The 115,343-nt window shown below is 60.8% G+C and carries 97 protein-coding genes and 4 pseudogenes (2 of these 101 only partly in view); 61 read left to right on the top strand and 40 right to left on the bottom strand.

Going from position 1 to position 115,343, the window contains the following annotated elements:
- Positions 1 to 208 carry the 5' portion of a siderophore-iron reductase FhuF gene (fhuF, locus tag ABTV29_RS19460; RefSeq protein ID WP_433766315.1) on the bottom strand. 485 nt of this gene lie to the left of the window's left edge, so 208 of the gene's 693 nt are visible here — the first part of the coding sequence; its start codon is at positions 206 to 208; the stop codon falls past the left edge of the window.
- 199 nt (positions 209 to 407) lie between these two features.
- Between fhuF and ABTV29_RS19465 the strand changes: the two genes are divergently transcribed.
- Positions 408 to 2,111, top strand: coding sequence for an ABC transporter ATP-binding protein/permease (locus tag ABTV29_RS19465; protein WP_433766316.1), 1,704 nt, complete (start codon positions 408 to 410; stop codon positions 2,109 to 2,111).
- Positions 2,112 to 2,232: 121 nt separating this feature from the next.
- Here ABTV29_RS19465 and ABTV29_RS19470 read toward each other — a convergent pair whose 3' ends face one another.
- On the bottom strand, positions 2,233 to 3,186 hold the full coding sequence (locus ABTV29_RS19470; RefSeq protein WP_433766317.1) for a LysR substrate-binding domain-containing protein: 954 nt from the start codon (positions 3,184 to 3,186) through the stop codon (positions 2,233 to 2,235).
- Between the two features lie 141 nt (positions 3,187 to 3,327).
- On the opposite strand from ABTV29_RS19470, the gene ABTV29_RS19475 reads away from it, so the two are divergent.
- Together ABTV29_RS19475 and ABTV29_RS19480 are read left to right on the top strand one after the other, a co-directional pair.
- Entirely contained in the window at positions 3,328 to 4,506 is a 1,179-nt protein-coding gene (locus tag ABTV29_RS19475) for a M20 aminoacylase family protein (RefSeq protein ID WP_433766318.1), read from the top strand.
- Between the two features lie 48 nt (positions 4,507 to 4,554).
- Complete coding sequence (locus tag ABTV29_RS19480; RefSeq protein WP_433766319.1) at positions 4,555 to 5,859, top strand: MFS transporter; 1,305 nt, start codon at positions 4,555 to 4,557, stop codon at positions 5,857 to 5,859.
- Positions 5,860 to 6,654: 795 nt separating this feature from the next.
- Here ABTV29_RS19480 and ABTV29_RS19485 read toward each other — a convergent pair.
- The 6 genes from ABTV29_RS19485 to ABTV29_RS19510 form a co-directional block, all read right to left on the bottom strand.
- Complete coding sequence (locus ABTV29_RS19485; protein ID WP_433766320.1) at positions 6,655 to 7,977, bottom strand: purine-cytosine permease family protein; 1,323 nt, start codon at positions 7,975 to 7,977, stop codon at positions 6,655 to 6,657.
- A gap of 111 nt (positions 7,978 to 8,088) precedes the next feature.
- Complete coding sequence (locus ABTV29_RS19490) at positions 8,089 to 9,063, bottom strand: biotin-dependent carboxyltransferase family protein (RefSeq protein ID WP_433766321.1); 975 nt, start codon at positions 9,061 to 9,063, stop codon at positions 8,089 to 8,091.
- Positions 9,060 to 9,932, bottom strand: coding sequence for a 5-oxoprolinase subunit B family protein (locus tag ABTV29_RS19495; protein WP_433766322.1), 873 nt, complete (start codon positions 9,930 to 9,932; stop codon positions 9,060 to 9,062). Before ABTV29_RS19495 ends, ABTV29_RS19490 begins: the two co-directional genes overlap by 4 nt.
- Positions 9,929 to 11,302 carry an acetyl-CoA carboxylase biotin carboxylase subunit gene (locus tag ABTV29_RS19500; protein WP_433766323.1) on the bottom strand — a complete coding sequence of 458 codons (1,374 nt, stop codon included), beginning with the start codon at positions 11,300 to 11,302 and terminating at the stop codon, positions 9,929 to 9,931. Before ABTV29_RS19500 ends, ABTV29_RS19495 begins: the two co-directional genes overlap by 4 nt.
- A gap of 10 nt (positions 11,303 to 11,312) precedes the next feature.
- Positions 11,313 to 11,558, bottom strand: a complete 246-nt coding sequence (locus ABTV29_RS19505; RefSeq protein WP_433766324.1) for an acetyl-CoA carboxylase — start codon at positions 11,556 to 11,558, stop codon at positions 11,313 to 11,315.
- A gap of 105 nt (positions 11,559 to 11,663) precedes the next feature.
- On the bottom strand, positions 11,664 to 12,422 hold the full coding sequence (locus ABTV29_RS19510; RefSeq protein WP_433766325.1) for a 5-oxoprolinase subunit PxpA: 759 nt from the start codon (positions 12,420 to 12,422) through the stop codon (positions 11,664 to 11,666).
- Positions 12,423 to 12,564: 142 nt separating this feature from the next.
- Between ABTV29_RS19510 and ABTV29_RS19515 the strand changes: the two genes are divergently transcribed.
- The 8 genes from ABTV29_RS19515 to ABTV29_RS19550 all read left to right on the top strand — a co-directional run bounded on the left by ABTV29_RS19515 (position 12,565) and on the right by ABTV29_RS19550 (position 19,777).
- Positions 12,565 to 13,482 carry a LysR family transcriptional regulator gene (locus tag ABTV29_RS19515; protein ID WP_433766326.1) on the top strand — a complete coding sequence of 306 codons (918 nt, stop codon included), beginning with the start codon at positions 12,565 to 12,567 and terminating at the stop codon, positions 13,480 to 13,482.
- Between the two features lie 189 nt (positions 13,483 to 13,671).
- Positions 13,672 to 14,181 (top strand): PaaI family thioesterase, encoded by a 510-nt coding sequence (locus ABTV29_RS19520; RefSeq protein WP_433766327.1) that lies wholly within the window; start codon positions 13,672 to 13,674, stop codon positions 14,179 to 14,181.
- A gap of 176 nt (positions 14,182 to 14,357) precedes the next feature.
- Positions 14,358 to 15,158, top strand: a complete 801-nt coding sequence (locus ABTV29_RS19525; RefSeq protein WP_433766328.1) for a LuxR C-terminal-related transcriptional regulator — start codon at positions 14,358 to 14,360, stop codon at positions 15,156 to 15,158.
- A gap of 171 nt (positions 15,159 to 15,329) precedes the next feature.
- Positions 15,330 to 16,409 (top strand): hypothetical protein, encoded by a 1,080-nt coding sequence (locus ABTV29_RS19530; RefSeq protein ID WP_433766329.1) that lies wholly within the window; start codon positions 15,330 to 15,332, stop codon positions 16,407 to 16,409.
- Positions 16,410 to 16,441: 32 nt separating this feature from the next.
- On the top strand, positions 16,442 to 16,753 hold the full coding sequence (locus ABTV29_RS19535) for a hypothetical protein (protein ID WP_433766330.1): 312 nt from the start codon (positions 16,442 to 16,444) through the stop codon (positions 16,751 to 16,753).
- A gap of 105 nt (positions 16,754 to 16,858) precedes the next feature.
- Positions 16,859 to 17,230 (top strand): hypothetical protein, encoded by a 372-nt coding sequence (locus ABTV29_RS19540; RefSeq protein ID WP_433766331.1) that lies wholly within the window; start codon positions 16,859 to 16,861, stop codon positions 17,228 to 17,230.
- A 363-nt stretch (positions 17,231 to 17,593) separates the two neighbouring features.
- The gene (locus ABTV29_RS19545) at positions 17,594 to 19,072 is read left to right on the top strand and encodes a sensor histidine kinase (protein ID WP_433766332.1); all 1,479 of its coding nucleotides are present in this window, start codon (positions 17,594 to 17,596) and stop codon (positions 19,070 to 19,072) included.
- An 84-nt stretch (positions 19,073 to 19,156) separates the two neighbouring features.
- On the top strand, positions 19,157 to 19,777 hold the full coding sequence (locus ABTV29_RS19550) for a LysE family translocator (protein ID WP_433766333.1): 621 nt from the start codon (positions 19,157 to 19,159) through the stop codon (positions 19,775 to 19,777).
- A gap of 263 nt (positions 19,778 to 20,040) precedes the next feature.
- On the opposite strand, the gene ABTV29_RS19555 is transcribed toward ABTV29_RS19550, so the two are convergent.
- From ABTV29_RS19555 to ABTV29_RS19565, 3 genes are all read right to left on the bottom strand, one after another.
- Positions 20,041 to 20,529, bottom strand: a complete 489-nt coding sequence (locus tag ABTV29_RS19555) for a DinB family protein (RefSeq protein ID WP_433766334.1) — start codon at positions 20,527 to 20,529, stop codon at positions 20,041 to 20,043.
- A gap of 54 nt (positions 20,530 to 20,583) precedes the next feature.
- Complete coding sequence (locus ABTV29_RS19560; protein ID WP_433766335.1) at positions 20,584 to 21,681, bottom strand: alkene reductase; 1,098 nt, start codon at positions 21,679 to 21,681, stop codon at positions 20,584 to 20,586.
- A 127-nt stretch (positions 21,682 to 21,808) separates the two neighbouring features.
- Positions 21,809 to 22,132: a DUF4437 domain-containing protein gene (locus tag ABTV29_RS19565; protein ID WP_433766336.1), complete on the bottom strand. Its 324-nt coding sequence runs from the start codon at positions 22,130 to 22,132 to the stop codon at positions 21,809 to 21,811.
- A gap of 463 nt (positions 22,133 to 22,595) precedes the next feature.
- Between ABTV29_RS19565 and ABTV29_RS19570 the strand changes: the two genes are divergently transcribed.
- Positions 22,596 to 24,077 carry a sensor histidine kinase gene (locus ABTV29_RS19570; RefSeq protein WP_433766337.1) on the top strand — a complete coding sequence of 494 codons (1,482 nt, stop codon included), beginning with the start codon at positions 22,596 to 22,598 and terminating at the stop codon, positions 24,075 to 24,077.
- Here the strand turns inward: ABTV29_RS19570 and ABTV29_RS19575 are convergent, their stop codons facing one another.
- The 3 genes from ABTV29_RS19575 to ABTV29_RS19585 form a co-directional block, all read right to left on the bottom strand.
- Complete coding sequence (locus tag ABTV29_RS19575) at positions 24,078 to 24,773, bottom strand: response regulator (protein WP_433766338.1); 696 nt, start codon at positions 24,771 to 24,773, stop codon at positions 24,078 to 24,080.
- Between the two features lie 125 nt (positions 24,774 to 24,898).
- Positions 24,899 to 25,321: an MAPEG family protein gene (locus ABTV29_RS19580; protein ID WP_433766339.1), complete on the bottom strand. Its 423-nt coding sequence runs from the start codon at positions 25,319 to 25,321 to the stop codon at positions 24,899 to 24,901.
- 89 nt (positions 25,322 to 25,410) lie between these two features.
- Positions 25,411 to 26,376 carry a diiron oxygenase gene (locus ABTV29_RS19585; RefSeq protein WP_433766340.1) on the bottom strand — a complete coding sequence of 322 codons (966 nt, stop codon included), beginning with the start codon at positions 26,374 to 26,376 and terminating at the stop codon, positions 25,411 to 25,413.
- A gap of 199 nt (positions 26,377 to 26,575) precedes the next feature.
- Between ABTV29_RS19585 and ABTV29_RS19590 the strand changes: the two genes are divergently transcribed.
- The 4 genes from ABTV29_RS19590 to ABTV29_RS19605 all read left to right on the top strand — a co-directional run bounded on the left by ABTV29_RS19590 (position 26,576) and on the right by ABTV29_RS19605 (position 33,419).
- Positions 26,576 to 27,535 (top strand): AraC family transcriptional regulator, encoded by a 960-nt coding sequence (locus ABTV29_RS19590; protein ID WP_433766341.1) that lies wholly within the window; start codon positions 26,576 to 26,578, stop codon positions 27,533 to 27,535.
- Between the two features lie 301 nt (positions 27,536 to 27,836).
- Positions 27,837 to 31,214, top strand: coding sequence for an Ig-like domain-containing protein (locus tag ABTV29_RS19595; protein ID WP_433771945.1), 3,378 nt, complete (start codon positions 27,837 to 27,839; stop codon positions 31,212 to 31,214).
- A 78-nt stretch (positions 31,215 to 31,292) separates the two neighbouring features.
- Positions 31,293 to 32,321, top strand: a complete 1,029-nt coding sequence (locus tag ABTV29_RS19600) for an SCO family protein (protein WP_433771947.1) — start codon at positions 31,293 to 31,295, stop codon at positions 32,319 to 32,321.
- Positions 32,322 to 32,711: 390 nt separating this feature from the next.
- Positions 32,712 to 33,419 (top strand): SDR family NAD(P)-dependent oxidoreductase, encoded by a 708-nt coding sequence (locus tag ABTV29_RS19605; protein WP_433766342.1) that lies wholly within the window; start codon positions 32,712 to 32,714, stop codon positions 33,417 to 33,419.
- On the opposite strand, the gene ABTV29_RS19610 is transcribed toward ABTV29_RS19605, so the two are convergent.
- Positions 33,370 to 33,855, bottom strand: a complete 486-nt coding sequence (locus ABTV29_RS19610; protein ID WP_433766343.1) for a hypothetical protein — start codon at positions 33,853 to 33,855, stop codon at positions 33,370 to 33,372. The genes ABTV29_RS19605 and ABTV29_RS19610 overlap by 50 nt on opposite strands.
- Positions 33,856 to 33,930: 75 nt before the next feature.
- Between ABTV29_RS19610 and ABTV29_RS19615 the strand changes: the two genes are divergently transcribed.
- Together ABTV29_RS19615 and ABTV29_RS19620 are read left to right on the top strand one after the other, a co-directional pair.
- Positions 33,931 to 34,305, top strand: a complete 375-nt coding sequence (locus ABTV29_RS19615) for a MerR family transcriptional regulator (RefSeq protein WP_433766344.1) — start codon at positions 33,931 to 33,933, stop codon at positions 34,303 to 34,305.
- 399 nt (positions 34,306 to 34,704) lie between these two features.
- Positions 34,705 to 35,325: a cytochrome b gene (locus tag ABTV29_RS19620; protein WP_433766345.1), complete on the top strand. Its 621-nt coding sequence runs from the start codon at positions 34,705 to 34,707 to the stop codon at positions 35,323 to 35,325.
- Positions 35,326 to 35,503: 178 nt separating this feature from the next.
- On the opposite strand, the gene ABTV29_RS19625 is transcribed toward ABTV29_RS19620, so the two are convergent.
- Together ABTV29_RS19625 and ABTV29_RS19630 are read right to left on the bottom strand one after the other, a co-directional pair.
- Positions 35,504 to 35,944, bottom strand: a complete 441-nt coding sequence (locus tag ABTV29_RS19625; RefSeq protein WP_433766346.1) for a hypothetical protein — start codon at positions 35,942 to 35,944, stop codon at positions 35,504 to 35,506.
- Between the two features lie 80 nt (positions 35,945 to 36,024).
- A complete protein-coding gene (locus ABTV29_RS19630; RefSeq protein ID WP_433766347.1) occupies positions 36,025 to 36,516 on the bottom strand; it encodes a hypothetical protein in 492 nt (163 codons plus the stop codon).
- Positions 36,517 to 36,991: 475 nt separating this feature from the next.
- Here ABTV29_RS19630 and ABTV29_RS19635 point away from each other — a divergent pair, with 475 nt between their 5' ends.
- The 4 genes from ABTV29_RS19635 to ABTV29_RS19650 all read left to right on the top strand — a co-directional run bounded on the left by ABTV29_RS19635 (position 36,992) and on the right by ABTV29_RS19650 (position 41,573).
- A complete protein-coding gene (locus ABTV29_RS19635; protein WP_433766348.1) occupies positions 36,992 to 38,593 on the top strand; it encodes a DUF2235 domain-containing protein in 1,602 nt (533 codons plus the stop codon).
- Positions 38,594 to 38,808: 215 nt separating this feature from the next.
- Positions 38,809 to 39,273 carry a hypothetical protein gene (locus ABTV29_RS19640; protein ID WP_433766349.1) on the top strand — a complete coding sequence of 155 codons (465 nt, stop codon included), beginning with the start codon at positions 38,809 to 38,811 and terminating at the stop codon, positions 39,271 to 39,273.
- Positions 39,274 to 39,735: 462 nt separating this feature from the next.
- Positions 39,736 to 41,046 (top strand): hypothetical protein, encoded by a 1,311-nt coding sequence (locus ABTV29_RS19645; protein WP_433766350.1) that lies wholly within the window; start codon positions 39,736 to 39,738, stop codon positions 41,044 to 41,046.
- Positions 41,047 to 41,066: 20 nt separating this feature from the next.
- Positions 41,067 to 41,573, top strand: a complete 507-nt coding sequence (locus ABTV29_RS19650) for a GNAT family N-acetyltransferase (protein ID WP_433766351.1) — start codon at positions 41,067 to 41,069, stop codon at positions 41,571 to 41,573.
- A gap of 89 nt (positions 41,574 to 41,662) precedes the next feature.
- Here the strand turns inward: ABTV29_RS19650 and ABTV29_RS19655 are convergent.
- Positions 41,663 to 41,788 (bottom strand): annotated as a pseudogene (locus ABTV29_RS19655) (DUF6124 family protein); the annotation flags it as partial.
- 501 nt (positions 41,789 to 42,289) lie between these two features.
- On the opposite strand from ABTV29_RS19655, the gene ABTV29_RS19660 reads away from it, so the two are divergent.
- Positions 42,290 to 43,780, top strand: a complete 1,491-nt coding sequence (locus tag ABTV29_RS19660) for an aldehyde dehydrogenase family protein (protein WP_433766352.1) — start codon at positions 42,290 to 42,292, stop codon at positions 43,778 to 43,780.
- Positions 43,781 to 43,871: 91 nt separating this feature from the next.
- On the top strand, positions 43,872 to 44,144 hold the full coding sequence (locus tag ABTV29_RS19665) for a DUF4242 domain-containing protein (RefSeq protein WP_433766353.1): 273 nt from the start codon (positions 43,872 to 43,874) through the stop codon (positions 44,142 to 44,144).
- A gap of 54 nt (positions 44,145 to 44,198) precedes the next feature.
- Here the strand turns inward: ABTV29_RS19665 and ABTV29_RS19670 are convergent, their stop codons facing one another.
- A complete protein-coding gene (locus tag ABTV29_RS19670) occupies positions 44,199 to 46,100 on the bottom strand; it encodes a sigma-54-dependent Fis family transcriptional regulator (protein ID WP_433766354.1) in 1,902 nt (633 codons plus the stop codon).
- Between the two features lie 258 nt (positions 46,101 to 46,358).
- On the opposite strand from ABTV29_RS19670, the gene ABTV29_RS19675 reads away from it, so the two are divergent.
- From ABTV29_RS19675 to pqqE, 7 genes are all read left to right on the top strand, one after another.
- Positions 46,359 to 47,291 carry a transporter gene (locus ABTV29_RS19675; protein WP_433766355.1) on the top strand — a complete coding sequence of 311 codons (933 nt, stop codon included), beginning with the start codon at positions 46,359 to 46,361 and terminating at the stop codon, positions 47,289 to 47,291.
- A 73-nt stretch (positions 47,292 to 47,364) separates the two neighbouring features.
- Complete coding sequence (locus tag ABTV29_RS19680) at positions 47,365 to 49,452, top strand: PQQ-dependent dehydrogenase, methanol/ethanol family (protein ID WP_433771948.1); 2,088 nt, start codon at positions 47,365 to 47,367, stop codon at positions 49,450 to 49,452.
- Between the two features lie 119 nt (positions 49,453 to 49,571).
- Positions 49,572 to 49,643, top strand: a complete 72-nt coding sequence (gene pqqA, locus ABTV29_RS19685) for a pyrroloquinoline quinone precursor peptide PqqA (protein WP_097084786.1) — start codon at positions 49,572 to 49,574, stop codon at positions 49,641 to 49,643.
- Positions 49,644 to 49,769: 126 nt separating this feature from the next.
- Positions 49,770 to 50,681: a pyrroloquinoline quinone biosynthesis protein PqqB gene (gene pqqB / locus ABTV29_RS19690; protein ID WP_433766356.1), complete on the top strand. Its 912-nt coding sequence runs from the start codon at positions 49,770 to 49,772 to the stop codon at positions 50,679 to 50,681.
- 149 nt (positions 50,682 to 50,830) lie between these two features.
- Positions 50,831 to 51,583, top strand: coding sequence for a pyrroloquinoline-quinone synthase PqqC (pqqC, locus tag ABTV29_RS19695; RefSeq protein WP_433766357.1), 753 nt, complete (start codon positions 50,831 to 50,833; stop codon positions 51,581 to 51,583).
- A complete protein-coding gene (gene pqqD / locus ABTV29_RS19700) occupies positions 51,580 to 51,855 on the top strand; it encodes a pyrroloquinoline quinone biosynthesis peptide chaperone PqqD (RefSeq protein WP_433766358.1) in 276 nt (91 codons plus the stop codon). Before pqqC ends, pqqD begins: the two co-directional genes overlap by 4 nt.
- A complete protein-coding gene (gene pqqE, locus ABTV29_RS19705) occupies positions 51,827 to 53,005 on the top strand; it encodes a pyrroloquinoline quinone biosynthesis protein PqqE (protein ID WP_433766359.1) in 1,179 nt (392 codons plus the stop codon). The genes pqqD and pqqE overlap by 29 nt, the downstream gene beginning before the upstream one ends.
- 256 nt (positions 53,006 to 53,261) lie before the next feature.
- Here pqqE and ABTV29_RS19710 read toward each other — a convergent pair whose 3' ends face one another.
- Positions 53,262 to 54,239 carry a LysR family transcriptional regulator gene (locus tag ABTV29_RS19710; protein ID WP_433771950.1) on the bottom strand — a complete coding sequence of 326 codons (978 nt, stop codon included), beginning with the start codon at positions 54,237 to 54,239 and terminating at the stop codon, positions 53,262 to 53,264.
- Between the two features lie 376 nt (positions 54,240 to 54,615).
- Between ABTV29_RS19710 and ABTV29_RS19715 the strand changes: the two genes are divergently transcribed.
- The 5 genes from ABTV29_RS19715 to ABTV29_RS19735 all read left to right on the top strand — a co-directional run bounded on the left by ABTV29_RS19715 (position 54,616) and on the right by ABTV29_RS19735 (position 61,609).
- The gene (locus ABTV29_RS19715) at positions 54,616 to 54,945 is read left to right on the top strand and encodes a DUF485 domain-containing protein (RefSeq protein ID WP_433766360.1); all 330 of its coding nucleotides are present in this window, start codon (positions 54,616 to 54,618) and stop codon (positions 54,943 to 54,945) included.
- A complete protein-coding gene (locus ABTV29_RS19720) occupies positions 54,942 to 56,591 on the top strand; it encodes a cation acetate symporter (protein WP_433766361.1) in 1,650 nt (549 codons plus the stop codon). The genes ABTV29_RS19715 and ABTV29_RS19720 overlap by 4 nt, the downstream gene beginning before the upstream one ends.
- Positions 56,592 to 56,776: 185 nt before the next feature.
- Positions 56,777 to 58,027 carry an OprD family porin gene (locus ABTV29_RS19725; RefSeq protein ID WP_433766362.1) on the top strand — a complete coding sequence of 417 codons (1,251 nt, stop codon included), beginning with the start codon at positions 56,777 to 56,779 and terminating at the stop codon, positions 58,025 to 58,027.
- Between the two features lie 267 nt (positions 58,028 to 58,294).
- A complete protein-coding gene (locus tag ABTV29_RS19730) occupies positions 58,295 to 59,998 on the top strand; it encodes an AMP-binding protein (protein ID WP_433766363.1) in 1,704 nt (567 codons plus the stop codon).
- Positions 59,999 to 60,100: 102 nt separating this feature from the next.
- The gene (locus tag ABTV29_RS19735; RefSeq protein WP_433766364.1) at positions 60,101 to 61,609 is read left to right on the top strand and encodes a CoA-acylating methylmalonate-semialdehyde dehydrogenase; all 1,509 of its coding nucleotides are present in this window, start codon (positions 60,101 to 60,103) and stop codon (positions 61,607 to 61,609) included.
- Here the strand turns inward: ABTV29_RS19735 and ABTV29_RS19740 are convergent.
- Positions 61,596 to 61,721 carry a hypothetical protein gene (locus ABTV29_RS19740; protein WP_433766365.1) on the bottom strand — a complete coding sequence of 42 codons (126 nt, stop codon included), beginning with the start codon at positions 61,719 to 61,721 and terminating at the stop codon, positions 61,596 to 61,598. The two genes, ABTV29_RS19735 and ABTV29_RS19740, sit on opposite strands and share 14 nt — an antisense overlap.
- Here ABTV29_RS19740 and mmsB point away from each other — a divergent pair.
- The 5 genes from mmsB (at position 61,720) to ABTV29_RS19765 (ending at position 67,208) form a co-directional block, all read left to right on the top strand.
- The gene (gene mmsB, locus ABTV29_RS19745; RefSeq protein WP_433766366.1) at positions 61,720 to 62,610 is read left to right on the top strand and encodes a 3-hydroxyisobutyrate dehydrogenase; all 891 of its coding nucleotides are present in this window, start codon (positions 61,720 to 61,722) and stop codon (positions 62,608 to 62,610) included. The genes ABTV29_RS19740 and mmsB overlap by 2 nt on opposite strands.
- A 2-nt stretch (positions 62,611 to 62,612) precedes the next feature.
- On the top strand, positions 62,613 to 63,701 hold the full coding sequence (locus ABTV29_RS19750; RefSeq protein WP_433766367.1) for an enoyl-CoA hydratase/isomerase family protein: 1,089 nt from the start codon (positions 62,613 to 62,615) through the stop codon (positions 63,699 to 63,701).
- A gap of 18 nt (positions 63,702 to 63,719) precedes the next feature.
- A complete protein-coding gene (locus ABTV29_RS19755) occupies positions 63,720 to 64,871 on the top strand; it encodes an acyl-CoA dehydrogenase family protein (protein WP_433766368.1) in 1,152 nt (383 codons plus the stop codon).
- A gap of 76 nt (positions 64,872 to 64,947) precedes the next feature.
- The gene (locus tag ABTV29_RS19760) at positions 64,948 to 66,576 is read left to right on the top strand and encodes a methyl-accepting chemotaxis protein (protein ID WP_433766369.1); all 1,629 of its coding nucleotides are present in this window, start codon (positions 64,948 to 64,950) and stop codon (positions 66,574 to 66,576) included.
- A 32-nt stretch (positions 66,577 to 66,608) separates the two neighbouring features.
- A complete protein-coding gene (locus ABTV29_RS19765; protein ID WP_433766370.1) occupies positions 66,609 to 67,208 on the top strand; it encodes a TetR/AcrR family transcriptional regulator in 600 nt (199 codons plus the stop codon).
- Positions 67,209 to 67,300: 92 nt separating this feature from the next.
- On the opposite strand, the gene ABTV29_RS19770 is transcribed toward ABTV29_RS19765, so the two are convergent.
- Positions 67,301 to 68,221 (bottom strand): LysR family transcriptional regulator, encoded by a 921-nt coding sequence (locus tag ABTV29_RS19770; RefSeq protein ID WP_433766371.1) that lies wholly within the window; start codon positions 68,219 to 68,221, stop codon positions 67,301 to 67,303.
- Positions 68,222 to 68,331: 110 nt separating this feature from the next.
- Between ABTV29_RS19770 and ABTV29_RS19775 the strand changes: the two genes are divergently transcribed.
- Together ABTV29_RS19775 and ABTV29_RS19780 are read left to right on the top strand one after the other, a co-directional pair.
- Positions 68,332 to 69,441 carry an alkene reductase gene (locus ABTV29_RS19775; RefSeq protein ID WP_433766372.1) on the top strand — a complete coding sequence of 370 codons (1,110 nt, stop codon included), beginning with the start codon at positions 68,332 to 68,334 and terminating at the stop codon, positions 69,439 to 69,441.
- Complete coding sequence (locus ABTV29_RS19780) at positions 69,438 to 70,448, top strand: zinc-dependent alcohol dehydrogenase family protein (RefSeq protein ID WP_433766373.1); 1,011 nt, start codon at positions 69,438 to 69,440, stop codon at positions 70,446 to 70,448. Before ABTV29_RS19775 ends, ABTV29_RS19780 begins: the two co-directional genes overlap by 4 nt.
- Before the next feature lie 304 nt (positions 70,449 to 70,752).
- Here ABTV29_RS19780 and ABTV29_RS19785 read toward each other — a convergent pair whose 3' ends face one another.
- Positions 70,753 to 71,715 carry a threonine dehydratase gene (locus ABTV29_RS19785; protein WP_433766374.1) on the bottom strand — a complete coding sequence of 321 codons (963 nt, stop codon included), beginning with the start codon at positions 71,713 to 71,715 and terminating at the stop codon, positions 70,753 to 70,755.
- Between the two features lie 104 nt (positions 71,716 to 71,819).
- Between ABTV29_RS19785 and ABTV29_RS19790 the strand changes: the two genes are divergently transcribed.
- The 7 genes from ABTV29_RS19790 to phnE all read left to right on the top strand — a co-directional run bounded on the left by ABTV29_RS19790 (position 71,820) and on the right by phnE (position 80,165).
- Entirely contained in the window at positions 71,820 to 72,620 is an 801-nt protein-coding gene (locus tag ABTV29_RS19790; protein WP_433766375.1) for a helix-turn-helix transcriptional regulator, read from the top strand.
- A 134-nt stretch (positions 72,621 to 72,754) separates the two neighbouring features.
- Complete coding sequence (locus tag ABTV29_RS19795) at positions 72,755 to 74,092, top strand: MFS transporter (RefSeq protein WP_433766376.1); 1,338 nt, start codon at positions 72,755 to 72,757, stop codon at positions 74,090 to 74,092.
- A gap of 348 nt (positions 74,093 to 74,440) precedes the next feature.
- On the top strand, positions 74,441 to 76,567 hold the full coding sequence (locus ABTV29_RS19800) for a TonB-dependent receptor family protein (RefSeq protein WP_433766377.1): 2,127 nt from the start codon (positions 74,441 to 74,443) through the stop codon (positions 76,565 to 76,567).
- A 367-nt stretch (positions 76,568 to 76,934) separates the two neighbouring features.
- Entirely contained in the window at positions 76,935 to 77,786 is an 852-nt protein-coding gene (locus ABTV29_RS19805) for a putative selenate ABC transporter substrate-binding protein (RefSeq protein WP_433766378.1), read from the top strand.
- The gene (locus tag ABTV29_RS19810; RefSeq protein WP_433766379.1) at positions 77,783 to 78,580 is read left to right on the top strand and encodes a phosphonate ABC transporter ATP-binding protein; all 798 of its coding nucleotides are present in this window, start codon (positions 77,783 to 77,785) and stop codon (positions 78,578 to 78,580) included. Before ABTV29_RS19805 ends, ABTV29_RS19810 begins: the two co-directional genes overlap by 4 nt.
- Complete coding sequence (locus ABTV29_RS19815) at positions 78,574 to 79,401, top strand: PhnE/PtxC family ABC transporter permease (protein ID WP_433766380.1); 828 nt, start codon at positions 78,574 to 78,576, stop codon at positions 79,399 to 79,401. The genes ABTV29_RS19810 and ABTV29_RS19815 overlap by 7 nt, the downstream gene beginning before the upstream one ends.
- Positions 79,398 to 80,165: a phosphonate ABC transporter, permease protein PhnE gene (gene phnE / locus ABTV29_RS19820; protein ID WP_433766381.1), complete on the top strand. Its 768-nt coding sequence runs from the start codon at positions 79,398 to 79,400 to the stop codon at positions 80,163 to 80,165. Before ABTV29_RS19815 ends, phnE begins: the two co-directional genes overlap by 4 nt.
- A gap of 2 nt (positions 80,166 to 80,167) precedes the next feature.
- Here phnE and ABTV29_RS19825 read toward each other — a convergent pair whose 3' ends face one another.
- Positions 80,168 to 80,860, bottom strand: a complete 693-nt coding sequence (locus ABTV29_RS19825; protein ID WP_433766382.1) for an RES family NAD+ phosphorylase — start codon at positions 80,858 to 80,860, stop codon at positions 80,168 to 80,170.
- Positions 80,854 to 81,258: an antitoxin Xre-like helix-turn-helix domain-containing protein gene (locus ABTV29_RS19830; RefSeq protein WP_433766383.1), complete on the bottom strand. Its 405-nt coding sequence runs from the start codon at positions 81,256 to 81,258 to the stop codon at positions 80,854 to 80,856. Before ABTV29_RS19830 ends, ABTV29_RS19825 begins: the two co-directional genes overlap by 7 nt.
- Before the next feature lie 163 nt (positions 81,259 to 81,421).
- Between ABTV29_RS19830 and ABTV29_RS19835 the strand changes: the two genes are divergently transcribed.
- A complete protein-coding gene (locus tag ABTV29_RS19835; RefSeq protein ID WP_433766384.1) occupies positions 81,422 to 82,678 on the top strand; it encodes an epoxide hydrolase family protein in 1,257 nt (418 codons plus the stop codon).
- 118 nt (positions 82,679 to 82,796) lie between these two features.
- Here ABTV29_RS19835 and ABTV29_RS19840 read toward each other — a convergent pair whose 3' ends face one another.
- Positions 82,797 to 83,924 (bottom strand): diguanylate cyclase, encoded by a 1,128-nt coding sequence (locus ABTV29_RS19840; RefSeq protein WP_433766385.1) that lies wholly within the window; start codon positions 83,922 to 83,924, stop codon positions 82,797 to 82,799.
- Between the two features lie 385 nt (positions 83,925 to 84,309).
- Between ABTV29_RS19840 and katG the strand changes: the two genes are divergently transcribed.
- Complete coding sequence (gene katG, locus ABTV29_RS19845) at positions 84,310 to 86,577, top strand: catalase/peroxidase HPI (protein WP_433766386.1); 2,268 nt, start codon at positions 84,310 to 84,312, stop codon at positions 86,575 to 86,577.
- An 831-nt stretch (positions 86,578 to 87,408) separates the two neighbouring features.
- Here the strand turns inward: katG and ABTV29_RS19850 are convergent.
- The 13 genes and pseudogenes from ABTV29_RS19850 to ABTV29_RS19910 form a co-directional block, all read right to left on the bottom strand.
- Positions 87,409 to 88,956 (bottom strand): diguanylate cyclase domain-containing protein, encoded by a 1,548-nt coding sequence (locus tag ABTV29_RS19850; RefSeq protein ID WP_433766387.1) that lies wholly within the window; start codon positions 88,954 to 88,956, stop codon positions 87,409 to 87,411.
- Between the two features lie 71 nt (positions 88,957 to 89,027).
- Positions 89,028 to 89,333: a hypothetical protein gene (locus ABTV29_RS19855; protein ID WP_433766388.1), complete on the bottom strand. Its 306-nt coding sequence runs from the start codon at positions 89,331 to 89,333 to the stop codon at positions 89,028 to 89,030.
- A gap of 53 nt (positions 89,334 to 89,386) precedes the next feature.
- Positions 89,387 to 90,250, bottom strand: coding sequence for a methyl-accepting chemotaxis protein (locus ABTV29_RS19860; RefSeq protein ID WP_433771952.1), 864 nt, complete (start codon positions 90,248 to 90,250; stop codon positions 89,387 to 89,389).
- A 69-nt stretch (positions 90,251 to 90,319) separates the two neighbouring features.
- Positions 90,320 to 91,009 (bottom strand): annotated as a pseudogene (locus tag ABTV29_RS19865) (MCP four helix bundle domain-containing protein); the annotation flags it as partial.
- A gap of 283 nt (positions 91,010 to 91,292) precedes the next feature.
- Complete coding sequence (locus ABTV29_RS19870) at positions 91,293 to 91,946, bottom strand: response regulator (RefSeq protein ID WP_433766389.1); 654 nt, start codon at positions 91,944 to 91,946, stop codon at positions 91,293 to 91,295.
- A 30-nt stretch (positions 91,947 to 91,976) separates the two neighbouring features.
- On the bottom strand, positions 91,977 to 95,159 hold the full coding sequence (locus ABTV29_RS19875; protein WP_433766390.1) for an ATP-binding protein: 3,183 nt from the start codon (positions 95,157 to 95,159) through the stop codon (positions 91,977 to 91,979).
- A gap of 132 nt (positions 95,160 to 95,291) precedes the next feature.
- Positions 95,292 to 96,479 carry an EAL domain-containing response regulator gene (locus ABTV29_RS19880; RefSeq protein ID WP_433766391.1) on the bottom strand — a complete coding sequence of 396 codons (1,188 nt, stop codon included), beginning with the start codon at positions 96,477 to 96,479 and terminating at the stop codon, positions 95,292 to 95,294.
- On the bottom strand, positions 96,469 to 99,276 hold the full coding sequence (locus ABTV29_RS19885) for an ATP-binding protein (protein WP_433766392.1): 2,808 nt from the start codon (positions 99,274 to 99,276) through the stop codon (positions 96,469 to 96,471). The genes ABTV29_RS19880 and ABTV29_RS19885 overlap by 11 nt, the downstream gene beginning before the upstream one ends.
- 99 nt (positions 99,277 to 99,375) lie before the next feature.
- Positions 99,376 to 99,690 (bottom strand): hypothetical protein, encoded by a 315-nt coding sequence (locus tag ABTV29_RS19890; protein ID WP_433766393.1) that lies wholly within the window; start codon positions 99,688 to 99,690, stop codon positions 99,376 to 99,378.
- A 73-nt stretch (positions 99,691 to 99,763) separates the two neighbouring features.
- Entirely contained in the window at positions 99,764 to 100,132 is a 369-nt protein-coding gene (locus ABTV29_RS19895; protein ID WP_433766394.1) for a hypothetical protein, read from the bottom strand.
- A 155-nt stretch (positions 100,133 to 100,287) separates the two neighbouring features.
- On the bottom strand, positions 100,288 to 101,913 hold the full coding sequence (locus ABTV29_RS19900) for a methyl-accepting chemotaxis protein (protein ID WP_433766395.1): 1,626 nt from the start codon (positions 101,911 to 101,913) through the stop codon (positions 100,288 to 100,290).
- 192 nt (positions 101,914 to 102,105) lie between these two features.
- Positions 102,106 to 103,290 carry an EAL domain-containing protein gene (locus tag ABTV29_RS19905; protein WP_433766396.1) on the bottom strand — a complete coding sequence of 395 codons (1,185 nt, stop codon included), beginning with the start codon at positions 103,288 to 103,290 and terminating at the stop codon, positions 102,106 to 102,108.
- 231 nt (positions 103,291 to 103,521) lie between these two features.
- Positions 103,522 to 104,010, bottom strand: coding sequence for a GlcG/HbpS family heme-binding protein (locus ABTV29_RS19910; protein WP_433766397.1), 489 nt, complete (start codon positions 104,008 to 104,010; stop codon positions 103,522 to 103,524).
- Positions 104,011 to 104,236: 226 nt separating this feature from the next.
- On the opposite strand from ABTV29_RS19910, the gene ABTV29_RS19915 reads away from it, so the two are divergent.
- From ABTV29_RS19915 to ABTV29_RS19925, 3 genes are all read left to right on the top strand, one after another.
- The gene (locus ABTV29_RS19915) at positions 104,237 to 105,742 is read left to right on the top strand and encodes a PLP-dependent aminotransferase family protein (protein WP_433766398.1); all 1,506 of its coding nucleotides are present in this window, start codon (positions 104,237 to 104,239) and stop codon (positions 105,740 to 105,742) included.
- A 111-nt stretch (positions 105,743 to 105,853) separates the two neighbouring features.
- Positions 105,854 to 106,924: a sugar phosphate isomerase/epimerase family protein gene (locus ABTV29_RS19920; protein WP_433766399.1), complete on the top strand. Its 1,071-nt coding sequence runs from the start codon at positions 105,854 to 105,856 to the stop codon at positions 106,922 to 106,924.
- Positions 106,925 to 106,955: 31 nt separating this feature from the next.
- Positions 106,956 to 108,221 carry an MFS transporter gene (locus ABTV29_RS19925; RefSeq protein ID WP_433766400.1) on the top strand — a complete coding sequence of 422 codons (1,266 nt, stop codon included), beginning with the start codon at positions 106,956 to 106,958 and terminating at the stop codon, positions 108,219 to 108,221.
- Between the two features lie 118 nt (positions 108,222 to 108,339).
- Here ABTV29_RS19925 and ABTV29_RS19930 read toward each other — a convergent pair whose 3' ends face one another.
- On the bottom strand, positions 108,340 to 109,083 hold the full coding sequence (locus tag ABTV29_RS19930) for an SDR family oxidoreductase (protein WP_433766401.1): 744 nt from the start codon (positions 109,081 to 109,083) through the stop codon (positions 108,340 to 108,342).
- Positions 109,084 to 109,215: 132 nt separating this feature from the next.
- On the opposite strand from ABTV29_RS19930, the gene ABTV29_RS19935 reads away from it, so the two are divergent.
- The 6 genes and pseudogenes from ABTV29_RS19935 to gabP form a co-directional block, all read left to right on the top strand.
- Positions 109,216 to 110,139 carry a LysR substrate-binding domain-containing protein gene (locus ABTV29_RS19935; protein WP_433771954.1) on the top strand — a complete coding sequence of 308 codons (924 nt, stop codon included), beginning with the start codon at positions 109,216 to 109,218 and terminating at the stop codon, positions 110,137 to 110,139.
- A 174-nt stretch (positions 110,140 to 110,313) separates the two neighbouring features.
- Positions 110,314 to 110,592 (top strand): annotated as a pseudogene (locus ABTV29_RS19940) (PAS domain-containing protein); the annotation flags it as partial.
- Between the two features lie 303 nt (positions 110,593 to 110,895).
- Positions 110,896 to 111,879, top strand: a pseudogene (locus tag ABTV29_RS19945) (methyl-accepting chemotaxis protein); the annotation flags it as partial.
- 411 nt (positions 111,880 to 112,290) lie between these two features.
- A complete protein-coding gene (locus tag ABTV29_RS19950) occupies positions 112,291 to 113,613 on the top strand; it encodes a DUF1329 domain-containing protein (protein WP_433766402.1) in 1,323 nt (440 codons plus the stop codon).
- 309 nt (positions 113,614 to 113,922) lie between these two features.
- Positions 113,923 to 114,705, top strand: coding sequence for a creatininase (locus tag ABTV29_RS19955; RefSeq protein ID WP_433766403.1), 783 nt, complete (start codon positions 113,923 to 113,925; stop codon positions 114,703 to 114,705).
- A gap of 80 nt (positions 114,706 to 114,785) precedes the next feature.
- Positions 114,786 to 115,343, top strand: partial view of a GABA permease gene (gene gabP, locus ABTV29_RS19960; RefSeq protein ID WP_433766404.1) — the 5' end (the start) only. The gene runs 837 nt beyond the window's last position; only the first 558 of its 1,395 coding nucleotides appear in the window; it begins with the start codon at positions 114,786 to 114,788; its stop codon lies off the right edge, out of view.

Consider the following 115,343-nt stretch of genomic DNA (forward strand, 5'->3'; position numbering starts at 1 on the left):
CATCGTCGTGCAGCAGCACCGCCTCCCCGCTCCAGAAATCGATCGCACTCTGACGGGTGAGGACACAGGCGAATGCGGCCGGCAGGACGATGCTCATGTAGTTCATCGACCACTGCGAAACCACCGCCGCGCGGTTCACCCCCGGATAAAGCAGGGCAAAGCGGCTCAGCAAGGGGTGCAGCACGGCGGGGTCGGAGATCTGGCTCAAGGCGATTGAAGGCTGGTCACCCGGCTCATTGCAGATGACCCGCTGTATCGGTGGCCAGGCCTGGGTGAGCCATTCTGGAAATTCGATGACGGGACTCCCGTGACTATCCCTATTGAATGCAAACGATTAGCATTGGCCGATCGTATCCTTACTCACTTGCAAACTCAACGTCGCTAGCGACCGGGCCCATTACGACCTCATGCAAACTCTCCGCAATTTCTGGCGTCTCGCAGGGCCATTCTGGGCCTCGGAAGAAAAGTACCCGGCGTTGTTGTTGCTGGTGGCCACCGTGGTGATGACCCTGTGCCTGGTGGGGGTCAACATCCTAACCAACTTCTGGAACCTGCACTTCTACAACGCCCTGCAGGCTCTGGATTACCAGGGCTTTATCGTCGGTAGCGTGCAATTCATCCTGCTGCAGATCGGCACCGCCACCTTTACCGTAGCCGCGTTTCACTTCCAGCAGAAACTGACGCTGCGCTGGCGGCGCTGGGCCACCCATAACCTGCTCGAACAATGGCTTGGCAACCAGCGCTACCAGAAGCTCAAACTGACCGAGAACGAAGTCGACAACCCCGACCAGCGGATTGCCGAAGACATCGACCTGTTCATCGTCAAATCCCTGAAACTGACCCTGGGCCTGCTGACCTCGGTGGTCTCGCTGTTCTCCTTCCTGCACATCATCTGGCAGGCCTCCAGCCTGGTCAGCGTACCGTTCGCCGGTGACTCGGTGATCATTCCCGGGTTGCTGGTGTGGATCGCCATTGTCTACGCGCTGGCAGGCACCGGGCTGGCGTTCTGGCTGGGCCGTGCGTTGCCACGCCTGAACTTCCTGCAACAGCGCCGTGAAGCCGACTTTCGTTTCTCGCTGATGCGCCTGCGGGAGAACGCCGACTCGGTAGCCCAGTACAAGGGCGAAGCCGTGGAAAACCTGCGTTTCAACCAACGCCTGGAGGCGGCGCTGGAGAACTTCTGGGAGCTGGTGAAAAAGCAGAAGCTGATCATGGGTTACTCGACCTTCTACCTGCGCAGCGCCACGGTCATCCCGATGTTCATCATGGCGCCGCAGTTCTTCGCCGGCGCCTTCCCCCTCGGCCGCCTGACACAGATCAGCGCCGCCTTCGGCGAGGTGCACTCGGCCATCGCCTATCTGGTGGAGGTATTCCCGGAGCTGTCGGCGTGGAAATCGGTGATCGACCGCTTGATCGGCTTTCAGGAGCGCCTGGACAAGGTCGAGGTCAAGTCCAATGTCGTCGAAGGGCATCAGGTCGAAGGCTTCGAGATCCGGGATCTGGACATCTGGCTGCCCAACGGCCGGCGCCTGTTCGATGGCTTCAACCTTTCGCTCAAGCCCGGTGACAGCCTGCTGATCAGCGCACCGTCGGGCTATGGCAAGTCGACGTTCATTCGCACCGTCACCGGGCTCTGGCCCCACGCCAGCGGCTCTGCCAGCTATGACCGCGAGCGCGCTCTGACCCTCTCGCAAAAACCTTATCTGCCACTGGGCAGCCTGCGCGAGGCCTTGTGGTACCCCAACCCGCCGGATCGCGAAGCAGACGCCGCCTTGCGCCTGACCCTGCAGCAAATCGGCCTGCAACACCTGAGCGAACAGCTGGATCAGGAACATGACTGGTCGCAGACCCTGAGCGTCGGCGAACAGCAACGCTGCGCCTTCGTCCGCGCCCTGCTCGCCCGCCCTGCGGTGCTGTTCCTCGACGAGAGCAGTTCGGCACTGGACGCGGCCAACGAAGCGCACTGTTATCAACTACTCAAGCAAACCCTGCCGGACACCATCCTGATCAGCGTCGGCCACAACGCTTCGCTGGAGCGCTTCCACTGGCAGGTGCTGGAACTGCAAAGCGAGGCGCGGTGGTTGCATCGCAGGGTTGAGCAGCCGGTTTGAACCTTCACAGAAAATCAAACTGTAGGAGCGAGCCTGCTCGCGATGAGGGAGTGTCAGCCGACATCATCATTGACTGACCCGCCGCCATCGCGAGCAGGCTCGCTCCTACATTGGGCTCATCTCAAATCAACAGATCCAGCGTATCGAACAGCTCGACATCCTCCGGCCGCGCCGAGCGGGCCCGGCGGCGGATGACCTGGAACAGGCAATCGACGAAGCACTGGGCCGCCACCCCCAATTGGGCATTGCGCGGTGTCACGATGCCGATGGTGTCGGTGGCGAAGGTTTCGGCCAGGGCCAGCGGCGCTACCCGTTCGCGGTAGATCGGCACGGTGAGCATCGGCTGCGGAAAGTAGCTGAGCATGTCGGTTTGCTCGATCAGCGATAACGTCAGCTGCGGTGAATGCGCGCGATGGATGTGCTGCATGTCGATCTGCGCGCCGTGCTGCCAGAACAACTCGGTCATCAAGCCTTCGTGGCTGGCGTCCGGGTAATTGACCACCCAGTCCTGATCCAGCAAATCGTGGATGGAACGGCTGTCGCTGCGTGGATGACCGTGGCGGGCCACCACCGCCATCTTGTAGGAACAGATCGGCTCGCAGACGAATTCCGGGCGCGGCAGCAACGAAGACACCAGCCCCACCGCAAACTCCATGGTGCCGTCGCGCAATCGCGGCAGGGTCACCGCCATCAAGCCCTCGAAGACTTCCAGGCGCACACGGGGCATGCGTTGGCGGAACAGCGTGACGACCTCGGGCAACAGGGTCATGCCCATCCACGGAGAGATGCCCAGGCGCAAATGCCCCTCGGCCTGATCGCTCAAGTGGGCCAACTCCAACTGCGCGCGCTCGAGCTGGCTGAGCATCTGCCGCGCATGCTGCAACAGCGATTGACCATATTGGGTCAGCACCACCCCGCTGGCGTTACGCACCAGCAGCGGCAATTGCAGCTGTTCCTCCAGCTCACGCAGGGCCTTGGCCACCGCCGTCTGCGAGACCTCCAGTTGCCGCGCCGCCGCCCGGATACTGCCGCAGTCGGCAATCATCACCAGCGCCCGCAATTGATGCAGCTTCATCCTTTCCTCCCTCACCCTGGGTGTAAACCCTGGGTTTTCAGCCCCGCTTTTTTGCGACTGCCGCGGCCTTCGCCAACTCATTAGGATCGCAGGGTATCAGTCGGACATCCGAAAACGACCAATAAGAACGAGGAATTTTTGATGCTCAACCTGCCCGCGCTGCCCGGCATTCGTGCGCTCGAAGACGAGATGATCGTCCTGCGTCGACACATCCACGCCCACCCGGAACTGAGCTTCGAAGAGTTCGCCACCGCCGATCTGGTGGCGGGCAAACTCACCGAGTGGGGCTTTGATGTGCACCGTGGCCTGGGCGGCACCGGGGTGGTCGGGCTGCTGCGCAATGGCCAGGGCAACAAGATGATCGGCCTGCGCGCCGACATGGACGCGCTGCCGATCATCGAGCAGACAGGCCTGCCCTATACCAGTCGCCACGAAGGCGTGATGCATGCCTGCGGCCACGACGGTCACACGGCGATGTTGCTGGCGGCGGCCCGGTACCTGGCCGAGAGCCGCGAGTTCGACGGCGCCCTGGTGGTGATTTTCCAGCCCGCCGAGGAAGGCGACGGCGGTGCCCAGCGCATGCTCGATGACGGGCTGTTCGAGCGGTTCCCCTGTGATGCGATTTTCGCCATGCACAACATGCCGGGGCTGCCGGTGGGCAAGCTCGGTTTCCTGCCGGGGCCGTTCATGGCCTCGACCGACACCGTGACCATTCGCATCGATGGCGTCGGCGGTCACGGCGCCATGCCGCACAAGGCGGTGGATCCGGTGCTGGCGGGATCGGCCATCGTCATGGCGCTGCAGAGCATCGTCGCGCGCAATGTCGATCCCCTCGACACCGCCGTGGTGACCGTCGGCACATTCCACGCCGGGATCGCCGCCAATGTGATTCCCGATCACGCCGAATTGCAGTTGAGCGTGCGCGCCCTCAAGGCCCAGGTGCGCGATGAGTTGATTGCGCGCATCACCGCTGTGGCGCAAACCCAGGCGGCGAGCTTTGGCGCCCGTGCCACCGTGGAAGTCGACGAAGCGCAACGTTTTCCGGCGCTGTTCAACCATCCGCAAAGCACCGAATTCGCACGGCAGGTGGCGCTGGACTGGGTCGGTGAAGACGGCTTGATTCGCGACATGAAGCCGCTGACCGGCAGCGAGGATTTCGCCGTGATGCTCCAGCGCTGCCCCGGTTGCTACCTGCTGATCGGCAATGGCGACGGCGAAGGCGGCTGCATGGTGCATAACCCCGGCTACGACTTCAACGACGACTGCCTGGCGACGGGTGCCAGTTATTGGGTTCGGCTGGTGGAAACCTTCCTGGCCTGACTGCCCCTCGACCACCTGGTATCGCCCTCGCCTCCTGGAGTTCGTCCCATGTCTACTCCCGTTTCTACTGCTATGCCGGCTGCCCCTGCGGTACGTCGACCGATCGGCGCACGCGCCATCGCGGCCATCACCATTGGCTCGGGCCTTGAGTTCTACGATTTCTCGGTCTACAGCTTTTTCGCCACGCTGATCGGCCGTCAGTTCTTCCCTGTCGAGAGCACGCTGGGGCAGTTGCTGCTGTCGCTGGCGACCTTCGGCGTCGGCTTCGGCATGCGCCCCATCGGCGGCCTGGTGCTGGGCGCCTACGCCGACCGGGTCGGGCGCAAGCCGGCGATGATGCTGACGCTGTGGCTGATGGCCCTGGGTTCGCTGCTGTTCGCCATCGCCCCCACCTATGCGCAAATCGGCATCGCCGCGCCGGTGATCATTGTGCTGGCGCGGCTGATACAGGGCTTCGCCATCGGCGGTGAAGTCGGCGCCTCCACCGCGATGCTGATGGAGCATGCGGACAACAACAGTCGCGGCTTCTACGGCAGCTGGCAGCTGTTCAGCCAGGGCCTGAGCTTCCTGCTCGGCGCGCTGGTGGCCCTGGCACTGAGCTCGACCCTGTCTGCCGAGGCCCTGGAAAGCTGGGGCTGGCGCCTGCCGTTCGTGCTGGGCATCCTGGTGATTCCGGTCGGCGTCTACATTCGCCGCCATCTCAAGGAAACCGCCGGTGAAGCCGCGCCAGGCCATCAGGCGACATCCAGCGTGCGATCGATCTTCACCCGCTATCGTCGAACGGTGCTGACCGGTGTGCTGTTGGTGATCGGCAGCACGGCATCCAGCTACATCGTGCTGGACTACATGACCAACTACAGCGTCACGGTGCTGCACCTGCCGATGAAGATGGGCACCACGGCCGCTTGCCTCGGCGCACTGGTGCAGATCAGCCTGTCGATCTGGGCCGGTCGGCTGAGTGACCGCATCGGCCGTCGCCGCACGGTTGCCCTGGGTGCGATTCCGATGCTGTTGCTGATCTATCCGGCGTTCATGCTGATGAACCAGTACCCCACGCTGGGTACGCTGCTGGCCGTCTCGTTGGTCACCACCCTGTTGCTGGTGTTGATCACTGTGCCGACCCTGGTGCTGATCACCGAACTGTTTCCCCGCGCGATCCGTGCCACCGGGTTGTCGATTGTTTATTGCCTGGGGGTGTCGGTGTTTGGTGGTTTTGCGCAGTTCTTTGCGACCGGGTTGATTGGGCTGACGGGCAATAATAATGCGCCGGCGTTGTATGTGATGGTGTGTTTGGGCCTGACGTTGGTGGGGTTGGCTATGGCGAGGGAGACGGCTGGCAGGGTGCTTGATTGATGTGGGTCTGTTTTTGGGAGGTGTACATATCCGTTATTTAGGTGATGGCCACTTATGGTTCCGCCCTTACGGCGGGTTACTTGGAAAAGCGCCAAGTAACCAAGCGCTTTTATCCCCTGACGTACGGCCCTTCGCTTAGGCTCAGGGTTCCCTCGCTCCGGTATTCATCCGGGGGGATCGCCTCCGGTTTGCTTCGCTGCACCTCCTCTCGATGTGTGCGGCTTCGCCGCACGGCGCTACGCGCCTTCCCCCCGGATGAACACCTCCACTCGGCCTTCCGACGGGGCAGATCAAAATCAAAAGCGAGGCGGCCGACCGGCCGGCCTGATTGCGCTGGGCCCGTGTAGGAGCGAGCTTGCTCGCGATGGACGACAGAACGCCGCGGGGTGTCAGGCTGCCAGCGTTATCGTTGACGACCATCGCGAGCAGGCTCGCTCCTACAGGGGGAACGCGTACGCTTCAAATGACAGGCCGGCCGGTCGGCCGCCTCGTTTTGGCTTTTTGCGGTGCACGCCCCCTCGAGAGGCTTCGTTCCGGTTCTGCCCAGTGGGCACCGCGGCAGGGATGCCGCGGTAGCCGCCCCCGGCCATGGATGGCCGATGGCGGCGGGCCCACGGAGCAGGACCGGAGCGAGGGCATGCCGAGCCACAGCGAGGCACCGAACGAAAGGGGCAAAGCGCTTTGGTTACTTTGGCCCGGGCCGGCGCTCCGGCTTTTCGAAAGTGACCCGCCGTAAGGGCGGAACCATAACTAGCCATCACCTAAGAAACGGATATGCCCCCAATCCAGAGAATCTTATTCAGCCAACCCCACCTGCAACCGCCCCCGATAAGCCAACCCCGCCTGCAACCCAAACGCCACAAGCACCGTCGCAGGCGCGGAGAAGCTGCTCACGCCACTGCCGGCAAACATCAGCCCCAGCCCCAGCGCCGTGGCGCCGAACCAGGCGGTCAGGCCCACCGGGTTGAACGCCGACACCCGGTCCAGTGCCGCGGCGTCGTAACGTCCGTAGACGATCTGCGCCAACGCCACGCCCACCCAGGCCACCACGAAAATGCCCTGATAGGCCAGCGCCTTGAGCAGGTAAGCAAACACATCCGCCAGCATCAGGCCGTAGACGATCACGCCGACCGCCAGCGCCCACACCAGGTACGAAGCGCGCAGGCCGAAGCGGGCGAAGAACGCTTGCATGTTCAGGGTCGCCAGGTAGTAGTTGGCGGTGTTGATCCGGGTTTGCGTGGCCCACACGAACAGCAGCCCCCACAAGCCCATCATCTGCAGGATCGCCATGACCACCGACACTTCGTTAAGCGCGCCTTCGTGGGGGATGCTGCTGACCAGGTAGATGCCTGCCGCACCGTTGAGCAAAAACGTCACCGCGTAGAACGGCATGCCGAAGTTCCAGCGGCCGTGGTATTCGGCGTCCTCGGGTTTGCCGAAACGGGCGTAGTCGAAGGTGAACAGCATCAGGATCCACACGCCCATGTAAGCGACAAAGCAGTCCCACCAGCCGAAGGCGCTGGGAGTGGCCGGGCCGAAGTCCAGCCATTGCGGCTGGTAGCCATAACGGCTGATCGACAGTCCCACCGCCACCAACAGGCCACCGAGGTATACCGGCAGCAGCACGCCGTTGAGCTTGTCCAGCCAGTGCTGCACGCTGCCCAGGATCATCGGCACGCTGTACAGCACCACCAGCAACGCGGCCAGCGGATACACCAGTTCCGGGTACAGGTGATTGAGCGCCACGGCGATCACCGAACCTTCGAACACCGCGTAGTAAATCGCCGTGGAGAAGAAGATCAAGGTCGCCAGGCACGCGCCGGTGCTGCCGAACAACAGCCGCGAAAACAACGCCACCGACAGGCCGCTGCGCACCGCGAAGCGACTGAGCACGCTGTTGACCAGCCCGTAGCTGATCACCGACAGCACCATGCCGATCAGCGCGTTGCGCGCGCCAAAGGACAACGCCAAAGAGGCGCCGACCACGATGTAGAACATCGCGCTGCACACCGCCCACCAGGCCATGGTCAGCGACAGTCGCCCCATGCGTGCGTTGGTTGGAACAGGATGATTGGCCGGGTCTTGCCCGGTTTGACTCGATTGCGATAAAGCAGCCATATGCGTGAACTCCAGAACCAGTCAAAGGTTGAAGCGCGGGCAGCCGCCACCGCACCGAAGTGCGGCGTTGGCTCACCGTTTGGCTTTACCCGCGCAGTGCGGCGGGCAGCATCAGGAAGGGAACAGCTTGCTCAGGCAGCTGAGTTTTTTCTTATAGGAACGTCGCGCTTCCAGCGCTTCTTCGAGGGTCACCGCCACGAAACGGGCTTTCTGGTTCGGTTGCATCTGGCCGATCAGGTCGAGGTCGGCGCTGATCACCGTGCCGATCATCGCGTAGCCGCCACCGGACACCGCATCGCGGTGCAACACGATGGGCTCCAGGCCTGCCGGCACCTGGATCGAGCCGATCGGATAACAGCTGTCGACGATGTTCGACGGATCGGAACCGGCACCGAACGGCTGCTCCCGGGGCTGGAACGTCAGCGCGCTGCCGCCCTTGAAGCGATAGCCGATGCGATCCGCTTCCGAACCGACCGTCCAGGCTTCGGCGAAAAAGCTGTCCGCCGCCGCTGGAGTCAGGCGGTCGTAGTAGAGCCCCGGCACCACGCGCAGGGTGATCTCGCCGCCCAGCGACTGCCGCAACGCCATGGGCAGGCTGGCCCCGGCGCGGCCCTTGCCGCTGGCAACGCCGACGGGCAATTCATCTCCGGCGATCAGGCGACGGCCCTGGAACCCGCCCAGCGCACCCAGCGCATAGGTGGAACGACTGCCCAGCACCAGCGGCACATCGATGCCGCCGGCCACGGCCAGATAAGCCCGTGCGCCAGCCTTGGGGAAGTCAAAACGCAGCACTTGCCCGGCCTTCACCTCGAATGCGGTGTCCAGGTGCATGTCCACGCCATCGACCTTGGGCGTCATGTGCGCACCGCACACCGCCACCAGCGCGTCCTGTTGAAATTCCAGCTCCGGCCCCAGCAGCGTGCACTCCAGCGCGCCGGAGTTGGCCGGGTTGCCCACCAGTTGGTTGGCCGCGCTCAGGGCATATTGGTCCAGCGCCCCGGAAGGCGGGATGCCCAGGTGGTAGTAGCCTTCGCGGCCAAGGTCTTGCACCGAGGTGGCCAGACCGGGTTTGAGTACCTTGATCATGCCAGCACCTCCTGCAGCGACTTGGGATAGCCGACCGGGTCGGCGAGAAACGCATCCAGCGAGAACTCCACCGGGCGGATCCGCAGGTCGAAGCGCCCGGCCTCGACCTCGGCCACCGCCTGGTCATAGGCCTCGCGGTCCATCGGCTTGAATTGCACGATGTCGCCGGGGCGGAAGAACACCATGTGTTCCTTCAGGTACGCCAGGTTCTGCTGTGGGTCGTAGATCGGTGCCGGGGTGACGCCGAACATCTGGTAGCCACCGGCGCCACGCACCGAGTAGATGCAACCGAAGCAGCCGCCATGGCCGAGGGTCAGTTTTGGCGTGTCGGTGCGCGGGCGCAGGTATTTGGGCACCTGCAACTGGCGCTCGCGTTCGACCATCTGGAACATGAATGGCAGGCCGGCGACGAAGCCGACCATCGAGACGAACCAGGGCGCACCACTGTGGGCGGCGATGAACGCCTCGACATCGGCCAGGCCGTTGATTCGCGCGGCGTATTCAAGGTCGGTGGCGCTCGGGTCCTGATGCCGGTCGCGGAAACGCATCAGGGTTTCGTGGGTCCAGGGATCGTTGTACAGCACCGGGATCTCGATGATCCGGGTGTGCAAGGTGCGCTCGGCGACGGCCTCGGCCTCGGCGCCTTTCACCGCTTCGAGCAGGTCGGCCGGGGCAATGCGGTCCGGGTCGAAACGGATCTGGAACGAGGCGTTGGCCAGGCACACATCGAGCACGCCATCGAGCGCCAGGCGCTCCACCGCACGGGTGACCGCCATGCCCTTGAAGAAGGCTTCAAGGGACATGCTGTCGCTGACTTCGGCAAACAGATGCTCGTCGGCGCCAAAGCTGTAGCGAATCGGACTGCTCATGCTTCACCTCCGCTGCGGCGCGCGGCCAGCCAGGTTTCCAAAGTGCCGGTGTGGAAGTCGGCGTTGTGCAGCCAGGATTGCTCCAGCAGTTCACCGTGCAGCGACAGGGTGCTGGCCATGCCGGTGAGTGTGGTCTGCGCCACAGCGATACGGGCGCGGGCCAGGGCTTGTGCGCGATCACCGCCATGGACAATCAGCTTGGCCAGCAGCGAATCATAGTAAGGCGGCACCCGGTAGCCTTCAAAGAGATGGCTGTCGACCCGCACGCCCTCCCCTTGTGGCCAAGCCAGCGATTCCACCAGACCCGGGCTTGGGAAGAAATCCCGCGCCGGGTCTTCGGCGTTCAGGCGCATTTGCAGGGCGGCGCCATTGAGCTGGATATCGCTTTGCTGGAAACCCAGCGGCTCGCCACCGGCGATACGCAACATGGCCTGCACCAGATCGATACCGGTGATCAGCTCGCTGACCGGGTGCTCCACCTGGATCCGCGTGTTCATCTCGATGAAGAAAAACTCGCCGGTGGCGTCTTCGTACAGGTACTCCAGGGTGCCGGCGCCCTTGTAGCCAAGGGCTTCGGTCAGGCGTACGGCGCTGGCGCACAGCGTCTCGCGCTGTTGTGCATTGAGGGCCGGCGACGGCGCTTCTTCGAAGATTTTCTGCCGGCGACGCTGCAGCGAGCATTCGCGCTCGAACAGGTGCACGGCATGCTGACCATCGCCCAGCACCTGCACTTCGATGTGCCGGGCCTTGCCGATGAAACGCTCCAGATACACCGCGCCATTGCCGAAGGCCGCCTGGGCTTCACGCTGGGAACGGGGGAACTCTTCACTCAGCTGCTGGGCGTTTTCCGCCAGGCGAATACCGCGTCCACCGCCGCCGGCCGAGGCCTTGATCAGCAGTGGGAAGCCGACGGATTCGGCAGCCTTGAGCGCCGACTCGACGTCAAACAGCTCATCGGGAGAACCGGGTACCACCGGCACGCCGGCCGCTTGCGCGGTGCGCCGGGCTTCGGCCTTGTCGCCCATGCGCCGGATGGTGTCTGCGCTGGGTCCTACGAAAATCGCGCCGGCGGCGACCACCGCTTCGGCAAAGTCGGCGTTCTCCGAGAGAAAGCCGTAGCCGGGGTGAACGGCGTTGGCGCCGGTGGCTTTCAAGGCGCCGAGCAAGGCCTCGACGTTCAGATAGCTTTTATCGGCGCGGGCCGGGCCGAGGATATGCACCTCGTCGGCCATGCGCGCGGCCATGGAATCGACGTCTGCCTCGCTGCACGCCGCAACGGTGGGGATCCCCAGTTCCTTGGCCGCACGAATGATCCGCACGGCAATCTCGCCACGGTTGGCGATCAGCAGTTTACGAATGCCTTGAGTCATGGTCGTGCCCTCACGCGTCGTCGAGTGTGGCGATGACCTGACCCGGCTCCACCGGATCACCGTCTTCGACCAGAAACGCGCCCAGGCGCCCCGCCGTGCCGGCAGTCAGTTCGGAAAACTGCTTCATGACCTCGATCAGGCCGATCACGGTGTCGGCACTGACCTCGGCGCCCGGCTCGACGTAGTTCGGCGAGTCCGGGGTGGCCTTGCGGTAAAAGGTGCCCGGCAACGGGGTAATAACGGTTTGTTCGGCCATGTCTGTTCCTCTTGGAATAGTTGTAGAAAGGCAGGCAAAAATGAATCGGTGTTTAAACCCTGGCTTCTCTGTGCCTGGTGTTTCGCAGTGATGTTTTGTCCTGGTTCAGCGCGGTGCGCGCACCTTGATCCCGGCGTCATCCAGCGCCTTGCGGGTGGCTTCCACCAGCGCCAGGGCGCCCGGTGTGTCGCTGTGCAGGCAGATGGAATCGAATTCGATCGCCAGGTCTTCGCCCTCGACGGTACGCACCACGCCTTCCTGACAGGCACGCAGCACCCGCGCCGCGACCAGCGCCGGGTCGTAGGCACGCACGTTGCGGGTAAAGACGATGGAGCCGCTGAGGTCGTATTCGCGGTCGGCATAGAACTCGCGGATCACCGGTTGGCCGAGCTCTTTGGCGACGCGCCAGATCACCGAGTTGGGCATGCAATACAGCAGCAACTCAGGCTCCAGACGCTGGAGGTTTTCCACCAGCAGGCGGGCCGCTTCTTCGTCCCGGGCCAGGTGCATGTACAGCGCGCCGTGGGGTTTGATGTGTTGCAGGGCCACGCCTTGGACCCGGGCCAGTTCGCGCAGCGCGCCGAGCTGGTAAAGCATGTCGTCCACCAGTTCCTGGGCCGGTGCATTGATGTGGCGGCGGCCGAAGCCGACCAGATCGCGGAAGCCCGGGTGGGCGCCGATGGCCACGCCCAGGCGCTTGGCCTGTTCGACGGTGCGGCGCATGGTGCCGGGGTCGCCGGCATGGAAACCGGTGGCGATGTTGGCGGTGCTGATGAAGCCCATCAGTTCATTGTCGACGCCATCGCCGATGGTCCACGGGCCAAAGCCTTCGCCCATGTCCGAATTGAAATCTACTGCCTGCATGACGCTTGCTCCTGACGCTTGTGACTTCATGCAGGCCACGTTAAATTCCAGCCGACCCCTTGGGAAGATCTATTATCAGATAGGCCATCTTCTGAAAAACAGATACCTCCAGAATCACAAAAAACCATAGCCCGGAGCTTTCATGTCACTGACCCTGCGCCAGGTCCGCTACTTCGTCGCCACCGCCGAGATCGGGCAAATCTCCCAGGCGGCGATCCATTTGAATATTTCCCAGTCGGCGGTAACCACCGCGATCAAGGAACTGGAAGGCATGCTCGGCGCCCTGCTGTTCCAGCGCTCGGCCCAGGGCATGAGCCTGACCGACGCCGGGCGGCACTTCCTCAATCGTGCCTACGTGATTTTGCGCAGCGTCGACGACGCCCTGAACAGCCCGCTGCCCGACGTGCGCGCCAGCGGCCTGCTGCGGGTGGCGGCCAGCTACACGGTGATCGGTTACTTCCTGCCGCACCATCTGCAACGCCTGGAACACTGGCACCCGGACGTGGCCATCGAAGTGCACGAACGGGAACGCCAGGCGATCGAACAAGGGCTGCTGGAAGGCCAATTCGACATGGCGGTGGTGCTCACGGCGAACCTCACCCACCCGGACATCGTCTCCGAAACCCTGTTCAACTCCGAACGCCGCCTGTGGCTGCCCAGCCACCATCCGCTGTGCGAACGCTCGTCCGTGAGCCTCGCCGATGTGGCCAGGGAGCCGTTCATCCTGCTGACCGTCGACGAGGCCGAACAAAGCGCCATGCGCTACTGGGAACACGCCCATCAGCAGCCCAATGTGCGGGTCCGCACCAGTTCGGTGGAAGCGGTGCGCAGCATGGTGGCCAACGGCAGCGGCGTGGCGATTCTCTCGGACCTGGTGCATCGCCCCTGGTCGCTGGAAGGCAAACGCATCGAGACCGTGACCATCACCGACAAGGTCACCCCCATGAGCGTCGGCCTGGCCTGGCACCGCGAGCGCGAATTCAGCCCGGCGATGCATGCCTTTCGCAATTACTTCCACGATGCGTTTCTGGCGCCGCAACAGCATTCGGCTCGGCGCTGAAGATTTCCAAGGTTCACGGATGTAATCTGTGGCGAGGGAGCTTGCTCCCGCTGGGCCGCGAAGCGGCCCCAAAAAAAGGGACTGCTAAGCAGTCCAGCGGGAGCAAGCTCCCTCGCCACAGAATCAGTGTCCCGCCCAACTGATTGGTATTGACCCGTTTGGCTTCCCACTTTTAAGGATGATCCTGGCATGTCCACCCTCGACGCTTCCCCGCAAGACACTTCCCTGCAAGACACCGCCGCGCCGGATGGCGTCTGCTACGGCTGCGGCGGCAGCAATCCCCACGGGTTGCACATCAAGAGCTACTGGCACGAGGACGGCGTACATGTCGTGGCAGAGCACGTGCCGGACGACAAGTATTGCGGCTGGCCGGACCTGGTCTACGGCGGCCTGATCGCGATGTTGGTCGACTGTCATTCCAACTGGACGGCAATGGCCTACCACTACCGCGCCGAACAGCGCGAAGTCGCCAGCCAGCCACGCATCAACTGTGTCACCGGCAACCTGGGCATCAAGTTCATCAAGCCGACACCCATGGGCGTGCCGCTGACCCTCAAGGCGAAAGTGGAAGGTGACGTCGGGCGCAAGACCCGGGTGATCTGCGAAGTCTTCGCCGGCGACGTGCTCACGGCGGTGGGCGACTCGGTGTTTGTCCGGGTCGACACCGGACAACTGGCTGACGCGGCGCATGGGCGATAGGCCGGCTGCGTCCTTCACCATCCCGTCTCCCCCTGCAACGCAATCCATGAACCGGGTCTGGTTCACTGGATTGCGGGCAAACTGAAAACCACCGTCGATCCGAGAGTTTTCCAATCGAAAACTGAGCCACGTTAGCCACCTATCCTGCTGAGAAACTTCTACAGGGATGTACGGAGGTGATTAGCGCGCAGACTCTGCGAGAACTCAGATACCTGGTGCTGCGCGACGGTGCCTCGGTTCGCGCAGCCTCCCGACAACTATGTATCTCCCGGAATACGGCCAAACGCTGGCTATCCGTGCCGGAATGGATTGAACCTCGTTACCCGCTGCGTATCGCGACGACCGGATTGCTCGACGCTTACAAGGACCATCTGGTGCTCTGGCTCAAGGCAGGCATCCAGGGTGGCGAGCATGATCGGCGCAGCATCGGCAGTTGTTTCGAGTGCCTGCGGGCCATGGGTTTTCCCGGAAGCAAGAGCCTGGTTTACAACTACTGCCGTTCCTGGAAGCTGCAACATCACAACGCCTCACAACTGGTCGAGAACGTGGCCCTTGCATGGAGCGGCAAAGGGCTGACCACCCGAGAACGCGAGGTACTCGCCTGGGTCGGCAGAGGCCGGTCCTGCCGGGAGATTGCGACCTTGATGGGCATCGCCCCTCTTACCGTACGCAAACATCGATGCAACATCCTCGGCAAAGTTGGCCTGCATAGCACGGCACAGTTGGTGGCATTCGCCATCAGCGGACTGCTGCGACCTAGTGGTCGACAGAACCTGCCTGCACTTTCCCGTCTAAGCGCAAGAGAGCGGCAAGTTGTTGCTTTACTTGCCAAAGGATTGACCAGTAAAGAAATCGCAAGATGCCTGGACATCAGCCCTGCAACAGTACGCAAACATCGTGAGAACGCCATGAAGTCCATACGCGCTCATGGCATGGCATCACTTATTTGGCATTCATATGGACTCGATGCCACTTGAGAACTTGCACCGGATCAATACGCCATTGGAGTTATTTAAGTCCCGAGACCCGTCACACAGGATGTTGGTGACGCAGGACTAAGAGCCGTGTCATGCGTTTAGTGGCTCCGTCAATGTGAGCAGCCACGAAGTAAAAGGATCTTTAACGCAGAACAATCAAGGTGAATAAAAATGATCAACTGGAATGGGCAATTCACTCAAATCATCAGAAAGTCCAACCCAACCTTATGGGGTAACTGGACCCTGAGCAGCGAAGTCTCTCCTGGCGCGGTCGGAATACTCGATCCGTTGACAGGCACGTTCAAACTGATTGCCAACAGCCTGCCTGGCATAGGTACGGAGAGCTTTATAAAAACTGCGGTGAGTTCAGATTGGGACACGATGTCCAGTGAAGTCTCGCGAACCGAAAGCGAAGTCGACATGGGGGGCGAAGTCACTGACCCGGAAACCGGCGTTACGGCCAAGGCCGGTATGGAAATCACCTGGAAGTTTGGTCGCGAAGGCTCGATGGTCTCCAAGTGCGCGCTGGACTCGGAGTCGGTACTGAACAATCCGGATGCGGTAGTGGCCAACCAACTCGATTGGCTGGTGCAGCGTGCCTCTCAATCCGGTATGGCCTCCGACAACGGGATTGCACAAGGCTTCGGCATCATTACCAGTGTGTTGTATGCCCGCAGCGGCTTGAACGTCGGCTCCATGGCGCAGGACAACTCATTCTCGTTGAAAGGCAACGCTTCGGCAGTACAGAAGATGGTGGGCGATATCAAGGGCAAGGGTTCATTTACATCGGCAAGTTCCAGCAAGAGCGTCGACAAACACTTGTGGCCGAGTGAGTCGGGGGTATTGGCAACCGGTCCGGCACCGCTGGCGTACACCTTCGCGTCATTCGACGGACGCCTGTTGTTGCCACGCTGGGTGACGCACATCAGTGCCTTTCAGTTGGTCATCAGTAACGCCAACGGCGGTACCTACATCGTTGACGCAAACCTGGCCTATGACACGCCACGCGGGCGCAAGAGCGCAGAAGGTACCGCTTCGGGCGGGCTGACCGTGACCTTCAGCGACATCCCTCTGGACGCCAGCAACGTCGTCCTGCAGTGCGGATTCCGCGGCGTCATGTCCACGGAAAAACACCTTCTCCAATGGAAAAGCCCACGCGGGCAATGGATCGGTGGCGTGCGTCATGTCGACTTGTACGGCGTATGGCCTGGCAGCACACGCGCTATCGATGTCGAGGCTGGAACGGCCTGAGTCAACCATTACCCCACTTCGAGGTTATTGCCATGTCCATTAACTTGAACAGCATCCCGACCACCAATCCGCCTGGCGAAATAAACCTGCGGATTACTTTTCTTTTAAACAAGAAACCCCAGGCCACATTGAATGTCGGCGAGGCATCGAGTTTAACCATCAGGTTCGATTCGATCGGCGTGGGCACTTCTGAACCCATGGCTATTTATCGACAGGAAACACCGGGCGATATTTCAATCGATCCCGGAAACCTGGCTTTTGTGGACAGAAGTGTCAACGCCAAAATTGCCTTGCGCTATGGAAGCCCTGGCGGCACTCAACAGAACATTGTCTTTGTCAGATAGGCCTTGTTCACAAAGAGGGAAAGTTGGCCAACTAAACAAGCCCACCAACTTTCCCGACAACCCGTCACTTCAAACAACGGAAGAACAACACTCAAGGAGTTCATCATGCCAATTGAATTTCATGGCGATGATTTAAACCTCAAAGAAGTCTACTGGGATCATCTTTTGACGCAGCACGGTCTCGACGGCTGCGATGCCGCAATGCAAAACGGATGGCAACGCAAATCAAAATGGTACGGCCAAGAAGAAGATGTAAAAGCGCGGGTCAATTCCGCCTTTGATTCATTTCGCCAGTGGGCAAAGAGCATTGGCACCGTCAGCCTCGACCAGGATGCACGCAAACGAAGTACCTTTGACGTAGATATGGGCGTTCAATGCGGGACCGGTAGAAACGGGGCAGTCACCCAACAGGTTCGCCTGGTGATGGAGATCGCCCATTCAGGCAACACCGTCGTGGTGACTGCATTCCCCTGGTAATTCTCAACAGTCAGGAGTTTTCAAATAGCACTATCTACAGAGCCGAGATTGCGCAGCCGACTGATCGTTGTCAGTCGGCTGTCGCATTTCCACGGTTCACAACTATCAGCTTGGCTCGACTAACCCGCAGTCATCCCCACTCACTGGGGAATTTGCCCCGAAATTGGCTTTACCCCCCGATTCAAGACCGCTGCCTGGCGGCCCGAATGCCCTCAACGGCTGACGGCTCTGGCTTGTGGCCCCGTCGCCGGTTTGGCATGAACCATGCTGGAGTTACTTCAGGCTCAACTTAAGTTACTTCAGGCTCGACGTAGAAGTTCAGCTCGCTGCACAGGGAAATGAAACACCTACAGGACATTGCCCATGGCTGCCATATCAGCATTGTTCAATCGCCTGCCTCAGGAAGCCGTCGACGCCATCGCGCCCACACGGCAATTCAGCCTGCTGCGCTGGTTTTCGCTGATCAGTTTCTTCCTCGTCAGCATCATCGCCTTTGGCCTGGGCACAGTCTCGACCCAATACCTGATGATCGAAAGCCTGGAGCGCGATGCCCTGCTGTCGGCGCAGTTCATCCAGACCATCGCAACCGGCGAGATACGCCATCACGGCCTGACTGGAATGCGCATGGGCGATGTGCTGGCGACCACCTCCTACGGAATGCTCTCGCAGGAAATGTCGCAGAACCGGGATCGTGCGCGCTCCGAGTTCCTCGACCACCTTTCACACCTCCCGGACTCGCTGCTGATCAGCCTCTACTCGCCGCAGCGGACGGTGATCTGGTCGACCAACCCGGATTTGATCGGCAAGCAATTTCTGAACGACGAGGCGCTTGAAGCCGCCTTCAATGCCAAGGACCGGGTTTCCACCAAATACAGCGCGGCCGACGAAGCCCGCCCCGAGCAGCAGTTTTTGCATCCGCCGAAAATGTTCTTCATCGAGAGCTATATCCCTCTGATGGATGACCTGGGCAACACGCTGGTGATGGTGGAAATCTACAAGGAGCCATTCGACCTGATCGAACGGCTCGACCGCGGCCACTGGATCATCTGGCTGTCCACGGCACTGGGTGGGGTGCTGCTGTACTTCGGGCTTTACTGGATCGTGCGGCGTGCATCGGCGCAACTGCAGTCGCAGGAGGCGCAACTGGTGGCCAACAAGACCTATGCCGGGCTGATCGAGATGTCCACGGCGGTGGCCCACAGCCTGCGCAACCCGCTGGCCTGCATCCGTTCCAGTGCAGAACTGGCCGATGAAGTGGAAGGCCAGCCCGCGCGCAAGAACATTGCCGACATCGTCAGCCAGGTGGATCGGATGTCGAAGTGGGTGCATGAATTGCTGCTGTGCCTGCGGCCGATTCGCGGCGAGGCTGAATTGGTGGAGCCGATGGTGGTGGCGCAGGCCACGCTGGGCAGCTTCAGCACGCAGCTGGGCCAATCGGGCATCCAGGTGATTTTCAGCAACGAGCCGACGCCCCGGGTGGTGAGCAATCCGCTGCTGCTCTCGCAAATCCTCAACAGCCTGATCGCCCATGCCATCGAAGCCATGCCTGCGGGAGGGATATTGACCATCGAGCCGGAAATGGACGAAACCCAGCAATGGCTGCACCTGAACGTCTATGACACCGGGGATGGCCTGGGCCGGCAGCAGGAATTGATGGCCTTCAAATCCTTCTACACGACCAAGGACGGCAGGCTCGGCATTGGTCTGATCATGGTCAAGCAGATCATGGAAAGCTTTGGCGGCGAGGCCAGCCTGAGCAGCCATGAACGCAAGGGCACGACCATGCGCCTGACCTTCAAAGTGGTGGAAAGAAAGGTCAATGCACTGCGCAAATCGGCCTAGTCGGCACGCCCTCGTATCAGTGCTGACAGCGTGTTGCCGGGCATGTGGTAACGTGCGGCCATCCTCACGTGGAAGTCACCGCCCATGTCTACCCTCGACAGCCTTCTCGCCTTCACCTTCGCCGCCACTGTACTGACCCTGACACCCGGTCTCGATACCGCTTTGGTCCTGCGAACCGCGACGGTCGAAGGCAGGCAACAGGCATTTCGCGCGGCACTGGGCATCAATGCCGGCTGCCTGCTGTGGGGCGCCGCTGTCGCCTTTGGCCTGGGCGCCTTGATCGCGGTCTCGGAACTGGCGTTCAACCTGTTGAAATACTGCGGCGCCGGCTACCTGGCCTGGCTGGGGCTGAACATGCTGCTGCGTCCACGACGCTCACTCTCCCCCCTCGAACCCGATGCAAAGCCCAATGCCAACTGGTTTTTCAAGGGCATGATGGGCAACGTGCTCAATCCCAAGGTCGGCATTTTCTACGTCTCTTTCCTGCCGCAGTTCATCCCCCAGGGGCACAACCTGATTGCCTGGACATTTGGCTTGGTGAGCATTCACGTGGTGCTCGGCCTGCTCTGGTCCGCCACCCTGATCGGCGCGACCCAGCCACTGGCCAGCGTTCTGCGGCGCGAACGGGTGATCAAATGGATGGATCGCACAACGGGCATGATCTTTGTGCTGTTCGCTGCCCGGCTGGCCTTCAGCAAGCGTTGAGGTTTCGACGCGCCCCCCTGTAGGAGCGAGCTTGCTCGCGATGAGGCCGGCAGCCTCAACCTCTTCATTGCCTGACCCACCGCCATCGCGAGCAGGCTCGCTCCTACAGTTTGATCTTCAGTGACCACAGGTCCCATGGCCACCACCGCCCCCTGTAGGAGCGAGCTTGCTCGCGATGAGGCCGGCACATTCAACATCAATGGTGCCTGGCACGCCGCCATCGCGAGCAGGCTCGCTCCCACAGGTCATGCGTCAAACCCAAATCACTGGCGTCGCGCCGGCTCGGCTTCGTGCAGGTAACGGGTGAAGGTTTCCGCCGGAGGTGTGGTGCCTTGCCGCAGCAGAATCAGGCCTACGGCACCCCGGTGGTAGGCGCCATGGGTAATGACGTGGAGCAGTATTTCCTCGCGCGTCATACGACCCGGCTTGCCATCGGTGAAGGTGAAGACGATCCGTTCCTGAAGCTGCGCGGCGGTCAGCGAACTGGCGTAGTCGATGTACCAGGCATCCAGTTCGCTGATCTGCACCGTGAGATCAGCCAGCATCGGGGTTTCAGGGGTATTGGCCGCCGCGTAGCGGTGCGTCGTGCCCGTCAGGTGCGCCCTGAAGATCTGATCGACGACATGGGTGTGGTTCATCGTGCGAATGGCGGTCAAGCCATCGGGATGACTGGCATCCAGGCCCGACCTGGCCAGATCGGCGAGAATTTCCCGATTGGACTTGGCCTTGAATTTAAACAGTGCTGCAAACATGAAAAAACCCGTATGTGCAAAGAAGGTAGATAGAGCCGTGCCACGCCTCGGTGATTACACGGCCGCCAACGTCGGATAGTCGGTGTAGCCGTTGTCCTGCCCGGACTGCAGCGTGTTCATATCCAGCTCGTTCAGCCCGGCGCCCCGGCGGAATCGCTCGACCAGATCCGGGTTGGCCGCGAACAGCCTTGCGAATGCAACCATATCCAGCTTGCCGCTGCTCAGCGCCTCATTGGCCTGGTCGAAGTCATAACCGTTGTTGCCGATGACCGGCCCCTTGAACAGCGAACGCAATTGGCGAAAGTCCAGGCCCGGAACGTCCCGACTCGCCAGCAACTCACCCTCGGCAAAATGCAGGTAGGCCAGGCCGAATGTGTCCAGCTGCCGGACCGCATGGCTATAGAGCGCCTCGGGATTGCTGTCGCTGATATCGCCATAGGTCGATTGCGGGGAAAAACGCACGCCGATCTTGTCTGCGCCCCATACCGGTGCCTGGACAATCTCCAGCAACAGGCGACAACGATTTTCCACGGAGCCGCCATAGCGGTCGGTTCGCTGGTTGGTGCCATCGCGCAGGAACTGATCGAGCAGGAATCCGTTGCCGGCGTGGACTTCGATGCCGTCGAATCCCGCAGCCTTTGCCTTCAAGGCGGCCTGGTAGTACTGCTCGATGATCTGCGGGATTTCCCCGGTTTCCAGGGCGCGCGGCACAGGTACCGGCTGGGGACCGGTGTCGGTATAAACCTCGATGTCGGGGCGTATGGCCGATGGCGCCACCGGCAGTTCTGCGTTTTCCTGCAGATCCGGGTGAGAACTTCTGCCGCAGTGCCACAGTTGCATGAAGATGACGCCGCCGCCCTGGTGTACGCGCTGGACAATCGCTTGCCAGGCCAGCATTTGCTCATGGGTATAAATGCCCGGCGAGTTGCGGTAACCCTTGCCTTGGCGGGAAATCTGCGCCGACTCGGTAATGATCATGCCCGCCCCGGCCCGTTGACCGTAGTACTCGGTCATCAGCGCAGTGGGCATGTCATCGGCGGTGGCGCGCGCACGGGACATCGGCGACATCACCACCCGATTGCGTAGACGATAGGGACCCACCTTTATTTCGCGCAACAGCGGGCTCTGCGTGCGATCAACAGATTGCTGCATCCAAACCTCGATCAATAAGTGTTTGCGACAAGGCACGGGGTTCGCGCCTTGGGAATTCTTGAGGGTGAATCCGGCGAGCAGGCTCCCGGACCGACAGGGATGCTCGTTGCTCTTTTTACGGGGTTGCTTACTGGGTCTTGGCGAAATCGAACGGGCCTTTGGAGGTCACGAAGAACAGGCATTCGGTTTGCGAAATGCATTTGGTGACATGGGGTTCGCCGCCCTTCTGATACCAGTACGAACCCGCTGCCAATGGATGATCGGCGCCGGTGGTGGTTGGCTCGTTGGCCACGACACCGTTGATCACCACGCCGTAGTAGCTGTAGCTATGGGTGTGCAGCGGGCTGGCGGTATTGCCTGCCATTTTGATGAAGTTGCTGTGTGCTCCAGTGGCGGGGTCACCCCAACCGTTGGCGATCGTCAGGCCTTCCTTGTTTTGGTAAAAGTGCATCGTCGTCACCGGGACGATGACAGAGCTGTCAGCACCCGACTCTGAAGCGGCGAAGGCTGCCGGAACCAACAAAAGCGAGGTCATGAGCGAAGCGATGGCAAGGATTCGAGTGGGCATGTTCAGTACCTTCAGGTGAATCTGGATGGCTGGATTCTGGCAGTTTTGCCATTGGGCCCATTATCCGAACCAAGGTTTGAACGCAGAATGCCCAGCTTTGGCAATGGGGCATTTCAGTTTTTGAAATAGCGCCCTGAAAGCCAGGCGCCACCTGCCTTGCAGCGGCATTGACCAGACCGGGATGCGGCCGTTACGCCTATGGTCGAATTGCGCGGTCCGGCCCTGGCCAGACCTGTCCGGACGCCGAGCTGATCCGGCCTGATGCCAGTCAGTTAATCGGCCTACACTTGCTGCACGAAGAGAGATTTTTCCAACGGCTTTTCCCGATGATCACGGACTCAAATCGATGGCAAACGATGCAAAGGTCGAATCAAAAAATGCGACTTTGATCGCGCATGAGACTGAGGCTCTGTTCGAACCCGCCTCCGCTCTCGATGCTGATCACAAGGGCATCTGGCGCACACGGACCTGGGCGCGTCAGCTGAGCAACTCGACCCAGTTCGTGATCGCCGCAGCGGTGATCCTGGGGCTGACCATGTTGTTCGTCGGCAATCTGGTGAGTGAGCGCATCGAAAATGCCGCGGTCAACAGCGCGGCGGCGGCAGGCGCCCAGTACATGGCGACGTTTCTGGAGCCCTATGTGCAGGAGATGAGTCGGGACAACAGCCTCTCGGATGCCAGCGTCCAGTCCCTGGACCGACTGACCCAAAGCCATTCGCTGAAACAGCACATCGTCTCGATCAAGATCTGGCGGGCCGATGGCACGGTGGTTTACAGCACCAATAAAGCCATCACCAACCAGCAATACCCGCTGGAACATGTCGGCGAGGCGCTCAAGGGCAAGGTCGTCACCGACGTTGAAGACCCCTCCCAGGACGAGAACGAGTGGGAGCGCAAACTCGATTTGCCGCTGTATGAGATTTACGCGCCCCTGCGCGATACCGGCTCCAGCAAGGTCATTGCGGTGGGCGAGTTTTATGAGAAGGCCGAGAGCCTGAAGCTGGAGATCAATCGCGTCCGCCAGGAGGTCTGGGCGGTGGTGGGCGCCGCGACGCTGGCCATGCTGACGCTGCTGTTTTTCATCGTGCGCCGTGGCGACAAGATCATCCAGCGCCAGCAAGTGGCACTGCGCTTGCGGCTGCAGGAGCAAACCCGCCTGCACATCAGCAATGCCGAACTGCAGCGCAAGATGGCCACGGCGACCCAGGAGTTTTCCCGGGTCAACGAACTCACCTTGCGGCGCATTGGCGCGGACCTGCACGATGGGCCGGCGCAATTATTGACCCTGATTCTGATCCGCCTCGACGACCTGGCTGAAAACTGCTCGGCTGTGGATCAGGAGTCGATGGAAACCATTCGCGGCGCCGCCACCGACGCATTGCGTGAGGTCCGCGATTTGTCACGGGGCCTGGCCCTTCCGGAAATCAACGACTTGAGCCTGGTGGAACAACTGGAACTGGTTGCGCAACGGCACGAGCAACGCACCGGCACCCGGGTCACCCTGAACCTGGGGCCACTGCCAAAGGTCACCTCGTTGCCGCTCAAGCTCTGCCTGTACCGTTTTGTGCAGGAAATCCTCAACAACGCCTACCGTCATGCCAACGGCGAGGGCCAGGTCATCCAGGCCATATACGTTAACGGGATCCTGAATATCAGCGTCAGGGACAGTGGACCGGGCATGGCCGCGGACGCCTTGCAGCTCGATACCACCGGCAGGAGCCGACTGGGGCTCGCTGGCTTGCGCTATCGCGTCGAATCCCTGGGCGGGTTGTTCAGCATCGACTCCAGTGCCTCTGGCACGTCGGTCAATGCGCAGTTCCGGCTTTAGTCAGTCGCCGCGGGTATCCACAGGTGTGTCCCCGGCGCCGAAACGAAGGCGCTCGAGCGCCTCGTGCTCCCAATAATGGCGCAGCACCGTGACCGCTTCGACGCGATTTCGGGCGTTGAGTTTTTGCATCACGCAGCCCATGTGGTGCTTGACGGTCTTTTCACTGATCAGAAGCTTGGTCGCCACCTCCCTGTTGGTCAGTCCCTTTGAGACCTCACGAATCACCTCCTCCTCGCGCGGGGTCAGATCGAACTTCTGCACCTGTGCTTCGTGCTTCTTGCTGTTGCTCTGCAGTTTGTCGGCAAGCTCCTGGGAGATGAACGTCTCACCCCTGGCGACCGCCCTGACCGCCTCGACCAGTTGCGGCCCGCTGACCCCTTTCAATACATAGCCGCTCGCGCCGGCCTCCAGCGCCAGAAAGGCATCGTTTTCGGACTCCGAAACCGTCAGCATCATCACCTTCACGCCCACCAGCTCAGTGGCAATGAAGCGCACCGTGGCGAACACATCGCCCGGCATATTGACGTCCATCAGCATCACGTCCGGGCGCACCCTTTGCGCAATCTCCCTGGCATCGTCCGCACTGGCACCCTGCTCCACGACCTGCAGATCCGGGCGCCTTTTCAAGGTATTGGCGACGCCTTCGCGCAACAACGGATGATCGTCGACAATGCCGATGCGAATGGATGGCCCCATGACGCGCTCCCGAATGGATTTGCTCTCTTATATCCATAGATTAATAGCAGGGAACCGGGGATGACGCTGCCCATCAGTCGTACATCCGACCAACAACCGGCTGTCGGGAGCAAGCCTGGGTGAACTCACAGACCGTGGCGAACGGCGATCCCGATCAGCACGAGAAAACACACCAATTGGACGCAAAAAAAGCTGAACCGCCACGCCACGAACCTGTCGGTCTGCACATGGCAGACATGAACCATGGACTGGCACACCCGGGCGACCAGGACAATCGTGCACAGGTAGTTCACCGCCAGGCCGCTGATATCGAGGACGGAAATCACCAGCACGATGGCACCGAACACCGGCAGATTCTCCACGCAGTTGGCGTGAGCCCTTGTCCCCCGTCGATACCAATCCTCGCCTTCGAGCTGATCGCTGTGAAAAGAGCCGATCGGCACCTTCGAGAACAGGATGCCGACCCAGCGATACACCCCGACGGTGGCCATCAACAGCAGCAAGGTCCAGGTCGCGAACCCCAGCAACATCCACATCGGTATGGTCATGGCGGCCCTCCTCGATCAACTGTGTTCGGCTTCAGGGAACATCGCGGCGCAGTCGCACGGACGACGACAGGTCGCCCGCGCACCGTCGATCAATCGCCCATGATGGGCGCCAGCGCCGCCTGGATCCGCGCCATCTGGGCCGGCGTGGTCATGCTTGTCAGCAGCTTGCCGAAGTGCGGATGCTGCACGCCCGAGATGATGTACTGCCAGCGATAGGCGCTCAGCACACCGGCATGGATCTGCGCTGTCTCATCGAGACTGAGCGCTCGCGTGACACTGGCGATGAAGTACCCGGCATCCGCTGTCGACTGGGCCTGCAGGATGGCGTCGACGGCCGCTACCAGCGCAATCAGGTCATCCACCGCCCGGTCGCGCTCAGCCTGCGAGAGTTTCCCGTGCTCCGTTTTCCACTCCAGCTCATCGAGTACGACGTGCCGGCTTTCATCCTTCCAGTGGAACTTGAAGACGTCCTTGAACAACGGGCACAGCTCCTCACGCGGGGCGATGCTTTGCGAGTAGTGCGTCTGCACGAACAGCTCGATATGGCAGGTCAGCGCCAGCACCGACCAACTGCTGGCCGCCAGTACCGCGCGCGCCACCTCGTTGGGATCGGCGACCTGGCGATATCCCTCCGGCAGGTGCGAACCGATCATCGTCTCCATCCGCCGGAACAGCTCCTGGTGCTTGATCTCGTCGTGGGAGAAGCGCACCAGCGCTTCAAGTGCGAGTTGATCGTCAAACACATGGGCCCTGCCCTGATCGAGCATTTTGGCGCTGATGAAGCGTTCGACCAGGCCAAAGAGGTAGGCATAGGTGCGACCTTGAATCTGACTGAGCAGGCGCGCTTCATCCCCGGTCAGAAAGGTCAGGCGGTCGATCAGCGACAGTCCGTCGGGGAGGAATTTGCGCGAGAAATCGAAACCCCGTTCCTGCAGCAAATCGCGATCAATCTGCCATTCGGCTTTCTTCGAGGCCCTGACCATTTGCGCATAACGGGCGGCGTTGCCCGATTTTGAGCTGGATAGGGGGTTGGGTAAGGTCGCGACGCTGTTCATATCGATCTCCTGCTTGCCTGGTCCGATTGCAATGGGCCCTTGAGGGCTGACGCCGGAGCCAATGACCCTCGATTAATGCCTTGGGGGTGGCCTGGATCGCCGGTTCCGCGTTGGTGCTAATCTAGGCCTCGCCTTGCTTTCGATGAATGATCGATGCGCCTGATTACCTGCTCCGGGCTCCGGAAAGGAGAATTGGCCAATGCTGGATGCGCTTTCTGATGTCTTGCGTGTGATTCGGCTGTCTGGAGGGGTCTTCCTCGAGGCGGAGCTCACGGCGCCCTGGTGCATTAACGGAAGGCTGTCAGCGGAGGATTGCAAACCCTTCCAGCAGGCACCGCGACATGTCATCGCATCGCACTTTGTCGCCGCCGGCCGCATGCAAATACGCGTCGAGGGGCAGGCCGCCATCGAGGTCGCGGCCGGCGAGCTGGTGCTGCTTCCGCACAACGACACCCATGCGTTCGGCAGTGACCTCGGCATCGCCCCCATGCCGGTGAAGGACGTCATCGAGCCGCCGCAAGTCGGCAGCATTTCACGCATCAACTACGGCGGAGGCGGCGCCGTAGCCACGCAGCTGTTGTGCGGCTTTCTCGGTTCCGATACCCCCTTCAGTCCCTTGCTGTCGTCGTTGCCAGCCCTGTTGAAGCTGGACCTGCGCGCGACGCCCTCGGGTGCCTGGATCGAAAGCTCGTTCCGCTTCGCCGTCAGCGAGATCGCGGCGGGACGGGTCGGCTCGACAACGGTCATCGCCAAGCTCTCGGAACTGCTGTTCGTCGAAGCCGTCAACCAGTACGTCGCCAGCCTCCCGGCCGAGCGGCGCGGCTGGCTGGCGGGCTTGCGCGACCCACAGATCGGCCACGCCCTGGCGTTGCTCCACGCGCGCCCGACCGAAAGCTGGACGGCCGAAGGCCTGGCCGTGGAAGTAGGCATGTCGCGCTCGGTGTTCGCCGAACGCTTCACCACCCTGGTCGGGCAACCGCCCATGCAATACCTGACGCTCTGGCGCATGCACGTGGCCGCGCAACAGCTGCGTGAAGGTCGAGGCAATGTGGCGCAAATCGGCTTTGCCGTTGGCTACGAGTCCGAGGCCGCGTTCAGTCGAGCCTTCAAACGCCAGTTCGGCACCTCGCCCGGCACCTGGCGCCGGCAGTCAGCGTAGGAAAATCCATCGGGCCTATTGCCCCAATCCCCCCCAAAACAGGGGGAATCCCCCAGTTTTCACCCTTCTGGCGCCCCCATTGGAGCGGCGCCGATCGTCCGCAGAATGTTGGATCCATGAAACTTTCTTCATGTTTGCTGGTCGCCGCAGCGACTGGCATGGTCCCTGCCTGCCGCCCAATTATAGGGCACAGTGCTATCAACGCGATGCGGGTTTGGCCAAGCGCCACACCACGCTGGGAGGCAAAAGGATGAGACCAAATCTACCCACCCGACCATTCACATTCCTGCTGCGGCCGGACATGGCTTCGGCGTTATTGTTGGCGCTCTGCGGTGCGGATGTCGGCGCTTCACCGATCGACGATGAGAGCCAGCCATCGCCCACCGACCCCTCCTACTATCGGCCTCAGCCTGCCGACCCTGCGGCTGCCTTGCTGGAAATCAGGACGATGCCGGAGGCCAACCATGGCTCGCTGTCCTTGCCTAACGGTGGCCAGGGCAACCGTGATACGCCGCGGACCGACAACGTCCTGCCCCCTGCCCTGCAGACCTCATTCAACTTCCCCACCAACGGCAAGCCAAGCCCGCTGTTTGGCGCCACCCCGTTTACCCAGCAGCTTGTGCTGTTCGAGGAATTCGGCCCGGAGAAACTCGACCCGCAAACACCCCCGGCGCAGATGACCTTCCCGGTGCCGACGGTGGGCCCGATGCCCGGCCAGGATCCCAACAGCATTGCCCGCAGCGGCCCCTCGGGCACCGCGCTGGAAGCCTTCCTGCGGCAACCGGGACTGACGCCGTTCCCGACGCAATACGCCAACGTGCTGGACCGCAACCCCTGGAAAGCGCAGATCGAAGCCTTCCTCAACCGCGCGCCGGTAGGCTCCCCGGCCGAAGGACGGCCAGGCGGCAAGGGCTGGTCGCACCAGCGCTGGAACGAGTTCTACCCGCAAGCCGCGTTCAAGACCGTGCAAGCCGGTGCGCGGCAAAACCTCGGCCTGCGTGACAGCAAACAAATGCATGGCTACACCAAGGGTGAGTTCGGCCCCAATGGGCTCTACCACAACACCGCCGGCCTCTCGACCACCAACGGCACCACCAAGGGCATCGACATTCGCATCCATCCGAAGATGCCGATCCAGAACCACAACTCGGTGTGGACCTTCGACGGCACCCTGCCGCCGAAACTGTTGATGGTGCGCTACGGGCAACCGCTGTTGATGCGTCACTACAACGCCCTGCCCATCGACCCGGCCGCCAACAACGGCTTCGGCCTGCACACCATCAGCACCCATGAGCACAACGGCCACAACCCGGCCGAGAGCGATGGTTATGCCAACGCCTTCTTCTTCCCGGGCCAGTACTACGACTACCGCTGGCCGGTGCAGCTGGCCGGCTACGACACCATCAACACCAAGGCCGAGGACCCAAGGGCCGCGTTCCCCTGCTCGCCGGGGGAAACCCTCTGGGTCAACGACATGGCTCCCGCCCGCAAGACGTGTGAAAACGGCAGCATCAAGATTCGCGGCGACTGGCGCGAAACCATGAGCACCCACTGGTTCCACGACCACATGCTCGATTTCACCGCGCAGAACGTCTACAAGGGCAACGCGGTGATGATGAACTACTACAGCGCCATCGACCGCGGCAACGAGGCCTTCGAGGACGGCGTCAACCTGCGCTTCCCCAGCGGCAACGCCCTGCCCTGGGGTAACCGCGACTATGACGTCAACCTGGTGATCGGCGACAAGGCCTGGGATGCGAACGGCCAGCTGTGGTTCAACCCGTTCAACACCGACGGCTTCCTCGGCGACCAGATGCTGGTGAACTGGCAGTACCAGCCGTTCCTGAACGTACGTGCCCGCAGCTACCGCTTCCGCATTCTCAATGGCTCGGTGTCGCGCTACTTCAAGCTGGCCGTGGTGCGGGAAATCAAGGGCACCGGCGGCGAATTCCCAGGGCCCGCAGGCTCGGGCGTGTCCTATGCCCGGGTGCCGTTCCACATGATCGGCAACGACGGCAACATCATGGAGCACGCCATTCCCTTCGACGGCAGCATGGACCTCGATGGCGACGGCGACCTGAAGGACAACAACGGCATCCTGCCGACCCAGGCCATCGCCGAACGCTACGACATCATCATCAATTTCGCGAAAAACGGGATCAAGACCGGGGACAAGATCTACTTCGTCAACCTGCTGGAACACCAGACCGGCAAAGGCCCCGAGAAAGACGAGCTATCCCTGGCCGACGTGCTGTCGGAGAAATACAAGGCGGTACTCAAGCAAAGCAGCAAGGGGCTGCAATGGGACAAGGGCGACCCGGTGGTGGGCAAGTTCCTGCAACTGATCGTCAACTCCTACTCCGGCCAGGACCAGAGCATGGACCCCGTCGCCTATGAGCCCGCCAAGCCTGGCAAGGCGGCTGGCAAGACAATGATCCCGCTGCCGATCAACCGCGATGATCCGGTGGTCCAGGCCAAGCTCAAAGACGCCCGCCATCGCGAGTTCACCTTCGGCCGTTCCGACGGCACCGACCTGGCGCCCTGGACCATCAAGACCGACGGCGGCTTCGGCTACAGCATGGACCCACGCCAGCTCACCGCAGCGGCGTCATTGTCCACCGGCCCGACCGATGCTGGCTTCAGTGGCGACGGCACCCTGGAAGTGTGGAACATCAAGAACGGCGGCAACGGCTGGAGCCATCCGGTGCACGTGCACTTCGAGGAAGGGGTGATCCTCAGCCGCGACGGCAAGGCACCGCCGGATTGGGAAAAATGGGCACGCAAGGACGTGTACCGGATCGGTCCGGAAGTGGACAGTTCCACTGAGGTGTCCATGGCGATCCGCTTCCGCGAATTTGCCGGGACCTACATGGAGCACTGCCACAACACCCAGCACGAAGACTCGTCCATGTTGCTGCGCTGGGACATCGAACACCCTGGCCAGTTCGAGCTGATGCCGACGCCACTGCCAAGCTGGGACGGCGTCGAGTACGTGGCCACGGCGGCACTGCCTACCTTCCGTACCGGTGGCAAAGGCAGCGGCAATGATGACGATGGCGGGGATGACGGCGACGACAACAGTGACAACAAACTGCCTATTGCCGGCCCCGACAGCGCCAGCACCACGGCCGGTGTAGCTGTCACCCTCAATGTTCTGGCCAATGACAGTGACCCTGACAACAACGTGCCGCTCACTGTGGTCGGCCTGAGCCAGCCGGATTCCGGCATGGGTACAACCACCACCGATGGCACCCGGGTGATCTACACGCCGCCGGCCACACTCACCGAACCGGGCGTCGCCACCTTCACCTATGAAGTGCGCGACGCCAAGGGTGGGGTCTCGGCACCGCCCGGCACCGTGACCATCTCGGTGGCACCGGCGGCGACCAGCAACGAGGACCTGCAAGTGACCAGCGCCACCGTTTCGGTACGCAGCAACAACCGCTACACCTGGGACCTGGCGGGCACCACGTCGCAGACCGGCACGGTGCTGACGGTCAGCGCAGCGACCACTGGCGGGCCACTGGTGCTCGGCACGGCAACTATGACGCCAACGGCCACCGGCGCCCGCTGGAGGGTCTCGGCGAGCACCACCGGCAACGGGCCGGCGGCGACCCCGACCGTGACGATCAAATCGTCCTCCGGCCGCTCGGTCACGGCGCCCATCTCCGTGCGTTGACCGCTATTACCTTGCACTCCAGCCCCTCCAGGTGGGGTGCAAGGCTTTCATCAGTACTCTGCACAGGACGCAATCATGATCACTTCACATTGGACCCGGCCGATCAAACTCCTTCGCCTGCTGCTGCTTTTCACCCTGGGCATCACCGGCTGGTCGGCCGCCGGTGCCGATGACAGCGACCCCGGCACGCCCTGGGGCAAGGACTATTTCCCCAACACCGAGCTGGTCAATCAGGACGGGCAGAAGGTGCGGTTTTTCGATGACCTGATCAAGGACAAGGTGGTGGCGATCAACTTCATCTTTACCTCCTGCACCGACTCCTGCCCGCTGGAAACCGCACGCCTGCTGCAGGTGCAGAAAGTCCTGGGTGATCGGGTCGGCAAGGATATCTTTCTCTACTCGATCAGCATCGACCCGGAAACCGACACCCCTAAAGTGCTGAAAAAATACGCCGATAAATTCAAGATCGGCCCCGGCTGGCAATTCCTCACCGGCAACAAGGACGACATCACCGCCCTGCGGAAGAGCCTGGGCCTGTTCATCGACGGCATCGACAACGGCCGCAACAAGGACCACAACCTGAGCCTGATCATCGGCAACCAGAGCACCGGCCGCTGGATGAAATCCTCGCCCATGGAGAACCCGTACATTCTGGCTGACCGCCTGGGCAAGACCCTGCAGAACTGGAAACAGCCCAGCGCCGTCAACCTCGATTACGCCAGCGCCCCGACCCTGCGCCCACCAAGCGCCGGCGAGCAGATCTACCGCACCCGCTGCTCCTCCTGCCACACCCTGGGCGACACTCAGAACGCTGGCATGCGCAGCATCGGCCCGGACCTGGTCGGCGTCACCCGCCAGCGCGACCCGCAATGGCTCAAACGCTGGATCAGGGAACCCGACCAGATGTTGGCCGAGAAAGATGCGCTGGCGATGCAGCTGTACGAGCAATACAACAGCCTGGCGATGCCCAACCTGCGTTTGGGCGACAAGGAGATCAACGCCCTGCTCACCTACCTGGCCGAAGAAACCGAACGCCTGCAGCCCGAGGCACCGGTGGCGCAGGACACCCATGACGACGCGCATCATCACGCCGGGCACAAGATGTAAGGCGGCTGACACCGTTAACTGCAGCAGCTCCCACGGAAACAATCAATCAACTGTGGGAGCGAGCCTGCTCGCGATGGACGTCAACGATAACGCGGGTTGTCTGGTTAAACGCGTCGTCCTCACGCCCATCGCGAGCAGGCTCGCTCCTACAGGGGGATGCGATCTCTTCCCAATCAACCCCAGACCATTGCTTGAACCGCGCCACACATACTTGGGTACTAAGTCGCTCATACGCATGTATCCACTGTCCTTACCTATGCACAAACGACACTCTCGACCGGATCTTTAGACTAGGGCCAGGGCCACGCTTTGTCCGTGGATCTGCAAATGGCTGACCGGGTCCGTCGATGCGGCATCCCGGCCAAACACCACTTTTCTGGAGTCAACGACATGAGTGCATCACAAAAGGTTGTGATCGTGACCGGCGCGTCACAAGGCATGGGTGCAGAGATCGTAAAGGCATTCCGCAAGCTCGATTACCGTGTCGTCGCAACGTCCCGCACCATCAAGCCATCGGATAACCCGAGCATCCTCACTGTCGCTGGCGATATCGGTGATCCGGCCACCGCAAGGCGTGTCATTGACGAAGCGGTGACGCGATTCGGGCGAGTCGACACGCTGGTGAACAACGCCGGCATCTACATCGGCAAGCCTTTCACCGAGCACACCCTGGAAGACTTCAATGCGGTCTTGAACGTGAACGTGGCAGGCTTCTACCACATCACCCAACTGGCCATCGCCGAAATGGAAAAGCATGGTCGCGGCCATGTGGTGACCGTGACCGGCAGCGTGGACAACGGCATCAGCGGTGCGCATACGGCCCTGGCGGCACTGACCAAAGGTGGCCTGAACTACGTCACCAAGGCGCTGGCGATCGAGTACGCCAGCAAAGGTATCCGCATCAACGCCGTCGCGCCGGGCGTGATGAAGACGCCAATGCACAAAGAGGAATACTACGAACTGCTCGGCTCCCTCCACCCGCTGGGCCGCATGGGTGAGCCGAGCGAAGTCGCCAGTGCAATCGTGTTTTTGGATTCGGCTGAGTTCATTACCGGGGAAATCCTGCACGTCGATGGCGGGCAGAGTGCTGGTCGGTAACTGAGCGGGCGGAGTCTTTCGCAGTTATCTCGAAGGGCTCTGCCTGTGGCGAAGGCCAGACCTGCGCAATACCGAACCCCACCTCGAACAACGTAAACCCCAGCAGCAGAAAGCTGGCGCCGTGGGCAACAGCATAAAGCTGCCACGTCGCAAACAGCAGCCTCGCCAGCGCGTCATACAAGCCGACCCGGCGACTCGGATGCATCAGCCGCCAGAGCGACCACACGACCACCACACTGCCCAACAGGTTGGCCAACAGCATCCCGGTGGCGTCCAGGCTCGGCACCGGTCGCTGCAATGCCAGGGCGCCGGACAGCGCCGCGAACCCCTCGAACACCAGCGACACCGTCCAGGGTGTCATGAAGCTCGCCGTGACTATCAGGTCGTAGAGCGCGCTGGCCCGGACGATGTGCAGATTGTTCTTTACGCTGATCATGGCCATCCCTCACAGTTTGAGCCCGCAGGCTAAAGCCTAGTCCTAGGTCCAGAGTCAACATGAGCATCGAACATCATGAGAATCGGCGAGGTGGCAGCACGCACGGGCGTGTCGGTTGACGCACTGCGGTTTTACGAAGAGAAAAAGCTGATCAAGCCCCAGCGCACCGCCAACGGCTACCGGCATTATCCCGAGCAGACGCTGCAACTGGTGGGCTATATCAAACTGGCGCAGCAACTTGGATTTTCCCTGGCGGAGATCGGCGAAAACCTGCCCCTGCTGTGGAACAGCGAGGAAGTGTCCAGCGACCTGCTGGCCCGGTTGTTCGCAGAAAAAATCGCGCTGCTGGACGAACGCGTCGCGCAGATGCAGGCGCTGAGAAACCTGCTGGCCGAGCGGGCGAAGCAGGTATGCCCGTTGTTGGGGAATGGGGTCGCACCGCTCTCCTGAATCCCTCCAAAGATCGCAGCCTTCGGCAACTCCTACCCTGAAATGCATTCCCGTGTAGGAGCTGTCGAGTGCAACGACGCTGCGATCTTTTCAAACCAACACAGACCAACCCAGACCAACATCGGATCCAACCAAATTCGGCGTAATCCCCTCCCAACAATGGGGCCAGTCCCCAACTAAAGATCAGCCCACCCCCTGTCAACAACGGCTAAAGCCCACCACTACAAGGCTTGCCGGCCATCACGAAAGTTTCATCAAGGATTGGCTTAGTTATTGCCATGCAAACTTGTCCGGTCCACAAAGTTGAAAAGTCGGGGAGTTTCATTAGTTCCAAGGAGGACATCGACTGAAGGACGGTATGAATAACAATCCCTCTCAATCGAGTTTGAGGAAACCGTCATGAGTCACAGTAAATACACTAGGGCACAAGTTGCGCTGCATTGGCTGTCGGCTTTCATTATTCTCTGGTCTTTATGCACGGGTACTTACGTCGCATTGTTTAATGCTTCGCCAGACATGAAGTCATTGATAACGGCTCTCAATATTTCGATGACGACATTGTTCATTCCCTTCTTCCTGCTGCGTGCAGCCTTGCGCATTAATCATCTGCGTAAATACCCCGCCGGGCCGGGTGAGTTACTGGCCACCTTTGTCCATAACCTGATTTACCTCATAACGGCGCTGGTGTTGCTGACCGGTGTACTGATGATGGATCGCCCGATCACGGTGTTTGGCCTGCCGAGCCTGCCGCCACTGATCACCAACCCCCAGTGGCTGCACGACTTCCATGCGGCCCATCGAGACAGTACCGAGATGTTGGGAGGGCTGGTGCTGTTGCATCTGCTGGCGGTGGCCAAGCATGAGCTGAGTGGGAACCGGATTCTGAAAAACATGAGCTTTCAGCCTCACGACACGGCTTGGAATCCACCAACGGTGGCGCCTGAGCCCACCAGCGTTGCGCAGCCAGTCCCCATGTTTGGCGACAGCTTTCACGATCGTCGACGTGTTCCCAGGCACTAGCGGTTCGGGGACTTCAAGAGTGCCAGCGTAGCTCTCAACGTTGGCCTCTCGCTCCAGAACGGTTGGGCACAGGATTGAAAAAGAAAGATAGAGCCTGTTCAGAAAATACCTCTATCCTGTTGAAGCAAAATTGAGACGGATCCATTAATCAGTAATAAATTTATCTCCATTTGCTTGCTCACAACTCTCCAAATGGAGTTTTCCACGCAATCCCAAGCTCCTGTTTCAAAGCGAGTGTGAGCTGATAGGCAGGTTGCTCCATTGAGCTGAATGGAAGTTCGCCTTGGCCCACTGCACCGTCTGGCACCTTGGAAAAGAATAACTCCATCGCCCGTTTTGTTGACTGCCCCTCTACAAGACTTAGGCGGCCAAAGAATAGCTCCCGGTATTTTTTCCTTGCTGTATTGAAATCTTCAATAGATTCGGTAGTAGCCATCGTTGACGCAGCAGCACTAGTCTCAAGAAACAGACTCAATTTAGTGTTCCAAAATGCAGAGTAAAATTCTTTTTCCTTAGTGTCAGTATAAGTGTGATAGGCCCAGAGTGCGGCAACGACTACACCTACAATCGTGAAACTTTTCAATACTACGTCGCAAATTCTGAACAGAGATTCGTCCATTTCCGCCTCCCTAGCCGAAGGGCCGGCGTCGCGTGATAAAGCACGGACGCCTGTACTTCAGATTGTTGATAACAAATCACTCATGGATTGCTTTGGGCTGTACTACCAAGATCGACTTTAGGAGGCTGAGTTTCGGAAAAATTGCCGCGATGAGAAAAAAGATCAAGTTTTTCCAGCGGTAGCTCGTGGCGGGAGGGTTCAGTCGCAACGGTTTCGCATCGTTCCATCGCATCCAGGAGTTGAGATTCGGTTATATGACCACGCCTGTAACGTGCTAGTGAAACATCGAGAGCACGCCATGCCCGTATCAGTCCTATGTAACGTTTATCAGGAGAAACGAATCCGATGATTGCGAAACAACACGCCGAAATAACAGCACAGAAGGATACTGCACTCAGATCGGTACCGAATAAAGCATAGTTTTTTGGCAGTGCGGCCGCCAAGGTACTGGATAGAACGCCAATGATACCGAGCAGGTAATGCGCGTGAACAAAGACGCGCCACCAGAATTTCCAAGTATCAAGCCGCATTTTGACCTCAGCTGGGATTGAAGCAAGCTCGGTATTTGACATGCAGAGTACCCCTTCGACGTGAGATGCCCTAAAGGATTTCGTTAGCGCTCGATAAGAGCGTAGCTAACATCATGATGGTTTCCACCAGCAATTAACTTAGTTCCAGACACCACTCACCATAACGCATGCCACATAGATATGCAGCTGCAATACTGATTTAAGGAACCATGTTAACCAGGCCTTACAGGTTTCGCACCTTCGATGCACTGATTTCGTAGCAACCAACTAATTTATAAGACTTCCGGGCTTTTTTAGACGCCGAATTTCATCTTCAAGCTTAGCCTTTAGTTATTCTGAATCGCTATACATAGAATGCCAAAAAAAATTGTGCCCCCACTGGATCAGCCTCTAATCTTCCTTTAGGCATATAAAAAATTTTAACTTTTTCTTATATGCACACGACAGTTTCGTTCTTAATAAGTCTTCCCCATTTTTTCGAATGTTGCCCCCTCCCCTTGTCGCAAGGAGACAAAAAATGCCTTCTTCACGCCTCATCCTGTTATTTGATGGCACAGACAACACGGCCAAGGATCGCACTAACGTCTGGCGCACCTATGGGTTGCTTGCGGAAAAGGACATACATGGTATTCCCCAGAAAAAGGAATACATCACGGGAGTCGGTACCGACATTGGCGAACTCGTCGGGGGTAGCATCTTTGGCCGAGGCATTGCCCGAAAAATTCGTGAAGGCTACGAATGGCTGGTCGAGAATTATCAGGATGACGCGGAGATTTACGTATTCGGTTTCAGCCGCGGTGCCTTCGCCGCTCGTAGCCTGGTGCAGATGATCGCGACCTGTGGACTTGCACGCCCGCACACTCTCAAGGATTGGAGCGCCAAGGAAATTTTCGAGCGTTATGCAGAAATTTCGCAGCAGGATACCGAGGTCGTACGCCCCATATGGCGATTGCGATACTGGCAGGACAACCCGGCGCAAGCGCCTTTAGGCTGGCAGCCCGACCCATTGGAGGCCCGCCTCATCAGTGATGACTACGTGCGTAAAGTGAAGATCCGCATGGCTGGACTATGGGACACCGTGGGCGCGATCGATGCCGACGCCCTGCTAAACAAAGACGCCAACCGCGGCAAATCCGCCGCTCATAACGTGCGACCCACACGGGCTCAGGAATTCGGCTATCACGCCCTCGCCATCGACGAACACCGGCCAATGTTCGAGGCCTCGCTCTGGCGCACCTTCGCCGAGACAGGAAAGGAAGTAGAAACACTCGCCAACTTCAATAAATACTACGAGCAACGCTGGTTTGTTGGTGCGCACTCCGACGTTGGCGGCGGCTACCAGGACGATGATCTACCCAATATCACCCTGAAATGGATGATGCAGAAGGCCAGCGCGCTCGGCCTTGCGTTCACTCATGCCATCGAGCCCCGCCCCGGCGCGTGGTACGACCCCATTCACGACAGTTTCAAAGCCTTCGCTGGTCAGATCCTCAACATCTGGGACGAAATTAAAAGTGGCGATCAACGCAATTATCGAGATATCGGCAGACTTCCCCGCAGCATCGTGACGGCAGCAGGCGCGGCCGGCGCCCTCTGCACCATTAACGAAACCATTGATGACTCCGTGATACGTCGCTGGCAAGGGGACCCAAGCTACCGTCCGCCCAAACTGGTGGACTACTTTGTTCGAAACCCCGGTGAGCTTCCTCAGGGAACATCCCTGGCGCAACGCACCCAGCGCATCTACGCCAAAGAATACTGGAACCCGACCGGGGTGTTCCTGCGTGCCGGCGTCCGCTATCGAGCTCGCGTCGTGCCCGGAGTTGGTGAACCCTTGCGTGATCTCAAGTACATCGCACGCAGTATCGAAGGCGAGGACTGGAACAGCCTCGCCCACAGAGGCGCCTCACTCGTCCATGGCAAGCGCAAGGATGACGCCAAATGGTTCGCACTCATTGGCACCGTGGACAAGAACCACCCTTGGGTAATGAAAGACGGGGGTGAGTTCACCGTGCCCGTCAGCGGCCAGATGCTCTGCTATTTCAACGATGTGCAAATCGAATTTGGGTTCTATGACAACAACTCCGGCTGGGTCATGTTAGAGGTCGAGCAACTCTAACTATCGGTGCGCTTCGAACACAAACGTAGTCAGGTTCAGCACAAGGCCTCTTAGTAGGTGGCCAAAAAATCAGAAAAGTAACGCTGACCTGTTTTCCGGGACGCTTACTTAACATCACGGGAGCCGGTACTGACTTAGGCGAACTCCTCAGAGCAGGATATTTTGCCAGGAAGCTGTCCGAAAAATTCGTTTTCATTAAGCCTCAAGGAGGCAGTATGGATGACCGCACCGAACTTCAATGGCGTTATCTCAAAGACAATCTGGACCATTCGCGCCATCACGAGTCCATGCGCGCCACCTCCACAAATATCATTCTTGTCGTGGCGGGCGCGTGCTTTTCCATCGTGGGTCTCGATAAAAATATATTGATTTCCGATTTGCCTGCCCTGACTTTTATTGCCCTGCTCGGGATCTTTGGCGCGCTCTTCGCGGCGAAGCAAACCGAGCGAGCCTCCTTGCACTATCAGCGAGCGCGTGAACTTAGGGGCGCCATTGATGACGGGCCACACGCGCCGGACTTCAAAGACCTGAAAAATAAGGCGGATAAAAAGAACGATCAAAAGTACCCTTTTTTGTCAGCCCGTGATCTCAGAAGCTTTTGGATATCTCTTCATCTGTCAATAACGATCCTGGCTCTAGTCTTCATAGTTATCGCGCTGAAAGCGCAGGTCGGAAACTGAGTTGACGGAGTCAACTACGGCTAAAACGAACGAATGTGCAATTTTGCGCATTTATCATTTACGTAGATGCCGTACCGGGCCGGGTGAGTTATTGGCCACCTTTGTTCACAACCTGATTTACCTGATCACCAATCCCCAGTGGCGGCACGACTTCCATGCGGCCGCTGTTGCATCTTCTGGCGGTGGCCAAGCATGAGTTGAGTGGGAATCGGATTCTGAGGAACATGAGTTTTCAGACATCCACCTGGGAGGCGCCTGCGGTGGCGCCTGCGCCCATCTGCGTTCAGCAGTTGAGACCCATGTTTGGCGACAGCTTTCACGATCGTCGCCGTGTTCCAAGGCACTAGCGGTTTACAGGGTGCCAGCGCTTGCGTAGTGACATGGCGACTATGCTTGTAGTGGACCAGGCCCGTAGTTGAATTTCTCCGGGCCTTTTTCCCCTGACTCTGGTCGAGGCGCGCCATGACTGACTCGCTCTATGGCGATGCGGTGCTCAGCCCCAAGCTACTGAAGAATGCCTCCCGGGCGATCGACGGTAAAAGCACGCTGTCCTGCCTCCTCTCGTTTTTTTCCTTGATTGAAGCCGCGGTGCTGTATGAGCGTATTTGGTACTTGCCGTTCGGCGACAGCGGCGGTAAGTCAGTCAGCGGTTCTGCCATGTGGGAGTTTCTGCACGGCGCTGGAGTATTGAAGCTGTCACCCGAAGATCAATGGTCCGAAGGCAAGCCATTGAGAGACAAAGTCGAGAACGAGTGGCGGGAAAAAATTCAAATGATTTGCCGTGTGCCCTCCTACGCACATGCGTCCCAGGATCAAGTACTGAGTACCGCCTTTTATTACGCGTTTCATGGCGCTGCCTTTGTGGACTTGCTGTATGAACAGCCCCAGCGGAACAAGCTCTTTTTCACCCAACAGCGCCTCGACGACTGGCAGCGCTACGCCTCCGGCAGCGACTTCGATCAAGCGCGTGAAGATGCCAACAACGGAAACGACGGCGGGCGTTACACCGACTGGGAAAACATGGCGAAGATCATGGCGCGGGCCGCAATGGTCAACGAGTTGAAGGCGGACTACGTCGGCGATGCCGTGGAAAGCCCCATCGTGCTCATGAGCAACTCCATCGCCCATAACAATGTGGCTGCCCGCCTTTATCGATTCGTCTCGGAAAAGTTTGATAAAGACACCAAGGGGCTTATTGCAGATGGATACAACAGGGCCTTGGCAATACCTCCGATCGTGGCATTGGTCCTGGACAGATCCGACGGCAATGCCACTTCCATCTATACGGAAATACTCGCGCTTCGTGAAGAGTTCGCTTCATTTCGCACGAAATACCGTGAATATCAGAACGTGCTGAAAAACCCGACAAACTTGTCCCTGGATGAACTGCAAAGCCTCCAAAAACACCACATGCGCGAAGTCATAGGTGCCTTAGACAAGATCTCTTCCAAACGAATCGACAGTGCGATTGTCGCGGAAATCTTTGGCCTGGAAGTCTCCGGGGAATCAAAGGACGGCGCTTATGAACTCGATATAAGCCCGAAACTGTCCATCGGTGAACTGCTGAAACTGGCGGCCCGGCAGATCCACCTTTCCCGTATCAAAGGCAGGGCAAGCATCCTGTTTGATACTTACAAGAAGGCGACCGCAATACGCGGCTATCACAAACTGGTGCAACGGCGATTAGGCGTTACTATCAGTGAGGACGAACTAAAGAACTACAAAAAATACTCAGCCATTGTCGAAGGCATCTCCCGGGTTAAACGGGACTGACACCAGAGAAAAAACGCCCTATGAATTTGACCATCCGCAACGAACAAACCGAAGACATCCAACGCATTGCCACACTGACTGCCGCAGCGTTTAAACACGCAGAACACTCCAGCCACACCGAACACTTCATCGTCGACGCCCTGCGCCGCGCCGGGCAACTGACCGTCTCCCTGGTTGCAGTGGAGAATGACGAAATCTTCGGCCACGTCGCCATCTCCCCCGTCACCCTGTCTGGCGGAGAAACGGGCTGGTACGGACTCGGCCCCATATCCGTATCGCCGAACCGCCAAGGCCAGGGCATCGGCTCAACCTTGATGAAAGCCGCCTTGGCTGAATTGCAAGGCAAGGGTGCAGCGGGCTGCGTGTTGCTGGGCGAACCTGGCTACTACAACCGCTTCGGTTTCAAGGCCAACACGGGATTGGAGTTGCCCGGCGTTCCCCAGGAATACTTCCAGGCACTGTCCTTCAGCGGTGATGTGCCAACAGGCACCGTGCAATACCACGAGGCTTTCAACGCAGCGGAATAAAACTACGGCAGCCTACGCCACCTCCTACAGAACACCACATCCCCTGTAGGAGCTGCCGAAGGCTGCGATCTCTTCAACCCACCACGCACTCAAGCCGGATCAATCTGATCCAACACCCGATTCGCCGTAATCTCCGCCAGCATCACGCTATTGGAAATCCCCAACAACGCATGCCGCGCCCCACCATCCAGAAGATCCACCAACTGATGCACCACAGTCATTCAATTCCAGCTTTACAACCCAATTGACAGTGCACCGCAGTACATCAAAGAACTACACACAATCATCTGCGCAAACATGAATCCCAAGGCAGCGCCCGGAAACCCAATGCCGGCGACAATCCCCGGCAAGCTTGCTTTCCAGCGATACCTCAATAGCCGCCCTCGGAATACACTAGACGACGAAACACCATCTGAACGATTTAGCCAGTCTGTTGCATCGACCGGTTGAATCCACAGCCAAAAGCAGTCATTCAGGATCGTGAATTTTTCCGCTGCAGCTATCAGGGTCTTTGTCTGATCTGATCGTATCTGCATCACTCGTGACTGCCCCGTTCTGAGACAGTTGTACGGGTTCGATACAACTCCCCCATGACGGTTACTCCCTGGTTTGCCTGCCGACAAAGGCTGCATCCAGTGTCCACGGCATTTTCCTGTGACTGGCACATCCGTTGCTCCAGGGTCACGCACAAGACCCATAACAACGAGGCCTCACCCATGGACCATCCACCGCTGCATCACAAGACCGTCGAATTCCTTGCGAGGCAACCGCGCATGCTGATCGGCGCCGAATGGGCGTTCGCTTCCAGCGGCGCGACCATGTCCGTGCGCAATCCGGCTACTGCCAATCTATTGTTGGAAGTGCCTTCCGCTGACCATGTCGATGTAGACCACGCCGTACAAGCCGCGCGCCGTGCCTTCGACGACTCCGCCTGGAGTCGCATGCGCCCGCGCGAGCGGCAGAACCTGCTGTGGCGCCTGGCCGATCTCATCGAGCGCGATGCGCAAGTGATTGCTGAGCTCGAATGTCTGAACAATGGCAAGAGCGTGCAGATGGCGCGTCTGGTAGACGTGCAGCTGTCCATCGACTTCCTGCGCTACATGGCTGGCTGGGCGACCAAGATTTCGGGCAGCACGGTGGATCCGTCCCTGCCGCTGATGCCGGATTCCGAGTTCCACGCCTTCATCCGTCGTGAGGCGGTCGGTGTGGTCGGTGCCATCGTCGCCTGGAACTTTCCCTTCATGCTGGCGTGCTGGAAACTGGGGCCGGCCCTGGCCACCGGTTGCAGCCTGGTGCTCAAGCCGGCCGACGAGACACCGGTCAGTGCGCTCAAGCTGGCCGAACTGGTGCTGGAGGCCGGATATCCCGCCGGTGTGTTCAACGTGGTCACGGGGACCGGGCTCAACGCCGGCGCTGCCCTTACCCGCCACCCCGGCGTGGACAAGCTTACGTTCACCGGCTCCACCGAAGTGGGCAAGCAGATCGGCAAGACAGCCATGGACAACATGACCCGCGTAACCCTGGAACTGGGGGGCAAATCCCCCACCATCGTTCTGGCCGATGCCGACCTGCAACAGGCTGCCGCCGGCGCAGCCAACGCCATCTTCTTCAATCAGGGCCAAGTGTGCTGCGCAGGGTCACGCCTGTATGTACAGCGCAGGCATTTCGACCGGGTGGTGGGTGACATCGTCGACGTCGCCAACGGCATGAAGCTTGGCAACGGTCTCGACCCCAGCGTGGACATGGGCCCGCTCATTTCCGCCAAGCAACAGGACCGCGTGCACCACTACATCGAGATGGGCCGCGAGCTGGGTGCCACCGTCGCCTGCGGCGGCGAGAAATCAGGCCCCGGCTACTTCGTCAAACCCACGGTAATCGTGGATGTCGACCAGAAGCATCGCCTCGTCCAGGAGGAAATTTTCGGCCCAGTGCTGGTGGCCATGCCCTTCGACGATATCGACGAGGTTGTGCGACTGGCCAACGACAATCCCTATGGCCTGGGTGCGAGCATCTGGTCTAACGATCTGGCGGCGGTACATCGCATGATCCCGCGCATCAAGTCGGGCTCGGTGTGGGTCAACTGCCACAGCGCCCTCGACCCGGTACTGCCCTTTGGTGGCTACAAGCTTTCCGGTGTCGGCCGTGAAATGGGTGCGGCGGCCATCGAGCATTACACCGAACTGAAAACCGTCATGATCAAACTTTGAATCCCCCTTTCAGGTCGGGGCCGTCTCACGCGGCCTCTGCCTGCTTTTTATTCCGGGCGACCTGCCCATCACTGCTATCGAGGAAACCACCATGCCGAAATATGTCATCGAACGAGAAATCCCGGGAGCCGGAAAACTCTCGACGCAGGAACTCCGAGCGATCTCTCAAAAGTCGTGTGCCGTGCTTGGCACGCTGGGGGCACAGATTCAATGGCTGCACAGTTATGTGACGGGCGACAAGGTCTACTGCCTGTACATCGCTGCGAACGAGCAACAGGTTCGTGAGCACGCAGCACAAGGAGGCTTCCCGGCCAACCGCGTGTCCGAAGTGGTTGAAATCATCGACCCGACCACCGCCGAGTAAGCCACCTGCCTGGGCAAGGCTGTCGCCCGTCGCAGCGCAGCCTTGCTTATGGCGTCAACTTTGCTCCATGCCTTTGAGCTTGCGGTACAGCGTCGCCCGGCCGATACCCAGGCTGCGCGCCGTCGCCGAGAGATTTCCACCGTTGGCTTCCACCGCCGCCTTGATGGCGCGCAGTTCGGTGGCGTGCAGGGTCGCCCGCTCCTGAGGTTGTGGCGTGTCTAAACCTGCTTCGACCTGAGCGGCACAATTCTCCAGGACTTCGTCCGGCAGGTGCTGCAAACCAATCTCTCCTTCATTTTCCGCCAGTGCGGCAGCCAGACGCAGGGTTTGATAAAGCTGTCGAATATTGCCTGGCCAGCGGTAGGCCAACAGCGCCTGCAACGCCTGGCTGCTCAGTTGAACCGGCCGGTGCGCGCGGGTTTCAGCGCGAAGCAGATGGCCGATCAGCGCCTGAAGGTCACTGCGTTCACGCAGGGCTGGGAGGGACACACGCAAGCCATTGATGCGGTAGTACAGATCCTCGCGAAAGCCCCGGTCGTCAGTGAGCTGCTTGAGGTCGCGGTGGGTGGCGCAGATCAGCGCGCAATCCACCTTGATCACCTGGCTGCTGCCAAGACGGGTCAGGCTGCGCTCTTGCAGCACACGCAGCAGTCGACCCTGAAGCTCCAGGGGCATGTCACCGATCTCGTCGAGAAACAGCGTGCCCTTGTGGGCCTCTTCGATTTTCCCGCTGGCGCCCCCCTTGCGGCTACCGGTAAAGGCGCCTTCAACGTGGCCGAACAGTTCGGATTCGATGAGGCTGGCCGGAATGGACGAGCAGTTGATCGCGACGAAGGCTTCGCCGGCGCGCTTGCTGCCTTCGTGCAACAGTCGGGCGAAGACTTCCTTGCCGGTGCCGGTTTCACCGTTGACCAGCACCGGGATGTCGTGGGCAAAGGCCTTGCGCGCGCGGCCAAGGGCATCCTGCAGGGCAGGATCCTCAAGGCAAGGCCTGGATTGCGGCGCTGGAGGCTGTTCGGCAACGACGGCCGGCAGGAGCTTGGCAGGCTCGCGCCGCGCCGGTTTCTGGCCAGGTGTCATGGTGATGCAGGCATGCAGCTCGCCGCTATGGTGGCTGCGCAGACGCAGCGGTGCGCTGAGATCGTGGCGGCGATAGCAGGCAGCATGGATGAAGGGCATATCGAACAGCTCGGAGAAATCCAGGCCGATCTGGATTTCTCCGAGCTTCAACAGCTGACTGGCAATGCGGTTGGCGCACCTTAGTTTGCCCGCCGGGTCGAAAGCCAGCAGCCCCTCCATGGGTGTGCCAAGTATGTCCAGGCGGTGATGCACATGCACCAGCAGCACCTCGCCGAGCTGGGCGAACATGCGGTTTTCGATGGCACGGGCGGCAAATACCAGCGATTCCAGGGTGTAGATCGAAGGCGCCCCGTGCTTACTGCTCGCATCCAGGACACCGACGATGCCGCCGTTCAGACCGAAGATCGGCGTGGCCAGGCAGGAAAACTGGCGCGCCTCTTCCAGATAATGTTCCTCGCCGACGAAGAAAGCCGAATCGCACTCGGTCAGGACGCAGCTGGGGGCGGTGGTCCCGACATTCTGCTCGGATATCTGTGCACCAACGCGGAATACCTGGTTCAACTCACGATTGTCTGTGCTGCGCCGGCCCAGGCTGCCGATCACCACAGCCTCCAGATCCAGGCACGCGAGCACCCAGTCCTTGGGCGACAGGGCTGCGTGCAGTTGTTCCATTTCCGGGGTGGCGCAGCTCAACAACAGACGGTTGCTTTCAGCGATCTGCGAACTGCTGGCGACTACCGGTGCTTCGAACAGCAGATTGTCGCGATGGCATATTCCATAGTTGCGCGAACGCTGCCAGGAGCGTTCGACCACTTGGGAATCGACGAATCGTTTGCGCGAAGGAGGCGTCGCGGAGGGGGTGTTGGTTTTGCGCATGGCAGGCATCTCGCAGGCAGGTGTCTCGAACTGGGTCAACCAGACCCCAAGCCACTGTCTCAGTTTGAGTCAGCGATACAGCGGGTCAAATTCCGCGCTGGCTTCGAACACTCTAAATTCCATTCATGTTATTGATTTACAAGCAGTTTTATCTAACCAGAAAAAACTGGCACAAGCTCTGCTCAATGACATCACGCAAGCCCGGACATCCCCTCCGGTCTTGCGTTAATCATAAACAAAAATAATAAAGGTGATGTCATGAAAATGAGCACAGGGCCGGCTCGCGCCAACCAGGGCCGGTTATCGCGCGAGTTTCTTCGAGCACGTCTGTTGCACGCTTCGCTTTTTACCCTGATGGCCGGCTTTTCCTGCGGCGCCCTGGCCCTGGACGTCGATGCCGGCGATTACACCGCGCTCCCCAAGGACACCAACCTGGGCCTGCTTTATTACCAACATGCCGAACGCAATGCGCTCTATGCCGATGGCCACAAGGTGCCGGTCCATGCCGGGCTGGACTCGGATATCGGCATCCTGCGTGGCGTGCATTTCATGCAGTTGGGCGATTACATCGTCGATCCACAGTTTCTCCTGCCATTCGGCAACGTGCGAGCCAGGGATGACCTGAAGGACCTGGGCAGCGACAGCGGCACCGGCGACCTGATCCTGGCAGCCACCGTCTGGCTGGTGAATGAACCGGATAAACGCCGCTACTTCGGCATCACCCCTTTTCTCTTCGTGCCTACCGGCAGCTACGACAAACACAACGCGATCAACCTGGGTGAGAACCGCTGGAAATTCACGTTGCAGAGCGGCTACATCACCGGGCTGACCGACAGGCTGACCCTCGATCTGGTGGGCGACGTAACGTTCTTCGGCCATAACAATGACTACGGCAGCGCGGGTGTTACCCAAAAGCAGGATCCGCTCTACCAGGGCCAGGCTTTTCTGCGCTACAACTTTACCGACCGCTTCGACGTACGTGCCGGGGTATCGAAACTCTGGGGTGGCGAAAGCGAAATCGCCGGGCTGGACATGGACGACAAACCGGGCACCAGCAAATACACCGTGGGCACTTCATACTTCGTCACGCCAGGCACGCAGCTGATGGTCAACTACGGCCAGGACATGTCCGTGGACAGTGGCTTCAAAGAGCAAAGGCGAATCAATCTACGCATCCTGCAAATGTTCTAGTTCTCAAGCGCTCGCGCGCAGAGCACGCAAAACGATCTACCTACAACAAGCACAATAGGACTCTTGCGTAATGATCAAGACGCAGTCAGCACCTCTGAAAATCGCTGCCCTCACTCTGGCTCTGCTGGCGCCGTTCGCCGGTGCCACCCCGGTCGATCAAGCCGCCATCGTCGCCAGTGAGAACGACGGCAGCCAGTGGCTCAGCCACGGTCGTACCTATGCCGAACAGCGCTTCAGCCCACTCAAGCAGATCACCGAACAGAACGCCGACCAACTGGGGCTGGCCTGGCATCTGGACCTGGATAATCACCGGGGCCTGGAAGCAACGCCACTATTCTCGGACGGCGTGCTTTATGCGTCGCTGTCGTGGAGCCGTGCCATCGCCATCGACGTCAAGACCGGCAAGCAGCTGTGGGCCTTCGACCCGCAGATTGATCGTGGCAAAGCCCGCGATGCCTGCTGCGATGCGGTCAACCGTGGCGTCGCACTGTGGAACGGCAAAGTCTACATCGGCACCCTCGACGGCCGCCTCATCGCCCTTGATGCCAAGACCGGTCAGCAGGTGTGGAGCCAGCAGACAACCGACAACAGCCTGCCCTACACCATTACCGGTGCGCCGCGAGTGGTCAAAGGCAAGGTGATCATTGGCAACGGCGGCGCCGAATATGGGGTACGTGGCTACTTTTCTGCCTACGATGCCGAAAGCGGCAAAATGGAATGGCGCTTCTACACCGTGCCGGGCGACCCGAACAAACCCTACGAGCACCCGGAGCTGGCCGAGGCAGCCAAGACCTGGACCGGTGACCAGTACTGGAAGCTCGGTGGCGGCGGCACCGTGTGGGACAGCATGGCTTACGACCCGGAGCTCGACCTGCTCTATATCGGCACCGGAAACGGTTCACCGTGGAACCGCAATATCCGCAGCCCGCGAGGCGGCGACAACCTCTACTTGTCATCGATTCTGGCCATCCACCCGGACAGCGGCCGCCTGGCTTGGCACTATCAGGTGACCCCGGGTGATTCCTGGGACTTTACAGCCACCCAGCAACTCACCCTGGCCGAACTGGAAATTGCCGGTAAACCGCGCAAAGTGATCATGCAGGCGCCCAAGAACGGTTTCTTCTATGTGCTGGATCGCGAAACCGGTCAACTGCTCTCCGCTGAAAAATTCGGCAAAGTGACTTGGGCCGAGAAAATCGACATGGCGACCGGCAAACCCGTGGAAACACCCGGTGTGCGTTACAAGGACAAACCCATTGTGATGTGGCCGAGCCCGTTCGGCGCACATGGATGGCACTCGATGTCGTTCAACCCGCAGACCGGTCTGGTGTACATCCCCTATCAGGAGATCCCGGGCGTTTACCGTAACGAAGGCAAGGACTTTGTAAGGCGCAAGGCATTCAACACCGGCGCCGGGTTCTCCGACGCCACTGAAATCCCCCGCGAGGCGGTATCCGGTGCGCTACTGGCCTGGGATCCGGTGAAGCAAAAAGAAGCCTGGCGCGTGCCGTATTCGAACTACTGGAACGGCGGCACCCTGAGCACCGCTGGCAATCTGGTCTTCCAGGGAACGGCAGACGGTAATTTCATCGCGTACTCTGCGGACAAAGGCAAGAAACTGTGGTCCTTCGCTGCCCAGACCGGCATCGTCGCGGCCCCCATCAGTTACCGTTTCGAAGGTGAGCAGTACGTTGCCGTGATGGCGGGCTGGGGTGGTGTCGCGCCCCTGATTGGCGGTGACGCCGCTAATGCGCCGGGGGTGGGCAACGTCAGTCGCCTGCTGGTATTTAAACTCGGTGGCAAAGACTCATTGCCGCCACTGCCGGAAAAAGCGCAGGTCGTCAGTCGCATACCGAAACCGGTTGACGCATCCGCTACAGACCTCGCCGCGGGTCAACAGCTGTTCGGCTCCTACTGTTCTGTCTGCCACGGCGTGGGTGCTGTCAGCGGCGGTTTGATTCCCGACCTGCGCAAGTCCGACGAGGCGCGGCGCAGCCTGTTCCAGCAGATCGTCCTGGACGGCGTGTTGAAGCCTTTGGGCATGCCGTCTTTCAAAGACGCGCTGGAGCCTGCCGATGTCGAGAAAATCAAGCAATACGTGATGAGCCGGGAGTACGCGGACTACCTCAAGGCATCACAGTCGGCCAAGGCCGCACCATGATTGCCTTGTGCTAACGCGACGACGGCGAGCCAGCAGCACCGGACTCGCCGTCCTGTCGGGCAAGGATGCGCAACAGCTTTTCTAAGATGAACCATCCAATAACAGTGAGGAACTCGACCATGTGGATCAAACCTGCCTACACCGACCTGCGTATCGGCTTTGAAGTCACCATGTACTTCGCCAGCCGCTGACCCGGGAGTGTGGTGCCGTCTGCTGCTCCACTCCACAGGCATGGCACCACATCAATTTGGCCCCGGTGCGCCGGGGCACTTTTTTGCGCAGTCGTGCCCTGACGCGCTTGCTGGTCGGATCAAATCATGTATATCCAGATTCTAGGTTCCGCCGCCGGCGGCGGTTTCCCCCAGTGGAACTGCAACTGCGTGAACTGCGCCGGTTTTCGCAACGGCAGCCTGCGTGCCAGGGCGCGGACCCAGTCGTCCATCGCAATTTCCGATGACGGTGTGAACTGGGTGCTGTGCAACACTTCCCCAGACATCCGCGCGCAACTCCAGAGCTTCGCCCCGATGCAACCGGGCCGCGCCCTGCGCGATACCGGCATCAGCGCGATCATCCTGATGGACAGCCAGATCGACCACAATACCGGCCTGCTCATGCTGCGCGAAGGTTGCCCGCATCAGGTCTGGTGCACCGACATGGTCCATGAGGATTTGAGCAGCGGTTTCCCGCTGTTCAACATGCTGAACCACTGGAACGGCGGCTTGAGCTGGAACCGCATCGAACTGGACCAGAGCTTCAGCATCCCGGCCTGCCCCAACCTGCGCCTCACCCCGCTGCCCTTGCGCAGCGCCGCGCCGCCCTATTCGCCGCACCGCTTCGACCCGCATCCGGGCGACAACATCGGCCTGATCGTCGAGGACCTCAACACCGGCGGCAAGCTGTTCTATGCGCCGGGGCTGGGCAAGGTCGATGCGTCATTGCTGGAGATCATGGCCGGCTGCGATTGCCTGCTGGTGGACGGCACGCTGTGGGACGACGATGAAATGCAGCGCCGTGGCGTCGGCACCCGCACCGGCCGGGAGATGGGCCACCTGGCGCAGAACGGCCCCGGCGGCATGCTCGAAGTGCTGGAAAAACTGCCTCGCCAGCGCAAGGTGCTTATCCACATCAACAACACCAATCCGATTCTCGATGAGGATTCGCCGCAGCGAGCGGAGCTGGAACGGCGGCAGGTTGAAGTGGCGTATGACGGCATGAGTATCGTGCTGTAGCGGATGGCCCCATCGCTGGCAAGCCAGCTCCCACAAGGATCTGTGGCGTACACAAAACCTGTGGGAGCGGCGGTGCGACGATTCGACTTGCCCGCGATGAGGCCAGTGCAGGCACCCAAGAATCCACCGGATGTACCCGGAGAAAAGCAATGACCGACACCCCGATGTCCCCCGCCGAATTCGAGGCCGCCCTGCGCGCCAAGGGCGCCTACTACCACATCCACCACCCCTACCATGTGGCGATGTACGAAGGCCGGGCGACCCGCGAGCAGATCCAGGGCTGGGTCGCCAACCGCTTCTACTACCAGGTGAACATCCCGCTCAAAGACGCCGCGATCCTCGCCAACTGCCCCGACCGCGAGATCCGCCGCGAGTGGATTCAACGCCTGCTCGACCATGACGGTGCCCCCGGTGAGGACGGTGGCATCGAAGCCTGGTTGCGCCTGGGCCAGGCGGTCGGCCTCGACCCGGATCAACTGCGCTCGCAGGAGCTGGTACTGCCTGGGGTGCGCTTCGCCGTCGACGCCTACGTCAACTTCGCCCGCCGCGCCAGTTGGCAGGAAGCCGCCAGCAGCTCGCTGACCGAACTGTTCGCGCCGCAGATCCACCAGTCGCGCCTGGACAGCTGGCCGCAGCACTACCCATGGATCGACCCGGCCGGCTACGAGTACTTCCGCACGCGTCTGGGTCAGGCCCGGCGGGATGTCGAGCACGGCCTGGCGATTACCTTGCAGCACTACAGGACACGGGCCGGCCAGGAGCGCATGCTGGAGATTCTCCAGTTCAAACTGGACATTCTCTGGAGCATGCTCGATGCCATGACCATGGCCTACGAACTCAATCGCCCGCCCTATCACAGCGTGACCGGGCAACGGGTCTGGCACAAAGGAATCACCCTATGAGTTTCGATCGCAGCAAGACCCCGAGCTGGCGTCCCGGCTACCGCTACCAGTACGAACCGGCACAAAAAGGCCACGTGCTGCTGTACCCGGAAGGCATGATCAAACTCAATGAAAGCGCCGCACTGATCGGCGGCCTGATCGATGGCCAGCGCGATGTCGCGGCGATCATCGCCGAACTCGATCAACAGTTCCCCGGCGTGCCGGAACTTGGTGACGACATCGAGCAATTCATGGAGGTCGCCCGTGCGCAGCACTGGATCGAACTTGCCTGAAATCGCGTCAGACAAGTTACCGCCCAAGCCTGAAATCGGCCTGCCGCTGTGGCTGCTGGCCGAGCTGACCTATCGCTGCCCGCTGCAATGCCCGTACTGCTCCAACCCGCTGGACTTCGCCACGCAAGGCCAGGAGTTGAGTACCGAGCAATGGATCAAGGTGTTTCGCGAAGCGCGGGAAATGGGCGCCGCGCAACTGGGCTTTTCCGGCGGCGAACCGCTGGTGCGCCAGGACCTCGCCGAGCTGATCGCCGAGGCGCGTACGCTGGGGTTCTACACCAACCTGATCACCTCCGGCATCGGCCTGACCGAGCAGAAAATCAGCGACTTCAAGAAGGCGGGCCTGGACCACATCCAGATCAGTTTCCAGGCCAGCGACGAACAGGTGAACAACCTGCTCGCCGGCTCGAAAAAGGCCTTCGCCCAAAAGCTGGAAATGGCTCGCGCGGTGAAAGCCCACGGCTACCCGATGGTGCTGAACTTCGTCACCCATCGGCACAACATCGACCAGATCGACCGGATCATCGAACTGTGCATCGCCCTTGAAGCGGACTTCGTCGAGCTTGCCACCTGCCAGTTCTACGGTTGGGCCCAGCTCAACCGAGTCGGCCTGTTGCCGACCCGGGAACAGCTGGTCCGCGCCGAACGCATCACCAACGAATACCGCGCCCGGCTCGAAGCCCAGGGGCACCCGTGCAAGCTGATTTTCGTCACACCGGACTACTATGAAGAACGTCCGAAAGCCTGCATGAATGGCTGGGGCAGTATTTTTCTGACCGTGACGCCGGACGGAACCGCACTGCCCTGTCACGGTGCCCGACAGATGCCGGTGCAGTTTCCCAACGTGCGTGACCACAGCATGCAGCACATCTGGTACGACTCGTTCGGCTTCAACCGTTTCCGCGGTTACGACTGGATGCCCGAACCCTGTCGCTCTTGCGACGAGAAGGAAAAAGACTTCGGCGGCTGCCGCTGCCAGGCCTTCATGCTCACCGGTGACGCCAGCAACGCCGACCCGGTGTGCAGCAAATCGCCCCATCACGACGTGATCCTCAAGGCTCGCGAAGAAGCCAGGCACGCCACTCAGCCCATCGAACAACTGGCCTTTCGCAATGAACGAAATTCTCGACTGATCGCCAGGCTCCGGTGAACCAAGGAGATTCGTAGAGACATGACCGATAGAGAACGGACAGGAGCAGTCATTCGATGCGCCTCCAGAAGTGGGGTTGATTCTTCTTGAGTAGCGACACCTCGACCTTGTAATTGCCGTGCCTGGGGGTTCGGTCGGATCTACCTACCGGGCTACTGTCACCAGAAGCTGGCGTCACTTTCATGAATCTGGTGGACCCGGGCCGGGCGCAGGCAGACCTCTTCGCACCGTCTGAAGTGGGTCGTCAGCAGCCAGCTCAAGGCGACGGCAGGTACGCCATCGAGTTCGACTCGCCCATCAACAACGATTGATTGAGCTCTGCACAGGCACGCAGGTAGTCGGCTACCAGAGTGATCCGCTTGAGCTTGCGCAGATCCTCGCTGTAGTACATCCAGAACTGTCGGGTGACCTCCACCTGATCCGGTAGCACTTCGCACAGGCGCGGGTCGGGACCTGCGAGGAAGCAGGGCAAGATGGCCAGCGCGCGTCCTTCCAGCGCCGCATGGTACTGGGAGACGACGCTGGTGCTGCGCAGGCGGCTTTGCGCGCCGGGCAGCAGGTCGTTCAGGTAGAGCAGCTTGAAGCTGAAGGCCAGATCCTCGACATAGGTCACGAACGGGTGGCTCGCCAGGTCCTCGCTGCAGGTAATCGGCGGATGATTGGCCAGGTACTGCGGCGTCGCATAGAGGCGCAAGCGGTAGTCGCACAGGCGCGAGCACACGTAGGGGCCGCGTTCGGGTCGCTCCAGGGTAATGGCAATGTCCGCCTCGCGCCGCGACAGGTTGACGAAGTGCGGGACCGGCAGGATGTCCACTGAGATATGCGGATAGTGAATGATGAAGTGGCTCATCTGCGTGGTGACGAAGCAGGAGCCGAAGGCTTCGGTACAGCCGATGCGCAGGTGCCCGGCGAGCCCGCCGGTGGTTCCGGACACCTGCTCGCAGGCTGCCAGCAGCGTGCTCTCCAGCGTTTCGGCGTGGCTGATCAGCAGTTGCCCCTCGACCGTCAGGACGAAGCCCGACGTTCGCGATTTCTCGAACAACAGGGCACCCAGGCTTTGCTCGAGGGCGCGGATGCGCCGAGATACCGTGGTGTAGTCCACCCCCAGGCGGCGTGCCGCACCACTGGCGGTGCGAGCACGGGCAACTTCGAGGAAGAAGCGCATGTCATCCCAATTCACCTGACTTTTCGTTGTGCATTTTTGCATATTCATTAGGCTTTTCTGCCAATACATATTGGAAATTTGCAAACATATACTCGCATTCAACGTGATTTGACCAGTACCGTTTTTCGGCCAGGAAGGCCCCGGACTCAATCAGGGCTAACAGCATGAATGCAGGGCGGAACGTCGGCTTTCAAACCGAAAACAGGCAGCTGCGCGGCAGCGTAATCACGGCCATATTTCTGCCAGCCGAGGGCTCATGCAGCGAGCACCCTGTCGGCGCAATCCCTGCAACATTCCACTTGTCCCTCGTCTCGGGAAGAACACCAGAGAGGCAATGACTCCAGCAACAGCATTCAGGTGACGCCCCGCTTCGGGACGTCGCCCGGGTACCCGTACGCCCCTAAAAAGGCCGACCAACAAAAACAATTAAAAGCGGAGCCTCACCATGACGACCGACCATCCGAACCACGCCCGGACCTGCGACCAGGTCAGGGCCAATCCCAAGTTCCAGCGCCTCACTCGCCAGCGCTCACTGCTGGCGTGGTCACTGAGCGGCGCCGTCCTGGCCGTCTATTACAGTTTCATCATGGTGGTGGCCTTCGCCCCTGCCTGGCTGCACCGGCCACTTTACGAGGGCAGTCACCTCAGCCTCGGCATGCCGATCGGCCTGGCAATTATCCTGCTGTCCTGGTTGCTGACCGCCAGCTACGTGCATACCGCCAACACTCGCTTTGACGCGCTCAGCGTGCAGATCCTCCAGGAGACCCGCGCATGAAACGCCTGTCCGCCCTACTCGCCCTTTGCCCCCTGCTGGCCAACGCCGCCCCCATCACTGCAGAGAAGCAACCGCTCAACGTGCATGCCATCGGCATGTTCTTCGTCTTCGTCCTCGCCACGTTGCTGATCACCTGGTGGGCGTCCCGCCGCACCCGTTCCGCTGCCGACTTCTACAGCGCCGGTGGCGGTATCACGGGGTTCCAGAATGGCCTGGCGATTGCCGGTGACTATATGTCGGCGGCCACGTTGCTGGGCCTCTCCAGCCTGGTGTTCACCAAGGGCTATGACGGCTTCATCTATATCATTGGCTTTTTCGTCGGCTGGCCGATCGTCACCTTCCTGATGGCCGAGCGCCTGCGCAACCTGGGCCGCTACACCTTCGCCGACATCGTCTCCTTGCGCCTGGATCAAACCCGCGTGCGCAGCTTCGCCGCCCTCGGCTCACTGACGGTGGTGTGTTGCTACCTGGTGGTGCAGATGGTCGGTGCTGGCCAGTTGATCAAGCTGCTGTTCGGCCTCGACTATCGCACTGCGGTAGTGGTGGTCGGCCTGCTGATGCTGGTCTACGTGATCTTCGGCGGCATGCTTGCCACCACGTGGGTGCAGATCACCAAGGCGGTTCTGCTGCTGGCGGGCGGTACGACCCTGATGCTATTGGCGCTGAGCCGCTTCGGCTTCAGCTTCGAGGCGCTGGCTGAGCAAGCCGTGGCGGTGCATGCCAGCGGCGTGCAGATCATGGGGCCGGGCACCTTGCTGGCCGACCCGATCAACGCAGTGTCACTGTCCCTCGGCCTCGTTTTCGGCATCGCCGGCCTGCCGCATATCCTGATGCGCTTCTTCACCGTGCCCAATGCCAAGGAGGCGCGCAAATCGGTGCTATTCGCCACGGTGTTCATCGGCTTCTTCTTCCTGGTGGTCTGCGTCCTGGGCTACACCGCCATCGTCATCGTCGGCACGGACCCGCAGTTCTACGTCGACGGCAAGCTCGGCGGTGCCATGATCGGCGGCGGCAACATGGTAGCGATGCACCTGGCCAAGGCAGTGGGCGGTAACCTGTTTCTCGGATTCCTCTCCGCCGTGGCCTTCGCCACCATCCTTGCAGTGGTGGCGGGCCTGGCCCTGGCCGGCGCCTCGGCCATCTCCCACGACCTTTATGCTTCGGTGGTAAAAAAGGGCAAGGCCGACGAGAAACAGGAAATGCGCGTGTCGCGCATCGCCACGGTCTGCCTGGGTATCGTCGCGATTGCCCTGGGCATTCTGTTCGAGGGTCAGAACATCGCCTTTCTGGTTGGCCTGACGTTCGGCATCGCGGCTTCTGCAAATTTCCCGGTATTGATCATGGCCATGTACTGGGAGGGCCTGACCACCCGTGGTGCCCTCTACGGAGGCCTGACCGGCCTGATCAGCGCCCTGGGCCTGGTCATCGGCTCGCCTTCCGTCTGGGTCGGTGTCTTGGGCCATGCCCAGGCGATCTTCCCCTACGATCAGCCGGCGTTGTTCTCCATGCCCCTGGCCTTCCTGGTCATCGTGGTGGTGTCCAGACTGGACCGCAGTGAGCGCGCCGACCGCGAGCGCGCGGCCTATGCCGATCAGTTCGTCCGCGCCCAGACCGGCCTGGGCGCTGCCATGGCCAGCAGTCACTGACGCCACAGCTTTGCGGGGTCAACCGCCCCGAGCGCGAATTCGCTCCTTCGCTTCGCGCTTTTTTACTCCCGCCCTGCGCCGCCTGGCGCAGGGCAACTCCAACGAGCCCTCCCTCCACCGGCCTTGGCCAGTGCGGGATCGGCTTGTCCAGAACAACACCTACTCATAACAACAAGAGGCATGCAATGAAACCCACCCTTTTACCCCTGTTCCTGGCAGGCAGCAGCCTTGCCACCCAAGCCCACGCTGACTTCCTCGCAGACAGCAAGGCCAGACTGGAGCTGCGCAATTTTTACTTCAATCGTGACTTCCGTCAGGTGGGTGCCCCCCAGTCCATGCAAGAAGAATGGGCCCAGGGCTTTTTGATGCGCTACGAGTCCGGTTACACCGACGGCACCATCGGCGTCGGCGTCGACGCCCTCGGCCTGCTCGGCGTCAAGCTCGACTCCAGCCCCGATCGCGCCGGCTCCGGCCTGCTCAAACGCGAAAGCCAGTCACCCAGGCGCGCCAAGGACGAATACGGCGAACTGGGCCTGACCGCCAAGTTCAAGGCTTCCAGCTCTGTGCTCAAACTCGGCACCCTGACACCCAAGCTACCGGTCCTGCTGGCCAATGACTCGCGTCTGTTGCCACAAACTTTTCGCGGCGGCCAGTTGAACGTTCAGGAGATCAAGGGCCTGACCATCGATGCCGGACACCTGGATCGGGTCAACCAGCGCGACTCCTCGGACTACGAGAAGATGGCGATCACCACCACCGGTGCCAAAGGCATCGTCGGCGGCCAGGTGCGCAGCAATGCTTTCGATTTCGCCACCCTGGCGTACCAGTGGAACGAGCGGTTGAACACGAGCTACAGCTACGGTGGCCTGGACGATCTCTACCACCAGCACCAACTCAACCTGGTCCAGGTGCTGCCGCTGGGCGAGGGTCAGTCGCTCAAGAGCGACCTGCGCTACGCCCGCTCAACCGACGACGGCACCAGCAACGTCGACAACACAGCCCTGGGTGCCCTGTTCACCTACTCACTCGGCGGCCATGCCTTCGGTCTCGGCTACCAGCGCATGAGCGGCGATACCGGTTTCGCCTACGTCAACGGCAGCGATGCTTTCCTGGTCAACTTCGTGCAGATCGGTGACTTCGCCAACAAGCAGGAGCGTTCCTGGCAGGCGCGCTACGACTACAACTTCGCTGCGCTCGGCGTTCCCGGGCTGACCTTCATGACCCGCTACCTGTCCGGCGACAACATCGATCTGGGCGCCGGCAAGCCCGATGGCCGCGAATGGGAGCGCGACACCGACATCGGCTATGTGGTGCAGGACGGTCCCCTGAAAAACGTCGGTCTCAAGTGGCGCAACGCAACCGTGCGCACCAGCCATTTCGGTAGCGACCTCAATGAGAACCGCCTGATCCTCAGCTACACCCTGGCGCTCTGGTAAATCGCCCGCAAGACGCTTGCCGCTCGCCTCGTTTGACGGGGCGAGCGGCTCCCGAACGACGTGCCACAACCATGACTTTTTTGCACAACGCACCGGTTTTTATGAGCATTTTTAATTGATTTTTGCATGCCTATACTGGGTTCCACAGCCTGGTCATGAACCGGCTCAGACCCAACAAAAACAACCAAGGGCACCCACCGTGAAGACATCCATGCTTGCCGCCGTCTCCCCGCTATCAAGTACCCGCACGGCTCTCGGGAGACTCCAATGAACAGCAACTGCCAACCCTTCCTTGCCGCTCGAGACTTCCTGCTCGCCCACCGTACCGATTACGCCACTGCCACGCGTGACTTCCGCTGGCCGCAGCTCAACGAGTTCAACTGGGCACTGGATTACTTCGATGCGATGGCCGAGGGCAACCAGGCCAACGCGCTGTGGATAGTCGAAGAAGACGGCAGCGAACAGCGCTATAGCTTCGAGCAACTGGCCTTACGCTCCAACCAGGTGGCCAATCACCTGCGTGACCTCGGCGTGCGCCGCGGCGAGCGCATCCTGCTGATGCTCGGCAATGACGTCGCCCTGTGGGAGACCATGCTGGCTGCCTTCAAGCTCGGCGCCGTGGTCATCCCCGCCACCGCCCTGCTGACCCCCGATGACCTGCGCGACCGCATCGAACGTGGCCATGTTCGCCATCTGGTGGTCGGCAGCGCGCACGTGGACAAGTTCGTCGGGCTGGCTGAAGGCTGCAGCCGCATCTGTGTCGGCTCGGCCCCCGCAGGCTGGAACCCGCACAGTGCCGCCAGCGAATACTCCGAGCAGTTCGAAGCCGAGGGCCGCACCCTGGCCACCGACCCGATGCTGCTGTACTTCACTTCGGGCACCACCTCCAAGCCGAAGATGGTGCTGCACAGTCACCAGAGTTACCCGGTCGGCCACCTGTCGACCATGTACTGGATCGGCCTGCAACCGGGCGACCTGCATCTGAACATCTCGTCACCGGGCTGGGCCAAGCACGCCTGGAGCTGCCTCTTCGCACCGTGGAACGCCGGCGCCTGCATCTTCATCCACAATGTCGCGCGCTTCAGCGCCCCGGCCCTGCTCGGCGTCCTGGAGCGCTACGGCGTCACCAGCCTGTGCGCCCCGCCCACTGTGTGGCGCATGCTGATCCAGGAAGACCTGGCCAGCTACAAAGAGCGCTTGAACCTGCGCGAACTGGTGGGCGCCGGTGAACCGCTGAACCCGGAAATCATCGAGCAGATCCTGCATGCCTGGAACTTGCCACTGCGCGATGGCTTCGGCCAGTCGGAAACCACCGCCCTGGTCGGCAACACGCCCGGCCAGCCGCTCAAGCCCGGCTCCATGGGCCGTCCGCTACCGGGCTACCGGGTGACCATGCTCGACCCCGATGGCGTACCCGGCAATGAAGGTGAAGTGGCCCTGCCACTGGACGTGCGACCACTGGGCCTGATGTTGTGCTACGAAGACAGCCCGGAAAAAACCGCCGAAGTGATGCGCGACGGTTACTACCGCACCGGCGACACCGCGCAGATCGACGAGGACGGCTACATCACCTTTGTCGGCCGCGCCGATGATGTGTTCAAGGCCTCCGACTACCGCATCAGTCCCTTCGAGCTGGAAAGCGCGCTGATCGAGCACCCGGCGGTGATGGAAGTCGCCGTGGTGCCAAGCCCGGACCCTGTGCGCCTGGCCGTGCCCAAGGCGTTTCTGATCCTGGCGCATGACGAACCGGGGAGCGCCGAGCTGGCCGGCAACATCCTCGCCTTTGCCCGCGAGCACCTGGCACCCTACAAACGGGTGCGACGCATCGAGTTCGTCACCGAGCTGCCCAAGACCATCTCCGGCAAGATCCGCCGGGTCGAACTGCGGCAGATGGAAACACAGCGCCGCCAGAGCGACGCGCGCGGCGCTCAAGAGTACTTCGAAGAAGACTTTCCCCAGCTCAAGGGCTGAACCCGGGCCGGCAAGCCGGCCCTCCTGAACTCAAATCCGACCGCTCGGCCGACCAGGCCGAGGGGTTTCACTCGCCCCAAAGAAAGCAGGCAGGCCCCGAAAATGACCTCTTCCAGCATTCCAACCGTCAAGCTCCTCATCAACGGCGAATTCGTCGAGTCACGCACCACGCAGTGGCGTGACGTGGTCAACCCGGCCACCCAGCAAGTCCTGGCTCGCGTACCCTTCGCCACCGCCGAGGAAATGGACGCCGCCGTGGCCAGCGCCAGGGAAGCGTTCAAGACCTGGCGCAAGACGCCGATCGGCGCCCGCTCGCGAATCTTCTTCAAGTACCAGCAACTGATCCGCGAGAACATCAAGGAGCTGGCCGCCCTGCTCACCGCCGAACAGGGCAAGACCCTGCCCGATGCCGAAGGTGATGTGTTCCGCGGCCTGGAAGTGGTCGAGCACGCGACCTCAATCGGTAACCTGCAGATGGGCGAGTTGGCCAACAACGTCGCCAACGGCGTCGACACCTACACCCTGATGCAGCCGCTGGGCGTGTGCGCCGGCATTACCCCGTTCAACTTCCCGGCGATGATCCCGCTGTGGATGTTCCCGATGGCCATCGCCACCGGCAACACCTTCGTCCTCAAGCCTTCCGAGCAAGACCCGCTGGTGACCATGCGCCTGGTGGAACTGGCTGTGGAGGCCGGTGTGCCCAAGGGCGTGCTCAACGTCATCCACGGCGGCGTCGATGCGGTGAACCTGATCTGTGACCATCCGGACATCAAGGCCGTGTCCTTCGTTGGCTCGACCAAAGTCGGCACCCATGTCTACAACCGCGCCACCCAGAACGGTAAACGTGCGCAGTGCATGATGGGGGCGAAGAACCACGCGATCGTCCTGCCCGATGCCAACAAACAACAAACCTTGAACAACCTGCTGGGCGCCTCCTTCGGTGCCGCCGGCCAGCGCTGCATGGCCCTGCCGGTGGTGATTCTGGTGGGTGAAGCGCAGGCCTGGCTGCCGGACCTGATCGAGCGGACCAAGACCCTCAAGATCAATGGCGGCACCGAACCGGGCACCGATATCGGCCCGGTGATCTCCTGCGCCGCGCTGGATCGCGTCAACGGCCTGATCGCCAGTGGCATCGAAGAAGGCGCCAGGCTCGAACTGGATGGACGCAACCCGAGCGTGCCGGGTTATCAGGACGGCAATTTCGTCGGTCCGACCATTTTCTCCGGCGTGACTGCGCAGATGTCTGTGTACCGCGAAGAGATTTTCGGTCCGGTGCTGTGCGTGATGCACGCCGCCAGCCTCAACGAGGCGATCGAGATCATCAATGCCAACCCCAATGGCAACGGCACCGCCCTGTTCACCCGCTCCGGCGCGGCGGCCCGTCACTTCCAGGAAGAAATCGACGTCGGCCAGGTGGGCATCAACGTGCCGATCCCGGTGCCGGTGCCGCTGTTCTCCTTCTCCGGTTCGCGCGCCTCCAAGCTCGGCGACCTGGGGCCCTATGGCAAGCAAGTGGTGACCTTCTACACCCAGACCAAGACGGTCACCCAGCGCTGGTTCGACGAGGATGACACCGGCGGCTCCGTGAACACCACCATCACCCTGAAATGATCGCTGGCGGCCGGCGCACGGCGTCGGCCGCCAGACGCTCGACGGTGCGGTACCCCGACATTACCGGGCAATGCGCAATGGCGCGTCCCCACTCGCAAAAGGTAGTCATCATGCACATCGGATTTCTCGGCCTCGGCAACATGGGCGGCCCAATGGCCCGCAACCTGCTCAAGGCTGGCCACAGCCTGACCGTCTTCGATCCCTTCCCCCAGGCGGTCGCCGCCCTGGTGGAAGCCGGCGCCAGCGCCGCCGACTCGCCCGCCGCCGTGGCCAAGGCCGGGGTCGAGGCCATCATCACCATGCTGCCGACCGCCGATCACGTGAAGCAGGTGTATCGCGGCAAGGACGGTCTGCTGGCCAACATCAGCCAAGGCGTGCTGTTGATCGACAGTTCGACCATCGACCCGCTCAGTGCCCGCGAGGTGGCCAAATTCGCCCTTGCCCAAGGCAACCCGATGCTCGACGCACCGGTATCCGGCGGCACCGGCGGCGCCACGGCAGGCACCCTGACGTTCATGGTCGGCGGCCCGGTCAGCGTGTACGACCATGCCCTGCCGATTCTCTCGGCCATGGGCAGGAACATCGTGCACTGCGGCGCGGCAGGCAACGGCCAGGTGGCCAAGATCGCCAACAACATGCTGCTCGGCATCTCCATGGTCGGGGTTGCCGAGTCCATGGCCCTGGGTGTGGCCCTGGGCATGGATGCCAAGGTGTTGGCCGGTGTCATCGGCACTTCCACCGGTCGCTGCTGGAGCTCGGAGATCAACAACCCGTTCCCCGGCGTGCTGGAAAACGCACCAGCCTCGCGAGGTTACAGCGGCGGCTTTGGCACTGACCTGATGCTCAAGGACCTCGGCCTGGCCACCGAAGCCGCCAAACATGCCCGTCAGCCAGTGGTGCTCGGTGCTGCCGCCCAGCAGCTGTACCAGACCTTCAGCCTGCAAGGTAATGGCGGCCTGGATTTCTCCGCAATCATCAAACTGTTCCGCGCAGGAGCCTGAGCATGAGCGAGCAGCAAGCCCCGGTGCTGGCCAGCGTGCGCAACCGCATCGGCCACCTGACACTGAATCGACCGAGCGCATTGAACACCCTGGATCTGACCATGGTGACACTGCTTTGCCGGCACCTGTGGGTCTGGGAACGAGACCCCGAAATCGTCGCCGTGACCATCCGTGGCGCCGGCGAAAAAGCCTTCTGTGCCGGTGGCGACATCCGCATGCTGTACGACAGTCACAAGGCCGGTGAAGACCTGCACGAGCTGTTTCTGGAGCAGGAATACGCCCTTGACGAATACCTGCATGGCTACTCCAAGCCGGTGCTGGCGCTGCTGGACGGTTTTGTCCTGGGCGGCGGCATGGGGCTGGCACAGGCGGCTTCCCTGCGGGTGATCACCGAGCGCACGCGGATGGGCATGCCGGAAGTCGGCATCGGGTTTTTCCCCGATGTCGGCGGCAGCTATTTCCTGCCGCGCCTTCCAGGCGAGCTGGGCATCTATCTGGGGGTGACAGGCTGCCAGGTACGCGCCGCCGATGCGCTCTATGCCAATCTGGCGGACTACTGCCTGTCCAGCGAGCGACTGGCGGAACTGGATGCCGCCCTGGATCACCTGGACTGGACCCCAGCGCCTGAGGAAGACCTGCGAGACCTGCTCGACGGCCTGGCCACCGAGCGTATTGCGGGCTCTGAGCTCAAGGCTTATCGCGATGTGATCGATGAATATTTCGCGCTCCCTGATGTGCCGGCAATTCGCACCGCGCTGCAGCGCGAGCAGCGCCCGGAGCTGCGCGACTGGGCCGAACAGACGGTGGAGCTGCTCGACAGTCGCTCGCCGCTGGCAATGGCCACCACACTGGAGCTGTTGCGTCGCGGTCGCTACCTGAGCCTGGCCGACTGTTTTGCCCTTGAGTTGCACCTGGACTACCAGTGGTTCGACAAGGGCGACCTGATGGAGGGCATACGCGCCCTGATCATCGACAAGGACAAAAGCCCCCGCTGGAATCCGCCAACCCTGGCAGAGCTGGCACCCCCGCGGGTGCAGGCCTTTTTCAGCGGCTTCCAGCCAGCCTGCGCCCCTCCTCTTCGCACCGCCTGATCGGCAGGAGACTACGCAATGCACGATATCGAATTGACCGAAGAACAACGCATGATCCGCGACATGGCCCGCGACTTCGCCCGCAGCGAAGTCGGACCGCAGGCCCAGACCTGGGAGAAGGCAGGCTGGATCGATGACGCCGTGGTGGTGCAGATGGGTGAACTGGGCCTGCTGGGCATGGTCGTGCCGGACACCTGGGGTGGCAGCTATACCGACTATGTGGCCTATGCCCTGGCCGTGGAGGAAATCTCGGCCGGCGACGGTGCCCTCGGCGCCTTGATGAGCATCCACAATTCCGTGGGCTGCGGCCCCCTGCTGAAATACGGCAGCCCGTCCCAGCAAGACAGCTGGCTACCGTTTCTGGCCAGCGGCCAGGCGATCGGTTGCTTCTGCCTGACCGAGCCACAGGCCGGCACCGAAGCCCACAACCTGCGCACCCGCGCCGAACTGCGCGACGGCCAGTGGGTACTCAACGGTGCCAAGCAGTTCGTCAGCAACGGCAGGCGCGCCAAGCTGGCCATTGTCTTCGCCGTTACCGACCCGGAGCTGGGCAAGAAGGGGCTGTCAGCCTTCCTGGTCCAGACCGACAACCCAGGATTCGTGGTGGACCGCAGCGAACACAAGATGGGCATCAAGGCCTCCGATACCTGCGCGGTCACCCTCGACAACTGCGTGATCCCCGAGGCCAATCTGCTGGGCGAGCGCGGCAAGGGCCTGGCCATTGCCCTGTCCAACCTGGAAGGCGGTCGCATCGGTATCGCCGCCCAGGCCTTGGGCATCGCTCGCGCCGCCTTCGAGGCCGCGCTGGGATATGCCCGCGAACGTGTCCAGTTCGGCAAGCCGATCATCGAGCACCAGAGCGTGTCCAACCTGCTCGCGGATATGCACACCCGGCTCAACGCCAGCCGCTTGCTGGTACTGCATGCCGCACGCCTGAAAAGTGCCGGGCAACCGTGCCTGTCAGAGGCGTCGCAGGCCAAGCTGTTCGCCTCGGAAATGGCCGAGCGCGTGTGCTCCAGCGCCATGCAGATCCATGGCGGCTACGGCTACCTGGAGGACTACCCGGTAGAGCGCTATTACCGCGATGCGCGCATCACCCAGATCTACGAAGGCACCAGTGAGGTCCAGCGCCTGCTGATCGCCCGCGAGCTGGCCCATTACACGCTCTGAGCCGTTGGCCGGACGCGCCTGCCGCGTCCGGCTGCTCCTTGTTCCGCCCTTTCTTCCGCCCCTTCTGGAGTTGCCCATGCCCGGCCTGCGCAATATTCCCATCAGCCGTCGCCTATGGTTGATCCTGCTGACGTCCATCCTGATGCTGCTGACGCTCGCTGGCCTGATGCTCAAGCAAAACTACGACGACCTCTATGCGGCCAAGGCGCTGAAAACCCGTCACGTGGTCGAGACGGCCAGCGGCGTGCTGCGCCACTTCCAGAATCTGGAAGGCCAGGGTCTGGATCGTGAGCAAGCGCAACAACAGGCCAGAGCGGTCATACGCGACCTGCGCTATGACAAAGGGGAGTATTTCTGGATCGAAGACCTCGACACCCGCATGGTCATGCATCCCAATGCCAAGCTTGAGGGCAAGCGCATGTCGGGCACCCGCGACCCGGATGGCAAGGCACTGTTCGACGAGATGGTGGCCGTGGCCATACGCGACGGCTCCGGCCTGGTGCACTACCGCTGGCCGAAGCCGGACTCCGAGGCGCCGGTGGAAAAAGTTTCCTACGTCGAATTGTTCAAGCCCTGGGGCTGGATTGTGGGCTCGGGCATCTACGTCGACGACGTGCAAGTCGAGTTCCGCCGCCAATTGATCCAGGCCTTCGTCATCGTGGTGACGATCGCCCTGCTGCTGAGCACGCTGATCCTGCTGATTGCCCGCAGCATCGCCTCGCCACTGACGAAAGTGGTCAACGCAATGGAGAACATCGCCAGCGGCGAAGCCGACCTGACCCATCACCTGGACAGTCACTGGCGCGATGAACTGACCGCCCTGAGCGGCCATTTCAACGCGTTCACCAGCAAGCTGCGCGCCGTGATCGGCCAATCCATGCAGACCGCCGACAGCCTGGACAATGCCTCGCAATCGCTCGGCGAAATTGCCAGCAACAGCCAACGCCACAGCCAGCAGCAGTCACAGCAGATGGAACTGGTGGCCGCCGCCATTCACGAGGTTTCCTATGCGGTGCAGGAGGTGGCGAAAAACGCCGAGCATGCCGCCAACGAAGTCCGCCAGGCCGATGAGCAGGCCTGCAAGGGCCAGCACAACATCGACAGCAGCCTGCGCCAGATCGACCAGTTGTCCCAGACCATCGGCCAGGCCGTCGAAGTGATCCAGAGCCTGGCCCGGGAAAGCACCCAGATCGGCACAGTGCTGGAAGTGATCCGCGCCATCGCAGAGCAGACCAACCTGTTGGCGCTGAACGCCGCCATTGAAGCGGCACGTGCCGGCGAACAGGGTCGCGGCTTCGCCGTGGTAGCCGACGAAGTGCGCCTGCTGGCCCAGCGTACCCAGCAGTCCACCGCGCAGATTCAGGGCATGATCGAACGCCTGCAAGGCAACTCGGAAGCGGCGGTCAATGTCATCACCGCAAGCAGCCAGGCAGCCCAACAGACCGTGGAACAGGCCCGCGAAACCGGCGAAAGCCTGCACTTGGTCATCACGGCGCTGCGCAACCTCACTGAACTGAACGCCTCGATTGCCAGTGCCACCCTGCAGCAGTCCCATGTGGTCGAGGACATCAACCAGAATGTCACCCGCGCAGCCTCGCTGGCTTACGAAAATGCCCTGGCGGCAGACCAGTCCAACGAGGCCAGCCAGCAATTGGGCCAACTGGCCGGCCAGCTCAATCGGCTATTGGGGCAGTTTCGCGTATGAGCTGGATGAGCAACGCCGGGAGGATGGATTCCATGACTGTCGCCGCTGAACAAGCTCAACACTCGCGCTTCCAGGAAACACGCGAAAAAGCCCTGCTGCTCTTTGCAAGGTCCGGTTTCAGCCAGGTCAGCATGCGCGACCTGGCCGCTTACCTGGGCATCAAGGCCGGCTCCATCTACAACCACATCGAAAGCAAGGAGGCACTGCTGTTCGAACTGATCGAGGAGCTCTACGAACAGTTACTTCATGGCGCCAGCCAGGTGAGCCGGCGCAAATCCACACCCGCGGTACGCTTGCAGCGTTTGCTGGAAGCGCACCTCTTGCTGCATGAAAGCATGGGAGCGCATTTCCGCCTGGCGGAGTACGACCTTCATTGCCTGAACAGCGAGCAACATGCCTTGATCCAGGCCTTGCGCCGGCGCTATGAAGAGCACCTGGTGGAAACGATAGAGCAGCTCACCGGCGTACCGGCGACCCTCACCCGCCGCGCGACCTTGAGCGGCATCGTTTCCCTGCTCAACCAACTCCCCGCCTGGGTCGCAGAATCCCAGGCAAGCAAGGCGGCACGCCGCAAGTTGCTGCATGAAATTGTCATGAGCACCTTGCAGGGTGCGTTGCAGGCGACTTCGTGATGGAGGGCCAGCGGCCAGGAGCAGCCCCTGGATCTCTTATCCTCCTGCGCTACGTCCCATTGGCTGAGCGATCACTTCCCCGGCAAAAACCGTCAAGAACTCTGCGAACGTTGATGCCGAGAAGGCAGAACCATGCCCCGCTCAAACAGGACAGTACTGGCAAACTCCGTAAACGCGCTAACAGCCCGGGGAATGTGGCGCCTGCTGGGAAATACAAAGTAGACGCCTGCGGCGTGGCTATATCCGGGCAAAACCTCTTTCAATACTCCTCGTTCCAGATAGGCGAGCGTGGTTAGAGACGGCACCAGCGCTATACCCAGATTCGCCAGCGCAGCACCTAACTGAGCCTGCTGCGTGTTCACCTGAAAGCGGCTGTTGACGGGCACTTCGATCGCGCCATCCGGACCACGCAACCGCCATGTGACCGGAGAGCTTCCCATCGACGGCAGCGTGATGCATTCATGTCGGGTCAGATCCTGCGCACTGTTCGGTGTTCCATGAGTGGACAAGTAGTCAGGGCTGGCAACCATACGCCAATCAATCCAGCCGATTTCCTTTGCCACCAGCATTGGCTCCACCATTTTGCCGGACCTGACGGCGACATCAATTCCGTCAGCAAGCAAGTCGGCGCGAGCATCGCTCAGCACAAACTCCACTCGCACCGCGGGATGTCTGGCCATGAAATCGGCAATCGACTCCATGGGAAACCAGTTCAAGAAGTCCACGCCGGCTGCCACGCGAACCCGGCCGCTCGGTTGTTTGCTGCTGTCTGCCAGATCCTGGGCAGACTGGTTCAGTGCATCGATCTGCTCTGCGCACTGTGCAAAAAAGGCCTGGCCAGCATCTGTCAGTGCCAAACGGCGCGTCGAGCGCTGCAGCAAGCGTACGCCGACGCTGCGTTCCAGCGCTTGCAGACGACGACTGCCAGTGCTGGGCGGAATACCCAACCGTCGCCCGGCCTCTGCAAAGCTGCCCGCACGTACCACGTGAACGAACAGGGCAATGTCATTCAAGTCCAAGATCAATTATCCCAAAAATGCACGAGTACATGTCATTACTTCATCTTTTTCCATAATAACTCCCGACCTACCATTGCGCGCACCTTTTACACAGGAAGCCTGTAATGACCCTCTCTTTGCATCACCCGGCGCGGCTCGGCGAACTGTCTTTGAAGAACCGCATCGTCATGGCGCCGATGACACGTAGCCGGGCAACCGAAGCCAACACCCCCAACGCGTTGATGGCCGAGTATTACTCGCAGCGCGCAGCCGCGGGACTGATCATCGTTGAAGGCACCTCCCCCTCACCGAACGGCCTGGGCTACGCGCGGATGCCAGCCTTATTCAATGGCGCCCACGTACAGGGCTGGAAGCAGGTCACCGCCGCCGTGCATGCCAAGGGAGGCAAGATTGTCCTTCAGCTAATGCACGCCGGCCGTATGGCGCATGTCGCCAATTTGCCCATCGGTGCACAAGTGCTTGGCCCTGGCGGGGAGCGCGCACCCGGTGACATCCATACTGACGCACAAGGCATGCAGACCCCCTCCATGCCTCGCGCAATGAGTGTCAGCGACATTCAGGTGGCCATCGCGGAGTTTGCACGAGCCGCGAGCCTCGCCATTGAAGCCGGTTTTGACGGTGTGGAGCTGCATGCCGGTGGCGGATATCTGCTCGATGCCTTTTTCAATGCAACCATCAATCAACGCACTGATGCATACGGTGCCAGTTCGTCCGCACGCAACCGTTTCATTCTGGAAGTAGTCCAGGCGGTGGTGGCCGCCATCGGCGCAGCGCGTGTAGGCATCCGCTTCATGCCCCACAGTGGAGCGAACGGTGCATTCAACTTTGCTGAAATGGACGCGCAATATGTCGAGCTCGCCCGGCAACTTTCCAGCTTCGGCCTCATGTACCTGCACCTGGTGAACTTAGAGTCGATGGGGCTGCCGCCGCTGCCCGTCGGCCTGCGTGACGCCATGCGCAACGCTTTCAAGGGTCCGCTCGTATTGGCAGGCGGTTTCGACCAGGCCAGTGCAGCAAGCGCACTGGAAAGAGGTGACGCCGATTTTATTGCCTTCGGTCGGCCATTCCTGGCCAATCCGGATCTGGTCAATCGATTGCAGGCCGGCGCCCCTTTGAATAGCGCCGACTTCGCGACGTTTTACTCACGCGGATCGCAAGGTTATACCGACTACCCAACTCTGGCCGAACAACACGCCGAGGAGGTTCAAGCATGAAGACGTCCCAAACTTATCGGCTGACCGCGCCAAGCCTGGACTCCCTGCAACTGTTTACCGAGACCGTGCCTGCCATCGGTTCGTATGAAGTATTGGTCCGGATGCGCGCCGCATCACTCAACTACAAGGACAATTTCTACCTGGCTGGCGCACAGGGTATTCAGTTGCCTCGCCCCACCGTGCCGCTATCCGACGGTGCAGGCGAAGTCGTAGCGGTGGGTGAACGGGTAAATCGCTTCGCAGTGGGCGATAGCGTGGCAGGTAACTTTGTGCAGGACTGGCTGTATGGCCCCCTGGGCGATCACGCCGCCAATTCGAGCACGACGCTTGGTCACGGAATTGACGGCACGCTGACGGAATATCGAGTATTCCACCAGGAAGGATTGGTGGCGCTCCCCCGGAATTTGTCTTACGAAGAGGGCGCCACGCTACCGTGCGCCGCGGTGACAGCCTGGAATGCCGTGCGCGAGGTACGCCCTGCGCAAACAGTGCTGATTCTGGGTACCGGCGGCGTGGCCCTGTTCGCCTTGCAATTTGCCAGAGCGCTTGGCGCCCGAACCATTGTCACGTCTTCCAGCGACGCCAAGCTGGCTCGCGCCGCTGCAGCCGGGGCGGATCATTTGATCAACTATCAAGGCGATCCGGACTGGCATAAAAAAGCACGCGAACTGACCGGCGGGAAAGGCGTTGATCACGTAATCGAGACTGTTGGTCCTGATACGCTGGAGCGCTCCATTCTCGCGACTCGGCGTGAAGGTACGGTGCATTTGGTTGGCCTGATCAATCCGATCGGAAAGATTGACCCAATGCTTATTCTTGGCGGTACGGTCACTGTACGCGGCGTGCGTGTCGGTTCACGGCAATTGTTCGAGGAGATGAATACCTTCATCGAACGAAAAGAAATCCACCCGCTGATTGGACACCGCTTTGACTTTGGCAATGCCAGGGATGCCTTCGCCCAGCAACTCAAGGGGCCGGAGTTTGGAAAGATCGTAATCACCTTCTGATGTGGAGAGGGTTGGCCACACCGCGATGCTTTCAAACATAAAACGGCTAATGACGGCTATGGCGCAAAAAGCAACATAACCTGAGAGACCGCCTTTGGCCGATTTCTGCCTGTCGCCACCATCAGCTTTGGAGCGGATACAGCCCTTGGTGGCAGGCAGAAAACGGCTGATTGCTACTTGTCGTGAAGAACTCCGACAAGTGTCGCCACGACATCTACTACCCGGCAGCATTTGATGGATACCACTCAATGAGGCGCATGCAAAAGCAGCGCGCCTCAGGTTGTCTCCTTTCATCCAAAGCCCCCTACACTCCCCCAATCACCTCCCCATAAATCCCTCGATCCACATTCCCCCCAGACAAAACCACCCCCACCTTCTTCCCCACCATCCCTCCCCGCTCCACCATCAACGCCGCCAACGCCGACGCCCCAGCCCCCTCAGCAAGATTGTGCGTATCGGTGTAATACACCCGCATAGCCTCAGCGATCTGCTCCTCACTCACCGCCACAATCCGCGCCGCGCCCTTGGCGTAAACCGCAAACGCCTCCGGAATCGGCTTCCTCACCGCCAACCCATCGGCAAAGGTATTCGCCGAATCCGTCTCACAAATGCCCCCCGCTTCAAACGACAACTTCGCAGCCGCGGCCTCGGTGGATACCACGCCCACCACCTCAGTGTTCAACCCCAATGCATCCCGCGCGGCGATGACTGCGCAGATCCCGGAGCCGCAGCCGATGGGTACGTAGACGGTGTCGAGGTCGGGGGCGGCGGTGAACAGTTCGAGGGCGTAGGTGGCGACGCCTTTGACCAGTTCGGTGTGGAATGGCGGTACGAGGTAGAGGTCGTGTTGTTGGGCCAGGCGTGCGGCTTCTTCGCGGGCTTCGTCGAAGTCGCGGCCGTATTCGACGACTTCGCCGCCGAAGCCGCGCATGGCGTTGTTTTTTTCCACGGAGTTGCCTTTGGGCACGACGATCAGGGCGCGCAGGCCCAGGGCACTGGCGGCGAAGGCCTGGCTTTGGCCGTGGTTGCCTCGGGTGGCGGTGACGATGCCTTTGGCTTCGGGGTGCGCGCGTTTGAGCCAGTGCATGAAGGTGATGCCGCCGCGCACTTTGAAGGCGCCAGTGGGGGTGTGGTTTTCGTGTTTGACCCAGACGGTGCAGCCCAGGCGTTCGGCCAGCAGCGGCCAGCGGTACTGCGGGGTGGCGGGCATGGCCTGGTAGACCTGGCGGGCGGCTTGCTGGATGTCGTCGAGGGTGAGGGTGTGCATGGCGGCTTCCTTGAGGTTTTGCTGAGTCTAGGCACGGATGCCTTGGATCGGCTTTCAGAAAACTGACCTGACTTTTACACCCGCTGTTTACTACTATGGGCTCCATGAGCCATCGAATTCGCCTGCCCTCCCCGCCGCAATCCGAACCGGTCCGCCGTGTCGAGGCCGGGTCGTGGGCAATTGAATTGTTGCCCGGGGCCGCTTACGCGACGCGTTATGTGGCGTCGCAATCGGCGATTGGCTTTGCCTTTGACAGTCAGCGCGGGTTGCACGCCATCGGCAGCGATCGGGTGCAGCCCTTCGATGCTTTGCCCAATGGCCTGGCGTTCGTGCCGGTCGGCTGTGATGTGTTGTCTGAGTCGCCCAAGGGCGGTGAATACCTGCGGGTGTTGCGCACGGACGGTGTGGCGTTGGCGGGAGATCGGGCGTTCAACAATCGCATCGATCCGCAGGCGATTGCCCTGGCGCTGCGCATGCGCGGGGCGTTGCTGCGGCCTTCGCTGGAGGATGACTGGGAGGCCTGGGCGCTGGCTTTGGCCGAGCGCACGCAGATGGATGAGGTGGCCTCGGCAGTAGCGCTGGGTTCGATCACCGGCAGCCGGATGCGCTTGCTCGACGAGTTCATCGAAGCGGGGCTCGACGGTGCGCTGGGGGTGAAGGCGATGGCGGATTTGCTGGGGTTGTCCGAGGGCTATTTCATGCGGGCCTTCAAGCAGGCGACCGGGCAGAGCCCGCACAGCTATCTGATTGATCGACGCCTGGCGCGGGCCCGGGCGTTGATGCGCGATTCGACGGCGACGCTGGCGCAGATCGCCCTGGCTTGTGGCTTCAACTCACAGGCGCATATGGCGACGGCCTTCCGGCAGCGGCTAGGGGTCAGCCCGGTGCAGTTGCGCAGCGCTTAGGGTGCTGGCCTGAATCCTGCTTTGTTCAGTGATGAAACGTCGGTGCTGACTATGCGGATGACACTTTTGAAGTGAGCCGTGTCGGTGGCTAACCCGATAATCGAAAGCTCACTGACGACAGGTCGAGGTCAAGCATGACGAGCACAACTACGGAACAGGTCAGCCCGCAAACCCTACGCAAAGTGATTGTCGCCGCCGGCATCGGCAATTTTGTCGAGTGGTTCGACTTTGCCGTCTACGGCTTTCTGGCCACGACCATCGCCCAGCAATTTTTCCCTAGTACGGATGCCAGCGCGGCGCTGCTCAAGACCTTCGCGGTGTTCGCGGTGGCCTTTGCGTTTCGCCCGCTGGGCGGGATTTTCTTCGGCATGCTGGGGGACAAGATCGGGCGCAAGCGCACGCTGGCGGCGACGATTTTGTTGATGGCGGCGGCCACGACCTTGATCGGGCTGTTGCCGACCTACGCGGCGATCGGGGTGGCGGCGCCAATTCTGTTGTCGCTGATTCGCTGTGCCCAGGGCTTTTCTGCCGGGGGTGAATATGCGGGGGCCTGCGCCTATCTGATGGAGCATGCGCCGCACGACAAGCGCGCCTGGTATGGCAGCTTCATTCCGGTGTCGACCTTTGCCGCCTTCGCTTCGGCGGCGGTGCTGGCTTTTGCGCTGGAGGCGTCGTTGTCGGCCGAGGCGATGGCGAGTTGGGGCTGGCGCTTGCCGTTCCTGGTGGCTGCGCCCTTGGGGCTTGTCGGGCTTTATCTGCGCTGGAAGCTGGATGAGACGCCGGCGTTCCAGGCGGTGACCCAGGAGCATGACGTTGCCCACTCCCCGCTCAAGGAAACCCTGCGCAATCACGGTGCGGCGATGTGCTGTCTGGGTGCTTTTGTGTCGCTGACGGCGTTATCGTTTTATATGTTCACGACTTACTTCGCGACTTACTTGCAGGTTGCGGGGGGACTGAGTCGGGCGACCTCGCTGTTGGTGTCGTTGATTGCCCTGGTGTTCGCGGCGCTGGTTTGTCCGCTGGCCGGGTTGTATTCGGATCGGGTCGGGCGACGCAGGACGGTGATGACCGCTTGCGGGTTGCTGATTGTGGTGGTGTATCCGTCGTTCCTGATGGCCAGTTCGGGGTCGTTTGCCGGGTCGGTGGTCGGGGTGATGCTGCTGGCGGTGGGTGCGGTGCTGTGCAACGTGGTGACGGCGGCGTTGCTGTCGGAGACCTTTCCGACGCGGACCCGTTACACCGCGTCAGCCGTCACCTACAACATGGCGTACACGCTGTTTGGCGGGACGGCGCCGTTGATGGCGACGTGGTTGATCAGCACCACCGGCAGCAACCTTTCGCCAGCGTTCTACCTGATGCTGGTGGCGTTGCTGGGGTTGGCGGGTGGGTTGGCGTTGAGGGAGACATCGCGGATATCCCTGCATGAGGTGCCCACGCAAGAGAAAGGTTCGGCGAAGGCTGTCGAGGCCTGACGGGAACCTGAGGTGCTTTTCTGTAGGAGCGAGCATGCTCGCGATGAACCTGAGGGCGACGCGGGCCGTCAGGTTTACCGCATCATCGTTCACGACCATCGCGAGCATGCTCGCTCCTACAGTTGGTGGAGAGCGCAGTGGGGTGTCAGGTTTCCCCCATTATCGTTCGCGACCATCGCGAGCATGCTCGCTCCTACAGTTGGCCCGGGGGCGCAGCGGTCACGTCCATCTCCAGCAGGCTCGCACCCGCAGGTGTTTGAAAAAAAACAAATTTGCCATGTGTTTCCTTCGTTCTTCCATACGTCGCAGTTGCTCACTGCCTGTTCTTGATCGTATGGAGTTCTGCCAATGCCCTCGCCCAAATCCCTGCCCGCCGCGTTGCTCGGCCTGACGCTGGCCTGCCCGGTCCTGGCGCAGGCCGAGGGTCTGGAGTTGGGGCAGGTGTTGATCGGCGCCGAGGATCGCAGTGGCGAGGATCAGTCGGTCGAAGAGGCCCAGGCGCGCCTGGCGCAGGTGCCGGGCGGGACCAACGTGGTGGATATGCGTCGCCCGCTGCAAGGGCGTGTGGCGAGCAATCAGGATGTGCTGGCCTATCAGCCAGGGGTCTACGCCCAGTCTTCGGGCAACGAAGGGGTGAAGATTTCGATACGTGGCTCGGGGATCAACCGGGCGCCGGGCGCGCATGCTTCGGGGCTGTACACCATGCTCGACGGCCTGCCGCTGACCGGCCCGGGTGGCACGCCTTATGAATTGCTGGAGCCGCTGTGGCTCGATCATGTGGAGGTGCTGCGCGGCGCCAACGGTTTTGATCGCGGGGCGCTGGCCCTGGGCGGGGCCGTCGATTACGTCAGCCATACCGGCTATAACGCGCCCAAGTTGCAGGTGCGTTACGCGACGGGCAGCCACGGCTATCAGCAGCGTCAGGTCAGTTCCGGGCAGGTGCTGGGGAATTTCGACTACTACATGGCCGCGACGGACGCGCAGTCCGATGGCTATCAGGACCACACCCAGAGCGAGAGCCAGGGCCTGATTGCCAACTTCGGTTATCGCTTCAACCCGAACCTGGAAACGCGTTTTTACTTGCGCTACCGCGAGACCGACAACGATCTGGCCGGGCGCGTGACCAAGCATTCCATCGAGCATGATCCGCGCGCGGCGAACCCGGCTTATGTGCTGCGTGATGACAGTCGCAAGCAGCCGGGCAGCACCTTTATCGGCAACAAGACCACCTTCTTTCTCGACGACGATTCGAGCATTCAGACCGGACTGGTTTACCACGACTATCCGATGGATCTGCGCGAAGGGCCTAATCGGCTGAAGGTGGCGTACACCGATGTCAGCGGCACCTTCGACTACAAGCGCCGCGACACACTCTGGGGGATGCAGAGCAATAGCACGGTGGGTTTGCGGGTGACCAAGCATTTGCCGAATGATGGCGCCAGCGAGCTGGTGCGAATCCCCACGGGCAACACCGCCGGCTACGCGCCGGGCACGCCCATGCGCAACTTCACCTATCAGGGTTCGGACACGGTCCTGCATGTGGGCAATGACCTGGAGATCGCCGACGACCTGTGGCTGACCACGGGGCTGGCGGCCATCTACACCCGCCGGGAAAGCGCGGTGACTTATCCGGATGGCGGCGGCAAGACCAGCATGGGCGATTGGGATTACGCGCCGCGCGTGGGGATGCGTTATCAGCTGACGCCGGATGTGCAGCTGTTCGGTAACCTCAGTCGTTCGGTGGAGGCGCCGCATCCGTGGTCGCTGATCTACAGCGCCAACCAGCGCTTCCCGGCGGGCAGCGGGCCGGCGACCGGGACCCAGCGCGATCCGATCGAATTGCAGAACCAGACCGCGACCACCCTGGAGCTGGGTGGCCGTGGCGACAGCGGGATCGGGCAATGGAGCCTGTCCTGGTATTACGCCCAGGTGCGTCATGAGCTGCTCTCGGTGTTGCCCGACGCCAACGCCACCACGCCTTATGAACTCAATGCCAGCCCAACAGTGCACCAGGGGGTGGAAGCCGGTTTGCAGAGTGATCTGTGGTCGGCGGCCGATGGGGGTCGCTTGAGTTTGCGTCAGGCCTATACCTTCAGTGACTTCCACTACCGGGACGATGACCGTTTTGGCGACAACCGTTTGCCGGGGTTGCCAATGCACTACTACCAGGGCGAGTTGCGCTATGACTGGCCGCAGGGGTTCTTTGCCGCGGTGAATACGCAACTGGTGTCGAAGGTGGCGGTGGATTATGCCAACAGCTACTACGCCGATCCCTATGCGTTGTTTGGTGCAACTGTGGGCTTCAATGCGCCCAAGGGCGACTGGCAGACCTGGCTGGATATCCGCAACCTGACGGACAAGCACTACGCCGCGACCGTGACACCGGGGTATGACGACAAGGGGCTGGATGCGGCGCGGTCTACGCCGGGTGAAGGGCTTGGGGCGTATGTCGGGGTGTCGTGGAGTTTGCTGTAACTGTGGGAACGGCGGTGCGACTTTTCGACTTGCTCGCGATGGCGCTGGGTCAGCAATGTTGATGGCGACTGACACACCGCATTCGCGAGCAGGCTCGCTCCCACAGGGTTTGGCGTCGTACACAAATACTGTGTTTACCACGATCACTGTGGGAGCGAGCCTGCTCGCGATGAATGCCCGGACACCACGGTGATTCAGGCAGCACGCGTTATCGTTCACCACCATCGCGAGCGGGCTCGCTCCCACAGTTTTTATGTTGATCGCAGTATTCGTGAACGACTCGACTCGCTCCTACAGTTTGGCAGTGCCCGCAGTTTCATTTCGTCTACCCTTTCAAGGCGCCCCGCTAACGAAACGGAGAACTTCCATGCTCAAGCGTACCCTGGCACTGGCTGTCGGCCTGACCCTGTCTGTCTCTACCCTGCTCGCCCAGGCCGCGGAGACGCTGAAGGTCAGCGCCATTCCCGATGAGGCCCCCACCGAACTGCTGCGTAAATTCAAGCCATTGGGCGCCTATCTGGAGCAGCAGTTGGGCATGAAGGTCGAGTTTGTGCCGGTGAGCGATTACCCGGCGGTGGTCGAGGCCTTGGCCACGGACCGTATCGACCTGGCCTGGCTCGGCGGCTTCACCTTTGTCCAGGCACGGCTGAAGACCGGTAATGCAATTCCATTGGTGCAGCGTGAACAGGACGCGAAGTTCACCAGCAAATTCATCACCGCCGACCCGAACGTCAAATCCCTTGCGGACCTGAAGGGCAAGTCCTTCGCCTTCGGCTCGGTGTCCTCCACTTCCGGCAGCCTCATGCCGCGCTACTTCATGCTCAAGGACGGGATCAAGCCAGAGACCTACTTCAGCCGTGTCGGCTATTCCGGTGCCCATGACGCCACCGTCGCCTGGGTGCAGGCCGGCAAGGTCGACGCCGGAGTGCTGAACGCCAGCGTCTGGGAAAAACTGGTGGCCGCCGGCAAGGTCGATACCGACAAGGTCAAGGTGTTCGCTACCACCCCGGCCTACTTCGATTACAACTGGACGGTGCGCGGCACCCTCGACCCGGCACTGACGAACAAGATCAAGGCCGCCTTCCTCGCGCTTGATCCGGCGAAACCGGCGGACAAGGAGATTCTCGACCTGCAGGCCGCCAGCCGCTTCATCGAAACCAGCCCCGACAACTACAAGGGTATCGAGGAAGCCGCCCGCGCCGCCGACCTGCTCAAATGACTTTGAAGTTGACCGGCGTCACGCTCGTCCACGCCAACGGGGTCCAGGCCCTGCGCGGCGTGGACCTGCACATCGCAGCCGGCGAACAGGTGGCGATTATCGGCCCGTCCGGCGCAGGCAAGTCGAGCCTGCTCAACCTGCTGGCCACGGCCCTGCGCCCCGGCAGCGGTGACGTGCAGTTGCTGGGCGAGCGTGCCTGGCAACTGTCGGCCCGCCAGCGTCAGCGCCTGCGCGCGCGTATCGGGCTGGTGCATCAGGCGCCGCCGTTACCGCCGCGCCAGCGGGTGATCACGGCGGTACTGGCCGGCAAGCTGGGGCAGTGGAGCCTGGGCAAGAGTCTTTTGAACCTGTTGCATCCGGTGGATATTCCCGGCGCCCGGGCGGCGCTGGCGCGGCTGGACCTGGGTGACAAACTGTTCGCGCAATGCCAGCAATTGTCCGGCGGGCAGTTGCAGCGTGTCGGCGTGGCCCGGGTGCTTTATCAGGCACCGGAAGTGCTGCTGGCTGATGAGCCGGTGTCGGCGATGGACCCGGTGCTGGCCGGGCACACCCTGACGGTGCTGTGTCGCCATGCCCGCGAGCACAAGGTCACGCTGGTCGCCAGCCTGCATGCGGTGGAGCTGGCCCTGGGGCATTTTTCGCGGATCATCGGCCTGCGCGACGGGCAGGTCCTTTTCGATCTGCCGTCCGCGGAGGTCGACCGCGAACTGCTCGACAGGCTCTACGCCAACGAGCAACTGCAATCCCCGCCGCCCCCCGTGACGCCCCTGAGCCTGCAGATTCCGCGATGCTGACCGGCGATTCCCGAGACCCGGCCACCCTTCCCCGCCTGCTGCTCGGCCTGCTGGCGATTGCCCTGCTGTGGCCCGGCATCCGCTTCAGCGAGCTGGACCTGAGCGTGCTGCTGGCCGGCAACAGCCAGAGCGAAATGGGCCGCTTTGTCGCGACCTTCTGGCCCCCGGCCTATGGCCCGGAATTCCTTGAGCTGTTGTGGCAAGCCACCCTGCAAACCCTGGCCATCGCCACCGCCGGCATGACCCTGGCGTTGCTGTTGGCGGTGCCCGCCAGCCTGTTGGCCAGTCGTGCGCTGTCGCTGTCGGCGGCATCCCGTGCCGGTCGCCCCAGCGTCATGGGCCGACTGTTGCGTTGGCCGGTGCGCGGCTTGCTGATCTTCCTGCGCAGCGTGCCGGAAATCGTCTGGGCCCTGCTGTTCGTCCGCGCTGTGGGCCTTGGCCCGACCGCCGGGGTGCTGGCCATCGCCATCACCTACAGCGGCATGCTTGGCAAGGTGTATGCGGAGATTTTCGAGTCGGTGGACCAGCGTCCTGCCCACGCGCTGCTGCAGGCCGGCAGCGGTCGGCTGGCGGCGTTTGCCTACGGGATTTTGCCCAATGTCGCCGCCGAGTTGCTGTCGTACACGGTGTATCGCTGGGAATGTGCGATCCGGGCTTCGGTGGTGATGGGCTTTGTCGGCGCCGGTGGCCTGGGCCAGCAGATGGACCTGTCGCTGCGCATGTTCGCCGGCGGTGAAGTCGCCAGCCTGTTGCTGACCTTCCTGGTGCTGGTGCTGCTGGCCGATCAACTCAGTCGCCTGTTGCGCTGGAGGCTGGGATGAATCGCCTGATCAATCTGGCCCTGCTGCTGGCCGTTGGCGTCGCGGTGGTCGCCTCGTTCGGGTATTTGGGCATCGACCTCAGCGCACTGGGTGGCAGCGCCAACCTCAAGCAGATGGGAGCCTATGCGCAGCGTTTTCTCAGCCCGGATTTGAGCGCGAACCACCTGCAAGCCATCGCCCATGGCGCGCTGGAAACCATCGCCATGTCCGCCTTGGGTACCTTGCTGGCAGCGGTGTTCGGCCTGGTGCTGGCGCTGCCGGCGGCCGGACGCTTCGGCTGGCCGTTCAAGAGCGCCTCGCGCCTGTTGCTCAATGCGCTGCGGGCGATTCCGGAACTGGTGTGGGCGGCGCTGATGGTGTTGGCCGCCGGGCTCGGGCCGAACGCCGGCACCCTGGCGCTGGCCCTGCACACCACCGGCGTACTCGGCCGCCTGTTCGCCGAAGCGCTGGAAAACACCCCGCCGCAACCGGCCGAAGCGATCCGCCTGCAAGGCGCCAATGCGTTGTGGGCGTTCTGCTACGGCACCTTGCCCAACCTGTTGCCGCAGCTGTTGGCGTACGTGCTGTACCGCTGGGAAAACAACATCCGCATGGCCAGCGTGCTGGGTTTTGTCGGCGCTGGCGGTCTGGGGCAGATGCTGTATGTCAGTCTCAGCCTGTTTCAGGAGGCGCAGGCCAGCACGGTGATTCTGGCGATGTTGCTGCTGGTGCTCGCCGTCGACTCCCTCAGCAGCTGGAGCCGCCAGCGTTGGGTGAAAGCCTGAAGTCAGGCTTCGCTGATCTGGCTGACGCTGGTGATTTGCTGGTTCCAGACCATCTCGTAATGGGCTGTCTGGATGATCGACAGCACCGGCCTTGGGGTCATCAGGGCCCAGCAATGGCTGCCCCGGCGTCGCACGGAGTGGTAACGCAGCCCAGGGCACCCGGCTTGCCGGATGGCTTTGCCGAACGGCTGGGAATAGGAGTAGTGCGCGGGATCGTAGATCGGATCGGTCGGCGCGATGGCCGTCGCGTCTTGCATCGCCTTGTCCACGAACGAGCAGGATAGCCCGCGAAACACAAAGCGCTCGTAGTGCAGGTCACGCACCCTGGACCAGTACAGCGCCTGGTGATGCTGCACCTCGGCCAAGGCCGTCTCCATTGTATCGGCCAGGTACAACACGCCGAAGCTGCCATCGCTGAAGCGCGAGCCCGCCGGGTTGACGTGGGTAAAAGGCGCCGTCGCGTAGGAACAGCCGGTGATGCCGAACGGGATCTCGCTACGGGGAATCAGCTCCAGCTGCCCCACTTCATTTTTCAGGCGCGGATTGGTCAGCGCCTGGATCTCGTACAGCACCTCGAATTCGTCGGCATCGGCCACGTCATCGAACATCGCAATCGGCGGGAATTTCGAATTGACCAGCCGATAAGCCTGCAACGACTCGCCGGACAACAAGGGCAACTGCCGGGCCTTCACCATTGCCCGCCTCGCAGTGCGTCGATCCGGCGAAAGGTCTCGTACAGCGAGATCATGTCGCCCTGGGCCATGATTTCCAGCGGGCTGCGACCGTTGAAAAACTCGTTGTCGTTGGCCATCGACACAAAGCCGTAGACGTTCTGCGGGTTATCGAAAATCAGACGCAGGGTGGCGTGGATGTTCAGCACGAAACTGATGCGCTGCATCTGGTCCGCATCCAGGGCCACGGCCCAGGCCGGATCCCGCTGCCGGGCACGGGTGTAGGTGCTGCGGGAAATGCGCAGCAAGCGACAGGCCTGGTCGCTGCTGGCCTGCCATTTTTCCAGGATGCCGACCGCGGCGCGCAGGCCGGTCACGCACTGGTTTTTGCTGAAGCCCTGGGTCTGGAGGGCGAGTGACATGGCCAACTCCTCAATTTGAATCCATAGATTCAAAAATAGTCATTATGAGTCTATAGATCAAGGCGCCTCGACCAGTGGTGATGCCCTGCCCCAACCATTTCCCGCCCGCGTGCCATGCTCAATACAGCTGAAATCTTCGCGTTCCTCGTACGAGGCCATGCTGATGCAATCCCCACTCGCGGTCGTCATTGCCCTGTGCCTGTGCACGCTCCTCAATGTGGCTCGCGCCGACGACACCGTCCGCCCCTTCCACGTCTCCATACCCGAACAGGCCCTGACCGACCTGCGCCAGCGCATCGCCGCGACCCGCTGGCCGGACAAGGAAACGGTCAACGACACTTCACAGGGCGCACAGCTGGTGCAGCTACAGGCTTTGGCGCATTACTGGCGTACCGAGTACGACTGGCGCAAGGCCGAAGCGCAGCTCAATGCCTGGCCGCAATTCGTCACCACCCTCGATGGCGTCGACATTCATTTCATCTGGGTGCGCTCGCCGGTGGCGAACGCGCTGCCGATGATCATGACCCACGGCTGGCCGGGCTCGGTGCTGGAGTTTGCCAACGTCATCGGCCCGCTGTCCGATCCGGTCAAGTACGGTGGCAAGACCAGTGATGCGTTCGACCTGGTGATTCCGTCGATTCCCGGTTATGGCTTTTCCGGCAAGCCGACGGATGCCGGCTGGGACCCGGATCGTGTGGCGCAGGTGTGGGCGCAGTTGATGCAGCGCCTGGGCTACAAGCAATACGTCGCGCAAGGTGGCGACTGGGGCGGGCCGATTACCGGCGCGATGGCGCGCCAGGCACCGAAGGGATTGCGCGGCATTCACCTCAACCTGCCCGCCACCATCCCGCCCGATGCGGGCGCCGCGCTGGCTGCCGGCGGGCCGGCACCGGCGGAGTACAGCCCGCAGGAACGCGCGACCTTCGATGCCGTGGCCAAACTGATCAAGCAGGGCAACCTGGCTTACAGCGCAATGATGGCTGCGCGGCCGCAGACCATTGGCTATGGCCTGACCGACTCGCCGGTGGCCCTGGCCGCTTTTCTGCTGGTGCATCCCGGTTTTTCCAAATGGAGCTACGGCGCCGATGCGCAGCAGCTGCCAACCCGGGACCAGGTGCTGGACGACATCAGCCTGTACTGGCTGACCGACAGCGGCGCTTCGGCCGCACGGCTGTACTGGGAAAACAAGGGGCGCAGCCCTTTGTCGTCCAGCGCGCAGAAAACCGGCGAAATTTCCCTGCCGGTGGCGATCACGGTGTTTCCGGACGACGTCTATTGCCCGCCGGAGAGCTGGGCACGGCGCGCTTACCACAACCTGGTCTACTTTCGGCAGGCGGAGAACGGTGGGCATTTTGCGGCGTGGGAACAGCCGCAGTTGTTCACCGAGGAACTGCGTACGGCGTTTCGATCGATGCGCTGAAACCTGTGGGAGCGAGCCTGCTCGCGAAAGACGTCAACGATAACGCGTGCTGTCTGGATGACCTCGTTGCCCCGACGTTTTTCGCGAGCAGGCTCGCTCCCACAGGTCCCCCATAGGCTCAATCTGACACCACCACCTGATTGCGCCCCCGCGCCTTGGCGCGATAGAGCGCCTTGTCGGCGTTGCTCATCAGGCTGTGCAGGTCCTTGTCGCTGGTGGCCATGGACGCCACGCCGACGCTGGCGGTGATGCAGTGCACCGGCCCGGTCATCAGCCCGGCGATGGAGTGAACGAGTTCTTCGGCAATGTTTTGCGCGTCTTCCAGGGACGTATCCGGCAGCAGCACCGCAAACTCCTCGCCACCCAGCCGACCGTAGACATCCGCGTCGCGAAAGGAACGACTGATCACCACGCCCATCTGCCGCAACACCTGATCGCCGACCTGATGGCCGTAGGTGTCGTTGATGTGCTTGAAGTGGTCCATGTCCAGCATCACCGCGCACAGCGGCAACTGATAGTTCTGGCAGTGGTTGTACAGGCGCTGCGCCTGCTCGAAAAACGCCCGGCGATTGCGCAGGCCCGTCAGTTCGTCGGTCTGCGCGGCACGGGTGGAGATGCTGTGCGCCAGCTCCATTTCACGGGTCAGACGGAAGGCGGTTTCCAATGCATCGGAGAGTTTGCGAGTGGCGCTGCACACGAAGGACGCGAAGACCAGCACCGCCACGCCCATGCCGAATTGAAGGCTCGATGGCTGCACCATCAGCCAGAAGGTCGAAGGCAGCAGCACCAGGGCGATGGAGACCACCGTCATGTAGCGATAGGCCGAATAGCAGGACACCGCGCTGACGGACATGCCCACGGTAAACAGCATCACCAGCGCCTGGGCCAGCAGGTCTTCGGCCGGCATGACCGCCAGCGCGCCTCCGCCCCAGATACCGGCGGACAGCGACAGGGTCGCCAGGTAAATGAGTTCCCAGCGTTGCGGGGTGCGCGTGGCTTGCGAGCTGCGGAAATACACCGCGAACATCGAGAGGCGGATCAGGGTGGAAGCCGTCAGCAAGGCAATCCACCAGTTCATGATGTGGTGGTCGAAGCGGTCCCAGCAGAGCCAGCACAGCATGACCAAGCCCAGGAAGCTGCCAAAGACAGCGGTTACCGATTGCCGGAACAGTTGGTGCAATCGGTCGGTACGCACCTGCTGGGCGATATAGCTTTCCTGCTCGAGCCTAAATCCAGGGCCATCCATTGTGTTCGCCTGATATTGCTGCGGTAACGTTTTCTATTGTGGCACAACGATAGCGCGCACCTACACATCTCTGTGCGCTGCTGAGAGATTCCGCCTATCGGCAACCAATACTCGGACTATTAGCTGACTTAACGATAGGGGTCTAGCCTTATCTAGCGCCGGCGTAGTCTGGCCGGTACAGACCTGATGTGAAGATAAGAATGAGTCAGATACTGACCAGGGATAGTGGCAGTTTGATTGCCGCTGTCTGTAATGCCCAGATGACCCCGCCGATCAGCGGATCGACAGACGGGTCCGGCAGCCTGAGTCATGGATTTCGCTCGCTTCTATTCCAGGCCCCAACAGGCCGGGAAGCTGACTGAACTCGACCGAGGGTAGCTCACACATGGCAAACGAATCGAAATGCCCGTTCAATCACGCCGCTGGCGGCGGTACTCGCAACCGCGACTGGTGGCCGAACCAACTGAACCTGAACATCCTGCACCAGCACTCGCCCCTCTCCACCCCGGCAGATGAGGGCTTCGACTATGCGCAAGCGTACAAAAAACTCGACTTTGCCGCCGTCAAGCGCGACCTCACCGCGCTGATGACCGACTCGCAAGACTGGTGGCCCGCCGACTTCGGTCACTATGGCCCGCTGTTCGTGCGCATGTCCTGGCACGCCGCCGGCACCTATCGCACCGCCGACGGGCGCGGTGGCGCCGGCTCCGGCCAGCAGCGCTTCGCCCCGCTCAACAGTTGGCCGGACAACGTCAGCCTCGACAAGGCCCGCCGCCTGCTTTGGCCGATCAAGCAAAAATATGGCCGCAACATTTCCTGGGCCGACCTGATCGTACTCGCCGGCAACGTCGCGCTGGAGTCCATGGGCTTCAAGACCTTCGGCTATTCCGGTGGCCGTCCGGACGTCTGGGAACCGGACGAGGACGTGTACTGGGGCTCGGAAACCAAATGGCTGGGCGGTGATACCCGCTACGCCAGCGACCCGGTCGATGACAACAAGGCCACTCAGAGCCCCGGCGATGTACCGCTGTCGGCCGAACCCGGACGCAACGAGGACAGCCGTACCCAACACGGGCGCAATCTGGAAAACCCTCTGGCCGCCGTACAAATGGGCCTGATCTACGTCAACCCTGAAGGCCCCGAAGGCGAGCCGGACCCGGTCAAGTCGGCGCTCGACATCCGCGAAACCTTCGCCCGCATGGCGATGGATGACGAAGAAACAGTGGCACTGATCGCCGGAGGCCACGCCTTCGGCAAGACCCACGGCGCCGGCCCCGCCGATAACGTCGGACCGGAACCGGAAGCCGCCGGCCTGGAACAACAGGGCCTGGGCTGGAAAAGCACCTTCGGCACCGGCAAAGGCGCGGACACCATCACCAGCGGCCTGGAAGTGACCTGGACCACCACGCCAACCAAGTGGAGCAACAATTACCTGGAAAACCTGTTCGGCTTCGACTGGGAACTGACCAAGAGCCCGGCCGGTGCACACCAATGGAAACCCAAGAACGGCGCGGGTGCAGGAAGTGTCCCGGATGCTTTCGACGCCTCCAAATCCCGTGAACCACGCATGCTGACCTCGGACCTGGCGCTGCGTTTCGACCCGATCTACGAGCCGATTTCCCGGCGTTTCCTGCAGAACCCGGATCAATTGGCCGACGCCTTCGCCCGCGCCTGGTTCAAACTGATCCACCGCGACATGGGCCCGCTTTCGCGCTACCTCGGCCCGGAACTGCCCAAAGAAGAGCTGCTGTGGCAAGACCCGATCCCGGCGGTCGATCATGCCCTGGTCAGCGACGCCGACGTCGCCGCGCTCAAGAGCAAAATCCAGGCAAGCGGCCTGAGCGTCTCGCAACTGGTGTCGACGGCCTGGGCCGCGGCCTCCACCTTCCGCGGCTCCGACAAACGCGGCGGTGCCAATGGCGGGCGCTTGCGCCTGGAGCCACAGAAATCCTGGAAAGCCAACCAGCCGGATCAACTGGGTAACGTGCTGGGCAAACTCGAAAGCATCCAGAAGGAGTTCAACAGCGGCGGCAAGAAAGTCTCCCTGGCCGACCTGATCGTGCTCGCCGGTAATGTGGGCGTCGAGCAGGCGGCGAAAAATGCCGGCCATAGCGTCACGGTGCCGTTTTCGCCGGGTCGGATGGATGCCAGCCAGGAACAGACGGATGTCGAATCGTTCGGCTTCCTCGAACCGATTGCCGACGGCTTCCGCAATTTCCTGAAAGCCCGTTATCGCATTTCGGCCGAGCACCTGCTGATCGACAAGGCGCAACTGCTGACCCTGACCGCTCCACAAATGACCGCGCTGCTCGGAGGCCTGCGCGTACTCGACACCAACGTCGGGCAAACCGCCCATGGCGTGTTCACCACGCGCAAAGGCGCGCTGACCAACGACTTCTTCGTCAACCTGCTGGACATGGGGACGGAATGGAAACCGACTTCAGCCACCAATGAAGAGTTCGAAGGACGCGACCGCAAGACCGGCCAGGCAAAATGGACCGCTACCCGGGTCGACCTGGTGTTCGGCGCCAACGCGCAGCTGCGGGCACTGGCGGAGTTCTACGCCAGCGACGACAACAAGGACAAGTTCGTGAAGGACTTTGTAGCGGCATGGACCAAGGTGATGAACCTGGACCGTTTTGATCTGAAGTGAAATAACCCGCAGGACCACGGCCACCTCTGCACTCGTTGCAGGGGTGGCCGTTTTATTTCCCGGGGATGCACATTCCCCTGTAGGAGCGAGCCTGCTCGCGATAAGGCCGGCACCTTCAACACCCATGGCGCCTGACACGCCGCCATCGCGAGCAGGCTCGCTCCCACAGGTCACGCGCCTGTACGCAAAATCACTGTAGGAGCTGTCGAGTGCAACGAGGCTGCGATCTTTCGACCTTCAAAAGCAAAATCAAAAGATCGCAGCCTGCGGCAGCTCCTACAGGACTACGCATTCCCCTGTGGGAGCGGGCTTGCCCGCGATGAGGCCGGCACCTTCAACACCCATGGCGCCTGACACACCGCCATCGCGAGCAGGCTCGCTCCCACAGGTCACGCGGCTGTACGCAAAATCACTGTAGGAGCTGTCGAGTGCAACGAGGCTGCGATCTTTTAAAAGCAAAATCAAAAGATCGCAGCCTGCGGCAGCTCCTACAGGACTACGCATTCCCTTGTGGGAGCGAGCCTGCTCGCGATGAGGCCGGCACCTTCAACATCCATGGCGCCTGACACGCCGCCATCGCGAGCAGGCTCGCTCCCACAGGTCACGCGGCTGTACGCAAAATCACTGTAGGAGCTGTCGAGTGCAACGAGGCTGCGATCTTTCGACCTTCAAAAGCAAAATCAAAAGATCGCAGCCTGCGGCAGCTCCTACAGGACTACGCATTCCCCTGTGGGAGCGGGCTTGCCCGCGATGAGGCCGGCACCTTCAACATCCATGGCGCCTGACACGCCGCCATCGCGAGCAAGCTCGCTCCTACAGGTCACGACCGTATCAACAGCTCGCGAGCGCTTGCTGCCCGGATTTGTTGTAGAACCTGACCGCGTTTTTGCCGGCCTTTTTGGCTTCGTACATCGCCTCGTCAGCCAGCTTTACCAGTTCCTTGGGGGTAGCGCCGTGGTCGGGGTAGATACTCACGCCAATGCTCGGCGTGACCGATACCCGATGCCCGTCGACCACGATGGGCTCGCCCACCGAAGCCAGCAGCTTGCGGGCAATCGGCATGACCTGTGCCACCTCGTGAATATCTTCCAGCACCATGGCGAATTCATCGCCGCCCAGGCGCGCCACGGTATCGACTTCCCTCAGGCAGCTTTTCAACCGCGTCGCGACCGTGGTCAGCGTGCTGTCCCCTACCCCATGGCCTAACTGATCGTTGATCTCTTTGAAGTGATCCAGGTCCAGAAACAGGATCGCCACCCTGGAACCCGCACGATGGGCGCGGGCGATGGCTTGCGTCAGCCGTTCGACGAACAGCAGGCGGTTGGGCAGATCGGTCAGTGAGTCGTGGGTTGCCAGATAGCCCTGGATCTCCTGTTCCTCATGCTGCCTGGTGATATCGCTGCAGACGGCAGCGAAGTTCAGCTCTGCTTCATTGAGACCGGGGATGGCGGTAATGGTCAGCGCTTCAAGGTACAGATCGCCGCTCTTCTTGCGATTCCAGACCTGCCCCTCCCAATGCCCCAGATCCAGGAGAGAGCGCCACATCTCGGTGTAAAACTCGAGAGTCTGCCGGCCGGAGCTCCACAGGCTGGGATTCTTGCCCAGCACCTCCGCCTCGGTGTATCCGGTCATCCGGGTGAAGGCCGGGTTGACCTTGGTGACGCTGCCGGATCGGTCGGTGATGATCACGCCGTCCCGGGTGTTGTTGAACACCTGATCCACCAGCCACAGATGCTCGCGGGATTTCATTTCTGCCTTGTCGCGCTGTCGTCGCCAGCGCAACGACACGACCAGGCCACCAATGCCTCCGATAACCCCCAATGCCAACAGTGCCCCGGCGATCCAGAGGATCCTTTCGAAAATCGACTGACTCAAATCAGCGAACCTGGACGCCTGCCGGATATTGGTGTCGATATCGTCGGCGAGCAGGCGGTCCAGTTGATCGAGGAAAGGGATTTTGTCCTGGTACCAAACCATCGCCGCCTCGAAGCCATCGGACTTGAGTCGCCGATGGCTCTCCCAGATGACCGCCGCGGCAATCGGCAGTTGCTCCCTGAGCTGTTCCGCGATGCGCTTTTCCGCAGGACTGCTGATCCCCTCGGGATAATAAAACTGCCACTCTCTGGCGGCGCTGTTCAACTCCGCGTTGACTTCCCGGATGAAGCCATCCGTTTGGCTCGGATCGTGAGTTGCGAAAATTCGCCACTGCAAGCGACGGATGTTGGCCTCCATCGCCCGAACATTGGCCAGGTGCCCTATCGGCGCCGCATTGCCGTAATACATGACCCGGATATAGCTATCCAGCTGCCTGACCGTTAACAGCCCCCCCACGATCAGCGCCGATACCAAAACAACGCACAAAGCGATGACGACATACACGCTTGCGTTGGTTTTCCGGATTAAATATGTACGCACTGCAACCACCCCAAAACCTGGCTCAGGTTTTTTTATTATTTTCGCAGCGGGATATGATCGTTACTCACAATCAACTTCAAAAAACGTGCGGCGGGACGAACAAAAGTCTTTGAGCGAAAGTTGTGATCCAGCCAGGCATTGAGCTCAAACAGCCTCACTGGCGACATGCCCGGATATTCAGTGAGCGCTGAAGTAATTTCAAACTCAACCTGGGAGCGGGAACTCAGGTTTCTGCTTTCGACATACTGTTTGATAAACCAATTGATATCGCACGTCTCATATTGCGAGATGAATATCGTCCTCAAGCTATCCGGATACTGGGTGATCAATTCGGGTGTCATTTTCGATTCCTGCCAATTTTTCTGGGGGGTGCATAAGGTCAAGCATGAAACGGTCAAACGGTGAAGCGACCTACCAGCCGGTTGAGGTCGGAGGCCAGCGTGGAAAGCTCGCTGCTGGCAATGAAAATCTGATCGGCTGCCGCCGTACTTTGTGCTGAAAGATTATTGATACTGACCAGGTTGACATCGACCGACTTGGCAACTTGCGCCTGCTCTTCCGACGCTGTTGCAATCAGGCAATTACGTTCATTGATGTCCGATACCGCCCTGGTAATTTCCGAGATGGCCACCCCCGCCTCCCGTGCAATTTTCAATGTTGCCATGGCTTCGAGATCCGTCTGTTTCATGGACGAAACCGCCGACTCCGAACCCGACTGAACATTTTTAATCATCTGTTCAATTTCTTGTGTAGACACCTGCGTGCGGTGTGCCAGGGCACGTACTTCGTCGGCAACCACCGCAAAGCCGCGTCCTTGTTCCCCTGCCCGCGCCGCTTCGATGGCAGCGTTCAAGGCCAGCAGATTGGTTTGCTCGGCAATGGCCCGGATGACGTCCAGCACCTTGGCGATGTTTTCGGTCTGGGTTGCAAGCTGTTCGATCTCAAGACTGGTGCCCTGAACGGCCTGGCTCAGGTGTTCGATCGAGGCAATGGTCTGGGTCACTCTCTCCATGCCAATGCGCGCGGAGTTTTCCGATTGCTGGGTCGACGCCGACGCCGCCACGGCATTGCGCGCAACCTCCTCGACGGCGGCAGTCATCTGATTGACCGCCGTCGCCGCCATTTCGGTCTCCATGCTCTGTTGCTGCACACCGGCGTTGGACTCATGGGTAATGGCGCTCATTTCCTCTGCCGAGGCCGCCAGCAAGGAGGACGAATCCGAAATGTGGTGAATCGTGCTTTTCAGGCTGGCGAGCATCTCTGCAGTAGAAGATTGCAGTTCGGAAAACTCATCCTTGCCCGTGACTTCGATGGTTCCGACCAGATCGCCCGCGGCAATCTTCCGGGTTGCCGCCAGCACGGCGCGCAAGGGAACAATGATGCTGCGGGTAAACACCAGCGTGAGCACGAAGGTGACCATCAGCGCCAGCACAATCACAATGATCGTGGCGACAGTATTGTTGTGGGCTTCCTGTCGAGCCTTGTTGCTCGATTTCTCCGCCCGATCAGTCATCAAGTGCTGCAAGTCCTCAGCGGATTTCAACAGGGTTTCCGCAGCGGGAGCCGTGGTCGACTTGATGAAGCCCACCAGGTCTTTTTGCGAGGCCGTCTTGCCCAGCTCGACGAGTTGGTCGATTTTTGCCTCATAGACCTGAGCATTGGCATTGACGATATCAAACAAGGCCTGTTCTTCCGGCCCGTAAATCAATGGAACGTAGGCCAGTACTTCTTTCTGTAATTGTTCCTTGAACTTCAGCACCTGCTCGGAACGTTCTGCGTTCGATTGCGCTTCGTTCTGTGCATAAAGCAAGTTGGCGACACGCAGCTTATAGGTCGCCATTTCGATGCGCCCTGCCTGGCTTACACTCGGCAAGCAGTTTTCCTGCAGGTCGTTAACGGACCACTGCACGTTGTCCATACGCCAAAGCGATTGCCATCCCAGGCCAATCAACAACACACCTGTAACGCCGAAACTTATAAGTGTTCGGGGAACCAACCGGATACTTCTGATCGACATCTAAGCCACCATCAAGATCGAATATTTGGAGAAGCCATAAATAAAACGACACCTGATATCCGGCTCGTCATCAGATCAACCACGACACAACAAGTGTGCTGCGCAGTAAAAACCCGGGACGGATTACAGGATGAATGCCACTCTTGCGAACATTAAGCCCCGCAAGACTCGACTCGCTATCAGGCAATCCTGAAAATCGGGCTCATGAGAAAAGGCGCAGACAACCGGCGGGAGAGATAACGGCGGCTATAACCGGAGGAAATTAAAAGCAGGACTCCAATTTCTATTTGAATAGATTGGCCGCCAGACAGTAGGTAATCAATTCCTGATCCGTCTCGACTTCCAGCTTGCGCATGGCCGCCACTTTCTGGGTACTGATGGTCTTGGCGCTACGGTTCTGATCCAGCGCAATATCACGCAAGCTCATTCCGGAAACGAACAACCGCAGGATCTCCAGCTCGCGAATGGACAGCAGTGCCAATCGCTCATCCACCTGGCGGTTGTCCTCGATCACCGAGGTTTTCTTCAACTCCAGGGTCTTGTAGACGCGCTTTTGACTCAGGGCGTCCAGGGCCCGCTGGATTTCGGCGTGCAACTGACTTTTCTGAACCACCCCGGCCACGCCCAGATCGTACAGGCGGGACAGAATCAGGCTGTTGGAGACCATCGTCAGCACCAGTATCTGCAACGACGGGAAATGACGGACCAGATACTGGATCAACTTCAGTCCATCGCCATAGATGGAGTTCTCGGGCATGTTGTAATCGGTGATCACGATATCCGGCACCCGGGCATTCAACACTTTGATCAAATCGCTGGAACTGCCCGCCTCCCCTATCACCTCAAAGCGCTCGTCACGCTCGATGAGCTCGCGCACGCCAAGCAATACAATGGGGTGATCATCGGCGATGACTACAGTGATCTTTTGCGTGTTCATTACGGTTTCCATATGGATCGGTTACTGCCTTTAAATTGATTTGAGCAAGTCGCCAAGCCTGGCCAGCGCCCGGTCGATTTCAGCGATCAACGCCGGATCGAAAGCCTGCCCGCGCACCTTGTGCTCCAGTTGTCCAAACAGCGCCGTCAGCTCGTCGGCGCGCACCACCGCCAGCGCACCGCTCACGGAGTGCAGCAGCTGGACGGCATCGGCTTGCGCGCCATCGGCCACGGCCGAGCGGATGGCGCCGATGTCCTTTTCCATGGTGCTGTGGAACAGGCGGCGCATGGCATCGGAAAGCACGATGGCCGGCCGGTCGATCTCAGGCTCGACCGCAGGTGGGGAGCTGACCGATAACGCGTTGTCTTTATGAGCCCCTTTCAGGCTGGCCAGGCTGTCGAGCAGATTGGCCAGGCTCAGGGGTTTGACCATCCAGGCGTTCATGCCCGCGGCCTGACAACGTTCGCCCTCGTCACGCAGCGCGTTGGCAGTAATGCCAACGATCGGCAGCGCGCCGTCTTTGGCGCGTATCGCCCGGGCGAGTTCATAACCGTTGAGCACCGGCATGTTCACATCGCTCAACACGACATCAAAGGTGTCCTGCTCCCAGATTTGCACCGCCTGCAGGCCGTTGCCGGCGACGACAACGCTGCAACCCAGCGCCTCCAGTTGCTCCTTGAGAATAGCCTGATTGATCAGGTTGTCCTCGGCCACCAGCACATGCAGGTCCAATGTCGGCAGCGTGTCGGTTGTCAGCTGCGAACGACGCGCGCCGGCGTCCTCGGTTGCCATCTGCACGCCGGCGGCAATGGCCCGGATGTGATGGGCGCTGACTCTTGAAACGCCCGCATCCAGCTCGGGAACCTGCGCCCCCTCGTAATCGCAAATCAACCGGTTGCCGCTCCAGGTGAGAGGCAATTCACTGCCTCCCGGCGGCAGCACATCCACCAGCAGCACGTCGGACAGCATTCCATTGGGCCGGGCGGAAATGACGGTCGCCTTGGCCCCCCATCGGCCCAGCCAGGCGCAGATGTTCTCGGCCAGCTCACGCACCGGCGCGCGAACATAGACTTGCCGTCCATTGAGCGCGATGTCGCAGACGCTCGCGAGGCTGGCGTCGGGCTGCGCGAAAGGCAGGCCGACCGTGAAACTGCTGCCCAAGCCCTGTTCGCTGATCACGGTAATTTCCCCGCCCATCATTTCGACAAATCGGCTGCAAATCGACAGGCCCAGGCCCGTGCCGCTGATCAGGTTGCTGGTATGGGCCTGGTAGAAGGGCTGGAAAATATGGGTCTGTTGCTCCGGGGTGATGCCGATGCCGGTGTCAGCCACCTGAAATTCCAGTTTCAGCCCCTGCCCTTCATCCTTCAGGACACGGCAGCGCAGCACCACGCGCCCGATATGGGTGAACTTGATCGCGTTGCTGAGCAGGTTATTGAGTATCTGGCCGATCTTGACCTCATCACCCTGCAGTTGCGCCGGAATGTCCGGGTCGATGCAGGCGTAGATTTGCAGCCCCCTGGAGCGCGCAACGGCAATGTGCGCGCACACGACATTTTCAATCAGATCCAGCGGGCTGAATGACACAGGTTCCAGGGTCAGCTGCCCGGCCTCGATCTTCGCCACATCCAGCACATCACTGATGATTTGCAGGACAGTCGAGGAGGACGTTTGCATGGTGTGCAGATACTCATGCTGTCGCTTGTCCAGCGCAGTGAGGCCCAGGAGTTCCAGGGTGCCCAGCACGCCGTAGAGTGGCGTGCGGATCTCGTGGCTCATGGTCGCCAGGAAGATGGTCTTGGCTTCGTTGGCCTTGTCTGCCGCGCGCTTGGCTTGATAAAGCTCAACCGCGCGCTGTTGGTGCTCGGTGACATCGGAAAAGGCACACAGCAGCACGTCCTGCTCCTGATAACGGGTCGATGCATAACTGACCAGGTAATAGCGGCCCTGAAGGGCCATGCAGGCATCCCCGCCCAGCGACACACCGGGTTTGCGCAGGGTTTTGACGATTGCCTGGGAAACCGCCGGGTTCTGTTGCGCGCGCGGGTTTTCAATGACGATCTTGCCGTCGGACTGGCGAACCACCACCAGGCCGGCAGGAGCACTTTCGATAATGGCCTGGTTGAAAGCCTGGCTTTCGACCAGTTGCTCCTGCGCATGCCGGGCAGGCATGACGATGCGCGTGCGGTAAAAGTGATAGAGCCATCGAAAGCAGAAAAACAGCAATATCGACAAGCCGAGCAAACGCAGCACGGGCAAGGCCGCCCAGCGGGCCAGGGCGCCGTACTCGATGAAGTACTGGGCCGCCCAGTGTTCATTCTGGATGGAGTCATTGACGGTCGAGATCACCAGGCCGTTGGCGGACCAGGAAAAGCCCGCCTGTTGCAGGGGCATTTCCAGCTGCCCGGTCAAGGCTTCGCCATCGGGAGCGATCAGGGTGAATCTTCCATGAAACGGCAAGTCCGGACCCGGCGCGCCTTCGCTCAATTGATGCAGGTCGAACAATGACGCCACCACCAGATGATCCATGCCGCTGTCCCTGCGGATTTGCCGGGGAGGCAATTCGCCTGCGACAAACGCCACCACCTGCAGCTCGCCATCGGGTTGCTGCACGCCGGGCCGGGTCCAGTGCACCTTGAGATCTTCCAGCCGTGCAGGATCCTTCATGGTCTGCCGGGCCAGGTCAGCGGTGATCATGCTGTAGTTCTGCCGGGTCAGCAGATTGCCGTTGCGAAACTTGCCGATGGCCGGCACCGCGATGCTGGCCGCACTTTCCGGGCTGAAGACAAAGACTTGCGGCGACAGGAAATTCGATTGTGCCCAGAACCAGCTGTAATAGCTGGTCAGGTGCCAGCCAAGGGTCAGTACCGCGCTCTGCCCCGGTTCCGATTGGCCATCGGGCAAGGTGATGGTGAAGGGAAGCGAAAAGGTGCTCTCGGTGACATCGACGATGCGCTTGCCGCTGTCGCGCAATTGCAGTGTCTGATCGAGGCTCGCCGGCGCCCTCGACAATTCATCGGTGGGCGCCGCGAGCCTGACGGCGATCGCTTGCAGAAAGCTTTCCTGCTCGCGAACGTTGTCCATCACATGCTCGAAATACGAGTTGGCCTTTTCCTGTTCGCTGTTGAGCAACAGTGCAATCGCCCGGACATTGGTCACCAGCAGCAGGAAAATCAGCCCCAGGGACAACAGCAGGCCGGTGCTCAGGAGCATTGAGCTCCTCGCCAGCGATCCAAATAGAGTATCGGCCTTCATCCTGAGTCTCAAAAGGTTGTACAACGCCAGACGTACTGGTTGAACGATAGCCAAGCTTTTTCTGTGGGTGATGCCAGGGGTCGAATGGCATCAACGACCGGCCGGCACATGTTCGGCCAGCAGGCCGGAAAACCGCTGTGGGTCCACCGCCCTGGAGATGAGGAAGCCCTGGGCCTGATCGCAATGCAGGCGCCCCAGCAACGCCAGTTCCTCCGGGGTTTCCACCCCTTCGGCCACCACGTTGAGCCCGAGCTTCTTGCCCAGCGTGACGATGCTCGACAGGGCGGCTTCCAGGCTTTCATTTTCAACGCAGCCATACACCAGCGAACGATCGATCTTCAGTTCAGTGAAAGGCGTGGACACCAGATTGAAATAAGAGCTGTAGCCCTTGCCGAAATCATCCTGGGCCAGACCGAAGCCCTTGAAGCGCAGACGGCAGACACCGGAAAAATAGCGCCCGAGGTTTTCGGTCGCTGAACTTTCCATCAACTCAAAGCCGATGCTCGACGGTTGCCCGCCCTCCTGGATGACCAGATCGTACAGGCGGTCCGGCAACTCATCGTCGTCCAGCAGGTGGGTCGGCAGGTTGATCGTGACGGGAATCTCGTAACCCTGGCTGCGCCATGCGGATTGGGCCTTGAGCGTTTGCGTCACGAACTGCATCAGCAGCGTTTCCTCCAGATCATGCCGAATGATGCCGGGCAAAAAATCCCTGGGCAGCAACAGCCCCAGGCTTGGATGCTTCCACCTGGCCAGCGCCTCGGCAGCAACGATCTGCCCGGTCGCCAGGGATGTTTTCGGCTGAAACCACGGTTGTATCTGCCCCGAACTGATGGCGTGGCTCAGCTCGGCAGCGCTGTGCTCCTCGGGTGCCTTCACCGTCGCGGCCAGGTCGGAACCAAACGACACCAGCTTCTCGAGCAGTTTGCGCAACGCCGCCGGATTCACCGGCTTGGTGATTTGCCCCAACACTTTGAAGCCCAGGCTTTTCGCCGCCAGGCTGGCGCTGACCATCATTCGCCCGGTGGCGGTACTCATGAACGCCAGGGCAGGCTTTTGCTTGAGCTCGCTCAGCTTCTGCACCAGCTGCACACCGTCCATGCCCGGCATCATCAAGTCGCTGAGAATCAGATCGAAGTGCTGGCTTTTGAGCAGTTCAAGCGCTTCCTTGCCATTGAAGGCCGACTTGATGCACACCCCGCCAAGGGCACCCAGCAAATCCAGCAAGTACTGATGCTGAAAGAGGTGGTCTTCGACAACCAGAATTTTAAATGCCACCGAGGCTCACCCTTCCGTATTGTTGCAAGCAGTTGAACAGCGCACCCAGGCCAAACGGCTTCACCAACAACTGCTGCATGCCGGCACCGAAGCAACGATCACCTTCGTCGCGCATGGCATTGGCCGTGGCGCCGACGATGGGCGCCTCACAACCGAGGCTGCGCAGTTTTTTCGCCAACTCATAACCATTCATGCCGGGCATGTTGATGTCGGTCAGCACCACATCGAAGTCGTCTTTTTCCCAGAGCGCCAATGCCTCGCAACCATCACCGGCGAGTGCGACCTGGCAACCCAACTCTTCCAGCTGATCCTTGAGAATCAGCTGATTGATCACGTTGTCTTCGGCCACCAGCACTTTCAGGTCCAGCTTGTCGGGCGCTCCGGCCTCGACCAGCCCTTGAGGCGCAGGCAAGACCCCTTGCGCCTGATTGAGCGTTTCAAACAAATCGCCAAGATCATTCAACGCCACACACCACTGGTTGGCCGCGGGTTGCTCTTCGGTGCCCGCCTGCGGACTGACGATGATCCTCGCCCCTGCCCACTCGGGGCACAGGTTCTGCCGCTCGTAGGGGTAGACTTCGATCAACACGGATTCGTGTTCGACAACACCACTGGCAGGCTTGCCGATCAGGGTTTTCGCCCCCCAGCGCCGCGACCAGCTGGCAACGTACTCGGCCATTTCCAGCGCCGGGGAGTACACGTAAACCGGCTTGTGCAGTACCGCGGACGGACCCGAAACTTGCGCTTCGCAACTGACGCTTTCCAGCGCGACATTGAGGGTAAAACTGCTGCCCAGGCCGGGGCTGCTGACCACGCGGATGCTGCCACTCATCAGCTCCGCCAGACGCTGGCAGATCGACAGGCCCAAGCCGGTCCCGGCAATGACATTCGCACTGCTGCCGGTCTGATAGAACGGGTCGAACAGAAAAGCCTGGTCCTCCTGGGAGATACCCGGACCGCTGTCCGACACCTGCCACTGCAGCTCGACGCGGTCCGCGCTGATCGAAACCACCTTGACGTGCAGAACGATCTGCCCGCTGTCGGTGAACTTCACCGCGTTGCTGAGCAGGTTATTGAGTATCTGGCGGATGCGGCTCAGATCCCCGCGCAGCATCGCCGGGATGGCCGGATCGATGTAGGAGTAGAGCGTCAGGCCTTTGGTGCGGGCCGCGCCAAGGTAGCTTTGAACGACGCCAGTGACCAATTCGATGGGCGAGAACTCACGCACCTCGAGCGCCAGTTGACCGGCTTCGATCTTGGCCACATCCAGCACATCGCACACCAAGTTCAACAGCGTGGAGGACGAGCTTTCGATCGCGTGCAGATACGCCTTCTGTGGCGCTTTCAGGTCTGTTTTGCCCAGCAGCTCCAGGGTGCCCAGCACGCCGTAGAGTGGCGTCCTGATTTCATGGCTCATGGTTGCCAGGAACAGCGTCTTGGCCTCGTTGGCGGCATCGGCCATTTGCTTGGCCATGGCCAGCGCGGCTTCAATCTGCTTGCGCGAGCTGATGTCACTGAAGGCACAGAACAGAACGTCTTCGCCGTTGTATCGGGTGGGCACGAAACTCAGGTACAGATGGCGGCCGTTGCCGGCCTGGAATTCATCCGTGCGATTGGTCTCGTTCTGATCGAAGGCCTGCTCGATCCAGCCGTGGCACAACCGCTCGCGCTCATTGCACTCACCCAGCCATTGCTCGGACAAGCGGTTTTCCAGCACCACCTGACCATCCGAGCGGCGCAACACGCACAACGCGACCGGGGCGGTCTGGATGACCGCGCGACTGAAGGCTTCGCTTTCGATCAGCGCATCGATGCGCTGTGTCGCCGGCGTGATCAGCCGCCGCTCGATGCGTGAGACCAGTCGATAGACCAGGGTCGCGGTGATCGAAATCAGCAGGATGGAAATTGCCAGGGGCCAAAACAGCACTTTGAGCAACGAGTAGAGATCGATCCCGTAGAAGATCTTCCAGTTCGAGTAACCCAGTTGTTTGCGCATCACCAGGCGATCAGGCAAAAAGCCGCTGCCGGCGAACCCGAAGTTCTGCCCCAGTTCGAGCTTCATCGGCACAGGCGCAAACTGGTCGAGCCGCACACTGCTCATCATCACATCGCCGTTGGGATTGAGCATCACGAACTGCCCGGCCGAGTCGTCATGCAGCGTATTGGAGACCTCGGCCGCATCCATTTCCATGCCGATCCAGCCCGATTGCGGCCGATGAGTGTCCACCGGGGCAAACACGTACAAACGGGCAGGCTTTGATGCTTGATCGCTGAGCCAGACTTCCTGGGCCGTACCCGGCACCTGGCCATTGAAACTACGTAATCGCCGGACGATGTCGGCGGAGATGGGCGCGGTCGGGGTAAAGGATTGACTGACGTATCCAGGCCTGGAATCCGGTCGCTGCGCGACAAACACCAGGTTGATGCGGTTTTGCCGCAAGAAATCGGTGATACGGTCGGACAGGTACAGATCGAATTCGCCAGGCGCGCCGGCCCCTGTTCCCGACTGTACGGGGTCGGTTTCGTTGATCTCGCTGGACGCATTTGCAGCGGACAAGACCAGGCACCTGAGCAATACCTCGCGCTGGGTGAAGAACACCCGCGCATTGGTAATGGCGTCGCTCATGTAGCCCTGCCGACGGGATATTTCACTGTTGAACACCGAGCCGACGGTGATGATTGCGCCCACGATCATTCCCAGGACCAAAAGCTGCGCGAATAGACGCAGCAGTCTGCGCGCGGCTTTGGGCGTGGAGAAATAGACGTCGGCGGGCTGTAGAAATTGCTTGAGTTTCATGAAGCAAGGGTACGAGCCGCAACCGGCCACGGACCATCAGGCAATCCTGAAAAATCGAGCGTTGATTCTCAACTCCAGGGGCGATCGATGTGCATGACCTCAGCTCGCCGCACCCACCGGGGAGCAGTATCGGCTCAGACTTCCCTCCGGCCCCAGCAACTGGGTCATGGAGTGTTGATGCTCGGCCTGCATGTGATTGGTAAAGAGGTTGATCAGATCGAGCGTCGCCGGACCGATTTTTTCACCGCAATACAGCACCGCCGCGAAGCGCCCCATGATCTCGGCATTGAGGCGGAATCGCTCACGCAAGTCATGGGGAGGTGTTTGTTTGTCGACATCCTTGAAAATCACGGGAATCACCGCAACGCCAATAGCGTCAATCAGTTCTTTTATATCCAAATCCACTATTTTCATTGCAGCCCCCTTTTCAAGGCCTTGATGGCCCGCTCATTCAACAAGTTAGAAACTCAAGCCGGCACCAGGCTGCTCAGTGCAAGAGCAATGCCGTGACACCGGCGCCGATGCCGGCACCAATGGCAGCAGACGCGCTCACGATCAGCACCACACGCTCCATGGCCGTTCGCAGGAGCCTGCGCGTCTGCTTCTCCAGGCGTTCCATCGAGGCGCGCTGCTTGACCTCTGCCAGGTTCAGCACACTGCACAGTTGACGGTGCGCCTGTACCAGTTCTTCGTTGGCCGACAGCATGTTCACGCCAAGATTGCTCACAGCCGCAGCCACCGACCGTTCCAGCGCGGCAGCGTGCACCGTTGCCTTCCTGATTTGAGCCACGACCTTTTGGGCTTCGTCCAACACCTCCTCGACAACGGGTTCCTCTTTCAGCAGTGGCTCACTCATTGCTATCACCTCCCTTTATCGCCTTAAAAAAATTGCAAAACCATCATCAGGATTGGCACGCACTGGGGTTACGGTTTAATCCGATGAACGCTTACAAAACACGCGATAACTCACTTCACTTTCAATTGCTGTTGAACCACTTGCTTGCAACAACATCAGGTCAGGAAACGCCGGGTCAGGTCCGCCATCTCGATGGCCAGTTTCGATAGCTCGTTACTGGCCGTCGCGGTTTGACTGGCGCCCGCCGAGGTCTGGATCGAAAGATCACGGATGCTGACCAGATTGGTATCCACCGAACGCGCCACCTGGGCCTGTTCTTCGGAAGCGGTGGCGATCAGGAAATTGCGTTCGTTGATCAAGGTGATCGATTTCGCGATCTCGGCCAGCGCCTCCCCGGCTTCCTGTGCAACCCCCAGGGTGTCCTGGGCATTGGCACAGCTATGCGACATGGCAAGGACAGCCTGTTCGGCGCCGGCCTGAATGTCGGCAATCATGCTTTCGATTTCCTTGGTGGACTCCTGCGTGCGATGCGCCAGCGCCCGGACTTCGTCGGCAACCACGGCAAAACCACGCCCCTGGTCACCCGCCCTCGCCGCTTCGATGGCTGCGTTCAACGCCAACAGGTTGGTCTGCTCGGCAATGGCCCGGATCACATCCAGAACCTTGCTGATGTTCTGCGCCTTGCTCGCCAGCCCTTCTACTTCATCACTGGTTTTTTCCACGGTGGACGTCAGGTTGCGGATCGCCTTGACCGTTTCCGCGACCCGGTCGGAACCGGTGCGGGTGGACTGCTCGGACAACTGCGCGGACTCCGATGCAGAGGCCGCGTTTCTCGCCACCTCTTCCACCGCCACGGTCATCTCGTTAACCGCCGTGGCCGCCTGCTCAATCTCATTGTTCTGACGCTGTATGCCGACACTGGATTCTTCAGTCACGGCGTACATCTCTTCCGAGGCCGAGGCCAGTTGCGTGGAGGAATCGCCCATGTGGCGGATCGTGTCGCGCAAACTCTTCTGCATGGCGGCGGTGGAGGCCATCAAGTCCGTCAGTTCATCCTTGCCGCTGACCTCAAGTTCAGCCCGCAGATCCCCTTCGGCAATCTTCTGGTTGATGCCCAATACGGCCAGCAACGGCACGGTAATGCTTCGGGCAAACAGGATGCCGAGGAAGATGCTCAGGGCAATGACAACCGCGCCAATGGCAATGACTGTCTTGATCGAACTTTGATAGATCCCTTCAGATTCGATGCCGGATTGTTTCCCGCCCAGGCGATTGAGTTCGACAAGCTTCTCGACGGCCAATTGCAGTTCATTGGTGGGCTTGCGAATGTTGTCATCAATGTATTTTCCCGCCGCCGACGAATCACCCGATTCAGCCAACGCCAGGAACGCATCCAGCTTACTGTCGTAAGTTGTCACACCCACTTTCACGCCATTATAGATTTGCCCTTCTTCAGGGCTGCTGACTTGTTCCTGATACCCTTCCACCATCTGCTTGAGCTTTACCCGCGACTGGGCAATGGTGTCAGCCGAAATTTTCCTTACTTGCGGGTCGCTCGATACGATCAATCGAAAACTTTCCAGTCGCAACCTGAGTACCGTAGCGTTGATCGCGCCCGCCTGGCGGACACTTTCCATCCAGTTCTTTTCGATTTCTACGGCTGCAGCGCGAACTCGCCCCATCTGCCATAACGAAATACTTCCGAGCGCGACGACCAGAAGATTGATTATCAGGAATATTAAAGTTGCACGATGGGCCAACCTGAAGTTTCTGAGCAGCATATTTTCAAACCTGTTTAACGTCAGTCACTCCCTTTTCAGTTCATTGGTTCTGAATGCAGTTATGCCGACCATGGATAGTTCAGGACGCAAGTCATGCAAGAGCGCAACTGACATGTACATGTATCTGGATTGAGTTTATTGACTGGAAAATCCTCAGACCATCAGGCAAACCTTAAACCTGCCGGGCTGCCATCAGCCTGATTCAAATACTCCCTTCTCTTGCAGTAACAGATGGGTCAAAGCGTCTTGATTTTGCGCTTCGGCAATCAATGGCCCCTGCACTTCATCGCAATTGAGTCGCTTGAGCAGCGCCAGCTCTTCCGGCGTTGCAACACCCTCGGCAATCACGGTCAGGCCCAATTGCTGGCTTTCCGAAATAACGCAGGCCAGGGACGATTCCAGCTTCGCGTTATTAACGGCGCTACGCACCAACGGAGCAAAAATCTTGATGTCAGTAAAGGGTGTCAGTTCCAGGTTCAAGCAGCCCCGGTAACCCTGGCCGAAGTCGTCATGGGTAACGGCAAAACCCTTGCTGCGTAACTTGTAGATTGGTTCGAGGTAGTGAATCAGCGTTTCTCTTTTCGATGTCCGGACCAATTCAAACCCGATGCACTCGGCGTCGCCTTTATGGGCAACGACAATCTCCTGCAGCCAGTCCGAAAAACCGATGCGCCCCAACAGGCAGATGGGCAACTTGATCCACACCGGCACGCTGTAGCCCGATTGCCGCCAGGCGCGCTGAGCGCTGATGACCTGCTCGACTACATCAAGCAGAAGCGCTTCGACAAATTCATTGCCGGCATCCGTGGACAAGACCTCTGTCGACGCTAGCCAGCCTGATTGTGGATGAGCCAGGAAAGCGAGCGCCCTGACGGCGGTGATGCGTCCCGAGCGCAGATTCTTCCGGGCTTCGAAGCGCAACTGAATCTGCACCTTGCGCAATGCACCCAGCAGTACAGCCGGGTCGTGGGCTATCGGCTCTGCCTGTAACGCAGCATCCCACCCGTCGCACCTGATGTGCAGGTTGCGCAAGTCAATGACGTCGGTGGGCTTGGAGACCATGCCTACCACCGGAAAGCCGAGATTTCTTGCCGTCAGGCTGGCTTTTACCAACCGTTGCCTGCAGGCCTGATCGATGATGGCCAGGGCCGGCGTTCTCCTGAAAGCGACCAGTTTCTGCAGGAACTGCTCACCCTCCATGCCGGGTATCGTCAAACTGCTCAGCACCATGTCGCATGCATGGGTATCGAACAGCTCCAGCGCCTCACGGCCGTTCCGGGCAGCCCTGAGTACCACATCCTGCATGCTGTCCTTTAACGCATGCAGGAACCTGCCTTTTAACCCGTCTCCCTCGATAACCAGGATGTTGTAAGACACGAACGTATTCCCTCACCCATCCTGCGACCACGGTGGCGATGTCCATGTGCTCGATCCGGTGAATTTTCTTTCATGGTTTTTTGAGAAGCCATCAGGGGATCCTTAAAAGACGGGCACACCCAACCTGTGGGAGCGAGCCTGCTCGCGATGAGGCCGGCACATTCAACATCCATGGCGCCTGACACACCGCCATCGCGAGCAGGCTCGCTCCTACCGTGATTGGTGTTGTTCCTACTTGAACAACCCGGCATTAGCCGCCAGCACTTCATCCGCGCACTGTGCATCCAGGTTGCCGCCTGGGGCACCCGCCACGCCGATGGCGCCGATCACCGTGTCGCCGACCTTGACCGGCACACCGCCACCGAGCAGCAGATAACCCGGAATGTCGGTGAGGTTGGCAGCGCCCGGATTTTTCTGCGCGTTCTCCATGATCGCCAGGGTTGGTGCCTTGGCCGACGCCGAGGTGAAGGCCTTGGCGCGACTGGCTTCGATGGTGTGGGGGCCGGCATTGTCGGCGCGAGCCAGGGCTTTCAACACACCAGCGCGGTCCACCACCGCCGCGCTGACGTTGTAACCCTTGGCCTGGCAGGCGGCGAGCGCCGCGGTCACCAGCTTCTGGGCGTCGGCCGTGGAGATATTGCTTTCGGTCAGCACCGCAGCATTGGCCGCGCCGGCAAGGGCCAGGCTGCCAAGCAGTGCCGCTAGAGAGAAATGAGTCATATTGAACGTCCTTCAGTGGGATGAATGGTCAGGGCGTGTCGCAGATTTTTTAATCCTAGTCCGATATCCGGTGTTGCCAGAAACGCCCATCATTGTTTTCCAGCTGCTCGTTGCTGCTCCACGGGCCCGGGATGGATGACTTATGGCGTATCGCCCGATACCCTTGCGCGCTGCATCACCTGACGGTATTCCAGTCCAATCACACTTCTTCAAGACGAGCACTGTCATGAAATCCCCCGCAGGTTTACTGCTGTCGGCTATCGAAATGGACCGTGCCAGCGCCATCCCGTTATACCGCCAGCTGTATTTGCAGATTCGCAAACAGGTACTCAGTGGCCGGCTCCAGGGCGGCGTGCGCCTGCCGTCGACCCGGACCTTGAGCAAGGAACTGGAACTGTCGCGGATCACCATTCTCAATGCCTTCGACCAGCTGATTGCCGAAGGATTCCTGGCGTCACGCACCGGTGCCGGCACCTATGTCAGCGATGAGTGGGAAAACCGGGGCATGGCCGATGAGCAGCAACGCCAGCCACCGCGCCTGTCCGATCTGAGCCAGTCCATGCTGTCGCTGCGCAGCGACCATTTTCGCGGGATGTCCTATGCCGACTGGGACCCCGCGGTCCCGGTCTCATTTCTGCCCAGCCACAGCACTTACGACGCATTCCCCCAGGCCATCTGGCGGCGCCTGATGAACCGCCACCTGCTCAAGCCGACCAAGGCCATGCTCGGCTATGGCGAACTGCAAGGTTTTCAGGCCTTGCGCACGGCGATCGCCGAGTATGTCTTCGATGCCCGTGGCATCGACTGCAACGCAGGCCAGGTGGTCATCGTTTCCGGCGCACAGCAAGCGTTCAACCTGTTGGGCATGTTGCTGCTCAATCCCCAGGACAGCGTCTGGATGGAGGATCCGGGACACATCGCCGCGCGCATTGCCTTGCAGGCCCAGGGGGCCCGGGTGGTGCCCTTGCGCATCGATGAGCAAGGGATCGATGTCGAGCAAGGCCTGAGCGAGTGTCCCGACGCCCGACTGGTGTTCACCACCCCTTCGCGCCAGCACCCCTTGGGCGTCACCCTGAGCTATGCGCGACGCCAGGCCCTGATCGACTGGGCCGCACAGCACCAGAGCTGGATCATCGAGGACGACTGCGACAGCGAGTTTCGCTACAGCGGCCGCCTGCTCCCGGCGCTCTATGCCATGGACCAGATGGCCCGGGTGATCTACGTCGGCACCTTCAGCAAAGTCCTGTTTCCGTCGTTGCGACTGGGCTACGTGATACTGCCGCAGGCGCTGGTCGAGCCTTTCTGCACCTTGCGTGCGGTGATGGATCGCAGCCCACCCACGGTGCTTCAGGCGACCACGGCGGACTTCATGATCGAAGGCCATTTTCTGGGGCACATCCGCCGCATGCGCGCGCTGTATCAAGCGCGCCAGCAAGCGCTGGTCGAGCAATTGGAAAAACAGATCGGCAGCTTCTTCAGGATCACGCCGGTGGAGGCCGGCATGCACCTGATCGCCTGGCTGCCTGTCGAACTCGATGACCAGGCCATCGCCCGGGAGCTGGCCGGGCATAACATCCACACCTATGCCCTGGGCGACTACTGCATCGAACATGCCCTGCCGCCGGCCCTGTTGATCGGCTTTGCCGGCACTCCCGAGCACCAGGCCGCGGAACGCGTCGAGGCACTGGCCCAGGCCCTGCGCGCAATGGGGCACCTGCCGGCGGCCATTTGAGGACGGCAAGTGGTCTTATTAAATAGCTGATAGTGGATCTATCGAGAGTTCCTGACTGGCGCGATAAAGACCGCGCCGGTAGACCCGGTGTCTGAACCAGGAACGACGCTAATGAACAATAAGATCCAGGAACGATTCAACGCCCTGCTCAACCACAAGGTGGTCGAGGACGGGCCAGCCCCCGTGCTGAACGAGGCATTGGCCCGACAGCTGCTCGAACGCCTGGGGCAAATTCGCCTGTTTGCCCACGCCTACCCGTTGCTGACCAACCTCACCCACGGCCGTGTCACCCCCGCCGACCTGCTCGACTTCGCCTATCGCCACGAGCTGCAAGGCCTGAGCCTGCACTTGCTCGACGGCGAGGAAAACAGCCTGAGCCAGATGTCACCCGCACAGCTACAAGGGTTTGCCGACAAGGCCAGGGCCCTGGGGCTGGATGTGCATCTGGAAATCAGCAGCACACGGAAAAAGGATGTCGACCAGGTGATCGCCATCGCCCTCGCCCTGGGCGTGCGCAACATCCGCGTCTACTCACGTTACGAGGGCACGCTGTCGCGGGTCGTGGACGTGATCGAGACTGACCTGCACTACCTCGCGCAGCAGGCTCACGAGCACGATCTGTACTTCGACTTCGAGCAGCATGAAGAACTCAAGAGCGACGAGATCGCGCAACTGCTGAGCCGGCTCAACCACCCTCGCCTGCATGCCCTGTTCGACTTCGGCAACATGATCAACGCTTGCGAGCAACCCTTGCAGGCGCTGCGCAACCTGGCGCCGCATATCCGCCAGACCCATCTCAAGGGTGTGCGCGTGGTCCCCGAGCAAAATGGTTTCGGCCATTACGGCGTACTGCAGGGCAGCGCCGAAGACGATCTGCCCAGCGCCCGCATGCTGTTCGAACTGCTGATGCTGGGCGACTCCGCCCCACAGGTGATCGCGTTCATTCTCGAGCAGGAAAATCACTACGTGGCCCCGGCCTTCCGCCAGACCGACGAAGCAGCCGACCCGTTCATTGCCTACCGGGAAATGAGCGACACCCCACTGCCCGAAGGTTATTCGCTGGAGCGAATGCTGGCCGACGAACACCGCTGGGCGAACAACCAGGTGGCTTATGTCCGCAGCCTGCTGGCGGAACTGCGCATCCTCGCCGAATTGACACTGCCCACCCCTGACAACGCGTAACCCGAAGACCCGACACGTCCGGAGAACAATAATGACAACGCAAAACAAGGCCAAATGGCTCAGATTCCTGATCCTCATCCTCGGTGGCGGCACCATCTACAAACTGGCGAATCTCAAGGACGCCTTCTATGTGCCCATGCAGCAATTCATGGGCTTGAGCCACACTGAAATCGGCATGCTGCTCAGCGCCAACGCCATCATTGCCACGGCACTGTTCATCGTCGGCGGCCTGCTCGCCGACCGCTACGACACGCGCAAGCTGATCCCCCTCGGCCTGATCGGCACCGGCGGTCTGGGGCTGTACCTGGCGACCTTCCCGCCCTTCAGCAACCTGCTGATCGTATTCAGCCTGCTGGCCGTGTGCGCCGATTGCATCTTCTGGCCCTCGCTGCTCAAGGCGATTCGCAACCTGGGTGACGATCAGGAACAAGGCCGGCTGTTCGGCCTGCTGGAGGGCGGTCGTGGCGTGATCGATACCCTCGTCGCGTTTTCCGCGCTGGGCGTGTTTGTCGCCATGGGTTCGGGCGAGGCCGGCCTGAAGTCGGCGATCCTGTTCTACTCGGTCATCGACATCCTTGCCGGCAGCCTCACCTGGTTCCTGCTCAAGGGCGCCAGTGCGCAGTCGATCGCCAAGCCGAAAAACGGCCTGGCCAACCTGGTCGAGGCGATCAAGGTGCCGGGTATCTGGCTGGTCAGCCTCAACGTATTCATGGTCTACATCGTCTACTGCGGCCTGACCTATTTCATTCCCTACCTCAAGGAAATGTACGGCCTGCCCGTGGCACTGGTGGGCGCCTACGGCATCATCAACCAGTACTTCCTGAAGATCCTCGGCGGCCCGGCTGGCGGCTTCATTGCCGACAAGCAGTTCAAGAGCACCAGCCGTTATCTGAAGTGGGCTTTCCTGGCGCTGCTGCCCCTGATGGCGGTGATCGTCCTGATCCCGAAAGACCCGAGCTTCATTTATGCCGGCATGGCCGCCACCCTGTCCTTCGCGTTGATCGTCTTCTCGATGCGCGGCGTATTCTGGGCACCCATGGGTGAAATCGGCATTCCCCAGCACATCACCGGTTCGGCCTTTGGTATCGGTTGCCTGATCGGCTACGCGCCGGGCATGTTCGCCTATGTCATCTACGGTGCGGTGCTCGACCACTTCCCCGGCCAGCAGGGCTACAACTACGTGTTCAGCCTGATGAGCGTGCTGGCCATTGTCGGCTTCGTGGTGTCCAGCCTGCTCTATCAATCCGTGCGCAGGAAAACCGCAACCACTGGCGCGGTGAGCACGGCGCAGGCCTGACCTGTGGGAACGAGCTTGCTCGCGATGGGACTTCAACGATAACGCGGGCTGTCTGAATGCCCGCGTTGTCTGGTCGTCCATCGCGAGCAAGCTCGCTCCTACAGGGAGGGGGTGTGCGTCAGGCGGCGAAACCACCGTCGATCAGCAGGTCGGCGCCGGTGACGAAGGCCGCGTCCGGGCTGGCCAGGTAAGACACCATCGCGGCAATTTCATCGGCCTTGGCGTGGCGACGAATCGCCATCAGGTCATGCAGGCCGGCACCGAATTCGCTGTTCTCAGGGTTCATGTCGGTATCGACCGGGCCGGGTGCCACGTTGTTGATGGTGATGCCCCGTGGACCGAGGTCGCGGGCCAGGCCCTTGACCAGGCCGATCAGCGCCGACTTGCTCATCGCGTAAGCGGCGCCGCCAGCGAACGGCATGCGTTGGCCGTTGGTGCTGCCGATGTTGATGATGCGCCCGCCCTCTTTCATGTGCCTGGCCGCCGCTTTTGAGGCGACGAACACGGCGCGTACGTTGACGGCCAGGGTGCGGTCGAAGTCTTCCAGGGAGAAGTCCTCCAGCAGACCGGTGATCAGCACGCCGGCGCTGTTGACCAGGATGTCCAGGCGGCCGAAACGCTCGGCGACGCTGTCGATGGCCTGGGCCAGGCCGGCGGCGTCGGAAGCGTCCGCCTTGATCGCGATGGCCTGGCCGCCGCTGGCCTTGATTTCTTCGACCAGTGCTTCGGCGGCGATGGCCGATGCCAGGTAGCCGATGGCGACGGTTGCGCCTTCGCGAGCCAGGCGGCGCGCGGTAGCGGCACCGATGCCGCGGGAACCACCGTTGATGAAGGCGACTTTACCGTTGAGTTGAGCAGTCATGATGTTTTCCTTCCCGGTTTGGGTTTGGGTTTGGCTGGTTGGTGGACACATCATGTCCGTGGTGACTTGTTCCCGGTAGTCGCTAAAATGCGCAATCAGTTTCAACCAACGGTATAAGGCGCAGCCATGACAATCGAACTCAGCAGCTATCTGGATGCCTTCATCTGCGCCGCCGACGAGGGCAGCTTCTCGGCGGCGGCCCGGCGCATGGGGCTCACACCGGCAGCGGTGAGCAAAAGCGTGGGCCAGCTGGAGTCCCGGCTGGGGGTGCGGTTGTTCCAGCGCAGCACCCGCAGCCTGGCGCTGACCTCCGAAGGCGAGCGCCTGTATGGGCAGGTGCGCCTGCCGTGGGCCGAGATTGGCGATGCGCTGACTGATCTGCGCCAGGGCGCCGGCAAGCCGGCCGGCACCCTGAAGGTCTCGCTGGCCTATACGGTGGGTCGCGAATACTTCGTACCGATGATGAACGAGTTCGTGCGCCGCTATCCGGACGTGGTGCCCGATCTGCATTTCGATAACCGCCAGGTCGACCTGATCACCGAGGGTTTCGACGTCGCCATCGGCGGTGGCATCGAGTTGACCGACGCCCTGATTGCCCGTGAGCTGGCGCGCTTGCGCATCGCGCTTGTGGCCTCGCCGGCCTATCTGCAGGAGCATCCGGCACCAACGCATCCACTGGAACTGACACGTCATCGCGGGTTGCTGCGCCGCTTGCTCAGTAGCGGACGGCTGGCGCCATGGACGTTGAAAAACGACGCGGGCGAGGAAGTGGTGGCCAGCGTGCGCCCGGTGATGGTGCTGGACGACCCGGAAGCCATCGCCCGCGCGGCGGCCAGCGGCATGGGCATCGCCATGCTGCCGCTGCCCCATGCCCTGCCGCTGCTGGAGCGCGGCGAACTGGTGCGGGTGCTGCCCGAGTGGTACGCCGACGCCTCGCCGCTGGCGATCTACTACACCAGCCGCAAGCTGCTGCCCGCCAAGGTGCGGGTATTCGTGGACTACATCGTCGAAGAGTTTCGCGCCAGCGGAAATGCCGCGCGCTTTGGGCAGAAGTGAAGCCGGTCGCTGTCATGAAATGAAAAGCGTTTGTCGTCCAATGCAGGGTCATCTCCAGCCAATTGCGCGTAGAACAAAGCCGCCAGCCGAATCGGAACCGGGCAGATCGGCGTGCCTCAGGTTCTGATTACAGGCCGCGCCGATACTAATAATCCGAAGAGGAATCGCACCCCCATGCGTGTGAATTTGCCCATAACCGAGCATGAAAGAGTCTTCCCTGCCGACCAGCGCCTGATCTCCACGACCGACCTGGACAGCCGCATCACCTACTGCAACGACGCCTTTGTCGCCATCAGCGGTTTCACCTACGACGAATTGGTCGGCCAGCCCCATAACCTGGTGCGCCACCCCGATATGCCACCGGGGGTGTTCATTCACATGTGGCACACCATCAAGCAAGGCAAGCCCTGGATGGGGATTGTCAAAAACCGCGCGAAGAATGGCGATTTCTATTGGGTCAGTGCCTACGTCACGCCCATCTATGAAAACGGCCGCCTGAGCGGTTACGAGTCGGTTCGCTCGCTGCCCAGCCATGACCAGGTGCGTCGCGCATCGGCGCTCTATGCCAGGATGCGCGCCGGCAAGCCCATCGTTGCCCTGAGCGCGAAAATGCTGCGACCGCTCAAACACGGCTGGCCATTGTGGGTCGCAGGCGCCGTTTCACTGGCCAGCGATCAGTGGCTGCCTGGCGTTGCGGCGCAAGGTGTGCTGGTGGCGAGCCTGGGCATCGCCTGGTACCTGATCGAGTCCCGGCATCGCCAAGCCATCGAACGTACCTTGGCCGACCATCCCAAGGCCTTTTCCGATCCACTGGTTGCCCTCACCTTCAGCGACAACCATGGCCCCCAGGGCCGCCTGGACATGGCGATGCTCAGTGAGCATGCGCGCATGCAGACCGCCTTGAGCCGGCTGGTCGATGCCGGGGTCAGCGTGAAGGACAAGGCCGCGCAATCATCCAGGCTGGCTGGCGAGCAAGCGCAGATGCTGGATCGCCAGCGCAGCGAAACCGATCAGTCTGCCGCGGCCATTTCGCAGATGGCGGCAACCAACCAGCAGGTGACGCAAAACGTCCTCAGCACGGCCCACGCCGCCAGCGAGGCCGACCAGCTGACCCGCGAAGGCGGTGAGCTGGCCCAGCAGAGCCTGCAGGCCATGCAAGCGATGAACGAGGCCGTCAATGAAATCGGCCAGGCGGTCAATACCCTGGCGAGCGAGACGCAATCGATCGGCAGTGTCGTGGATGTCATCACCGCCATCGCCGAACAGACCAACCTGCTGGCGCTCAATGCGGCCATCGAGGCGGCTCGGGCCGGTGAACAGGGTCGAGGTTTTGCGGTGGTCGCCGACGAGGTGCGCTCGCTGGCACAACGCACCCGCACCTCCACCGAGCAGATCCACGGCATCATCACGTCACTGCACCTGGGTGCCGATCGCGCCGTCTCGACGGCCAGCCGGGGCGAGCAGATCTCCCGGGAAAGCATGCAACGGGTGGAGGCGGTGCAGGCGGCGCTGGTTGGCATCGGTCAAGCGGTCAGCCGCATCACCGACATGAGCCAGCAGATGGCCTCGGCCTCGGAAGAGCAAAGTCACGTGACTGAAGATATCAATCAGCAGATCACGCGCATCGCGCAACTCTGTGAGCACAGCGCCGGACAGGCCGGGCAAGGTGCCGCGATCAGCCAGGACCTGGAAGCCATGGCCGATTACCTGCATGGCTTGGCCGAGCGCTTCAACCGCTAGCGATGTGCGCCTGTTGGTCCATCGACACTTGGGGGGAACGTATTTGTAAACGGAGATGTCAGCTGTTTAGACATCTCTGTTTTTACCTGTCTGTTTCACACCCCAAAATCAATGGAGCGGTGAAGTCATGAACAACATCATTTACCTCGTCGGTGCCGTAGTAATTGTCCTGTTTATCCTGTCGTTTGTCGGCATTGTCTGATTTGGGCCGCGAACACCCCCCACCTTCCCTGCCGGCTGGAATAGCCCGGGCTGTCATGGATAGCCAAGTGGCTGTCGTCAAATGAAAAGCGCCCCCTCTGCGGGCGCTTTTTAATGTCATCAACAAAAATCCTCCGGCGCCACAAGCGCCGACGCGACTGCTCCACCGCAGTCACGAGTTGCCGCACCCCCCGGCAGGAGAATAACAAGATGACATTCGTGAAAAGCCTTCTGGCTGCGCTACCACTGCTGACGCTGGGCCTCGAGGCTCATGCCGTCGTATCGAGTCAGGAAGCCGCCCGGCTCGGCACCAGCCTGACCCTGGTCGGCGCCGAACAGGCCGGCAACGCCGATGGCTCGATTCCGCCCTACAACGGTGGCCTGACCACCGCCCCTGCCAGCTTCAAGAGCGGCGACAGCATGCGCCCGGACCCTTTTGCCAACGAAAAGCCGCTGCTGGTGATCAATGGCAAGAACATCGACCAGTACAAAGGCCTGCTGACCGCCACCACCGTGGAGCTGGCCCGGCGCTACCCCGAATACCGCATCGACGTCTACCCGACCCACCGCACGGCATCGCTTCCCGAGGCGGTGCTGAACAACAGCCGCCGCAATGCCACCGCCGCCAAATCCCTGGACGGTGGCGTCGCCATCGACAACGTGCTGCCCGGCGTGCCATTCCCGATACCGCAATCGGGCGCCGAGGCGATGTGGAATTTCCTGCTGCGCTATCAGGGCGTCAACATCCATTCCAAGTACGACTCGTGGAACGTCGACGCGGCGGGCGTGGCGAGCCTGGCGGTCAGCGGCGAAGCCTTCGTCTCCTTTCCGATCTACGAAAACCTGTCCCGGCCGTTCAACAACTCCGACATCTACCATCAGCTGAAACTGTCCTATACCGGACCTGCGCGCCGGGCCGGCGAGTCGATCATGCTCAAGAACGCCAGCAACCCGGTGCAATACCCCGGCCGCGCCTGGCAATACCTGCCGGGCCAGCGCCGGGTCAAACAGATTTCGATCCTGGCCTACGACACCCCCAACCCGGGCACCGCCCGTGCGCTGGAGCTGTATGACTGGACGCTGGTGGGCAAGCGGGAAATGATCGTGCCCTACAACACCTACAAACTGACCTACGTGCGCGACGCCAAATCGCTTACCACCCCGAACTTCATCGCCCCGGACTTCGTGCGCTGGGAAAAGCACCGGGTCTACGTCGTCGAGGGCAATCTCAAGCCAGGCGCCAAACACATCTACCAGAAGCGCCGGTTTTATCTGGATGAAGACACCTGGGCCGCATTGGCTTCCGATCAGTACGACACCAGCGGCCAGCTTTACCGCGGCTCGTTTGCCTTCTTCAGCCAGAGCTACGACCAGCAGGTTCCGGATGCCACGCCGTTCATGACCTACGACCTGACGCGAGGCACCTACAACATCAACGGTGTGGTCGGGCCCCATGGCGGCATTCACTACACCGCACCGCTGTCGACGGCGCAGTGGGTGCCGGAAGCCATGGCGGGGACCGGGATCCGTTAGGGTCCTCTCGCCCTGCAAAATCACGGGCCCCGCCGGCATCCGGCCGGGCCTCCCTGCCCCGCATTTGCCCTGCTCTTGCCCAAAAGCGGCACCCACATATCTGGATCCACCTTCAAAAACGCCAAATTAGAGGGCGTTTTGTCATTTACAGGTCGGATTTGGACAAGTCGGCCCCCTCTCTATCTGGTCGAATCGCCCTCAGCGCCACCTTCGATTTTCCCGATCAAAAGGCTCGGCAGACGGCAGCGAGCGACTGCGACCAACGGTCGACAATCGCCGACAGGTCAATCACTTTCAGAGGGTGTGCGGATGAACAACAGTGTCGTTATTGGAGAACTCACCTGGCCGGAATACGCGCAGAAGGTCGCGACCGGCTGCCCGATCTTCCTGCCGGTGGGCGCCCTCGAACAGCACGGACATCACATGTGCATGGAGGTCGACGTTCTACTGCCTACGGCAATCTGCAAGGCGGTCGCGCGCAATGTCAGCGGCCTGGTGCTGCCCGCCCTCAACTATGGCTACAAATCGCAGCAGAAATCCGGCGGCGGCAACCACTTTCCGGGCACCACCAGCCTCGATGGCGCCACGCTGACCCATACCGTGCAGGACATCATCAGGGAGCTGGCACGCCACGGCGCACGCAAGCTGGTGATGATGAATGGTCACTATGAAAACTCGATGTTCATCGTCGAGGGCATCGACCTTGCCCTGCGCGAACTGCGCTACGCCGGCATCAGCGACTTCAAGATCGTGGTGCTGTCCTATTGGGACTTCGTCAACGATCCGGCCGTTATCGACAAGCTGTACCCCGACGGATTCCTCGGTTGGGATATCGAACACGGCGGCATTTTCGAAACGTCCCTGATGCTGGCCCTGCACCCCGACAAGGTCGACCTCAGTCGTGCCGTCGACCACCCTCCCGCCACTTTCCCGCCTTATGACGTCTTCCCGATCATCCCGCAGCGCACACCCGCCTGCGGAACACTGTCATCCCCCAAAGGCTCGAGCCGCGAGAAAGGCGAGCTGATTCTTGAAGTCTGTGTCGCGGGCATCAGCGCCGCGGTACGGGAAGCTTTCAATCTGGAGACCTGAAGAGCGCACGGACGTGCCGTCACCAACGCCACACGGTAAATGCTTCACCCTCCCCAAATAGAATAAAAAGGGTAAGTCTCATGTCCAGTAGCTCAAATCTCTCCCCAGGCCTCAAACAGCGTCACGTCACGATGCTGTCCATTGCCGGTGCCATTGGCGCCGGCCTGTTCATCGGTTCAGGGCACGCCATCGCTTCGGCAGGTCCGGCGGCCATCCTCGCGTACATTCTGTCCGGCACCCTGGTGGTGCTGGTGATGCGCATGCTCGGAGAAATGGCTGTCGCCTCGCCCGATACGGGCTCGTTTTCGACCTATGCCGAACGAGCGATGGGCCGCAGCGCCGGCTTCACCATCGGCTGGTTGTACTGGTGGTTCTGGGTGCTGGTGATCCCCATTGAAGCCATCGCCGCTGCCGCCATCCTCAATGCCTGGTTTCCCTCGATTCAGACCTGGGAATTTGCGATAGCGGTCACCGGCCTGCTGACGTTGACCAACCTGTTCAGTGTGGCGCGCTACGGGGAATTCGAGTTCTGGTTCGCCATGCTCAAAGTCATCGCGGTGCTGGGCTTTATCGCGCTTGGCGCGCTGGCCCTGGCGGGGGCGCTGCCGGATACGAGCGTCAGTGGCGTGGTTCAACTG

Origin of the sequence: Pseudomonas putida (assembly GCF_050989985.1) — a bacterium.
Taxonomy (GTDB): domain Bacteria; phylum Pseudomonadota; class Gammaproteobacteria; order Pseudomonadales; family Pseudomonadaceae; genus Aquipseudomonas; species Aquipseudomonas putida_AI.

Coding starts and splice junctions, on each gene's coding strand:
- ABTV29_RS19540 (WP_433766331.1), top strand. CDS start 16,859: ATGCCAATTGAATTTCATGGCGATGATTTAAACCTCAAAGAAGTCTAC.
- ABTV29_RS19465 (WP_433766316.1), top strand. CDS start 408: ATGCAAACTCTCCGCAATTTCTGGCGTCTCGCAGGGCCATTCTGGGCC.
- ABTV29_RS19545 (WP_433766332.1), top strand. CDS start 17,594: ATGGCTGCCATATCAGCATTGTTCAATCGCCTGCCTCAGGAAGCCGTC.
- ABTV29_RS19530 (WP_433766329.1), top strand. CDS start 15,330: ATGATCAACTGGAATGGGCAATTCACTCAAATCATCAGAAAGTCCAAC.
- ABTV29_RS19740 (WP_433766365.1), bottom strand. CDS start 61,721: ATGATGACTACCTTTTGCGAGTGGGGACGCGCCATTGCGCATTGCCCG.
- ABTV29_RS19765 (WP_433766370.1), top strand. CDS start 66,609: ATGACTGTCGCCGCTGAACAAGCTCAACACTCGCGCTTCCAGGAAACA.
- ABTV29_RS19915 (WP_433766398.1), top strand. CDS start 104,237: ATGAAATCCCCCGCAGGTTTACTGCTGTCGGCTATCGAAATGGACCGT.
- ABTV29_RS19835 (WP_433766384.1), top strand. CDS start 81,422: ATGCAATCCCCACTCGCGGTCGTCATTGCCCTGTGCCTGTGCACGCTC.
- ABTV29_RS19670 (WP_433766354.1), bottom strand. CDS start 46,100: ATGCGCAAAACCAACACCCCCTCCGCGACGCCTCCTTCGCGCAAACGA.
- ABTV29_RS19870 (WP_433766389.1), bottom strand. CDS start 91,946: ATGAACACGCAAAAGATCACTGTAGTCATCGCCGATGATCACCCCATT.
- ABTV29_RS19605 (WP_433766342.1), top strand. CDS start 32,712: ATGAGTGCATCACAAAAGGTTGTGATCGTGACCGGCGCGTCACAAGGC.
- ABTV29_RS19610 (WP_433766343.1), bottom strand. CDS start 33,855: ATGATCAGCGTAAAGAACAATCTGCACATCGTCCGGGCCAGCGCGCTC.
- ABTV29_RS19560 (WP_433766335.1), bottom strand. CDS start 21,681: ATGCAGCAATCTGTTGATCGCACGCAGAGCCCGCTGTTGCGCGAAATA.
- ABTV29_RS19720 (WP_433766361.1), top strand. CDS start 54,942: ATGAAACGCCTGTCCGCCCTACTCGCCCTTTGCCCCCTGCTGGCCAAC.
- ABTV29_RS19470 (WP_433766317.1), bottom strand. CDS start 3,186: ATGAAGCTGCATCAATTGCGGGCGCTGGTGATGATTGCCGACTGCGGC.
- ABTV29_RS19860 (WP_433771952.1), bottom strand. CDS start 90,250: ATGCTCGCCAGCCTGAAAAGCACGATTCACCACATTTCGGATTCGTCC.
- ABTV29_RS19580 (WP_433766339.1), bottom strand. CDS start 25,321: ATGACCATACCGATGTGGATGTTGCTGGGGTTCGCGACCTGGACCTTG.
- ABTV29_RS19775 (WP_433766372.1), top strand. CDS start 68,332: ATGACCCTCTCTTTGCATCACCCGGCGCGGCTCGGCGAACTGTCTTTG.
- ABTV29_RS19665 (WP_433766353.1), top strand. CDS start 43,872: ATGCCGAAATATGTCATCGAACGAGAAATCCCGGGAGCCGGAAAACTC.
- ABTV29_RS19630 (WP_433766347.1), bottom strand. CDS start 36,516: ATGTCAAATACCGAGCTTGCTTCAATCCCAGCTGAGGTCAAAATGCGG.
- ABTV29_RS19805 (WP_433766378.1), top strand. CDS start 76,935: ATGCTCAAGCGTACCCTGGCACTGGCTGTCGGCCTGACCCTGTCTGTC.
- ABTV29_RS19555 (WP_433766334.1), bottom strand. CDS start 20,529: ATGTTTGCAGCACTGTTTAAATTCAAGGCCAAGTCCAATCGGGAAATT.
- ABTV29_RS19480 (WP_433766319.1), top strand. CDS start 4,555: ATGTCTACTCCCGTTTCTACTGCTATGCCGGCTGCCCCTGCGGTACGT.
- ABTV29_RS19795 (WP_433766376.1), top strand. CDS start 72,755: ATGACGAGCACAACTACGGAACAGGTCAGCCCGCAAACCCTACGCAAA.
- pqqD (WP_433766358.1), top strand. CDS start 51,580: ATGAGTTTCGATCGCAGCAAGACCCCGAGCTGGCGTCCCGGCTACCGC.
- ABTV29_RS19510 (WP_433766325.1), bottom strand. CDS start 12,422: ATGCAGGCAGTAGATTTCAATTCGGACATGGGCGAAGGCTTTGGCCCG.
- ABTV29_RS19490 (WP_433766321.1), bottom strand. CDS start 9,063: ATGATCAAGGTACTCAAACCCGGTCTGGCCACCTCGGTGCAAGACCTT.
- ABTV29_RS19725 (WP_433766362.1), top strand. CDS start 56,777: ATGAAACCCACCCTTTTACCCCTGTTCCTGGCAGGCAGCAGCCTTGCC.
- ABTV29_RS19910 (WP_433766397.1), bottom strand. CDS start 104,010: ATGACTCATTTCTCTCTAGCGGCACTGCTTGGCAGCCTGGCCCTTGCC.
- ABTV29_RS19790 (WP_433766375.1), top strand. CDS start 71,820: ATGAGCCATCGAATTCGCCTGCCCTCCCCGCCGCAATCCGAACCGGTC.
- ABTV29_RS19550 (WP_433766333.1), top strand. CDS start 19,157: ATGTCTACCCTCGACAGCCTTCTCGCCTTCACCTTCGCCGCCACTGTA.
- ABTV29_RS19660 (WP_433766352.1), top strand. CDS start 42,290: ATGGACCATCCACCGCTGCATCACAAGACCGTCGAATTCCTTGCGAGG.
- ABTV29_RS19675 (WP_433766355.1), top strand. CDS start 46,359: ATGAAAATGAGCACAGGGCCGGCTCGCGCCAACCAGGGCCGGTTATCG.
- ABTV29_RS19585 (WP_433766340.1), bottom strand. CDS start 26,376: ATGAACAGCGTCGCGACCTTACCCAACCCCCTATCCAGCTCAAAATCG.
- ABTV29_RS19515 (WP_433766326.1), top strand. CDS start 12,565: ATGTCACTGACCCTGCGCCAGGTCCGCTACTTCGTCGCCACCGCCGAG.
- ABTV29_RS19475 (WP_433766318.1), top strand. CDS start 3,328: ATGCTCAACCTGCCCGCGCTGCCCGGCATTCGTGCGCTCGAAGACGAG.
- ABTV29_RS19710 (WP_433771950.1), bottom strand. CDS start 54,239: ATGTATTGGCAGAAAAGCCTAATGAATATGCAAAAATGCACAACGAAA.
- ABTV29_RS19485 (WP_433766320.1), bottom strand. CDS start 7,977: ATGGCTGCTTTATCGCAATCGAGTCAAACCGGGCAAGACCCGGCCAAT.
- ABTV29_RS19620 (WP_433766345.1), top strand. CDS start 34,705: ATGAGTCACAGTAAATACACTAGGGCACAAGTTGCGCTGCATTGGCTG.
- ABTV29_RS19925 (WP_433766400.1), top strand. CDS start 106,956: ATGACAACGCAAAACAAGGCCAAATGGCTCAGATTCCTGATCCTCATC.
- ABTV29_RS19895 (WP_433766394.1), bottom strand. CDS start 100,132: ATGAGTGAGCCACTGCTGAAAGAGGAACCCGTTGTCGAGGAGGTGTTG.
- ABTV29_RS19760 (WP_433766369.1), top strand. CDS start 64,948: ATGCCCGGCCTGCGCAATATTCCCATCAGCCGTCGCCTATGGTTGATC.
- ABTV29_RS19565 (WP_433766336.1), bottom strand. CDS start 22,132: ATGCACTTTTACCAAAACAAGGAAGGCCTGACGATCGCCAACGGTTGG.
- ABTV29_RS19750 (WP_433766367.1), top strand. CDS start 62,613: ATGAGCGAGCAGCAAGCCCCGGTGCTGGCCAGCGTGCGCAACCGCATC.
- ABTV29_RS19495 (WP_433766322.1), bottom strand. CDS start 9,932: ATGAGCAGTCCGATTCGCTACAGCTTTGGCGCCGACGAGCATCTGTTT.
- mmsB (WP_433766366.1), top strand. CDS start 61,720: ATGCACATCGGATTTCTCGGCCTCGGCAACATGGGCGGCCCAATGGCC.
- ABTV29_RS19640 (WP_433766349.1), top strand. CDS start 38,809: ATGGATGACCGCACCGAACTTCAATGGCGTTATCTCAAAGACAATCTG.
- ABTV29_RS19575 (WP_433766338.1), bottom strand. CDS start 24,773: ATGGGGCCATCCATTCGCATCGGCATTGTCGACGATCATCCGTTGTTG.
- pqqB (WP_433766356.1), top strand. CDS start 49,770: ATGTATATCCAGATTCTAGGTTCCGCCGCCGGCGGCGGTTTCCCCCAG.
- ABTV29_RS19780 (WP_433766373.1), top strand. CDS start 69,438: ATGAAGACGTCCCAAACTTATCGGCTGACCGCGCCAAGCCTGGACTCC.
- ABTV29_RS19840 (WP_433766385.1), bottom strand. CDS start 83,924: ATGGATGGCCCTGGATTTAGGCTCGAGCAGGAAAGCTATATCGCCCAG.
- ABTV29_RS19890 (WP_433766393.1), bottom strand. CDS start 99,690: ATGAAAATAGTGGATTTGGATATAAAAGAACTGATTGACGCTATTGGC.
- ABTV29_RS19930 (WP_433766401.1), bottom strand. CDS start 109,083: ATGACTGCTCAACTCAACGGTAAAGTCGCCTTCATCAACGGTGGTTCC.
- ABTV29_RS19800 (WP_433766377.1), top strand. CDS start 74,441: ATGCCCTCGCCCAAATCCCTGCCCGCCGCGTTGCTCGGCCTGACGCTG.
- ABTV29_RS19500 (WP_433766323.1), bottom strand. CDS start 11,302: ATGACTCAAGGCATTCGTAAACTGCTGATCGCCAACCGTGGCGAGATT.
- ABTV29_RS19885 (WP_433766392.1), bottom strand. CDS start 99,276: ATGAAACTCAAGCAATTTCTACAGCCCGCCGACGTCTATTTCTCCACG.
- ABTV29_RS19920 (WP_433766399.1), top strand. CDS start 105,854: ATGAACAATAAGATCCAGGAACGATTCAACGCCCTGCTCAACCACAAG.
- ABTV29_RS19595 (WP_433771945.1), top strand. CDS start 27,837: ATGGCTTCGGCGTTATTGTTGGCGCTCTGCGGTGCGGATGTCGGCGCT.
- ABTV29_RS19635 (WP_433766348.1), top strand. CDS start 36,992: ATGCCTTCTTCACGCCTCATCCTGTTATTTGATGGCACAGACAACACG.
- ABTV29_RS19830 (WP_433766383.1), bottom strand. CDS start 81,258: ATGTCACTCGCCCTCCAGACCCAGGGCTTCAGCAAAAACCAGTGCGTG.
- ABTV29_RS19505 (WP_433766324.1), bottom strand. CDS start 11,558: ATGGCCGAACAAACCGTTATTACCCCGTTGCCGGGCACCTTTTACCGC.
- ABTV29_RS19590 (WP_433766341.1), top strand. CDS start 26,576: ATGCTGGATGCGCTTTCTGATGTCTTGCGTGTGATTCGGCTGTCTGGA.
- ABTV29_RS19855 (WP_433766388.1), bottom strand. CDS start 89,333: ATGACACCCGAATTGATCACCCAGTATCCGGATAGCTTGAGGACGATA.
- ABTV29_RS19570 (WP_433766337.1), top strand. CDS start 22,596: ATGGCAAACGATGCAAAGGTCGAATCAAAAAATGCGACTTTGATCGCG.
- ABTV29_RS19755 (WP_433766368.1), top strand. CDS start 63,720: ATGCACGATATCGAATTGACCGAAGAACAACGCATGATCCGCGACATG.
- ABTV29_RS19950 (WP_433766402.1), top strand. CDS start 112,291: ATGACATTCGTGAAAAGCCTTCTGGCTGCGCTACCACTGCTGACGCTG.
- ABTV29_RS19730 (WP_433766363.1), top strand. CDS start 58,295: ATGAACAGCAACTGCCAACCCTTCCTTGCCGCTCGAGACTTCCTGCTC.
- ABTV29_RS19815 (WP_433766380.1), top strand. CDS start 78,574: ATGCTGACCGGCGATTCCCGAGACCCGGCCACCCTTCCCCGCCTGCTG.
- ABTV29_RS19785 (WP_433766374.1), bottom strand. CDS start 71,715: ATGCACACCCTCACCCTCGACGACATCCAGCAAGCCGCCCGCCAGGTC.
- ABTV29_RS19645 (WP_433766350.1), top strand. CDS start 39,736: ATGACTGACTCGCTCTATGGCGATGCGGTGCTCAGCCCCAAGCTACTG.
- ABTV29_RS19735 (WP_433766364.1), top strand. CDS start 60,101: ATGACCTCTTCCAGCATTCCAACCGTCAAGCTCCTCATCAACGGCGAA.
- ABTV29_RS19810 (WP_433766379.1), top strand. CDS start 77,783: ATGACTTTGAAGTTGACCGGCGTCACGCTCGTCCACGCCAACGGGGTC.
- ABTV29_RS19715 (WP_433766360.1), top strand. CDS start 54,616: ATGACGACCGACCATCCGAACCACGCCCGGACCTGCGACCAGGTCAGG.
- ABTV29_RS19900 (WP_433766395.1), bottom strand. CDS start 101,913: ATGCTGCTCAGAAACTTCAGGTTGGCCCATCGTGCAACTTTAATATTC.
- pqqC (WP_433766357.1), top strand. CDS start 50,831: ATGACCGACACCCCGATGTCCCCCGCCGAATTCGAGGCCGCCCTGCGC.
- ABTV29_RS19615 (WP_433766344.1), top strand. CDS start 33,931: ATGAGAATCGGCGAGGTGGCAGCACGCACGGGCGTGTCGGTTGACGCA.
- ABTV29_RS19955 (WP_433766403.1), top strand. CDS start 113,923: ATGAACAACAGTGTCGTTATTGGAGAACTCACCTGGCCGGAATACGCG.
- ABTV29_RS19520 (WP_433766327.1), top strand. CDS start 13,672: ATGTCCACCCTCGACGCTTCCCCGCAAGACACTTCCCTGCAAGACACC.
- ABTV29_RS19625 (WP_433766346.1), bottom strand. CDS start 35,944: ATGGACGAATCTCTGTTCAGAATTTGCGACGTAGTATTGAAAAGTTTC.
- katG (WP_433766386.1), top strand. CDS start 84,310: ATGGCAAACGAATCGAAATGCCCGTTCAATCACGCCGCTGGCGGCGGT.
- ABTV29_RS19875 (WP_433766390.1), bottom strand. CDS start 95,159: ATGCTCCTGAGCACCGGCCTGCTGTTGTCCCTGGGGCTGATTTTCCTG.
- phnE (WP_433766381.1), top strand. CDS start 79,398: ATGAATCGCCTGATCAATCTGGCCCTGCTGCTGGCCGTTGGCGTCGCG.
- ABTV29_RS19535 (WP_433766330.1), top strand. CDS start 16,442: ATGTCCATTAACTTGAACAGCATCCCGACCACCAATCCGCCTGGCGAA.
- ABTV29_RS19825 (WP_433766382.1), bottom strand. CDS start 80,860: ATGGTGAAGGCCCGGCAGTTGCCCTTGTTGTCCGGCGAGTCGTTGCAG.
- ABTV29_RS19650 (WP_433766351.1), top strand. CDS start 41,067: ATGAATTTGACCATCCGCAACGAACAAACCGAAGACATCCAACGCATT.